The 115,343-nt window shown below is 57.1% G+C and carries 97 protein-coding genes and 14 pseudogenes (1 of these 111 only partly in view); 52 read left to right on the top strand and 59 right to left on the bottom strand.

Going from position 1 to position 115,343, the window contains the following annotated elements; genetic code table 11:
• Positions 1-62 precede the first annotated feature (62 nt).
• Positions 63-488 carry an aldolase/citrate lyase/malate synthase family protein gene (locus DV707_RS16645; protein ID WP_136361916.1) on the bottom strand — a complete coding sequence of 142 codons (426 nt, stop codon included), beginning with the start codon at positions 486-488 and terminating at the stop codon, positions 63-65.
• Positions 489-647: 159 nt separating this feature from the next.
• Between DV707_RS16645 and DV707_RS16650 the strand changes: the two genes are divergently transcribed.
• The 4 genes from DV707_RS16650 (at position 648) to DV707_RS16665 (ending at position 4,674) form a co-directional block, all read left to right on the top strand.
• Entirely contained in the window at positions 648-1,283 is a 636-nt protein-coding gene (locus DV707_RS16650) for an IS6 family transposase (RefSeq protein WP_103992604.1), read from the top strand.
• Between the two features lie 125 nt (positions 1,284-1,408).
• Positions 1,409-2,824: an ABC transporter substrate-binding protein gene (locus tag DV707_RS16655; RefSeq protein ID WP_160113954.1), complete on the top strand. Its 1,416-nt coding sequence runs from the start codon at positions 1,409-1,411 to the stop codon at positions 2,822-2,824.
• A 75-nt stretch (positions 2,825-2,899) separates the two neighbouring features.
• Positions 2,900-3,847 carry a carbohydrate ABC transporter permease gene (locus DV707_RS16660; RefSeq protein WP_103992602.1) on the top strand — a complete coding sequence of 316 codons (948 nt, stop codon included), beginning with the start codon at positions 2,900-2,902 and terminating at the stop codon, positions 3,845-3,847.
• The gene (locus tag DV707_RS16665) at positions 3,847-4,674 is read left to right on the top strand and encodes a carbohydrate ABC transporter permease (protein ID WP_103992601.1); all 828 of its coding nucleotides are present in this window, start codon (positions 3,847-3,849) and stop codon (positions 4,672-4,674) included. The genes DV707_RS16660 and DV707_RS16665 overlap by 1 nt, the downstream gene beginning before the upstream one ends.
• A 68-nt stretch (positions 4,675-4,742) precedes the next feature.
• Here DV707_RS16665 and DV707_RS16670 read toward each other — a convergent pair whose 3' ends face one another.
• The 3 genes from DV707_RS16670 to DV707_RS16680 form a co-directional block, all read right to left on the bottom strand.
• Positions 4,743-5,459 (bottom strand): SDR family NAD(P)-dependent oxidoreductase, encoded by a 717-nt coding sequence (locus tag DV707_RS16670; RefSeq protein ID WP_103992600.1) that lies wholly within the window; start codon positions 5,457-5,459, stop codon positions 4,743-4,745.
• Between the two features lie 527 nt (positions 5,460-5,986).
• A complete protein-coding gene (locus DV707_RS16675) occupies positions 5,987-6,415 on the bottom strand; it encodes a hypothetical protein (protein ID WP_136361917.1) in 429 nt (142 codons plus the stop codon).
• 27 nt (positions 6,416-6,442) lie between these two features.
• Positions 6,443-7,381 carry an alpha/beta hydrolase gene (locus DV707_RS16680; protein WP_200820932.1) on the bottom strand — a complete coding sequence of 313 codons (939 nt, stop codon included), beginning with the start codon at positions 7,379-7,381 and terminating at the stop codon, positions 6,443-6,445.
• Between the two features lie 370 nt (positions 7,382-7,751).
• Between DV707_RS16680 and DV707_RS19405 the strand changes: the two genes are divergently transcribed.
• Positions 7,752-8,123, top strand: a complete 372-nt coding sequence (locus DV707_RS19405; RefSeq protein WP_103992598.1) for an aldehyde dehydrogenase family protein — start codon at positions 7,752-7,754, stop codon at positions 8,121-8,123.
• Between the two features lie 49 nt (positions 8,124-8,172).
• Here the strand turns inward: DV707_RS19405 and DV707_RS16690 are convergent, their stop codons facing one another.
• Positions 8,173-9,183: a 2-hydroxyacid dehydrogenase gene (locus DV707_RS16690; protein ID WP_103992597.1), complete on the bottom strand. Its 1,011-nt coding sequence runs from the start codon at positions 9,181-9,183 to the stop codon at positions 8,173-8,175.
• 104 nt (positions 9,184-9,287) lie between these two features.
• Here DV707_RS16690 and DV707_RS16695 point away from each other — a divergent pair, with 104 nt between their 5' ends.
• Positions 9,288-10,520 (top strand): hydroxyacid-oxoacid transhydrogenase, encoded by a 1,233-nt coding sequence (locus tag DV707_RS16695; RefSeq protein ID WP_103992596.1) that lies wholly within the window; start codon positions 9,288-9,290, stop codon positions 10,518-10,520.
• 55 nt (positions 10,521-10,575) lie between these two features.
• A complete protein-coding gene (locus tag DV707_RS16700) occupies positions 10,576-11,490 on the top strand; it encodes an NAD-dependent epimerase/dehydratase family protein (protein WP_103992595.1) in 915 nt (304 codons plus the stop codon).
• On the opposite strand, the gene DV707_RS16705 is transcribed toward DV707_RS16700, so the two are convergent.
• The 9 genes from DV707_RS16705 to DV707_RS16745 form a co-directional block, all read right to left on the bottom strand.
• Positions 11,491-12,456, bottom strand: a complete 966-nt coding sequence (locus DV707_RS16705) for a C-terminal binding protein (RefSeq protein WP_160113953.1) — start codon at positions 12,454-12,456, stop codon at positions 11,491-11,493.
• Positions 12,457-12,501: 45 nt separating this feature from the next.
• Positions 12,502-13,392 carry a type I 3-dehydroquinate dehydratase gene (locus tag DV707_RS16710; RefSeq protein ID WP_240728570.1) on the bottom strand — a complete coding sequence of 297 codons (891 nt, stop codon included), beginning with the start codon at positions 13,390-13,392 and terminating at the stop codon, positions 12,502-12,504.
• 43 nt (positions 13,393-13,435) lie between these two features.
• Positions 13,436-14,209 (bottom strand): SDR family NAD(P)-dependent oxidoreductase, encoded by a 774-nt coding sequence (locus DV707_RS16715; RefSeq protein WP_103992593.1) that lies wholly within the window; start codon positions 14,207-14,209, stop codon positions 13,436-13,438.
• Positions 14,210-14,268: 59 nt separating this feature from the next.
• Positions 14,269-15,132 carry a type I 3-dehydroquinate dehydratase gene (locus DV707_RS16720; RefSeq protein ID WP_160113952.1) on the bottom strand — a complete coding sequence of 288 codons (864 nt, stop codon included), beginning with the start codon at positions 15,130-15,132 and terminating at the stop codon, positions 14,269-14,271.
• Between the two features lie 77 nt (positions 15,133-15,209).
• Positions 15,210-15,485 carry an RraA family protein gene (locus DV707_RS16725; RefSeq protein WP_136361918.1) on the bottom strand — a complete coding sequence of 92 codons (276 nt, stop codon included), beginning with the start codon at positions 15,483-15,485 and terminating at the stop codon, positions 15,210-15,212.
• A 223-nt stretch (positions 15,486-15,708) separates the two neighbouring features.
• Positions 15,709-16,140 carry a MaoC/PaaZ C-terminal domain-containing protein gene (locus tag DV707_RS16730; RefSeq protein WP_103992590.1) on the bottom strand — a complete coding sequence of 144 codons (432 nt, stop codon included), beginning with the start codon at positions 16,138-16,140 and terminating at the stop codon, positions 15,709-15,711.
• A gap of 45 nt (positions 16,141-16,185) precedes the next feature.
• Positions 16,186-16,653, bottom strand: a complete 468-nt coding sequence (locus DV707_RS16735) for a MaoC family dehydratase (RefSeq protein WP_103992589.1) — start codon at positions 16,651-16,653, stop codon at positions 16,186-16,188.
• 2 nt (positions 16,654-16,655) lie between these two features.
• A complete protein-coding gene (gene dgoD, locus DV707_RS16740) occupies positions 16,656-17,792 on the bottom strand; it encodes a galactonate dehydratase (RefSeq protein WP_103992588.1) in 1,137 nt (378 codons plus the stop codon).
• A 142-nt stretch (positions 17,793-17,934) separates the two neighbouring features.
• A complete protein-coding gene (locus DV707_RS16745) occupies positions 17,935-19,029 on the bottom strand; it encodes a zinc-binding dehydrogenase (RefSeq protein WP_103992587.1) in 1,095 nt (364 codons plus the stop codon).
• 155 nt (positions 19,030-19,184) lie between these two features.
• On the opposite strand from DV707_RS16745, the gene DV707_RS16750 reads away from it, so the two are divergent.
• Positions 19,185-20,033: a DMT family transporter gene (locus DV707_RS16750; RefSeq protein WP_136361919.1), complete on the top strand. Its 849-nt coding sequence runs from the start codon at positions 19,185-19,187 to the stop codon at positions 20,031-20,033.
• Positions 20,034-20,098: 65 nt separating this feature from the next.
• On the opposite strand, the gene DV707_RS16755 is transcribed toward DV707_RS16750, so the two are convergent.
• The gene (locus DV707_RS16755) at positions 20,099-20,623 is read right to left on the bottom strand and encodes an MFS transporter (RefSeq protein WP_136361920.1); all 525 of its coding nucleotides are present in this window, start codon (positions 20,621-20,623) and stop codon (positions 20,099-20,101) included.
• Between the two features lie 7 nt (positions 20,624-20,630).
• Entirely contained in the window at positions 20,631-21,161 is a 531-nt protein-coding gene (locus DV707_RS16760) for an MFS transporter (protein WP_136361921.1), read from the bottom strand.
• Between the two features lie 897 nt (positions 21,162-22,058).
• Here DV707_RS16760 and DV707_RS16765 point away from each other — a divergent pair.
• Positions 22,059-22,970, top strand: a complete 912-nt coding sequence (locus DV707_RS16765) for an NAD(P)-dependent oxidoreductase (RefSeq protein ID WP_103992583.1) — start codon at positions 22,059-22,061, stop codon at positions 22,968-22,970.
• Between the two features lie 115 nt (positions 22,971-23,085).
• Here the strand turns inward: DV707_RS16765 and DV707_RS16770 are convergent, their stop codons facing one another.
• Complete coding sequence (locus DV707_RS16770) at positions 23,086-23,457, bottom strand: MFS transporter (protein ID WP_103992582.1); 372 nt, start codon at positions 23,455-23,457, stop codon at positions 23,086-23,088.
• A 953-nt stretch (positions 23,458-24,410) separates the two neighbouring features.
• Between DV707_RS16770 and DV707_RS16775 the strand changes: the two genes are divergently transcribed.
• Positions 24,411-25,367 carry a glycoside hydrolase family 88 protein gene (locus DV707_RS16775; RefSeq protein ID WP_235010825.1) on the top strand — a complete coding sequence of 319 codons (957 nt, stop codon included), beginning with the start codon at positions 24,411-24,413 and terminating at the stop codon, positions 25,365-25,367.
• A 34-nt stretch (positions 25,368-25,401) separates the two neighbouring features.
• Here the strand turns inward: DV707_RS16775 and DV707_RS16780 are convergent.
• From DV707_RS16780 to DV707_RS16790, 3 genes and pseudogenes are all read right to left on the bottom strand, one after another.
• Positions 25,402-26,036, bottom strand: a pseudogene (locus DV707_RS16780) (IS6 family transposase).
• Between the two features lie 740 nt (positions 26,037-26,776).
• Positions 26,777-27,274: an Lrp/AsnC family transcriptional regulator gene (locus tag DV707_RS16785; RefSeq protein ID WP_103992580.1), complete on the bottom strand. Its 498-nt coding sequence runs from the start codon at positions 27,272-27,274 to the stop codon at positions 26,777-26,779.
• Between the two features lie 55 nt (positions 27,275-27,329).
• Positions 27,330-27,963 (bottom strand): annotated as a pseudogene (locus DV707_RS16790) (IS6 family transposase).
• Between the two features lie 109 nt (positions 27,964-28,072).
• On the opposite strand from DV707_RS16790, the gene DV707_RS16795 reads away from it, so the two are divergent.
• Both DV707_RS16795 and DV707_RS16800 read left to right on the top strand, forming a co-directional pair.
• Entirely contained in the window at positions 28,073-28,489 is a 417-nt protein-coding gene (locus tag DV707_RS16795; RefSeq protein WP_103992579.1) for a thioesterase family protein, read from the top strand.
• A gap of 819 nt (positions 28,490-29,308) precedes the next feature.
• Positions 29,309-29,943: pseudogene (locus tag DV707_RS16800) on the top strand (IS6 family transposase).
• Positions 29,944-30,096: 153 nt separating this feature from the next.
• Here DV707_RS16800 and DV707_RS16805 read toward each other — a convergent pair.
• Together DV707_RS16805 and DV707_RS16810 are read right to left on the bottom strand one after the other, a co-directional pair.
• Positions 30,097-31,788, bottom strand: a complete 1,692-nt coding sequence (locus DV707_RS16805; protein ID WP_103992578.1) for an acyl-CoA synthetase — start codon at positions 31,786-31,788, stop codon at positions 30,097-30,099.
• Positions 31,789-31,846: 58 nt separating this feature from the next.
• A pseudogene (locus DV707_RS16810) lies at positions 31,847-32,483 on the bottom strand (IS6 family transposase).
• A gap of 367 nt (positions 32,484-32,850) precedes the next feature.
• On the opposite strand from DV707_RS16810, the gene DV707_RS16815 reads away from it, so the two are divergent.
• Positions 32,851-34,173, top strand: a complete 1,323-nt coding sequence (locus tag DV707_RS16815; protein ID WP_103992577.1) for an aminomethyltransferase family protein — start codon at positions 32,851-32,853, stop codon at positions 34,171-34,173.
• Here the strand turns inward: DV707_RS16815 and DV707_RS16820 are convergent.
• A pseudogene (locus tag DV707_RS16820) lies at positions 34,170-34,557 on the bottom strand (IS6 family transposase); the annotation flags it as partial. The gene DV707_RS16815 and the pseudogene DV707_RS16820 overlap by 4 nt on opposite strands.
• Before the next feature lie 239 nt (positions 34,558-34,796).
• Here DV707_RS16820 and DV707_RS16825 point away from each other — a divergent pair.
• Together DV707_RS16825 and DV707_RS16830 are read left to right on the top strand one after the other, a co-directional pair.
• Positions 34,797-36,743 (top strand): archaea-specific SMC-related protein, encoded by a 1,947-nt coding sequence (locus DV707_RS16825; protein ID WP_136361922.1) that lies wholly within the window; start codon positions 34,797-34,799, stop codon positions 36,741-36,743.
• 212 nt (positions 36,744-36,955) lie between these two features.
• The gene (locus DV707_RS16830) at positions 36,956-37,309 is read left to right on the top strand and encodes an ATP-binding cassette domain-containing protein (RefSeq protein WP_268806884.1); all 354 of its coding nucleotides are present in this window, start codon (positions 36,956-36,958) and stop codon (positions 37,307-37,309) included.
• Between the two features lie 17 nt (positions 37,310-37,326).
• Here DV707_RS16830 and DV707_RS16835 read toward each other — a convergent pair whose 3' ends face one another.
• On the bottom strand, positions 37,327-38,373 hold the full coding sequence (locus DV707_RS16835; protein WP_160113951.1) for a DUF4432 family protein: 1,047 nt from the start codon (positions 38,371-38,373) through the stop codon (positions 37,327-37,329).
• A 47-nt stretch (positions 38,374-38,420) separates the two neighbouring features.
• Positions 38,421-39,067 (bottom strand): annotated as a pseudogene (locus DV707_RS16840) (IS6 family transposase).
• 760 nt (positions 39,068-39,827) lie between these two features.
• On the opposite strand from DV707_RS16840, the pseudogene DV707_RS16845 reads away from it, so the two are divergent.
• A pseudogene (locus tag DV707_RS16845) lies at positions 39,828-40,590 on the top strand (IclR family transcriptional regulator).
• Positions 40,591-40,819: 229 nt separating this feature from the next.
• Here the strand turns inward: DV707_RS16845 and DV707_RS16850 are convergent.
• Positions 40,820-41,275 (bottom strand): MaoC family dehydratase, encoded by a 456-nt coding sequence (locus DV707_RS16850; RefSeq protein WP_103992573.1) that lies wholly within the window; start codon positions 41,273-41,275, stop codon positions 40,820-40,822.
• A 471-nt stretch (positions 41,276-41,746) separates the two neighbouring features.
• On the opposite strand from DV707_RS16850, the gene DV707_RS19225 reads away from it, so the two are divergent.
• Together DV707_RS19225 and DV707_RS16860 are read left to right on the top strand one after the other, a co-directional pair.
• The gene (locus tag DV707_RS19225) at positions 41,747-42,253 is read left to right on the top strand and encodes an LUD domain-containing protein (RefSeq protein WP_103992572.1); all 507 of its coding nucleotides are present in this window, start codon (positions 41,747-41,749) and stop codon (positions 42,251-42,253) included.
• A complete protein-coding gene (locus tag DV707_RS16860; RefSeq protein WP_103992571.1) occupies positions 42,246-44,471 on the top strand; it encodes an LUD domain-containing protein in 2,226 nt (741 codons plus the stop codon). The genes DV707_RS19225 and DV707_RS16860 overlap by 8 nt, the downstream gene beginning before the upstream one ends.
• A gap of 629 nt (positions 44,472-45,100) precedes the next feature.
• Here DV707_RS16860 and DV707_RS16865 read toward each other — a convergent pair.
• Positions 45,101-45,679, bottom strand: a pseudogene (locus tag DV707_RS16865) (IS6 family transposase).
• Positions 45,680-45,780: 101 nt separating this feature from the next.
• On the opposite strand from DV707_RS16865, the gene DV707_RS16870 reads away from it, so the two are divergent.
• On the top strand, positions 45,781-46,953 hold the full coding sequence (locus tag DV707_RS16870; RefSeq protein WP_103992570.1) for an enolase C-terminal domain-like protein: 1,173 nt from the start codon (positions 45,781-45,783) through the stop codon (positions 46,951-46,953).
• Positions 46,954-47,178: 225 nt separating this feature from the next.
• Here the strand turns inward: DV707_RS16870 and DV707_RS16875 are convergent, their stop codons facing one another.
• Genes DV707_RS16875 through DV707_RS16885 form a run of 3 tightly spaced genes read right to left on the bottom strand, consistent with a single transcriptional unit; the run spans position 47,179 to position 50,219 of the window.
• Complete coding sequence (locus DV707_RS16875) at positions 47,179-48,480, bottom strand: TRAP transporter large permease (protein ID WP_103992569.1); 1,302 nt, start codon at positions 48,478-48,480, stop codon at positions 47,179-47,181.
• Positions 48,473-49,030: a TRAP transporter small permease gene (locus tag DV707_RS16880; RefSeq protein ID WP_103992568.1), complete on the bottom strand. Its 558-nt coding sequence runs from the start codon at positions 49,028-49,030 to the stop codon at positions 48,473-48,475. The genes DV707_RS16875 and DV707_RS16880 overlap by 8 nt, the downstream gene beginning before the upstream one ends.
• Positions 49,031-49,055: 25 nt before the next feature.
• Positions 49,056-50,219: a TRAP transporter substrate-binding protein gene (locus tag DV707_RS16885; RefSeq protein WP_136361924.1), complete on the bottom strand. Its 1,164-nt coding sequence runs from the start codon at positions 50,217-50,219 to the stop codon at positions 49,056-49,058.
• 265 nt (positions 50,220-50,484) lie between these two features.
• Here DV707_RS16885 and DV707_RS16890 point away from each other — a divergent pair, with 265 nt between their 5' ends.
• The gene (locus tag DV707_RS16890; protein ID WP_103992566.1) at positions 50,485-51,261 is read left to right on the top strand and encodes an enoyl-CoA hydratase/isomerase family protein; all 777 of its coding nucleotides are present in this window, start codon (positions 50,485-50,487) and stop codon (positions 51,259-51,261) included.
• Positions 51,262-51,316: 55 nt separating this feature from the next.
• Here the strand turns inward: DV707_RS16890 and DV707_RS16895 are convergent, their stop codons facing one another.
• Positions 51,317-51,790 (bottom strand): MaoC family dehydratase, encoded by a 474-nt coding sequence (locus DV707_RS16895; RefSeq protein WP_103992565.1) that lies wholly within the window; start codon positions 51,788-51,790, stop codon positions 51,317-51,319.
• 90 nt (positions 51,791-51,880) lie between these two features.
• Between DV707_RS16895 and DV707_RS16900 the strand changes: the two genes are divergently transcribed.
• On the top strand, positions 51,881-53,080 hold the full coding sequence (locus DV707_RS16900) for a CaiB/BaiF CoA transferase family protein (RefSeq protein WP_103992564.1): 1,200 nt from the start codon (positions 51,881-51,883) through the stop codon (positions 53,078-53,080).
• Positions 53,081-53,551: 471 nt separating this feature from the next.
• On the top strand, positions 53,552-54,508 hold the full coding sequence (locus DV707_RS16905; RefSeq protein WP_103992723.1) for an SMP-30/gluconolactonase/LRE family protein: 957 nt from the start codon (positions 53,552-53,554) through the stop codon (positions 54,506-54,508).
• A 96-nt stretch (positions 54,509-54,604) separates the two neighbouring features.
• On the opposite strand, the gene DV707_RS16910 is transcribed toward DV707_RS16905, so the two are convergent.
• The 3 genes from DV707_RS16910 to DV707_RS16920 all read right to left on the bottom strand — a co-directional run bounded on the left by DV707_RS16910 (position 54,605) and on the right by DV707_RS16920 (position 59,376).
• A complete protein-coding gene (locus tag DV707_RS16910; protein WP_103992563.1) occupies positions 54,605-55,702 on the bottom strand; it encodes a Gfo/Idh/MocA family protein in 1,098 nt (365 codons plus the stop codon).
• Between the two features lie 102 nt (positions 55,703-55,804).
• Entirely contained in the window at positions 55,805-57,166 is a 1,362-nt protein-coding gene (locus DV707_RS16915) for an aminomethyltransferase family protein (protein WP_103992562.1), read from the bottom strand.
• A gap of 1,445 nt (positions 57,167-58,611) precedes the next feature.
• A complete protein-coding gene (locus DV707_RS16920) occupies positions 58,612-59,376 on the bottom strand; it encodes an IclR family transcriptional regulator (RefSeq protein WP_103992561.1) in 765 nt (254 codons plus the stop codon).
• A gap of 225 nt (positions 59,377-59,601) precedes the next feature.
• On the opposite strand from DV707_RS16920, the gene DV707_RS16925 reads away from it, so the two are divergent.
• Entirely contained in the window at positions 59,602-60,333 is a 732-nt protein-coding gene (locus DV707_RS16925; RefSeq protein WP_103992722.1) for a fumarylacetoacetate hydrolase family protein, read from the top strand.
• Between the two features lie 42 nt (positions 60,334-60,375).
• On the opposite strand, the gene xacF is transcribed toward DV707_RS16925, so the two are convergent.
• Complete coding sequence (gene xacF, locus DV707_RS16930; RefSeq protein ID WP_103992560.1) at positions 60,376-61,824, bottom strand: 2,5-dioxovalerate dehydrogenase; 1,449 nt, start codon at positions 61,822-61,824, stop codon at positions 60,376-60,378.
• Between the two features lie 158 nt (positions 61,825-61,982).
• On the opposite strand from xacF, the gene DV707_RS16935 reads away from it, so the two are divergent.
• From DV707_RS16935 to DV707_RS19230, 3 genes are all read left to right on the top strand, one after another.
• Positions 61,983-62,855, top strand: coding sequence for a fumarylacetoacetate hydrolase family protein (locus DV707_RS16935; protein WP_103992559.1), 873 nt, complete (start codon positions 61,983-61,985; stop codon positions 62,853-62,855).
• Positions 62,856-63,056: 201 nt separating this feature from the next.
• On the top strand, positions 63,057-63,944 hold the full coding sequence (locus DV707_RS16940) for an AMP-binding protein (protein WP_103992558.1): 888 nt from the start codon (positions 63,057-63,059) through the stop codon (positions 63,942-63,944).
• The gene (locus DV707_RS19230; RefSeq protein ID WP_103992557.1) at positions 63,883-64,533 is read left to right on the top strand and encodes an AMP-binding protein; all 651 of its coding nucleotides are present in this window, start codon (positions 63,883-63,885) and stop codon (positions 64,531-64,533) included. The genes DV707_RS16940 and DV707_RS19230 overlap by 62 nt, the downstream gene beginning before the upstream one ends.
• A 448-nt stretch (positions 64,534-64,981) precedes the next feature.
• On the opposite strand, the gene DV707_RS16950 is transcribed toward DV707_RS19230, so the two are convergent.
• Complete coding sequence (locus tag DV707_RS16950) at positions 64,982-65,824, bottom strand: aldo/keto reductase (protein WP_103992556.1); 843 nt, start codon at positions 65,822-65,824, stop codon at positions 64,982-64,984.
• Between the two features lie 100 nt (positions 65,825-65,924).
• Between DV707_RS16950 and DV707_RS16955 the strand changes: the two are divergent.
• Positions 65,925-66,556 (top strand): annotated as a pseudogene (locus tag DV707_RS16955) (IS6 family transposase); the annotation flags it as partial.
• Positions 66,557-66,812: 256 nt separating this feature from the next.
• Positions 66,813-68,521, top strand: a pseudogene (locus tag DV707_RS16965) (type B DNA-directed DNA polymerase).
• Here DV707_RS16965 and DV707_RS16970 read toward each other — a convergent pair.
• A protein-coding gene (locus DV707_RS16970; protein ID WP_136361926.1) for an IS630 family transposase occupies positions 68,518-69,517 on the bottom strand; the annotation gives its coding sequence in 2 pieces (ribosomal slippage) (positions 68,518-69,025 and positions 69,024-69,517; 1,002 coding nt in all). The pseudogene DV707_RS16965 and the gene DV707_RS16970 sit on opposite strands and share 4 nt — an antisense overlap.
• Positions 69,518-69,564: 47 nt before the next feature.
• Here DV707_RS16970 and DV707_RS16975 point away from each other — a divergent pair.
• Positions 69,565-71,520 carry an archaea-specific SMC-related protein gene (locus DV707_RS16975; RefSeq protein ID WP_136361927.1) on the top strand — a complete coding sequence of 652 codons (1,956 nt, stop codon included), beginning with the start codon at positions 69,565-69,567 and terminating at the stop codon, positions 71,518-71,520.
• A 59-nt stretch (positions 71,521-71,579) separates the two neighbouring features.
• On the opposite strand, the gene DV707_RS16980 is transcribed toward DV707_RS16975, so the two are convergent.
• Positions 71,580-72,716, bottom strand: coding sequence for an aminotransferase class I/II-fold pyridoxal phosphate-dependent enzyme (locus DV707_RS16980; protein WP_200820942.1), 1,137 nt, complete (start codon positions 72,714-72,716; stop codon positions 71,580-71,582).
• A 204-nt stretch (positions 72,717-72,920) separates the two neighbouring features.
• On the bottom strand, positions 72,921-73,856 hold the full coding sequence (locus DV707_RS16985; RefSeq protein ID WP_103992720.1) for an NAD-dependent epimerase/dehydratase family protein: 936 nt from the start codon (positions 73,854-73,856) through the stop codon (positions 72,921-72,923).
• A gap of 726 nt (positions 73,857-74,582) precedes the next feature.
• Between DV707_RS16985 and DV707_RS16990 the strand changes: the two genes are divergently transcribed.
• On the top strand, positions 74,583-75,182 hold the full coding sequence (locus DV707_RS16990) for a hypothetical protein (RefSeq protein ID WP_103992718.1): 600 nt from the start codon (positions 74,583-74,585) through the stop codon (positions 75,180-75,182).
• A gap of 57 nt (positions 75,183-75,239) precedes the next feature.
• Here the strand turns inward: DV707_RS16990 and DV707_RS16995 are convergent, their stop codons facing one another.
• Positions 75,240-76,490 carry an amino acid ABC transporter substrate-binding protein gene (locus DV707_RS16995; protein WP_103992717.1) on the bottom strand — a complete coding sequence of 417 codons (1,251 nt, stop codon included), beginning with the start codon at positions 76,488-76,490 and terminating at the stop codon, positions 75,240-75,242.
• Positions 76,491-76,740: 250 nt separating this feature from the next.
• Here DV707_RS16995 and DV707_RS17000 point away from each other — a divergent pair, with 250 nt between their 5' ends.
• The 3 genes from DV707_RS17000 (at position 76,741) to DV707_RS17010 (ending at position 79,059) form a co-directional block, all read left to right on the top strand.
• The gene (locus DV707_RS17000) at positions 76,741-77,106 is read left to right on the top strand and encodes a VOC family protein (protein WP_103992716.1); all 366 of its coding nucleotides are present in this window, start codon (positions 76,741-76,743) and stop codon (positions 77,104-77,106) included.
• A gap of 91 nt (positions 77,107-77,197) precedes the next feature.
• Positions 77,198-77,980 (top strand): HpcH/HpaI aldolase family protein, encoded by a 783-nt coding sequence (locus DV707_RS17005; RefSeq protein ID WP_103992741.1) that lies wholly within the window; start codon positions 77,198-77,200, stop codon positions 77,978-77,980.
• Positions 77,981-78,117: 137 nt separating this feature from the next.
• Positions 78,118-79,059, top strand: a complete 942-nt coding sequence (locus DV707_RS17010; protein WP_103992715.1) for a VOC family protein — start codon at positions 78,118-78,120, stop codon at positions 79,057-79,059.
• 100 nt (positions 79,060-79,159) lie between these two features.
• Here the strand turns inward: DV707_RS17010 and DV707_RS17015 are convergent, their stop codons facing one another.
• Together DV707_RS17015 and DV707_RS17020 are read right to left on the bottom strand one after the other, a co-directional pair.
• Positions 79,160-80,512, bottom strand: coding sequence for an aminomethyltransferase family protein (locus tag DV707_RS17015; RefSeq protein WP_103992714.1), 1,353 nt, complete (start codon positions 80,510-80,512; stop codon positions 79,160-79,162).
• A 407-nt stretch (positions 80,513-80,919) separates the two neighbouring features.
• The gene (locus DV707_RS17020) at positions 80,920-81,690 is read right to left on the bottom strand and encodes an IclR family transcriptional regulator (protein WP_160113962.1); all 771 of its coding nucleotides are present in this window, start codon (positions 81,688-81,690) and stop codon (positions 80,920-80,922) included.
• Between the two features lie 168 nt (positions 81,691-81,858).
• On the opposite strand from DV707_RS17020, the gene DV707_RS17025 reads away from it, so the two are divergent.
• The 6 genes from DV707_RS17025 (at position 81,859) to DV707_RS17050 (ending at position 88,536) form a co-directional block, all read left to right on the top strand.
• Positions 81,859-83,043: an ABC transporter substrate-binding protein gene (locus DV707_RS17025; RefSeq protein ID WP_136361928.1), complete on the top strand. Its 1,185-nt coding sequence runs from the start codon at positions 81,859-81,861 to the stop codon at positions 83,041-83,043.
• 89 nt (positions 83,044-83,132) lie between these two features.
• A complete protein-coding gene (locus DV707_RS17030) occupies positions 83,133-84,173 on the top strand; it encodes an ABC transporter ATP-binding protein (protein WP_103992711.1) in 1,041 nt (346 codons plus the stop codon).
• Between the two features lies 1 nt (position 84,174).
• Positions 84,175-85,080: an ABC transporter permease gene (locus DV707_RS17035; RefSeq protein WP_103992710.1), complete on the top strand. Its 906-nt coding sequence runs from the start codon at positions 84,175-84,177 to the stop codon at positions 85,078-85,080.
• Positions 85,071-85,946 (top strand): ABC transporter permease, encoded by an 876-nt coding sequence (locus tag DV707_RS17040; RefSeq protein ID WP_103992709.1) that lies wholly within the window; start codon positions 85,071-85,073, stop codon positions 85,944-85,946. The genes DV707_RS17035 and DV707_RS17040 overlap by 10 nt, the downstream gene beginning before the upstream one ends.
• 163 nt (positions 85,947-86,109) lie before the next feature.
• Complete coding sequence (gene aldA, locus DV707_RS17045; RefSeq protein ID WP_103992708.1) at positions 86,110-87,558, top strand: aldehyde dehydrogenase; 1,449 nt, start codon at positions 86,110-86,112, stop codon at positions 87,556-87,558.
• Positions 87,559-87,636: 78 nt separating this feature from the next.
• Positions 87,637-88,536, top strand: a complete 900-nt coding sequence (locus DV707_RS17050) for an NAD(P)-dependent oxidoreductase (RefSeq protein ID WP_103992707.1) — start codon at positions 87,637-87,639, stop codon at positions 88,534-88,536.
• 2 nt (positions 88,537-88,538) lie between these two features.
• On the opposite strand, the gene DV707_RS17055 is transcribed toward DV707_RS17050, so the two are convergent.
• Positions 88,539-89,333 (bottom strand): MBL fold metallo-hydrolase, encoded by a 795-nt coding sequence (locus tag DV707_RS17055; RefSeq protein WP_103992706.1) that lies wholly within the window; start codon positions 89,331-89,333, stop codon positions 88,539-88,541.
• Positions 89,334-89,492: 159 nt separating this feature from the next.
• On the opposite strand from DV707_RS17055, the gene DV707_RS17060 reads away from it, so the two are divergent.
• From DV707_RS17060 to DV707_RS17085, 6 genes are all read left to right on the top strand, one after another.
• On the top strand, positions 89,493-90,494 hold the full coding sequence (locus tag DV707_RS17060; protein ID WP_103992705.1) for an ester cyclase: 1,002 nt from the start codon (positions 89,493-89,495) through the stop codon (positions 90,492-90,494).
• A gap of 64 nt (positions 90,495-90,558) precedes the next feature.
• Complete coding sequence (locus DV707_RS17065) at positions 90,559-91,578, top strand: ester cyclase (protein ID WP_103992704.1); 1,020 nt, start codon at positions 90,559-90,561, stop codon at positions 91,576-91,578.
• Positions 91,579-91,663: 85 nt separating this feature from the next.
• Positions 91,664-92,674: an ester cyclase gene (locus DV707_RS17070; protein WP_103992703.1), complete on the top strand. Its 1,011-nt coding sequence runs from the start codon at positions 91,664-91,666 to the stop codon at positions 92,672-92,674.
• Positions 92,675-92,888: 214 nt separating this feature from the next.
• Positions 92,889-93,878, top strand: a complete 990-nt coding sequence (locus DV707_RS17075) for an ester cyclase (RefSeq protein ID WP_103992702.1) — start codon at positions 92,889-92,891, stop codon at positions 93,876-93,878.
• Between the two features lie 204 nt (positions 93,879-94,082).
• Positions 94,083-94,562, top strand: a complete 480-nt coding sequence (locus DV707_RS17080; RefSeq protein ID WP_103992701.1) for an ester cyclase — start codon at positions 94,083-94,085, stop codon at positions 94,560-94,562.
• Between the two features lie 166 nt (positions 94,563-94,728).
• Complete coding sequence (locus DV707_RS17085) at positions 94,729-95,886, top strand: cobalamin-independent methionine synthase II family protein (protein ID WP_103992700.1); 1,158 nt, start codon at positions 94,729-94,731, stop codon at positions 95,884-95,886.
• A 9-nt stretch (positions 95,887-95,895) separates the two neighbouring features.
• Here DV707_RS17085 and DV707_RS17090 read toward each other — a convergent pair.
• From DV707_RS17090 to DV707_RS17105, 4 genes and pseudogenes are all read right to left on the bottom strand, one after another.
• A pseudogene (locus DV707_RS17090) lies at positions 95,896-96,822 on the bottom strand (site-specific integrase); the annotation flags it as partial.
• Positions 96,823-97,038: 216 nt separating this feature from the next.
• Positions 97,039-98,034: a phosphonate ABC transporter, permease protein PhnE gene (phnE, locus tag DV707_RS17095; RefSeq protein ID WP_200820940.1), complete on the bottom strand. Its 996-nt coding sequence runs from the start codon at positions 98,032-98,034 to the stop codon at positions 97,039-97,041.
• On the bottom strand, positions 98,031-98,831 hold the full coding sequence (phnC, locus tag DV707_RS17100) for a phosphonate ABC transporter ATP-binding protein (RefSeq protein WP_103992699.1): 801 nt from the start codon (positions 98,829-98,831) through the stop codon (positions 98,031-98,033). The genes phnE and phnC overlap by 4 nt, the downstream gene beginning before the upstream one ends.
• 6 nt (positions 98,832-98,837) lie before the next feature.
• Complete coding sequence (locus DV707_RS17105; RefSeq protein ID WP_103992698.1) at positions 98,838-99,935, bottom strand: PhnD/SsuA/transferrin family substrate-binding protein; 1,098 nt, start codon at positions 99,933-99,935, stop codon at positions 98,838-98,840.
• Between the two features lie 99 nt (positions 99,936-100,034).
• On the opposite strand from DV707_RS17105, the pseudogene DV707_RS17110 reads away from it, so the two are divergent.
• A pseudogene (locus DV707_RS17110) lies at positions 100,035-100,808 on the top strand (transposase); the annotation flags it as partial.
• A 114-nt stretch (positions 100,809-100,922) separates the two neighbouring features.
• Here DV707_RS17110 and DV707_RS17115 read toward each other — a convergent pair.
• The 3 genes from DV707_RS17115 to DV707_RS17125 form a co-directional block, all read right to left on the bottom strand.
• Entirely contained in the window at positions 100,923-101,432 is a 510-nt protein-coding gene (locus DV707_RS17115) for a DNA-binding protein (protein ID WP_200820939.1), read from the bottom strand.
• A complete protein-coding gene (locus DV707_RS17120) occupies positions 101,425-102,120 on the bottom strand; it encodes a nucleotidyltransferase domain-containing protein (RefSeq protein WP_200820938.1) in 696 nt (231 codons plus the stop codon). The genes DV707_RS17115 and DV707_RS17120 overlap by 8 nt, the downstream gene beginning before the upstream one ends.
• 319 nt (positions 102,121-102,439) lie before the next feature.
• Positions 102,440-103,729 (bottom strand): tyrosine-type recombinase/integrase, encoded by a 1,290-nt coding sequence (locus tag DV707_RS17125; protein WP_103992697.1) that lies wholly within the window; start codon positions 103,727-103,729, stop codon positions 102,440-102,442.
• 822 nt (positions 103,730-104,551) lie between these two features.
• Between DV707_RS17125 and DV707_RS17130 the strand changes: the two genes are divergently transcribed.
• The 3 genes from DV707_RS17130 (at position 104,552) to DV707_RS17140 (ending at position 106,853) form a co-directional block, all read left to right on the top strand.
• A complete protein-coding gene (locus tag DV707_RS17130; protein ID WP_103992696.1) occupies positions 104,552-105,547 on the top strand; it encodes a ParA family protein in 996 nt (331 codons plus the stop codon).
• Positions 105,544-106,035, top strand: coding sequence for an acyl-CoA dehydrogenase (locus tag DV707_RS17135; RefSeq protein WP_103992695.1), 492 nt, complete (start codon positions 105,544-105,546; stop codon positions 106,033-106,035). Before DV707_RS17130 ends, DV707_RS17135 begins: the two co-directional genes overlap by 4 nt.
• A gap of 182 nt (positions 106,036-106,217) precedes the next feature.
• Positions 106,218-106,853, top strand: a complete 636-nt coding sequence (locus DV707_RS17140) for an IS6 family transposase (protein ID WP_103992694.1) — start codon at positions 106,218-106,220, stop codon at positions 106,851-106,853.
• Here the strand turns inward: DV707_RS17140 and DV707_RS17145 are convergent.
• The 4 genes and pseudogenes from DV707_RS17145 to DV707_RS17160 all read right to left on the bottom strand — a co-directional run bounded on the left by DV707_RS17145 (position 106,837) and on the right by DV707_RS17160 (position 109,913).
• Positions 106,837-107,667, bottom strand: a pseudogene (locus tag DV707_RS17145) (IS5 family transposase). The gene DV707_RS17140 and the pseudogene DV707_RS17145 sit on opposite strands and share 17 nt — an antisense overlap.
• 469 nt (positions 107,668-108,136) lie before the next feature.
• Positions 108,137-108,298, bottom strand: coding sequence for a hypothetical protein (locus DV707_RS18840; RefSeq protein ID WP_160113960.1), 162 nt, complete (start codon positions 108,296-108,298; stop codon positions 108,137-108,139).
• A gap of 371 nt (positions 108,299-108,669) precedes the next feature.
• A pseudogene (locus DV707_RS17155) lies at positions 108,670-109,191 on the bottom strand (hypothetical protein); the annotation flags it as partial.
• Between the two features lie 62 nt (positions 109,192-109,253).
• Positions 109,254-109,913, bottom strand: a complete 660-nt coding sequence (locus tag DV707_RS17160) for a hypothetical protein (RefSeq protein ID WP_200820937.1) — start codon at positions 109,911-109,913, stop codon at positions 109,254-109,256.
• A gap of 148 nt (positions 109,914-110,061) precedes the next feature.
• Between DV707_RS17160 and DV707_RS17165 the strand changes: the two genes are divergently transcribed.
• Positions 110,062-110,649: a helix-turn-helix transcriptional regulator gene (locus DV707_RS17165; protein WP_103992692.1), complete on the top strand. Its 588-nt coding sequence runs from the start codon at positions 110,062-110,064 to the stop codon at positions 110,647-110,649.
• Between the two features lie 164 nt (positions 110,650-110,813).
• On the top strand, positions 110,814-111,473 hold the full coding sequence (locus tag DV707_RS17170) for a hypothetical protein (protein WP_103992691.1): 660 nt from the start codon (positions 110,814-110,816) through the stop codon (positions 111,471-111,473).
• Between the two features lie 265 nt (positions 111,474-111,738).
• Here the strand turns inward: DV707_RS17170 and DV707_RS17175 are convergent, their stop codons facing one another.
• From DV707_RS17175 to DV707_RS19105, 5 genes are all read right to left on the bottom strand, one after another.
• Positions 111,739-112,590, bottom strand: coding sequence for a hypothetical protein (locus DV707_RS17175; protein ID WP_136361929.1), 852 nt, complete (start codon positions 112,588-112,590; stop codon positions 111,739-111,741).
• A 379-nt stretch (positions 112,591-112,969) separates the two neighbouring features.
• Entirely contained in the window at positions 112,970-113,281 is a 312-nt protein-coding gene (locus DV707_RS17180; protein WP_103992689.1) for a hypothetical protein, read from the bottom strand.
• A 343-nt stretch (positions 113,282-113,624) separates the two neighbouring features.
• Complete coding sequence (locus DV707_RS17185; protein ID WP_049985203.1) at positions 113,625-113,948, bottom strand: DUF7521 family protein; 324 nt, start codon at positions 113,946-113,948, stop codon at positions 113,625-113,627.
• Positions 113,948-114,295, bottom strand: a complete 348-nt coding sequence (locus DV707_RS17190; RefSeq protein WP_103992736.1) for a winged helix-turn-helix domain-containing protein — start codon at positions 114,293-114,295, stop codon at positions 113,948-113,950. Before DV707_RS17190 ends, DV707_RS17185 begins: the two co-directional genes overlap by 1 nt.
• A 109-nt stretch (positions 114,296-114,404) precedes the next feature.
• The gene (locus tag DV707_RS19105; RefSeq protein ID WP_240728563.1) at positions 114,405-114,950 is read right to left on the bottom strand and encodes a hypothetical protein; all 546 of its coding nucleotides are present in this window, start codon (positions 114,948-114,950) and stop codon (positions 114,405-114,407) included.
• A 45-nt stretch (positions 114,951-114,995) separates the two neighbouring features.
• Here DV707_RS19105 and DV707_RS19110 point away from each other — a divergent pair, with 45 nt between their 5' ends.
• Positions 114,996-115,343: the 5' portion of a hypothetical protein gene (locus DV707_RS19110; protein ID WP_240728564.1), read on the top strand. Its footprint extends 228 nt past the window's final position; the window shows 348 of its 576 coding nt (coding positions 1-348); its start codon is at positions 114,996-114,998; its stop codon lies beyond the right edge, outside the window.

A 115,343-nucleotide genomic window follows, 5' to 3' on the forward strand; every position in this document is an offset into this window, starting at 1 on the left:
GATCCCTTCTACCGTCGTGCTGGCCAGGCCCTCGGACAGCGCGGTCGATACTCCTCGTTACGTCAGCCAGTCGCTCGGTCAGTAGCTCCGCGTCGACTTTGACCGTCACGTACTGGACGCCGGCGTCTATTCATCGCTGGGCCATCGACGGGCCTGTCCGCGTACGCGCCACCGCCGACGTCTCTGTCGACAGCCTTCTCACAGACTTCTCCCATCAGTTCTTCCACTCGCTCGTCACATACTTGGCTGGGAATCTCGAGCGACTGGCGCTGGCCGTAGGGCCCGGAGAAGAGTATACCGGATCTCTCGGCTTCTACGATCTCCTCGACGTTGTCGTTCCTCCGTTTCCCTTCGATGTGGACGATGACGGCCACCGTCTCGTTTTGCTGGTCAGTGTAGTCGAGATCGCTGGTGTACCCGCTGGCTCGGACGTACGGTGGGGGGCCACGTTCGCCGATCGGATCGAACCGGGAGTCGTCGACGGCCACCTTTGCCTCCTTTCGCGAGTCTCTATCTAGAGAATCTGGACGCCGCTGGTCCCGATATCGAGGGCCCGCTGTATTTCGAGCTTCGTGTTTTTATGCATCCGGACGAGGCACTGTTCAGATAAGATCGAAAAGTGAGGCGGTCGTAGTTCGTTGGTGCCTATGCAAGAACCGGACCGCCGCATCGGATGTAGTGACTTTCCGGAGTTAGCGTTTGTGGGGCGAGAGGCGACACCCGAGCAGGCGATGAGGCTGGGTATCCAACTGCATTTGGCGGAAGTATCGCTATCGGATACCGTCTCAGTCCTCGCAAACGTGGGTGTCCAACGGTGTCGCTCTCCCGTTCAAAACTGGATTCAGAAGGCCGATCGACAGCCCACAGAGGGTTACGAACCGAATTACGTCGCGGTTGATGAGACCGTAATTCGAGTGAATGACCCGCGCTACTGGCTGTTTGCGGCGGTCGACCGCGACACAAGTCGCCTGCTACACGTGCGGCTCTTCCCGACCAGAACCCAAGCGCTGACCGAGATGTTCCTCACGGAACTCCGCGAGAAACATCTCGTCGACGACGCGATCTTTCTGGTCGATGGCGCACCCTGGCTGCAGGCGGCCTGCCATCGCCACTCGCTCCGATTCCAACACGTCACCCACGGGAATCGGAATGCCGTCGAACGCGTCTTCAAAGAACGCAAACGCCGAATTGAGCCGTTTGCAAATCACTTCAAGCACGTTGATCTGAACACAGCGGAAACGTGGCTCCAAGCGTTCGCTGTCTGCTTCAATCAGCTACTCTGAAAAATGCCTGTCAGTCAAATCCAAAAACTTTTATACATAACCGTTATTTATGCGATTAGGCTACGGCTATGAAAGATAATCCCACACAGATCGACGGATCCAGCAACGCGGTTCGCCGCCGCTCGATGCTCAAACTCACGGGCGCAAGCCTCGCCACGTTCGGCCTCGCGGGCTGTTCGGGCAACGGTTCGACGGACGATGGCGGTTCAACGCCGACCGAAACGGACAGCTCGATTGATACGCCAACACCAGGCGATGAGTCTACTGACCTGTCTGACGTATCGATCGACTATTGGAACACAGTCAACGTCCAGTCGCGCAAAGCGAAAGCAGTGAGCCAGGCGCTCGTCAGCGCGTTCACGACGAACACCGGCGCAGAGGTTAATATGAACTGGACCGGCTACGGCGGGGTCATCGGCGCCAAGTGGAAGACCTCGTTCAGCCAGGGTAACTATCCGGTTCTGTACGACTCGACGTCCGCATGGGACGGCCAGTTCCAAGAGTGGATCCACCCGTTCTCCGAGTACCAGGACCAGTTCTCCGACGACTTCCTCTCGGCGATCGAGTGGTACACGCCACTGGCGAAGGAGCAGTGGAACGGATTCGGCAAGGATGTTATCTACGAGGTGCCGCTGGGCTTCTCGGTGCAGGTCCCCTTCGTCGCTCGTATGGACCACTTCGACGAGGCGGGGCTGAGCCGGGATCGCTTCCCACCCAAGGACTACGACGACCTCATAGATATCGCGACGACGCTGCAGAACGACGGTCCCGGCGAGTACGGCTACCAGATCCACGGGACGAAGTTCGACGCGTTCGACGCGCGAGCGCCCACGCTCGTCTCCGACGTTGGCGGCGAGGAGGGGACATTCCTCAATGACGACTGGAGCGACACGTACTGGGACAACGAAGCGTATAAAACGGGCGTCCGGCGCTGGGTCGAGATCTTCACCGAGCACGAACTCTCCGGCCCCGGTACGCCGACCCACGACGACGAGTCGATGGTCCAAGAGATCGTCTCCGGACGGTGCAGTATGACCGGCGGCGACTTCCTCAACCATCCGAACTTCCTTGATGCCGCCCCTGAGATGATGGCCAACGGTGATATCCAGTGGGGTGCGATGTGGCAGGGCGGGACGAGCGACACGCCCTCGGCCGGATTCATCCGCCCGCTCACCTTCGGCATCACGAAACCACCTGAGGGAGCGGACTCTGCAGAGTGGGAGAAGCAACAGCAGGCGGCTATCGAACTGATCAAGTACTTCACCAGCAAGTCGAACCAGCGGGCACTGTTCGAGAACTTCGGGCTGATGCCGATCCGCGACGACGTGTGGTCCGACCTGCCGAGCAAGTCTCACAACGTCTATGGTGCAGCGAAGACAATGGCAGAAAACACCGAGATGCTGTGGGAGGCCCACCCCGCGACCGTGTCGATGCAGTATAACGTACCCGGGCCGGAACTACAGAAGGCACTCAAGGGGCAAATATCGCCGGCCCAGGCCTGTGATAACGTAGCTGAAACCATTCGGAACGACTTCTTGTAAAGGGGCCTTCGTCCGTTTTCCCTTGCCCAACCGATTTAACTAACTCCAATCATTATAATCAATTATCAACCACATATGGCAACAGATACCCAACAGGCCAGAGAACGCGATTTAGATGGCGTCAGAGGACGCTTTAGGCTGTACGGGCAAACGATCAAGGACAACTGGTTCGCGTACGCCTTACTGCTTCCGACGCTCGCGTACCTCGTCGCGCTACTATGGTACCCGTTCGTCCGCGGCATATGGATGAGCTTCCACAGCTGGCCGTTCCTCGGCGAGCCGGAATGGGTCGGCATCCAGAATTATGTAAATCTGTTCAGGTGGGACGCCTTCTTCACGTCGATAGAGGCGACCGTTATTTACGGGCTGGCTATCTTCGTCCAGCTGTTCCTCGCGCTCGTGGCCGCACTCGTCGTCGCGAACCTCGATCGCTTCCAGAACGTCGTCAGTGGGAGCCTGCTGGTTTCGTACACGATGCCACCGGTTGTCACAGGGACGGTATGGCTCTTCCTGCTGAACCCGTCGATCGGGCCGGTGTTTACCTACCTGACGAACAACAACATCCTCAATGAGGCGATCTACTGGACGGTCAACGGGGACTCCGCCATCACGGTGGTGACGTTGGTGACGGCCTGGACCTTCTGGCCGTTTATGTTCATCATCATCCTCGCGAGTCGCCAGAACATCTCCGACGAACACTACGAAACCGCGCGAGTGTACGGCGCGTCCAGGCTCCAGACGTTCCTGCGAATCACGCTTCCGCAGCTGAAGTCAGCGATACTGATCGCGGTCAGCATCCGCCTCATCTGGAACCTCTCGAAGATCTCCCAGCCGCTGCAGCTCACCGGCGGTGGTCCGGGCTACGAGACGTCCATCCTTGCAGTGCTGATGTACAACCTCGCGTACTTAGATGGCCGACTGGGCGTCTCCTACGCGGTCGGGATGGTACTGCTCGTACTTACGCTCGCGTTCGTGTTCGTGTTCATCCGCGAGTTCAACCGCCAGAAGGAGGCTGGTGCGTGATGTCGGTGAAACAGCAGGGATACGGCGACTACCTGTACAAGATCGCCCTGTACGGGACGCTCGTCGTGTTACTCGCGATGGCACTCCTGCCGTTCATCTACGCGTTGAGCATCTCGTTCAGGCCATACAGCGAGGTTTTTGGTACGGTACACTGGATTCCGAAGAACCCCACCCTCGACCCATGGAGGACGGCATTCAGTGACCTGGCGACACCCCTGAAAAACAGCTTCTTAATCGCGACGGGTACGGCAGTCCTCTCGCTGATCATCACTATCCCCGGCGCGTACGTCTTCGGTCGGAAGCAGTTCCCAGGCAAGGACATCGCGTTCTATGCGATCATCGTCGCGTTGCTGTTCCCGTACATCCTACTCATCGTTCCGATCGTCGACATCTGGAACGATTTCGGTCTGTACAACACCATTCCGGGGCTGTGGCTCGCTTACCAGGTGTTCGTCACGCCCTTTGCCATCTGGATCCTGCGGGACTTCTTCGAGGGGCTCCCGGACAACATCGAGGAGGCCGCACAGGTCTACGGCTGTACACAGTTCTCGGCGTTCCTCCGGGTGATTCTTCCGCTGTCGATGCCCGCTATCATCGCAGTCGGTTTCATTTCCTTCCTCGTCGGCTGGAACGACTTCCTGTTCGCGAATATGCTGACAACTGGGAGCGGACCGCGCCCGGCGGTCGTCCAGTTGTTCATCTCGACAACCGGCGGTGAGCAGACCTCCTGGGCGCTCTTGATGGCGGAGACGATCCTCATTGGGACGCCGCCGACCATCCTGTATATGATCTCCCGGCGCTACCTCGGGAACGCGTTCGCGACGTAGCGTCCGGTACCCCCTTCTCTTCTCGCGGTAGCTCCCCGGTTGAGTCCTCGAAACGGTGTCGCTCGTCGCTAGATGTTCCGACCGCCGTCGACGACGAGCACCTCGCCGGTGACGCCGGTCGCCGACGCGAAGTACTCGACCGCGTCGGCGACCTCTTCCGGTCGCGTCAATCGACCGAGCGGTGACGACTCCCTGATTCCGGGTCGGCGTTCCTCCCGCATCATCGGCGTCGCTGTCGGACCCGGGGCCACGACGTTCGCGAGGATCCCGTCGCTCGCGTACATCCGGGCGATTGACTTCGTGAAAGATATGACGCCGCCCTTCGTCGCCGCATAGACCGGATCAGTGGGGCTCCCGTGGGGTCCGGAGGTCGACGCGATGGTGATGATCCGGCCGTACTCGGACTTCCGTATCGATGGGAGGGCAGCTTTTGTACAGTGTACGGTCCCTTTCAGGTTGACGTCGACCTCGAGGTCTATCTCGTCGCGCGTGATGTCCTCGAGGGCCGTCTCGAGGAAGACGGCGCCGTTGTTGACGAGTAGATCGATCTGTCCCAGTTCGGCCTCGGCCGTCTCGACCATTTCCGCGACCGCGTCTGGGTCGGCGATGTCACACTGATGGACGGCGGCCCGGTTGCCGTGTTCCTCGACCGTCTTGACAGCCGTCTCCGCGCCCTCGAGATCGCTGTTGTAGTGGACGAGTACGTCGTAGTTGGGTGCGAGCACCTCGACGCAGGCGTGTCCGATACCGCCGCTACCGCCGGTCACGATGGCTGTTCGTGCCATTAGGAGAAAGCTCGTTAGGAACCAATAAGTAGCTTTCCACCGCCGGAGCCTGAGGCACACGAACCGAATCTTACTGATCTAACTGCGGAAATCCCTCCCTATAGGATCAGAAAACACTCTCGCCGGAGAGGGTCGACGCCGCCATAGACGCTATGGTTTCGCATATCGACGAGACGCTCGGACAGACCGGCGGAGAGTTCCCGTACTTCACCGACCCAGCGACCGGCGAGTGGGAAACCCTTGACGACGGAAACTGGGCCGGCAGGCACTAGCTGGGTCTATCGTGGTTCACCAGCGAACACGCCGAAACCGAGACCCAGCGACAGCGGTTCGTCGACGCCGCATACGGGCACACGGAGGCACTCAGCCAGTCGGGCATCATCGACTCTATGTTCAGCGGGATGAACTACCTGTACGTGAGGTTCCGCGGGTACGACGCCAGCGGCGACCAAACGTACGTCTGCTACGGTCTCACCGCGGCTGACGCGATGATCGAGATGTACGACTAAAACTCTCGGCAGATCCCCTCAGACCGTGTTCGCCGGTTCCGGCGAGTTCGATGTCCACGACCCCGACTCCGCCGACGCGGACGACGCGGATGACACGAGCACGCGCACACGAGCGCAGTCGAGTGCAGCTACACGACGTTGGGCGTCCTCTGGCGGGCCTACAAGGAGACCAACGACCCGCAATTCCGCGATGTCGCAATCTTCTATGCCGACCGGTACCTGGATCTTTATATTCGGGATGAGGGGAAGATCTACAATCTCGTGGAATTCGACGAGGAGACGGGCGAAGTGGTCCGCAAGTACAATCTCCTGGCTCATTAAGATGAGACGGTCCAGCACGTCTGCTTCGTTCGACCGACCGAGTTCGTCATAGACAACGAACTGGTCTGAACCGACTACTACGTCGCCTACGCGCTCTAAGACCTGTTGAGCTGTTGAATCTCTCACTCTGCGAGCGGAGGGCCACACTCGTTCTCAGGTCTCGGTCTCCCAGGGGAGCGACCGAGCCAGCGCCGCTATCTCCTCGTCGGTCGCGTCCAGTTCAGGGAACAGTAGGTAGCCGTGGGCGTGCCCGTCGACGTCGACGGACTCAACCGCCACGCCGTCGGCTTCGAGGCGTCGGGCGTAGTCTCGTCCCTCGGCCCGCAGCGGGTCAAACTCGCAGGTTAGGACGGTGGCCGGCGGTAGGTCCGCGAGCGTCTCTGCGCGGAGCGGCGCCGCGTACGAGTTGGCGCCGTGGACGACGTCGCCGAGGTACTGGTTCCAGTACCACGACATCCCCTCGCGTGTGAGCAGGGCGGGCGCGTCGGCCGGGAGCGCGTCCGTCCTGTTCGGGTCTAGTGCCGGGTAGATTAGGAGCTGGTAGGCCGGCGTTGGCCCGCCGCTGTCGCGTGCCAGCAGGGTGCTCGCCGCGGCGAGGTTGCCGCCCGCGCTGTCGCCGCCGACGGCGACTTGATCCGGGTTACAGCCGATATCGGCGGCGTGCTCGCACACCCACTCGAACGCTGCGTGGGCGTCCCGGAGCGCGGCTGGGAACCGGTTCTCCGGCGCTCGACGGTAATCGACCGAAATCACCGTCGCAGCGCTCGCTTCGGCCAGTGCGCGACAGAGCGAATCGTGAGTGTCGAGACTTCCTCGGACGAAGCCGCCGCCGTGGTAGTACACGAGTGCTGGCCGAGGACCGTCCTCGGCCGGTTCATAGAGACGTACCGCCATCTCACCAGTCGGCCCGGGTATCGAGAAGGCCCGCTCCCGTTCGACCGACGCACTGTGGTCCCGGTCGGCGTACAGTTCTTCGGCGATCTGCCGTGCCGCCGGGGTCGAGAGCGCCCAGGCAGGGGGGTCTTCCCGCGCCGTGACCTGCTCGAGGACATCGCGCATCTGTGGGTTCACATCTGTGTCCACGTGACTCACCTGATCAGAATTCGGTTCGAGGGGTGAAAACGGTGCCGCCCAGGCCGAGTGAGAGACCTACCTACGCCCTTTACTTACATCCACCGCGATTATCCACCCGAATCAATGGAGACGTACGACCTGTTCGTCGACAGCGAGTACTGACCGTCCTCAAGCGATGACTGTATGAAAGTCGAATACCCCTACGACGGGTCCTTTGGGCGTCGGTTCCTGCGAGGACGCAAGCGGATGTCGAAGACGCCGTTGCCGTGGCCCGCTCGGCGTTCGAGATCGGATGGCGTGAAAGTCCCACGGCGGGCGCCGCTCTCGCCTCCTGGCCATCGACGACAACACCGACGAACTCGCCGAGCTCGAGACGCGACAGAACGATATGACCTTCGCCCGCGAGGAGATATTCGGCCCCGTCGCGAGCGTCATCACCATCGACGAGGCAGAGGCGCTCGAAGTCGCCAACGACACCGACTACGGCCTCGAAGCCGGCGTCTGGACGACCGACATACACCCGGAGAAGCGGATGACTGACGGCCTCCGGGCCGGGCATCGACTGGGTCAACGAGTATCAGATCGTCGCACCGAACTCGCCGTTCGGCGGCTACAAGGACAGCGGCCTCGGCCTCAAGAGTTGTCGCGAAGGACTCGAGGCGTACTACCAGACCAAGAGCGTCTGGATCGACCACTCCGGCGAGGTGGGCGACCCGTTCACGATGGACGTGGAGTAATATCCCGTCTCGACGACAACTGACGCGCGTGACCCAACTGGATCGATCCGCTGACCGAGCGTACTCCGATTTTCAGCGAATTCCCGCGTGTTCGAGTGCGGAGTAGGGCGGATCCTCGTCAGCGAGACCGGCCAGGATGTTGTCCGCGGTCATAACTGCCATCTCACCGCGCGTCTCGGTGGAGGCGCTTCCGATGTGAGGCGTGACGGTAATTCTCTCAGGCGCGTGGCGACACAGTGAGTGTCCTGGCGGCAGCGGCTCCGGGTCAGTCACGTCGAGGGCGGCATGTCGTATCCATCCCTCCGCGAGCGCCCTGTCGAGCGCCTCTGTGTCGACTACCTCGCCGCGAGCGCTGTTGATGAGTATCGCCTCTTTGTCCATACGACGGAGTTCGTCCTCACTGATCAGGCCCGCCGTCTCATCGGTGAGGGGGACGTGCAATGAGACGTAGTCAGCGCGGTCCAGGAGGTCCGGTAGATCGCAGTAGGTCGCGTCAACGCCGTACTCTGCGAGTTCAGCCTCGGCCGCCTCGTTTCGACCAGTGTGAGTGTAGCAGACGTCCATATCGAACCCCGCAGCTCGCTTGGCGAACGCCGTCCCGATACCGCCGAGACCGACGACGCCGAGGGTCGCGTCGTGGATGTCCCGCCCGAGCAGGACCATCGGGCCCCAAGTGTCCCACTCGCCGTCGTGGACTTGCTGATCGGCCTCTACGATGCGGCGCGCACCGGCCATCAATAGCGCCCAGGCGAGGTCGGCGGTGGTCTCCGAGAGCACGCCCGGCGTGTGCCCGACCGCGATGTCCCGTTCGGCGGCGCCCCGCAGGTCGATGTGGTCGTAACCTACGGACATAGTGCCGACGGCACGCAGGTTCGGCGAGGCGTCGAATACCGCGGCGTCGACGGTGTCGGCGACATTACAGAACAGCCCGTCGGCCTCGAGCTCGGCCAGGCGATCGACGAGGAGATCGTGTGGTGGTGCCGTCGATTCCTCCCAGGCGACCACCTCGCAACTGTCTTCGAGTCGGTCCAGTCCTTCCCGTGGTATCTCCCGGGTCAGGTAGACCAGCGGTCTGTCGTCCATAGACTGTCTGTCGACGGAGACGGATAATATTCTTACGCCTGTCCTCTGCGAGGCTTTAACGCGCAACAAACTATTTTTCCCTGCCCGGTGTGAGGACACACGAAATGGTTTACCGACCGGAGTCCGTCTGGGAATTCAGCACGTCGAAGAACATCACCTTCGGGGTCGGAGCGTCGGCGGAACTCTCCGACGTCGTGGCCGAATACGATGCCGGTTCCGTCCTCGTCGTGACGGACGAGGGCGTGGCCGATGCGGGGGTACTCGACGACGCCGTCGCGTCGCTCGACGACGACAGCTACACCGTCTTCGACGGGGTCGAACCAGACCCATCGATCGGCGTGTTCGAGGACGCACTCGCGGCGGCGGCCGATGTCGACCCTGACCTCGTCGTCGGCGTCGGCGGCGGGAGTTCGATGGACGTCGCCAAGACGACGAGCGTGGTCCACGCCCACGGCGGCGATGTCCTCGACTACGTTGCGGAACCGACTGGCGGCGGCGACTCGATTCCGGGACCCGGCGTTCCGACTGCCTGCCTGCCAACGACCGCTGGCACCGGTTCCGAGACGTCGCCGGTAACGGTGATCTCCCTGCCCGACGAGGACCTCAAGGCGGGCATCTCCAGCCGTCACCAGCGCCCCGACATCGCGCTCGTCGACCCGGGACTGACGGTCTCGCTCCCGCCCGGGCCGACGGCTTCGTCGGGAATGGACGCGCTCTCACACGCCATCGAAGCCTACGTCACCCGTCGGTACGACGCGAAACCCGCTCCCGACCGCAGGATGGACCGGCCGGACTACAACGGCCGGTCGATGGTCACCGACCAGTTCGCCCGAACGGCGATCGAGCAGATCGGGAACGGCCTCCGCAACGCCGTCGACAACGGGCACGACCTGGACGCGCGCAGGCAGATGTCGCTCGGGAGCCTTATGGCAGGGGTAGCGTTCACGAACGCCGGCCTCGGCGCGACGCACGCCATCGCAATGGCGACGGGCGCCGTCCAACACACGCCCCACGGCGTTACCGTCGCCCTCACGCTCCCCGAAGTGATGCGGTTCAACGCGACCAGCGCCGCCGACCGCTACGCCGAGATCGCGAGCCTGCTCGGCGAGGACGTGGCCGGGAAAGGCCGCAACGAGGCCGCCGAAGCCGCCGCGACCGCCGTCGAGAACTTGGCGGCGGACGTCGGCATCGAGGGCGGCCTTTCCTCGCTCGGTATCGGAGACAACGACGTGGCGCACCTCGCAGAGCGGGCGAGCCAACTGGAGCGCCTGCTCGTCGGCAACCCGCGCCGCGTGACGAGAGACGACCTCGAAGCCATCATCAGGAGGTCGCTGTGACGCGGGCGGCGCCGTCGCCAGAGTACTCTGAACTCGCCGTCCGGGGTGGTCCGCAGTGACCGTCCTCGTCGTCGGCGGCGGGTTCATCGGTTCGCCGGTCGTCCGGCAACTGGTCGACCGCGGCGAGTCGGTGGTCTGTCTCGACCGCGACGCGGGCGCCATCCCGGACGTCGACGGGGTTGAGGCCGTCGAGGCCGACATCACGGACCGCGAGGCGGTGGCTGCCGCCGTCGAAGCGGCCGACCCGGACCGTATCGTCCACCTCGCGTACATGCTCGCGGCGGAGATGGAACGCCACCCGACGCGAGCGATGCAGGTCGACTGCGTCGGGGTCGACAACGTGTTCAACGTCGCGGCCGAGGCGGGCATCGAACGCGTCGTCTTCGCCAGTTCGAGCGCCGTCTACGGCCGGCCCGGCAACTACGAGGGTACGGTATCGGAAGACGCCACCATCCCCGCCGCCTTCACGGAGTTCCCGACGTACCTCTACGCGGCAACCAAGCAACTCAACGAGTACCAGGCGCGCAACTACACCGCACACACCGACCTCGACGTCGTCTGTGTCCGCCCGAGCCTCGTGTTCGGCCCCGGCCGCGGGTCCGGCGCGACCAAGTGGGCCTCATCGTTCATCACCGACCCCGCGCGCGGTGAGACGGGCCACCTCCCGCTTCGCCCGGATGAGCGTCTCGGGATGGTCTACTACCGTGACGTCGCCCGCCTGTTCGTCGAACTCGCGCTCGCCGACGCCGTCGCACACGACGCCTACAACACTGGCGGACACGTCGTTTCGGTCCGAGAAGCCGCCGAACTCGTGGCGGATCTCTTCGGAGCGGACGTGACCTGGGACGACGACGCGGACCCGCTCTCTCTCGTCGCAGATCTGTCCGGCGAGCGCGCCCGCGCCGAGTTCGATTACGATCTCACGCCGCTCGAAGACGCGCTGCGCGACCACGGCGACCGGGTGACGTAGCTACAGCACGTCGGGATTGGCCACGTTTTCGAGCGGTTCACCGGAAAACGCGCGGCGGACGTTCTCCACGTTGCGCCGCCGGAGTTCCGCTACGCTCTCGCGAGACCGATAGGCCGCGTGCGGCGTGAGTACGACGTCATCTCGCTTGCGGAGGGAGTCGTCGGGTCCCGGCGGTTCTCGTTCGCGGACGTCCAGCGCCGCCCCGGCGATGTCGCCGTCGTCGAGCGCTGCGGTCAGGGCATCCTCGTCGACGAGTCCGCCGCGAGCGGTGTTGATGAGGTACGCGTCTTCGTCCATCTGTTCGAGAGCCGCTTCGTCGACGAGGTGACGAGTGTCGTCGGTCAGCGGCGCGTGGAGCGAGACGGCGTCGGCCTCTGTCAGTAGTTCCCCGAAGCTATCGACGGGCGTGATTCCTTGCTCGCGCATCTCGTCGCCGTCGACGTTCGGGTCGAACGCGACGACGGGTATGTCGAAGGCTTCCGCCCGTTCTGCCACCGCCTGCCCGATGGTCCCGAACGCGACGAGTCCCAGCGTTCGCGTGGACAAGCGGTGGAGGTCATCGCCGGCGGCGGCGTCCCACTCGCCGCGCCGCACGCCGTCGTCGAACGAGACGACGTTGCGTTCGAGCGCGAGGAGGAGCGCTAACGTGTGTGCCGCGACTTCCGGGACGCAGTAATCCGGCACGTTCGTGACCGGAATTCCGCGTTCCGTCGCCGCCTCGACGTCGACGTTGTCGAGGCCGATGCCGCCACGGGCGACGACGCGACACTCGCCGAGTTCGTCGATCACAGCCGCGTCTATCTCCGCGAACGTGACGAGCAACGCGTCGGCGCCCGCGACGAGCGATTCCAGGGGTTCGTCGGTCTGTTCGCCGTCGACGAGTGTGACGTCGAGGTCGGCGAGCGTCTCGCGTTCGACGTCCAGATCGCCGAAGGGGTGGTCGGTGAAGACGACTCTGTAACTCACGTCTCTCGCCTCGGCGGCGGGCGACCTAAAGATTCTTATCGCCGGTCAGAGCCAGTCCACTTCCTCGGGATCCCGCGTCGGTGTGACGTTCTGAACCGCGTCGAAGACCCGGTTGACGTTCTCCGTCAGCGGTTGCGAGTAGAATCCCCCTGGAACGTACTCCTGCTGGGTGAAACACAGCATAGAACCGAGGAAGGGCGCTATGTACCGCGCCAGCACCCCGTGTTCGCCGTGGCTCATCATAATGAAGGGGACGTCGAGTTCGCGGTCCAGCAGGACCGTCGCCTCGAGCGTCTCCAGCATATCCTCCCAGGATCGGTCGACACTGACGAGTTTCACGATGTCCGCCCCGCGGTCCTGAAACGTCTCGGCGACGGCCAGCGCCTGCTCGGGATCGAGATGGATGCGCGTGTGGGCCGACATCTGGACCTCCGCGCCAAGCTCGTGGATGCGTTCGATCTCCGCTTCTTGGCGCGCGACAGCGTCGGGGTCGTCCGTCACCTCGCGTGGCGGGCGCTCGCTCTCGAGCGAGTACCGTTTGGCTTCCTCGGTGAACACGTCGGGGCCGAGTGTCGGGTCGAACGTGTCGCCGACGAGGTCGACGCACTTCGCGCCCGCCCGGACGGCCCGCCGGAGTATCTCCTGGCGCTCCTCGTCGGTGACGTCGACGGACTCACCCCCGAAGTGCCAGCGGTAGTAACACGCCATCGTCGGCTTCGACGTGCTCTGGAACAGACGCTCCAGGTGGTCCTCGGTCAGAAACTCCTCACGAAGGCCCTGGGTGCCGTCACCCATCAGGTTCAGGATGAACGAGTCGGCGCCGGCGAACTCCGATTCCTTCATTATGCTCGTCGCCGCGTCGACCGTCGGCTCGTATATCGCGGCGCACGTGAACGGCTGCTCTAGCTCGGTGAATAGGGGGCGGTCGGTCATCATCGGCTGAATCCACGGTGCTACGCGACAAAAGCGTTCCGTCGGGTCAGAAGACGCTGTCAGAGAAGCCGCCGTCGACGGCGATAACCTCGCCCGTGGTGTACGACGCGGCGTCGCTGGCGAGGTAGACGGCCGCGCCGACAAGTTCCTCGCGCTCGGCGACCCGGTCCATCGGCGCCCGCTCGTCGATCATCGCGCGCTTCTCGGTCCCCTCCCGGTACTGGTTCTCGTTCAGGGCCGTGATGACGAATCCCGGTTCGATGGCGTTGACACGGATGTCGGGGGCGAGTTCCTTCGACGCCGCGCGCGTAAATCCGTTGACGCCTGCCTTCGCCGAGGTATACGCCGGGGCGTTCGGAATGGCGAGGTGCGACGCGAGCGACGAGATGTTGATGATGCTCCCGGTGTCCATTTTGCGGGCGAACGTCTGGACCGAACGGTACACCCCGTCAAGCAGGATGTCGTGGACGTGGTCCCACGATTCCTCGTCGATGTCGAGGACCGCCTGGCGCGAGATGACGCCCTGTGAGTTGACCAGCACGTCGACGTGACCGAACTCGTCGAGGACGGCGTCCCGGAGCGCCGTGATCGAGCCCCGATCCGTCACGTCGCATGTCTGTTCGATCGTCTTGGCGCCGAGTTCGCGGATGGCCTCCGTCGTCGCTGCGGTCTTGTCTGCGCTTCGGGACGTCGCCACGACGTCCGCGCCTTCCGTGGCGAATCCGAGCGCGATGGCCTCGCCGATGCCGCTTGTTCCACCGACGACGACGGCTGTTTTTCCGTTTACTGTCACTGGTCGGTGTTCGTAGTCTGCGGCCATATGATCTGAGTGGATGGTAACCCATTAGAAGCTTGTGGTACGTTACCCGGTCACAGTCCTCAGTTGTCGTGATGTGGATCGTAGGCGGTCCGCCAGTCGACCCGCCGAAGCACCTCGCGGGCGTTGTCGACCAGCGGCCAAGAATGGAATCCGCCGGGCGTCAGTTCCGACTGACCGAACACCCACGCTGCGCCGAACATCGGCGAGATGGGGCGCTGTATTCGGGAGACGGTCCCGATGGCCATCAGCGCGTACGGGACGTCGACGCGCTCGTTGAGTTCGAGCTGAGCCTCAAGCGTGTCCAGCAGGTCGCGCATGTCGTGGTCGTACCCGACGATCTTCGCGAAGTCGGCGCCGCGGTGTTCGATCCGTTCCCCGATAGCCACGGCCATAGCGGGCTCCAGGTGCGTGTAGGTGTGACAGGAGACGATGACCTCCCCGCCGGTGGCGTGGATCCGATCGATGGTCTCGCGCTGGCGCTCGACGGCCCCGGGGTCGTCGGTGATCTCGGCTGGTTCGCTCTCGGGATCGGTCGCGTATTCAGCGATGGCTTCTGTCGTGAACGACTCGGGACCCGGTGACGGGTCGAAGGTGTCGAGTTCGAAGTCGACGCCGTCGAAGCCCGCTTCGACGGCCTCGACGAGCATCTCGACGCGCTCCTCGTCGGTGAAGTCGAACAACTCCTCTGCGCCCAGGAGTTCGTAGAACCGGCCCCGACGACAGGTCGCGTACAGCGGCTGGGATGTCGCCTCCGTCAGTTGCGCTATCTCATCGGCGTCGGGGAAGCCCACCAGCGGCAGGTGGACCTCGAAGGCCCTAGCGCCGTCGTACTCCGCTTGTTTTATCGTCTTGATGACCTGGGGGATGGACCGGTCGGACGAACTGGTAACGATGAACGGTCGCTCGATTTCGGTCAGTCGCATACCAGAATCCACCGCAAGCGGTGACATAATAGTCTCGGTGGACGAATCCCGGTCGTCCCGGGCGCGGTCTATTCGAGTCACATAATCGCATTGAACATACCGTGGTGCTCGAACGCGTCGAGGACGCCGACGCCGCTTCGAACTGTCTCCCGGAGTTCGTCCTCCGCCTCTTCTATCTCCTCGGCCTCTCCCAGCACGTCGACGGCGATGTCCTGAGGAACGACTACGACGCCATTCGCATCCCCGATGGCCACGTCACCGGGCGACACCTCGACGCCGGTTTCGCCGATGTGCGAGGCCGTACTCCCGCCGATGTCGTACAGTAAGACCGCGTCCGTGGGTATCTCGAACATCGCGTCTGTTCCGTCGCGGACCTCGGAGAAAACGGTTCGCTCGCGACCGTCGCTCACTCGAGTCGCTGATGGAGCGCAGCCAGGACGGCCGCAACGAGGTTCGCCGTCGCGTAGAAGGTGGACCATCGTCCCGGCGGGCGCCGGTGGGTCGTTGGCTCGACCGGTCTGGGAGGCCAAAATTCATATTACTGCAAATTTACTGTACGCTACGGTTGAAACCCTTCTACTCGCGTTCGAGGAGTTCGATAAGGTCGTAGATGAGGACCATCTCGCCATCCTGATTGGTCGCCTCGGCGTGGGTCACGACCCGGCCGTACTCGTCGCTCTTCTCTACAGTTTCGACGACTTCCGTCTTGACGCTGATCGTGTCGCCGATGAACGTCGGATTAACGAACCGGATGGTCTCGAAGCCGTAAAAAAAGGCGTGTTCGTTGTACTCCATCGCCAGCGCCGCCGAGACGCTCAGGACGAGGAGGCCGTGAGCGATGCGCTCGCTGAAGGAGGACTGAGCGGCGTGTTCGGCGTCGGTGTGGAGCGGATGGAAGTCCCCTGAGACGCCAGCGAAGTTGACTAGGTCAGCTTCGGTGATCGTTCGCCCGCGGCTCTGGGTGTGCTCTCCCTCTGCTATTTCCTCGAAGTACCGGTCGCGAACCATAATAGATGGGTCAACGGGGACCGAAATAAAAGTACGCCAGCTGTCTCAGTCTCGCACCGATTCGTTTTCACTCGTCGCGACGATGACGGTCTGGGTCTCGGTCAGCACGGCGTCGTCGTCCTGATTCGCGAGTTCGACGTCAAGCGTCAGCGACCCCCACTCTTCCGAGCGCTGGTCCGTCTCGATGATCTCCATCGCAGCCGATAGCGTGTCGCCGGGATAGACCGGTTCGACGTAGCGGACGTTTTCGTGGCCGTAGTTCAGGGCGAGCGCCGCGGGAGTGGTGACCTCGTCGGAGAGGAAGCCGTCAGTCACCGCGAGCGTGAGCGTTCCGTGGGCCACGACGCCGTCGACGAGCGGGTGGTCGGCGCAGTACTCGTGGTCGACGTGTGCGGGATGGGTCGACCCCGTCGCCCCGACGAACATGCGAATGTCGGCTTCCGTGACCGTCCGGCCCTCGCTCTCGAACCGCTCTCCAATCTCGTAGTCCTGAAAGGTGCGTCCTTCGTACATTGTTACCACTCCGGGACGTGGAAGTCGCTGCGGTCGACGAAAAGCGGTGCGTTCGGCACGTCGAGGTCGTCTTCGAACAGGGCGTCGTCGACTTCGATGCCGAGCCCCGGTTTCGACGGTTTCTGGATGTACCCGTCCTCTATCTCGATGGCCGCCGTATCGAGGTAGTCGGCGGCGTCCCAGGCGCCGAAGAAGTCGGTGCCAGCCACCTCCTGGATGAGGAAGTTCGGGACTGAGAGGTCGACGTGGACGGCGGCGGCCGTCGCAATGGGGCCCTGTGGATTGTGGGGTGCGATCCGCATCCCGTGGTGCTCGGCCATGCCGGCGAGGTTCGTAATCACCGAGAGGCCGCCCACGTGACAGATGTCCGGCTGGAGGACGGCCGCAGCGTCGCGCTGGACGACTGGTTCGAACTCCCGGAGCCCCGTCAGGCGGTCGCCGAGGGCGTAGGGGATCCGGGTGCTGTCGGCGAGTTTCTCGACCGCTTTTACGTGTTCCGGTGCGATGAAGTCCTCCGCGAACAGCGGGTCGTACCGTTCGAGTTCCTCAAGAACGTGCTTGGCCTCGGGCAGTTTCCACCGTGAGGCCGGGTCAAGCATAAGGTCGACATTTGGCCCGACCGCCGCCCGGACTGCAGAGACTACCTCGACCACCTCGTCGACAACCTGAGGATACGCTGGCGGGTCGTCGGGCGTCGGACTGAACTTGATCGCGTCGAAGCCCTGGTCGACGCGCTCGCGAGCCTGGTCGGGCAGGTCGTTCCGGGAGTCCGCACCGATCCACTTGTACGTGCGGACCTCTTCGCGGACTGGCCCGCCCAGCAGTTCGTATACGGGGACACCCAGGTCCTTCCCCTTGATGTCCCAGAGCGCGTGCTCGATCCCGGTAAGCGCGCCGTTGGCGACGGGACCTTGATGGTACCAGAGCGCGTCGCCCATCTCTTGCCAGAGCTTCGCTATCGGCGTTGGGTCCCGACCGACGAGGTACCGGTCACCCAAGCGTTCTACGATATCGAGCGTCGCCTCCGGCGCCGTTTCGACCGACGCTTCCCCATATCCGTCCACGCCGGCGTCGGTCCGGATCCGGACACAGGTGGCGCTGCCGCCGAGGTGGACGCTGTCCACGCTGGTGATCTCCATCGAACGAGAGGTGGAGTGGGTTCCATATAAAGCCACAGGTCGACTCGGTCACTGTACTCGTTGATTCGGACGATGCCGCTCAGGGAACGGACGATGCCGCTCAGGGAACGGACGATGCCGCTCAGGGAACGGACGATGCCGCTCAGGGAACCAGCGTCGCCCGCGCGACGCTCCGGTCGCGGGACCACTCTAGTGCCGTCTCGACGTCTTCGAGCGGGAACTCTGCGTCGAGTACCTCCTCGAAGGGGTACGCCCCGGCGCGCCGCGCGAGGAACTCGATGGCCTTCCCGAGGTACCACGGATCGTAGCGCATAAGCGATTCGACAGTGATCGACTTTCGCGTCATTACGCCGGGTTCGAACGTCGTCTCTCTCCCGGGGATGATGTTGCCCATCTCTAGGTACCGTCCCCCGTCGCGGAGCAGCTCGATACCCTCGGTGAATGCGTCGGGGACGCCAGTCACCTCGACAGCAACGTCCGCGCCCAAGCCGTCAGTCAGCGACTGCACCTCCTCGGCGCGCTCGTCGATGGTGTCCAGTTCGGTGAGGTCGATCAGGTGGTCAGCTCCGAAATCGGCCGCGAGGTCGAGTCTGCCCGCGACGCCGTCTATTACGACGACGTCGGCGCCCGCTTCCTTCGCGACGGCTACGGCGTTGAGGCCGAGACCGCCGGCGCCTTGGACGACGATCGTGTCCTCCCACGACACCCCGACCACGTCGAAGCCACAGAGAACCTGCGCGAGCGCGCAGTTGGCCGCGGCGGCGACGCCCTCGTCGATACCATCGGGAACGCGGTAGAAGAACTGATCCGGGTGGATGTAGTAGTGAGTCCCGAAGGTGCCGTGGAAGTGCGGTTCCCGCCCGGGCGGTCGTGACCAGTACTTGTAGGCGTTCTCACAGAGTCTGAACCGGCCGGCCCCGCACTGGGCGCAGTGGCCACACGTTGCGAAGTAAGCGGGGACGACGTAGTCACCCACTTCGATCGGTGTTCCGGCGTAGTCAGTCTCCACGCCGTCGCCGAGCGCGACGACTCGGCACAGCGCTTCGTGGCCGAGCACGCCGTCGCGGATGAGCGGGTGGTCGCCGCTCCATATGTGCAGTTCGGAGCCACAGACGTTGGCCCGAACGACTTCGGTGAGGACGGCGCCCGGTTCCGGGGCGGGCACGTCGTACTCTCGCAACGAGACCTGTTCCGGGGCTTCGAGGAATGCGAGGGTTCCTCGTTCATCGACTCTCATAGGTCTATTTCCGCGCCTAGAGTTATTAATTCCGCCGGCGGGTCGGTATCGATATCTTCATTATCGAACCATTCGTCGGACCAGACGTGCTGGGCCTCGGTCAGAGTCGGGTACTTGACGGTGAGGAGCGGACGCAGGCCCTTGGAGTCTTGCCTGTGGTCGTCCTCGTCGCCGGGACGAGCGCCATCCTCGTGAAGTTCAGTTCGGCACCGAGTCCCGTCAAGGTCAGTTACCGCCTGGCGTTCGCGACGCTCGGCTTCCTGACGTTCTCTGGAATTTACTACCGTGACCACTTCGCCGACTTCGACCGGAGAGACCTCTCGCTTGCCGCCGTCTCCGGCGTCGTTCTGGGTCTGCACTACTTGCTCTGGTTCGAGAGCCTCGTCTGGACGACAGTGGCCGCCTCGACGACGCTCGCACAGACCCAGACGATATTCGTCGCAATCCTGGCCTACGTTGCACTCGGCGAGACGATAACGCGCCGGACCGTCTTCGGGATCTGCTTTGCCTTCGCGGGCGCCGCGGTTATGTCGCTCGGTGGGATCGCGACGGATTCGCTGCTCAACGGTGTCGACCCCTTCCTCGGCAACACCTTGGCGACGGCCGCGGGCCTCCTCTTCGCCGGGTACCTAGTCATCAGCCGGTCGGTCCGTCAGCGCATCGCCGTCGCTCCGTATATGTCCGTCGTCCACGTGTTCGCGACGGCCACCGCTTTCCTATTGGCCGTCGGAACCGGCGAGAGCGTCTCCGCCACTAGCTATCCGGTCCACGAATGGATGTTGTTCTTCGCTATGGGTCTCGGACCGAGTTTCGTCGCCCAGACGCTGTCTAACTGGTCGCTCAAGTACGTGGCCTCGAGCGTGGTGAGTATCGCGTATCTGGGTGTTCCAATCACAAGTTCACTGCTCGCATTCGTCCTCCTCTCTGAAGTTCCCGGCGTCGGCACGGTAGTCGGAGGCGTACTCACGTTGTCCGGCATCTACGTGACGGTTCGCCAGCACTGACCGGTTACACGGCTCAGCCCGCACCTCCAGAAGATGATGACGGCACTCCCGGTGGGTACACAGAACTAGGCCGAGAAACGCCGTCTGAAAGGAGAACCACCAGCGACCACGCCGACGTACACGAGGCCGATGCCGACGTAGACGGTTCGCATCGCGCGGAAGTCATCACCTCTGTCGACGTTGCGGAGGTGTTCAAACGCGTAGGCGTGGATCACCGGCCAGAACTTCGTGAGGCCGGCTGCCGCGACACCGAGTCGCGCGTCGAGGAGCGTCGCCGCCAGCAGGCCGCTGCTCGCACAGACCCCCACTCCGGTCGCGACCGTCGGATAACCTGGGCGGTCGCCAAGCCTCCCGGCGAGCGGGTTAGCGACCATCCTGACGAGGAAGAAGCCGGAGAACGAGTAGCTGGCCACGGTGGGCGCGAATCCCTTCTCGAACTGGAGGAACCCCGAGAGAAACTCGTGATACCGAGCTATCCGATTTCGAAGAGCGCGTAGCTCAGGACGATCCACCTGACTGTAGCCCGTTTGAAAAGCCGCCGCAGCGTCGAACAGATTTCGACAGAAACCGGTTTGTCCCGTATCCCCCATCGGTTCCTCAGTGAGTGAGCGCGAGACGCAGACAGAGGAGTCCGACTACCGGCACGAAGGCCAGCCGCCAGTTCCCGAAGAACAGCGCTAGGACGGCCAGTCCAGCGGTCAGTATCCCGTCGAGGTTGACCGAGGCGGTGACGATGGCGAAGGCCTGTATTCGCCGGGCACGGAAGTAATCGGAGAGGGCGAGCAACACCGTCGGATTCCACAGGCCAGCGCCGAGGCCGAACACCGCCGTCGCGAGCAACAGGGTGACCAATCCGTCGGCAATCAGGAATACGGCTCCATCGACCAACAGTACGAGGAGGCTCGCTACGAGGACGGTTTTCCGGGTCAGGGTTTCCGAGGGCACCCCCCGTGATACTGAGTTAGCGCTCCAAGACCACATCACTGTGAGCGAGAACCCCGCGGCGGAGGCGCTGACGCCCAAGTCGGTGATAAGCGTCGGTACGAACGGTGAAAAAACGAGCCGACCGGCCATCTCCGTCATCGTTTCAAGGACGGTTCCGAGGGGGCGGCCGCCGTATCCGGCCACGAAACGCTCTCGTCGTCCTTGCAGTAACCGCTCTGATAGCCGTCTGTTCAGCCCCCGCTGTTGCGGTAACGTCGTCCGCCAGCCGGGGCTCCCTGACGAACGACGAGTCCGTGAAAACTGCACGTCCGACCTTTCGGTATCACCGTAAACGACCGACGACCAGTCGGGCGCTTCTCTCGGAGCAACGAATTCGACAATGAATCGGCGCGTCGACTCCTCAGGACCATATTTTCCCGTTTCCTACCAGATGATTTCTACGTCAGACCCCAGTACGAGGCTCTATATTCGGACTGCCCAGACTCCGCAAACCGAGTCTGTCTCGTACTATTCACGCCGTCAACCGTCGAATGAGTTCTCGTAGCGGCGCCAACCGATATGGGAAACATCTATCCGCCGATACCGGAATAACGGTGCTACCACAGGTCGTCATATAATGACAGTATAATTGTTATCAGCCGGTCTTCGGTCGAAACGGGTCGGAGCAGCCCCGACACCATCCGAACGGGAATGGCCCGAAACTCTGTCGAACGACAACGATCCCCGAACACCGACTCGGCTCGTCTCCTCGTCGTGGCCGGACAGTCTCTTCCGGAGTGGCTGAAAAGAAATTCTGATTCTCCTGCCAGCGGCCTCGACTGCTACAGTCTCGTCGACGAAACGGCTTACAACCGTTGTTTATCCGGAAAAATCAAGTATACGTTTTGTCCTTCGAACCGATCATACTGGGTGTGCCCCTCGCCGATAGGAATGGGAAACCGATGGAGACTCTTCGGCGCGAAACGACTCAATCAGAGACGGCACCGCGAACCCGAACGGTTTCACTGTCTCGTCTCCGCGGCCGGTCGCTATTGGTCAGCGGAGATTCGGTTTTATATTCCTCCACTCCGATGAGGGCTTATGCCGACAAAAACAATCGGATTCGTCGGACTTGGAATTATGGGCCTCCCGATGGCGAAGAACCTCCTTGATGCGGGCTATCCGGTCGTCGGACACAACCGATCGGCGGCATCGGTCAAGGAACTCGTCGATCACGGCGGCATCGACGGCGGAACGCCGACGGGCGTCGCTCGTCGCGCCGATATCGTCCTCACGTGTCTGCCGAACTCGTCGGTCGTCGAGGACATCGTCTTCGGTGAGTCCGGCGAGTCAGATCCGCTGATAGACGGCCTTGAGGCCGGTGTGACGCTTATCGACCACTCGACCATCTCACCCACCACGGCTGAATCACTCGCTGATCGCCTCGATGACCGCGGCGTTTCGACCCTCGACGCGCCGTTGTCGGGCGGTGAAGGTGGAGCCACCGAGGGAACCTTATCGATTATGGTCGGTGGCGATGAGGAGGTACTCAACGAACAGATGGACGTCCTCGAGGTTCTCGGCTCGACCATCACGCATTGCGGTCCGAACGGCACCGGTCAGACGACGAAGGCGTGTAACCAGATAGTCGCCGCCGCCCAGACCGTCGCAGTCGGCGAAGCGCTCGTGTTCGCGAACGAAGCGGGCGCCGACGTCGAGGCGGTCGTCAAGGCCATCAGCAGCGGCGCCGCCGGTTGCTGGACCCTTGACAACCGTGCGCCGTCGATGATTCGCGGCGAGTTCGACCCGGGATTCTTCGCGGAGTACCTGTACAAGGACCTCCGCATCGCGACGGATGCGGGCGATGCCTACGGCGCTCCGATGCCCCAGGCCACGGTGGCGAACGAACTCTACAAGTCGATGGTTCAAAACGGGATGGGGCGAGATGACTACTCTGGCATCGTCCAAGTCATCGAGATGCTCGCCGGCAGGGAGGGGAGGGTGACCGAGTAGCCGCCATCAGGGGAAGCGCTGAGGGTTCGCGAGTACCGCTCACCTCTCCGTTTTCCGTACGCCGCCTTCCCGCCGTGACCAGGACGCGATCTTCTTCGCGGCTGGTTAGGGACGACTAAGCGAGGACGACGCCCAGTCCGGCCGCATAGGCAATTCGGTCCAGTACACGCCTGTCCTTTTCGATGCGGACGCCCGTGAGGAGCGGCGTCGAAAACGTGCCTGCGAACCCGACGAGATTGAGCACGGAGAACGCTGTCGCGGTGACGCGCCTGTCGACGAGTTCGCGGACGTACGGGAACAGCAGGACCAGCCTCATCTGCGTGATGAACCCGACCACGACGAGAGTTGCGAGCAAAACCGTGATGGGGTCGATGCCCGGCAACAAAGAGATGATGGGAGTGGTGACGAGTAAGAAACCGAGAACATTCGGATTGTAGCGCCCGCTGAGGAGGCGGTCGGAGAAACTACCGCTGACTATGCGGGCCACGGCGCCGATGGCTGGAAAGACCGCTGCGAACAGCCCCCTTACGCGAGGTTGAACCCTGGGTGTCGACGAGGTACGTCGGCAACCAGTTGTTGAAAAAGCGGGTCAGAAAGAAGGCGACAAATGCCATCCCGGCGACGCCCTAGACCAGCGGGTTGCGGTGCACCCGCGTCAACTCGCGATCTAGGATGCGTCCGCACTGGCTCGTATCTCGAGGTCCCGTGTGTACAGCCAGAACCCGGCGCTCGTCGCTACCGCGAGACGCCGTAGGCCACGAAGCTTGCCTCCCAGCCGAGCGCGGACTCGAGCAGTGATTCGACGACGTGTACGGAGGGAATCTGCCGGGGATGGCCGTGGCGAGGAAGCCGATACCGGTTGCCTGCCGACTGGAAGGAAACGCCGCACCCCACAACGTTCATTTACGTGGTCCAGACCAGGACCGTCAGCATATCCTCGAGAAACCGGTCTGCGACGGGAACCCAGTAGGCGTCGTAGCCTGCTGCCCGTGCCGAGGAGCAATCCCGCTGGCATCGAAAACACCACCATCTTCAGCAAGTAGGCGCTGACGAGCGCGCTGGCGCCGGTATACCCGACTGCATTTTGGAGGCGGTTACAGGGAGAATACTCGACGGAGCTATCTAGCATACGATGAGACTGATGACTGTGACCTAGAGAAGACGCGACTTTCCCCGCCCAGCGAAAGGACAGTTTCGTATCGTCGTCCATCTCCCCCTGGCATTTTCCGGCGTTAAGTTCCTCGTGGAAGGTGCGCTCAAGCATATCTGGAATATTAAGAGCTGCTGATAAGGAGACTTCTCCGTCCACCCCCGATACTGTCAAACACATTCAGTAATATTTTTATTTCTGATGAGAATCGATACGGCTGGTACATATCTATGGCCACTAATCTGTCCACGCTCGTGACGCGAGTCGCCGACCACTTGGTAGATCGAGATATGGAGAACGAGGACTGGAGGAAAGGCGTCGCTCTCAACGGACTGCTCTCGACCGAACGAGAGGAGTATATTCAGGAAGCACGACGTATCGTTAACCGAGCGATCGAGACACAGACGGACGAGGGGAAGTTCAACTATGACGATCCTAAACCTTGGATGTATGGAGAGGATCCGTATCGCGCCCAGTGTGAACCCGCAACGCTGGGCCACGGCGTCCTCGAGTTCTACGACCGGACCGGTGAAGATCGCTACCTTGAGGCCGCCCGGCGTCAGTACGAGTACCTCCGCGACGACGCCCAGCGAACCGAGGATGGCGGTATCGCCTACTCCACGGGCCCGGTCGGACTGTGGGTCGATTCAGTGTATATGATCTGCCCTTTCTTCGCTAGGTACGCGGACCTAACCGGTGACGAGGAGGCCTACGACGAGGCGGTTACCCATATCGAGTCTCAGGTCCGCCACCTCCAGGACCCGCACACGGGCCTGTTCCGCCATGAATGGCGCGAGACGCCTAATACGTATCCCGAGAGTTCTCTCTGGGCCCGTGGCAACGGGTGGGCGCTCGCCGGAATCCTCGACACCTTACTGCTGATGCCCGACGACCACGATGGCTACGAAACGGTCGCGGGGGTCTTCCACGGTTTGGCCGAGGCGCTCCTCGAACGTCAGGAGGGCAACGGCTACTGGCACCACATTCTCGACTACCGCGAGTCGTCCCTCGAGACTTCAGCGACACTCCAGTACTCCTACGCCTTCGCCCGCGGGAGCAAGGTAGGCCTCCTTGACGATGAGTACGCCGAGGCCGCAGAGCGGGCCTTCGAAGTTTGCAAAAACGTCGTCGACAAGGACGGGAAGGTTCGCCGCGTCGCGGTGCCGCCGGGCGGTCCGGACGCCCCGCTTGGAGTCACATCCTACGGGAACGGCTGGTTCCTGATGGCCGCAGACCAGCAGCGCTGAACCGGTTTACTCAACGAACTCCTCGGGGCATTGTTCAGATTAGCTGATTGAAGCAGACGGCGAATGCTTGAAACCACGTTTCTGCTGTGTTGGGATCAACGTTTCTGAAGTGGTTCGCGAAGGCTTCGGTTCGGCGTTTCAGCTCTTTGAATACACGTCCGACGGCGTTGCAATTCTCGTGGGTAAGGTGTTGGAATCGGAGCGAGTGGCGATGGCAGGTCGCCTGCAGCCAGGGTGCACCATCGACCAGAAAGACGCGTCGTTAACGAGATGTTTCTCACGGAGTTCCGTGAGGGATATCTCGGCCAGCGCTTGGGTGCTGGTCGGGAACAGACGCACGTGTAGCAGTCGGTTCGTGTCGGGATCGACCGTGGCAAACAGCCAGTAGCGCTGATCATTTATGTGAAGTACGGTTTCATCACCCACGACGTAATTCGGATTACAACCCTCAGATGGCTGTAGATCGGCCTTCTGCAACCAGTTGTGTGCGGTGGATTGACAGCGCTCGACACCCAACCCATCGAGGACAGAGACGGTATCCAATAGCGAGAGGCCGGCCAAATGTAGTTGGATACCCACCTTCATCGCCGACTCGGGTGTCGCCTCTCGCTCCACAAACTCTACCTCCGGAAAGTCGCTACATTCTGTGAGGCGGCGTGTTTCTGGCATAGGCACCAAGAAACTATGGCCGCCTCACTTTTCGGTCTTATCTGAACAGTGCCGATACGCCGACAGAGCAGCGCGTTGAAGCAGCATTCTTGTATCACGCCGGCTTGTCGTATCGGCGCGTCGAGAGGGTGATCGGACGGTCGTATGAGGCCGTGCGCCAGTGGTATCACAAACTGGCGCACTTGTTCGATCCGGATCCCGGTCACCACTCGACGGTTCCAATCGCTGAAACGAAGCTGCACGTCGAAGAGACCGAGGTCTATGTCTGGGTAGCACTCGATGTGGGACGTTTGAGATCATCCACATCGAAATCTCGCCCAGTCGATTTGACCTCGATGCGTTGCTTTTCATCAAGCAAGTGCTGAAGCGCTGTCGTGGCGATCTTGTTGTACTCGTGAATCGCAGCCCGTGGTCCCATTGGCCGCTTGATGGGCTCTGTCTCTGTGAGTATATAGAGAAACGTGGGAGGGAACGGTCTCGCGTCGAAGCGTGGTTCAGCCTGCTGAAATACCGAACCTGGCTTTTCTACAATCGGTTCCGCCCACTATAGCTCCTGGCAATCAGTCGACCGCTGGGCCAAAGCTTTCGCAGCCTTCCACAATGCCATCATCTACCTTTGACACCCTCGACATAGACCTCCAGGATTTTCAACGTCAGTTTCATTTCGTCGATAATAATTGGTGAGCATTGATCGGGTGATTATCTAAATAATATCTTATATAATGAATAGTTGTCTGCTACTAATTATTTGATTCGAATTCTCCCTTTTCCATTAAGGTGTTGAAGGTATAATCCCCTACTGGGTTCCCTCCAATCTTGTACCGTGTAACTACAAATTTTGAATTTGTTCGATTAATTCCCTCTATATCCTGGAAATCATTCACAAGCTGTTCAATCGAATCCCTATTAGGAAGATGCGAAATCACCACGAAATCTATCTCACCCATTATAAAATATACCTGGTTTACTCCCTCAATGTTAGATAATTTTTCTCCGATAGTCTCCTGATATCCCTCAGAAAAATCGGCCATAACATCCGTAATGACAGTTATTGATAACCCCAGCTTGTCGAGTTCAACGGAAAATGTATCATCGTTAATTACACCATTTTCTTCCATCCGGTTTAGTCGATAATGAATTGTGGACGATGGGATTTGGGTGTCTTCCGAGATCTTTTCGATGTTTTTTGTTCCTAGCCGTTCGATCGATAACAGAATTTTGAGGTCACGATCGTCCATACATAATATTCCTCTCACTAGGTAAAAAAACTCGGTACTTCCTATGGGGCAGTGTTTAGTTTGGAGCATTGAACCAGATAGCGAATGCTTGGAGCCACCTTTCAGCTATTTCAGTCTGTACGTGGCTGAAACAGCGTGAGATCGAAAAAGTGAGGTGTTTGAGTTCTCGGAAGATTTGCTCGATGGCAATTCCGATTTCCAGTCCGTTCAGTTTGAAATCGGAGCGAAGTTCTGGTCAGCGCAGTTTGGAGGTGTTGAGCGCCATCGACGAAAAATACAGCAGATTCGACATCCTGTTTCTGACGAAGTTCTCGTAGAAACATTTTGGTTACTGCGGTCGTTGTCGTCGAAAATAATCGGAGATGCAGCAAATTGTTTGTGTCGGGATCGGCGGCAGCGTACAGCCGGAATTGCTGATCGTTGATTCGAATCACAGTTCCGTCTACGGCAACATAATTCGGGCTTCGACCCTCTGTGGGCTGTAAATCGGCCTTCTGGACCCAATCGTGGATGGCTTTACGAGATCGATCGACACCCACCTCTTCGAGGATAGAGACGGTATTCGACAGCGACAGCCCTAACTGCAGTTGAATACCGAGTTTCATCGCACGCTCGGGTGTCCGCTGTCGCTCCACAAAATCCAAATCAATCCAGTCCGTGCATCCACTGAGGCGGCTGATTTCTGGCATAGACCACCAAGAAATCACACCGCCTCACTCTTCATCCGTAACTAAACACGACCGCCAATCCCACCCAAATATTTACGTCTTGGCTCTTGTATATTTAGCTGAAGAAATTATGACTAACGACATCAAGCCCGGAATAGAACACACTTTCACATACACAGTACCAGAGTCGAAAATGATTCCCGAGATCTTCCCAGAATCTGATTACTTTCAGGAGATGCCGGATGTTCTTGCATCAGGTTATTATGTGGCACTAGTTGAGTGGGCATGCATCGAAATGCTGGAACCTTATCTAGACTGGCCTGAAGAGCAGACAGTTGGAACACACTTTGACCTGAGTCACGAAGCACCGACGCCCTCTGGGACCACCATTACAATCGATGTCGAAATAACCGATGTTGAGGGACGACAACTCACGATCGACGTAGATGCCAAAGATGAGGTCGAACGAATTGGCCAAGGTACGCACAAGAGGTATATTGTTGATCGAGAGCAGTTTGTCGATAGTATCTCTGATGATAAACTATAGCATCTAGCCCGGACCAGACTTCTCAGCATCCTCATACTAAAAGCCACGCCGATACGCTTTCCGAGCATATTGAGACTGATCTAACCGCCAGCGTAGTTCCCTTGTCAACTTCGTCTTCTCCCAAAGTGAAGGGTAAGCAGGGAATCTGTAGACGATGACTGGATCCAGATAGTATCGTCTTCAAGGTAAGGTAGGAGTGACCGATCCCACGGATTCCATCTTCAGATTTCTGGATAATAGTTTCGTCAAATCTATTTTATGACCAGTAGGCCGCATCGTGTTTGTAGATTTTCTTCAGGCAGCCTAGTGGATTGCTCGTCATCTTAATTGTTGTTGGTTAAATTGAGTACTTCTACTTTTGATCTGAAGACCTTCCAACTGCAACAACCTTCTACGGAAGTTTTTCGAGGTCTCGCAGCTGTAACAACAGCGTCTCGAACGCCTCAGACAAATGCTTGTCCTAAAAGATTGCAAGTGAGATCAACTTTGTGACGCTCCGCTCAAATGGATAATCTAAACTACCAATTCGGACATAATCTTACAATACTACTATTGTAATCCTGGAACTGAATCAACTCTATAGATGAAAAACCGTTATTTCTGTTTTATACTGTAATTATTATATCTTATACCCTAGAATTTGGATTAGATCCAAATTTTGGTACACATACTCAGAACTTGTAGATATCAATCATATCCATTACATATTTGTGACCCTAATCTACCCAAGAGAGAGCAGTTCCCAGATTAACTGGTTTGGGTGAAGGGCACTGTTCAGATAAGATCGAAAAGTGAGGCGGTCGTAGTTCGTTGGTGTCTATGCAAGAACCCAACCGCCTCATCGGATGTAGCGACTTTCCGGAATTAGCGTTTGTAAAACGCGAGGCGACACCCGAGCAGGCGATGAGGCTGGGTATCCAACTGCATTTGGCGGGATTATCGCTGGCGGATACCGTCTCAGTCCTCGCTGGCTTGGGTGTCGAACGGTGTCGCTCTACCGTTCACAACTGGATTCGCAAGGCTGATCTACAGCCCACAGAGGGTTACGATCCGAATTACGTCGTGGGTGATGAGACCGTAATTCGCGTGAATGAACAACAGTACTGGCTGTTTGCTGCGGTTGATCCCGACACGGATCGCCTGCTACACGTGCGCCTGTTCCCGACCAGAACCCAGGCGCTGACCGAGATGGTCCTCACAGTACTCCGCGAGAAACATCTCGTCGACGGCGCGATCTTTTTGGTCGATGGCGCACCCTGGCTTCAGGCGGCCTACTATGCCACTCGCTCCGATTCCAACATCTCTCCCACGGGAATCGGAATGCCGTTGAACGCGTCTTCAAAGAGCTCAGACGCCGAACTGAAGCCTTCGCCAACCACTTCAGACACGCTCGACCGAACACAGCAGAAACGTGGCTCCAAGCATTCGCCGTCTGTTTCAATCAGCTAATCTGAATAGTGCCTGAAGTACAATCCCAAGTGTCCTTTTAAGAAAGCCGCGTAGTCAACAAAAATTAGACCGCAGGTCCTGCGTTATTCTTACATCCTCTACTTGACAAAAAGGCCGTGTTTAGTTTGGAGAGATCTGAAAATACTTCTTCCTAAAGTTCACGACCGGTCATTGTCCTCCTCCCACTCACTTAGCGTCCTTCTACGAACCTTGTCTGATGTGGTCCGGGGCAGCTTATCTATGAACTCAATTTCGCGAGGATATTCGTATGCAGCAAGTGTTTCCTTGACATATGATTTGATGTCTGATTTGAGGCTAGTGCCAGGATCGGCACATTCTTTTAAGACTACAAACGCTTTCGGTATTTCTCCACGTTCTTCGTCAGGAACGCCGATAACCCCTGCATCAGCTACTACATCATATTTGAGGAGGGTATCTTCAATTTCTTCAGGACCGATACGATAGCCGGCACTAATGATCAGGTCGTCCTTTCGTCCGAGGAACTGATATCGACCCTCCGCGTTTCGCCGTCCGATGTCGCCAGTTAGGAACCAACCGTTACTGAACGCGTTATCAGTCTTTTCTGGTTTATTTAGGTACTCTGTGAATAGCGTTGGATCGTCATCAGCAAGGGCAATTTCGCCTTCTGCCTCGCCCTCTAGAACTTCGTGTGTATCTGGATCAAGCAGCGCAATCTCGTGACCGGGAAGTGAAAACCCCATCCAGCCTGGTGTTGGTTCTATTAACGGAACATCGCCAATTATGAAATTGAATGTTTCCGAGAGGCCATACAGTTCATAAATTCGAGCATCGAATATGCTATCGGCCCAGGTCCGCACGGACGCACCAAGCGATTCGCCACCGCTTGGGATCACTCTGACTGAACTTATGTCGTATTGTTCCCGAGGTGATTCAATTTGCATCATCATTCGCAAGGCGCTTGGGACGAAATAGGATATCGTGACATCGTACTGCTCAATGACGGAAAATGCCTCGTTAGCGTCGAACCCTTTTCCGTTTTCATAAGCAACAATCGACTGCCCAAAAAACAGCGCGGCGAACATCGCAGAGATAGATGCCCCCCAAGCCCATTCCGAGGGCGTCCAGATAACGTCATCCGAGTTGATCGTGCAGTCGTAATATGACGTAATAACGGAAGGAAGATGGCCGATGACACAACGATGTGGTTGGACGATTCCTTTCGGGGGACCTGTCGTCCCACTGCTATACAATATCGTCATCGTATCCATAACATCAGTTTTGACCAGTTCGTATTCGTCCGAGTACCCATCGATGGCACTCCAGAAATTCGATTCAGTACTGTTTAGATCGGCATCCCCAACGACCAGTGTCTGTTCAATGGTATGATTTTCTCGAACAATGTCTCGATGATTGTCGATATTGGACTCGTCGACGATACATACTGACGCGGAACTATCGGACAATCTGTAGTCTAGCGCTTCTGGACCATAGAGTACACTTAGTGGTACTGAAATAGCTCCTATTTTCCAGATCGCAAGGTGAGAAATAAGCGTCTCTATTTTCTGGGGTGTGTTTATTGCTATTCGATCGCCAGGCTTTACGCCCTGGTCTTCAAGGTAATTAGCGAGCTGGTTCGTGATCTGTTTGAGCTCTAGATACGTTAGTTCTCCTTCTCTTCCCGATGTATGATCTTCATACAAGACTGCGATCCGCTCATCATCGTCTCCCCACCGATCACATAGGTAATGGGCGGCGTTGAAGACTTCTGGGATTTCCCAATCAAAGGATTCCTGCAGGTGGGAATAGGAGTCCCAGTCTGTTTGATGTAACTCATTGTAAGGCTCCAGCCACTCGTAGGTTGACTGCATAACAAGTAGTTATGATTCATTTTAAATAATAGTTACGCTCCCAAGGGGGGGACATTGTTCAGATTAGCTGATTGAAGCAGACGGCGAATGCTTGGAACCACGTTTCCGCTGTGTCCGGATCAGCGTGCCTGATGTGATTTGCAAACGCCTCAGTTCGGCGTTTGAGTTCTTTGAAGACGCGCTCGACGGCATTCCGATTCCCGTGGGAGACGTGTTGGAATCGGAACCCGTGGCGGTGGCAGGCTTCTTGGAGTCACTGAGCGCCATCGACGAGAATCACAGCGTCTTCGACATCGTGTTTCTCGCGTAACTCACCGAGGAAAATCTCGGAAAGGCCAAGATTTTGTGCTGTTCCAAGCTTGACGTGGAGAAATTCGTTCCTGTCGGGATCGACCGCAGCGTACAGCCAGGACCGTTGGTCATCGATCTGGATCACGGTTTCGTCAACCGCAACGAGATCCGGGCTTTTGCCTTCAATGGGCTGTAGGCCGGCCTTCCGCACCCAATTGTGACCGGTGGAGCGACATCGATCGACACCGAACCGTGCGAGTTCTGCGACGGTATTCGACAGCGACAGTCCCGCTAAATGGAGTCGAATACCCAGCTTCATCGCCCACTTCGGTGTCCCCCTCCCGCTCCACAAACTCTAATTCGAAGCACCTGCTACTTTGTTTGAGGCGGTCGATTTCTGGCATAGATCACTAGCAAATCGCACCGCCTCACCCTTCATCCTTATCTGAACAGTGCCCTGGCGGCACAGCGCTTTTGGGCGAGCGACGCCACTTGTTAACGAAGCGGAAAGTGTGTTAGGCACATTTACTCTTTCCGCTTCGCTTTCACATTCAGCGCGACGCTAGCCTGCCCCCGTCTCCGGATTCAATAGAGCAGATTACTGTAAATTTACTGTACGCTACGGTTGACACCCTTTCTGTTCCACTCCATAGAATACGACTAGAGGTCATATATTGAGATCCAGATGTCAATTAATATCTCTCTATAAACATAATTAAAAAATAGAAAATTTTAAATTCTTCCTCTCGGGCTTAGTTACTACGGCAAACTATGACAGCCAATTTCATTGAGGTAGACGAGTCCGATATCGATCCGGAAGAAGTCCTTCGGGAAGGTGAAGAACCGCTATGGGGTGGCAAAGAGGTTACGTGGGGGCAAGAACTTACCCGCGAGTACACGAACTGGATTGAAGAGCAACGGTCCTGGCGTGAAACAGTTGCGCTAGGTGATATGACATATATGCTCAATCTCCACGTAAAAGGTTCTGACGCAATTAAATTGTTTGATGATACTTCCATTAACAATTTCGATGGGTTCGATGTCGGAGAGTGCAAACACGCTGTCCAGTGCAATCATAATGGGAAGATCATTTCTGAGGGAGTTGTCGAATATATTGATGAAGAGCATCTTGCCATCCAAGGATTTCCAGCTCCGTATCTCATTCACTGTGCTGATGTAGGCGACTACGATGTCTCCACTGAGGTGGTCAAAGATCACGTCTACGAGGTTATCGGCCCTAACGCCCCTGACGTGATGGCATCTATTGCTACCGAAGATGTTCTAGATATCCCATTTATGAATCTGTCACATATTGAGATTGCTGATCACGATGTCATCGCAATCCGGCATAGCCTCGCAGGTGTCCCCGGATTTGAGCTATTAATTCCCGGTGACGCTGCAGATGAAGTTCGAGCTTCCATCGTTGATGCAGGCAAAGAATACGGTCTCCGAGAAGTCGGAACTCGGACTTGGTATACCACCCGTATCGAATCTGGCCTTCCACAAGGAAATCTCGATTACATCCCAGCGTTGTATACTGATTCAGTTCCTTCGGCATTCTCTACCGACGGCAGTTTCCAGAGCGATGATATTACGGACTGGTATCGCAGTCCCGTTGAGTTCGGATGGGGACACTACGCCGATCTTGACGGAGACTATCCCGGCCGAGATGCTCTCGAAAGAGAAATTGAAAATCCTGTCCGTAAGTTAGTGACTCTAGAGTGGGATCGGGAGGATGTCGCTGATATCTACGGGTCATTCTTCCGACAGGGCGATACCTACAAATTCCAAGAATTCCCGACCAAACAGCGTGTTGGCGTCCGCGCAGATGAAGTTCGCAAGGACGGCAAATTAATTGGCGTCTCAACGACTCCAGGATATATGTATCCTTTCCAGCAGATGCTATCACTGACGACTATCGATGTTGAATATAGCGATCCAGGTACTGAAGTCACAGTTCTCTGGGGGGAAGGAGATAATCCAAGCAACCCGATGATCGAGCGCCACACCCAAAAAGAGGTCTCAGCTACCGTTGCACCTGCTCCCTATGAAGATAAAGATCGACGTGCCGAGTTCACAGACGGTAGTGTTTAGTCAGGAGTATTGAGCCAGGCAGCAAATGCTTGGAGCCAATTTTCGGCGGTTTGCGATTCAACGTGGCTGAAACAGTTTGAGAACGAAGAGATTCTTCGTTTGAATTCGCGGAAAAATGCGTTGGATGGCGTTCCGATTTCCAGTCTGTTCAGTTTGAAATCGAAGTCCAGCTCTAGTCAGCGCAGTTTGCAGGTGTTGAGCGCCATCGACTAGAAACACGGCAGATTCGACATCGTATTTCTGGCGAAGTTCGCGCAGGAATATCTCGGTTACTGCGGTCGTTGTTGTCGAAAACAAACGTGGATGGAGGACATCGTTCGTGTCAGGATCAGCCGCAGCGTACTGCCAGAATCGCTCGTCATTAATTCGAATCACGGTTTCATCGGGGGTGTCAACCTTAGCGCTCTGATTAACAGTAAAATTACTGTAACTCTACATCCTGCCTCTCGTCGTATCGCGATTTAGGCACATCTCGAAGCTTACCGTAACTTTACTGCACATTAACCTTGACACTCTTTAGCTGATCTTCGCGAAAATTTAAAAATAGCTCTATATTCCGATCTAATTTGGATTTCCGAATTTGATCCGAACTATTTTTGTAGTTGTGACTTGATTACGGGACAATGGCAACTCCCGAACAACTGACTGACGGCGCTCATTTCGATGTCGAGAACATTGGCGGCATCGATCACACCGAAGTGGATATTCCGCCCGGCGTGACCGTCCTCACGGGAAAAAACGCGACAAACCGAACCTCCTTCCTCCATTCCATTATGGCCGCGATGGGAAGCGAGCGTGTCTCCCTGAAAGGCGACGCCGAGGACGGCCGCGTCAAGTTGACCCTCGATGGCGCCACCTACGAGCGCACGCTCACCCGCGCCGGTGACGGCGTCTCCTTCGAGGGCGACGCCTACCTCGAGGACCCCGAGGTGGCCGACCTCTTCGCGTTCCTGCTGGAAACCAACGACGCTAGACAGGCCGCCGCCCGCGGCGAACAACTCCGCGACGTCATTATGCGCCCCGTCGACGTCGACGCCATTCGCTCCGAAATCCGCCGTCTCGAGGAAGAGAAAGACGGTATCAACGACGAACTCGCCCGCATCGAATCGAAGAAACGGGAACTCCCGGAACTCGAACAGCGCCGGACGCAACTCCGGGAGAAGATCGAGAACAAGCGCGAGGAACTCGCCGACCTCGAAGACGACATTGACGACAGCAGCCGCGATGTCGAAGAAGGCCGCAAGGAACAGGCCGAACTTGAAGAGAAACTCCAGGAACTCCGCTCGACCCGCTCGGAGCTGGAATCCGTCCGCCGGAAGATCGAGCGCCAAGAAGAGAGTATCTCCTCCCTGAAACGCGAGCAGAACGAACTCGAAGACGACCTTGAGGAGTTGCCCGAGACGCCGATGGGCGACCACCGCGACCTCGAATCGGAGATCGAGCGTCTCCGCGGCGAACGACAGGACCTGAACTCCGAAATCAACGAACTTCGCAGCCTCATCCAGTACAACGAGGAACGGCTGGAAGCCGAGGACTACGACCTTCTAGAGGACGGCGGTGCGGCCGCCGAGAGCGGTGAAAGCTCGGTGACCGACCAACTCGTCGCCTCCGACTCCGAAACGGTGGTGTGTTGGACCTGTGGTTCGTCGGTCGAGCGCGAACAGATCGAGTCGACGATCGAGCGACTGAAATCCCTCCGCACGGAGAAAGTCGAGGACCTGAACGACGTCAAGAGCCGCCTCGAAGACCGGAAGGAACAACAGCGCGAAGCGACGAAGAAACAGCGCAAGCGCTCGGAAATCAAGCAGAAATTCGAGGACATCGAATCGGAACTGGACCGCCGCGACGAGCAGATCGACGCGCTGAAAGCGAATCGGGAATCGCTGACCGACGAGGTCGAAGACCTCGAATCCGAGGTTGATAGCCTCGAATCAGCGGACTTCGAGGAGATCCTCTCGCTGCACAAGGAGGCGAACCAACTGGAGTTCGAGATCGACAGTCTCGAATCCGATCTCGACGAGGTGACAGAGGAGATCGAGTCGATCGAAGACGACGTCGAACGCGCCGAAGACCTCCGGGAGAAGCGCGCGGAACTGGTGGACGAACTCACCGACCAGCGGACGAAGATCGATCAGATCGAAGCGGAAGCCGTCGACTCCTTCAACGAGCATATGGAGTCGATTCTGGACCTCCTGGGCTATGAGAACATCGAACGGATCTGGATCGAGCGGATCGAAGACGCTGGCGCGAGCGAGGGGCAGACGCGCTTCGAGCTCCATATCGTGCGGACGACCGAAAACGGTGCGGCCTACGAGGACACGATCGCCCACCTTTCGGAAAGCGAACGTGAGGTAACGGGACTGATCTTCGCGCTGGCGGGCTATCTCGTCCACGACCTCCACGAGACGGTGCCGTTTATGCTGTTGGACTCGCTAGAAGCGATCGATTCCGATCGGATCGCCAGACTCGTCGAGTACTTCGCCGATTACGCGGACTACCTCGTTGTGGCACTGCTGCCCGAGGACGCCCAAGCGCTCGACGACGACTTCACTCGCGTGACGTCGATTTAATCACAACCGGGTGTTGTGTTCAAAAGGAATTTGTTTGGGACTGAGGCCCGTCTCATTCATTTATTATACTGTACCGTACTCTGGTTTAGACGATGTAGAGAACGACTCTCTCCGGTGAATTAACTGACCTCTGAGTCAGTCCCCCAAGTAGTGTGCTCTCTCGTCTCTCGTGTTTTACAGATCCCTCGTAACACAGACTAAACGCACTGTATCTGGCAAACCTTCACCAGCGGTCGGGCGGGGAGCGGCAGGCTATCGCCATCGCGCGAGCGCTCGTGTCCGACCCGGACATCGTCGTGATGGACGAACCGACGTCGGCGTTGTCGACCGATTCGGCCGAGCGAGTTCAAGATCTCATCAAGTCACTGCAGGACGAGGGACTGTCTGTCATCGTCATAAGCCACAATATGGACGAGATATTCAGTCTCACCGATCGGATCACTGTACTCGACAACGGGTCGCTCGTCGGATCCGTCGACACGGATGACGTCAACCGCAACGACATCGTTCATATGATGGTCAACGGTGAACTCCCCGAAGGCATCGAAGAGGCTGACGCCATCTGAGCGGAAGGTTCTCCCTCTCACTCGCCGGCGACCTGTTCGTACGACTCGACGCACCCACGACCACGATACGTCGTGACAGCCAGTTCTGTTTCGATAGTCTCGCCCGCCTCAAGGTGGTTCAGCGTTTCCGTTCCGTCCTCGCCCTGCGCTTCCACCGGGTTCGTCGCCGGCCATCCGGTCGACAGTTCCAAGCCGACAACCCGTTCGCGACCGAAGAACGGCGACGACTCGAAGCCACCGAGAGCTCGCCAGGACCACACTGACTCGAACAGCGTCTCGTCGAAGGAGACAGCGACCCCGAGGTCGAGGTCGGGATTGGTGACTGCGTACCATCCGCTCTCGAGGTCGTGTAGATAGGCGAGATCGTGTATTCCGGCATCGACGTTCTCGATACGGCTCATATCGTGGCCATCCTCGTTCGTCGGCCACTCGAAGCTCTCCCCCTCGGCGAGCGGTGACTCCCCTTGTGGCGCCTCGTCAACGGTCACCGTCACGCCGTCGAGGTCGATTCGAGTCCCATCGGCGAGGAGTGGACGTCCGTACGCTACGTGCTGGAGCCACGCGTACGGTAACTCGACTGTCCCGAGATTCTCGACGGACTCCGTCACGGACAGGGTCGAACTGCCACGGTCGAGGCGGAGTGTACGATCGACGGCGAACGGATACCGGACGAGTTCCGTCGAGAACCGAACGGCGACAGCGTCGTCGGATTCCTCCAAGACGTCGTAGTCCCACGGAAGGAGTGACGACTCCCTATGAATCCCATATTCAGCGCCCGCCGCGGCGGGGTCGTTCCCTCCAAACGGAAGGCAGTCCTGCCAGCCACCGGGATAGTAGTCCATCCAGGCAGTCCCGGTGTCGCGAGACGGTCGGTAACTCCCGTCGACGGGCTGCCAGTTGTGCGGTGCCTCGAACAGGACGTTCACGTCAGATTTCTTGTCTCGTATCTCGAGTACGTCTGCCCCTTTCTCGGGCGAGACGACGACGCGGAGCGACTCGTTTTCTATGACGACGGTGTCGAGGCCACCGTACTCCTCGGTGTTCGATGCGTTCGGAAACGACATAGCTTCATCCAGATCAGGTTGATGCTTAATATTCATGTTGCTTCCTATTAGGTCATTGACCAGATTGGCGGATTGAAGTAGACAGCGAATGCTTGTAGCCACGTCTCTCTGGTTTCGGGACGGGCGTGTCTGAAGTGATTGGCGAAGGCTTCAGGTCCGCGTTTCAGTCCCTTGAATACACGCTCGACAGCATTCAGATTCCCGTGGGTGAGGTGTTGGAATCGGAGCGAATGGCGATGGCAGCCGCCTGCAGCCAGGGTGCCCCATCGACCAGAAAGACGCGTCGTTAACGAGATGTTCCTCGCGGAGTTCTGTGAGGAATATCTCGGTCAGCGCTTGGGTGCTGGTCGGGAACAATCGCACGTGCAGCAGGCAAGTCGTATCGGGGGTCAACCGTCGCAAACAGCCAGTAACGGTGGTCATTCACGCGAATTACCGTCTCGTCAACCGCGGCGTAATGCAGGTTCTGTCCCTCTGTGGGCTGTAGGTTGGCCTTCTGCACCCAGTTGTGAACAGTGGAGCGACATCGGCCGACACCCAGGCTTGCGAGGACAGAGACGGTATCCGATAGCGACAATCCCGCCAAATGCAGTTGGATACCCAACTTCATCGCCGACTCGGGTGTCGCCTCTCGCTCCACAAAACCTAATTCTGGAAAGTCGCTACCACCGCTGAGGCGGTCCGGTTTTAGCATAGGCACCAACAATCTACGACCGCCTCACTTTTCCACCTTATTTGAACAGTACCTCAGACTACCTTTGACCGCTGTAGATAGCAACGCGGTTGGACAGAATTCGACAACTGAATCGGGCCTCGGCAAACACAGAGGCTATCCGGCTCTGCCGGATAGCAGGCGAACAGATCCACGCAGCAATCCGGAAATGTGTCTGACTAGCTCTGTTGAAATCCTTCAGCGTTGATATTGAGGAGAGGAACTCTTCCAACCAGATAACACGGTTCCGGTGAAAACTGGCTTCTCAACAAACCGCAAGACAGCAAGCGGATTTCAACAAAGCTGTTTGACTCTAATCGGAATAGATTAATCGAGGATCGTTCCCAAAATGCCGGCCTATGGACTGAAGATAACGTGCGTACACTAGTTATTATCCAAGGACGCCAGTGAATTCTATATCATCTTCATCCGCTATCACCGGATGATTTCTTTTTCATAACCTGAGACGAGAGTCCGGTCCCGATACTCAGCGAAGACATCCACAGAGTTGATCGACCGTATCCAATACCGGCGATCTGTTCCACTTCGAAACAGAGTATGAGAAATACTGACTATCACTCTATCATTGAAAATATAAAATTCTGTGGTATATTACGATTATTCCAAACGGTATTAAGGATTGTATATGCGGTATTTCGAGTATAGAAAAGATATTTTGGGAATATATCCACTATCCGGTAATGCCGTAAATTCTAAACCCGAGTGCTTACTGGGAGAGAGTATGAACGACCAGAAAGCACCGGCCGAAGCGGCGAAGACCAGCTTGGAAATCGTGGATACGCTTATACGACTCAACGGTGCGGGGGTGTCCAAACTTGCCGAGTGTCTGGATAAGCCAACGAGCACGATTCACGACCACCTCCAAACGCTGACCTGCGAAGAGTACCTCATCAACGAGAACGGGACTTACCGTGTCGGCTCCCGATTCCTTGAGTTTGGAGAGCAGGTGCGTTCGCGAATGAGGGTATATCAGGTGGCACGCCCCGAGATAGATAATCTCGTGGAGAGGACCAACGAGACGGTCAACTTGATGATCGAAGAGCACGGACAGGGAGTGTACCTCTAAAAGGCCCGCGGGAAGGATGCCGTTCACTCTCGACACGCACGCGGGCAAGCGAGTGCCACTCCATACGACCTCTCTCGGTAAGTCGATAATGGCGAATCGATCCCGCGAAGAGGTAGAGGCGATTATCGACAAACACGGTCTGGAACAGGTGACCGAGAATACCATCACCGACCGCGATGAGTTGTTCGACGAACTCGGAACGATCCGTGAGCGCGGCTACGCGTTAGACGACGAACAGCGGGTTGAAGGAGTGCGGTGTGTCGGAGCACCGATACTTGACGAGTCGGATAGAGCAGTGGCAGCGATAAGTGTGACGATGCCGAAGAATCGGTTGACCGGTGAACAGTTCGAGGAAGAGCTCCCCGAGATTATACTCGAAAGCACGAACGTGATTCAGGTGAACCTCACCTACTCGTAACACGACTACCTCGTCTCGGGCGACTACCGTTCATACGGTGCGTGTTCAAGTACCGTGGCTGATGGGAGCGTCGAAACGAGTAGCAATAGCAGTCATCACCCGAGCGATAGTTTCACCGGTCGTCGACGAGGTGGTTCTCAAGACAGTAACGCACACCCGGCAGATCGAATCGAGAACTGCGCTCTGTAGTCAGCCCGCCGTGTCGACGGCGTCGAGCGAACCAAGATTGTCAGTTCCGCGGTTCCCGCTCGACCATCGTCAGGTGATCGAAAACGCACACCGTCTCGCCGTCGTCGTTTTCGGCCTCATACCGGTAGTCGACGCGGCCGAACTCCTCATCGCGAACTTCTTTGTTAACGACTTCTCTGCTGACGGTCAGCGTGTCGTCAACCATCGTCGGGGCCGGGAACCTGACGTGGTCGTGACCGTATGTAAACGCCTTCGGGTTGAGGTCAGCGATAATTGACTCTGCGACTGCAGCGACAAGATGTCCATGAGCGATCAACCCGCCGAACTTCTCTTCGGCGTAAGGTTTGCTCGTGACCGCCCGGTGAAAGTCCCCCGACACACCACAGAAGTTGATGATGTCGGCTTCGGTGATCGTCCGGGCGTCTGTCTCTGTCCACGTTTCCCCTTCGGATATCTCGTGAAAGTAACGGTTGGTGTCTTTCGCGGGTGCTCGCATAGCAGAGCCTCGTACTCCGGTTGTGACAATAGTTGTGTCGATATCTCAATCGAATGTGTCAGAAACCAAGGCATCCTGATAGAGCCGGATCGATGACAGGTGATCGAGAGTACCGCGAACCGTTCTGGAAAGGCTTTGTTTCAGATAATGGCGTTACTCATCAAGGGTCTGTTCCGTTTAGAAATCAGATTTCCAGCCAACAGGCCGACGGAAGCGGAACGACGTGACAGCTGACGGGTCCGCAATCCGAATGAGAGGTCCTCGCTGCTGGCAGTGCGCCGCGGTCGATCTCAAGACGGTTATCTGCTATCTGTGCGACCCGCCCCTGAGAGAAACCTCTGAAAACTTCAAACGCGCCAGCCTCAGAATCGAAGAACGCGGTTACCGGATTCGCTTTCCGCATCGGTCATCTGACCCACCCAGTGCCTCCGATATGAAACTTTATGTCACGTAACGACTAACGGATCGAGTATGAGTATCGTGAGCGAGTTTCAGCATTCGCTATCAGAAGCCGATGCTGACTCCGTCGTAACCACACCACAGTCTTTCGAGTCGACGCTTTCCCAAGTCGTAGATACCCCTGCTGTGGGAGCATTGCTCCCTTTCGACTCGGTTTCGTTAGCCCGAACGGAAGTCGCGACGGATCCCACGCCATCCCAGCTCGAGGGCGCGGTGACGGGCGTCACCGGCTCCCGGCTCGGTATCGCCACTCTTGGGACAGTTGCCGTCGAGTCACGGACTGCAGGTGACGAGTACGTTTCGCTGTATCCGGAGAAACACGTCGTCGTGATCAAGGCGACGGATCTCAAACCGGATCTCACTGCGGCCTTCGAGTGGCTCGAAGCGGAATTCGAAGCGCAGCACCGTTCGTTCGTCTTCGCTACCGGGCCGAGTGCGACGGCCGATATGGGGGCGCTCGTTCGGGGCGTCCACGGTCCGCGGGACGTCTGCGTTATTATCCTCAGTGACGATGAGTAACGATTCGTCACCGCTCGACGCGGAGCGGATCAAGCGACTCCTGAAGACGGAAAGCGAGGAGATAAACAAGCACACGCGTCACTTCAACGCGGAGCGGTATCGGGCAATCGAGGAAACTGGTTCGGAGACGTACGAGCTGTATCGCACAGAAGCTCGCGAAATCAAGGAAGACGCGATCGAACGACTCCCGGACCTGATCGAGCAGGTGAGTCGAGCCGTCCGAGACAACGGTGGATCGGTGTACGTCGCCGACGACGCCGACGACGCGAACGATTACGTCACTGACGTGGTCGCGGACGAGCACGCGGACACGATCGTGAAATCCAAATCGATGACCACCGAGGAGATCGACCTGAACGACGCACTCGAAGCGTGTGGCGTCGACGTCTGGGAAACCGACCTCGGTGAGTTCGTCGTTCAGGTCGCCGATGAGGCACCGTCCCACATCGTTGGACCGTCGTTACACCGCTCCCGAGAGGATATCACGGAACTGTTCGAACGGGAGTTCGATACCGACGAGGCGCTGGACTCTGCGGAAAACTTGACTGCATTCGCTCGAGAGTATCTCGGTGAGCGCATCGACGAGGCCGACATCGGAATCACGGGAGCGAACTTCGTGATAGCGGAAAGCGGGAGCATCGTACTGGTCACCAACGAGGGAAACGCCCGAAAGTGTGCGTCGATCCCGGACACGCACGTGGCGGTCGCGGGTGTCGAAAAGATCATTCCCGGTATCAGCGAACTTCGCCCGTTCGCGGAGCTCCTTTCCCGCGCTTCGACGGGGCAAGACATCACGCAGTACCTCTCGATACTGACGCCGCCAGTCGACACACCCCCGATCGATTTCGAAGCTCGAGGTGCTATCAACGGGGGGAATATCGAGGCATCCCGCGATTTCCATCTCGTGCTCATCGATAACGGCCGTCGACAGATGCGCCGAGATGACGACCTCCGGGAGACACTGTACTGCATCCGATGCGGAGCATGTGCGAACTCCTGTTCGAACTTTCAGAGTGTCGGTGGTCACGCGTTCGGCGGCGAAACCTACACGGGTGGTATCGCCACCGGATGGGAAGCGGGAGTCGAGGGATTGGACACCGCCGGGGAGTTCAACGACCTCTGTACGGGCTGTTCACGCTGCGTGAATGCCTGTCCGGTAAAAATCGACATCCCGTGGATTAACACGGTCGTGAAGGATCGAATTAACCGGGGGAACGATCCAGGGTTCGAGGATCTGCTCGTCGAAGGACTCAGTCCCGACGGCGAAGGCGGGGGAGTACCACTCCGAAAGCGCTTGTTCGGTAACTTCGAGGCGATGGCAAAGCTGGGAAGCGCGACGGCCCCCGTATCGAATGCCGTGGTCACGTCGTTTCCCGTCCGGTGGGCGATGGAACTCGTGCTCGGAATCGACACGCGTCGCAATCTACCGTCCTTTGAGCGTGAGACGCTTCGCAAATGGGCGAGTAAACGACGATTACAGGCACAGACTGAAGAACCACTGCGTCGTGTCGCGTTGTATCCCGACGTATATACGAATTATGTGGACGTCGAGCGTGGCAAGGCAGCCGTCCGTGTCTTGGAGTCTCTCGGTTGTTCGGTCGAAGTACCTGAAGTCCTGGGGTCGGGTCGAGCACCGCTCTCACAGGGGATGATTTCGACAGCGACTGAGAAAGCTGAACAGGTCACGGATGCCCTTCTCCCGTACGTGGAAGAGGGATACGACGTGGTCGTGATCGAACCGAGCGATGTCGCGATGTTCCGTCGGGAGTATCAGAAGCTACTCCCGCCCGATCAACATAAGCCCCTCGCAGATGGCTCATACGAGGTGATGGAGTACGTCTATGGGTTGCTCGAAAACGGGGCGAAAGCCGAAACTCTGACCTCGGGATACGGAAGCGAAGTCGCGTATCACAGCCACTGTCAGCAACGAACTCTCGGGTTAGCGACGTATACCGAGACAGTGCTGGACCTGTTGGATTACGATGTAATGACCTCTGATGTGGAGTGCTGCGGGATGGCCGGGAGCTTCGGATACAAGACCGAATACTACGATCTGAGTGTGGACGTCGGTGAAAGGCTCGCTGAACAGTTCCGATCAGATGCGACTGATCGGCCCGTCGTCGCTAGCGGTATCTCTTGCGTTGATCAACTCGATACACTCCTCGCAGACAAACCGAGACATCCAGTCGAACTACTCGATCCGGCACAAAAGAACTGACACCCACCGGCTATCCTGTAGGTACGACGAACCTCTGATCACCCACGGTTCTAGCCTGAATGATTACTTTTCGCCGTTCATTTTGATATCCCCTCTTGTTCGACTTATCACCCAAAAAGTATCAATATATTTCTAGTACTTGGAAGGATTTCGAATTACATTCGACAATACCGGATTGCAATACTGTTCTTTCGTATAGCCAATTCTCGTTTTGAGAGCCGTTTTCAGATGTTTTTGCCCAATTATACCATTTCCCACACAGAGGGGTCGATTATCACGTGTGCATCAGTTAGAATATCCCGCAGTCGACAGTGTCGTAAAATATACGTTCCAGATGGATACCGAGAATTCGACGGACCCGTCAAGCACGAGTGACACGCTTCCGGAACGACCCGGTCTCGTCTCTCTCGGTCTGGCTCTGGGCGTTCACTCGGGAAGCGATCGTCAAGGAGACAACTTCGACGCCAGTGAGTTGATTGGAAAGCTACCAGGTGGAATACCGGATCAGCATCCCAACCGCTGTCCCGCCGAGGATGCCGAGGTTGCTACCGGGACTGCCGATCAGAGCCTCTCTACCGGGGAGGTATTGTTTCGATTAGCTGATTGAAGCAGACGGAAAACGCGTGCAATCACGTTTCTGCAGTGTTTGGATCAACGTGTCTGAAGTGGTTCGCGAACGGGTTTGTTCGGTGTTTCAATTCTTTGAAGACACGTTCGACGGCATTCCGATTCCCGTGGGTGACGTATTGGGATCGGAGCAAGTGGCGGTGGCAGACCGCCTGCGGCCACGCGGACCATCGACCAGAAAGGTCGCGGCGAAGACGAGATGTTTCTCTTGGAATTCTGTGAGGAACGTCTCGGTACAGCAGTCGTTCTGGTCGGGAAAGGTCGCACGTGCAGCACGCGATTCGTGTCGGGGCCAACCGCAGCAAACAGCCAGTAGCGCTGATCAGTAACTCGAATTACAGTCTCATCAACCGCGACGTCATTCGGGTTCTCGCCCTCTGTGAGCTGTAGCTCGGGTTTCTGGGTAGGTGACACCGGTTGACACCCAAGCTTTCGCGGACTGGGACGGTATCCGCCAGCCATAACCCCGCCAAATGCAGTTGGATACCCAGCTTCATCGCAGGCTCGGGTGTCGCCTCTCGCTCCACAAAATCCAACTCTGGCCAGTCGCTACATTCGGTGAGGCGGCGGATTTCCGGCATAGGCACCAAGAAACTACGGCCACCTCACTTTTCGACCTAATCTGAACAGTGCCCCGGAGACAACACCGAATTTTATGTGTAGTAGGGTGAACACCTGCGGTATGGGTCCGACAATCACACGTATCGAGATCACAGAGTTCGAGTACCCCCTTGAGGACATCGGCACCGATGGGAACGGCTTCAACCTCGTTTACGAGCCTGGGTCTACCCTAGAGAGCTCGCAACTGGCACTCAGGGTTCACACTGACAGCGGCGTCACCGGGGAGTACGTACTGGTGACGTCGACGTCGCCGGACCAGATCGAGACGTTCGCGAACTACCTGATCGGGCGGGACGCCTTCCGGCGTGAGCGCCACTGGAGCGAAATAAAGCGCGGCCTCCGGAAGTACGACCGTATGGGAATCGGTCCGCTCGACATCGCGCTGTGGGACATCGCTGGAAAGGTTTACGATGCGCCGATTCACGAACTGCTGGGGACCTACCGCGAGCGGCTGCCGGCCTACGCCTCGACGTTCCACGCCGACGACGCAGGCGGCCTCGACTCTCCAGAGGCCTACGCGGATTTCGCCGAGCAGTGCCAGGAACTCGGATACGGCGGCTTCAAGATCCACGGTTGGGGAGGGAGCGACGCTAACCGCTCGGTCGAGAAAGAGATCGCAACGATCCACGCCGTCGGCGAGCGGGTCGGCGACACGATGGATCTGATGGTCGACCCTGCTTGCGAGCTGGAGACGTTCGCCGACGCACTGAAGGTGGGACGGGCCTGTGACGGAGAGGCGTTCTTCTGGTATGAGGACCCGTTTCGGGACGCCGGTATTTCCCAGCACGCCCATCGAAAACTCCGTCAGAAGATCGATACGCCGATTCTCCAGACCGAGCACGTACGGGGGCTAGAGACCCACACCGACTTCGTCGCCAACGAGGCAACCGACTTCGTCCGCGCCGACCCCGAGTACGACGCCGGAATCACAGGAGCGATGAAGGTCGCTCACGCTGCCGAGAGCTTCGGGCTCGACGTGGAGTATCACGCCCCTGGCCCAGCTCACCGCCACTGTATGGCCGCCACGCGCAACTCCAACTACTACGAGATGGCGCTGGTCCACCCCGAGGTGGAGCTGCCCGCGCCACCGGCGTACGAAGGCGACTACACCGACGCTCTGGATGCTGTCAACGCCGACGGCACCGTATCGGTTCCCGATGGGCCAGGCCTCGGAGTCAACTACGACTGGGACTACATCGAGTCTAACGCGATTGAGACGGTGGTTTACGGGTAGTGCCGTATCTTAGCGCCGAGGGAGAACACTGGCCCGGTTCCGGGACTGGCACCGTTCGGAGTGGGTAATCGGAGTATACGACAAACGGTCGCAACTACGTTCTAATTCGATCGATCGAGTGGCAATTTCCACCGGAGTGTACTACCTGTCTCCGGCACAGACCTGGTGGTCGCCGTCCTCCCACGGGGGTCGATAAGTGAAAGTTCAGAAACACCGAGAAAGCAGTTATGCCATCAGTTGACGCGGGATGTAGGTGACAATCTCCGGGAAGAAGATACTGAGTAACAGGACTACGATAATCGGCACGTAATACGGGAGAACACCCCTCATCACTTCGTTGAGGCTGGCATCCGTGACTTTCTCCAAGACGAACAGGATGATTCCGAACGGCGGCGTCAAGAGGCCGAGGAGTAACGCGAGTAACATCACGACCCCGAAGTGGATCGGATCGATGTTCACGATAGTCACCAACGGCATTATAATCGGCACTAGCACGGTCATCGCTGCGATGGTGTCCATAAACGTTCCCACGACCAGGAAAAGGACCGTGAGCGAGAGCAGTAGTATCGTGGGATCCGTAGAAACGCCCGAGAACCCATCGACGAGTAGCTGTGGGAGTTGTAGTTGGAGAGCGGCTAATCCGTAGAGTGACGCGACGGCGATGATAAACGTCAGCGAGACCGTCTCGATCATACTGTCTCTCATTTCTTCATACAGTATATCGAGCGTCAACTCGCCGTAAACGAAGTAGCCAATAACGCCGATATAGACGACAGCGATGGCTCCCGCTTCGGTCGCAGTGAACTGCCCGCTGAGGAGTCCGCCGATGATCAATATCGGTGTGAGTATGGCGAATATCGCTCGCTTGAACGTCCGCCAGACTTCGGAGACCTCGAACTCGTAGTCGGGCTCGAATCCGTGGTAATAACTGAGCGCCACGACGAATATCATTAGTGAGAGACCCATAATGATTCCCGGAAGGAAGCCTCCGAGGAACAGTTTGCCGATAGATTCCTCTGCGAGGACCCCGTAAATGATGATAGCGACACTCGGGGGGATCAGTGGGCCGATCAACGCGGACGAACCGGTGATTCCGAGGGCCGTTTTTTTATCGTACCCGTAATCCCGCATCGCCGCATACTCAATACGACCGAGGCCGGCAGCGTCAGCGGTCGCCATTCCCGACATCCCGGCGAAGAGCATACTCGCCACGATGTTCACGTGGGCAATTCCACCCCGGTAGTGGCCCACAATTGATCCGGCGAAGTCAAAGATTCGCTTGGTCATCCCGACTCTATTCATCAGCCTTCCAAGGAATACGTAAAACGGCACAGCCAACAGGGGATAACTGTTTACCCCGAAGAACAGCTGGTTACTGATTAGAGTGAAATTGATATCCTGGCCGAAAGGCAAAATCCACATAATAATCACACTCGATCCCATCGCGATAGCGACGGGAACGCCGATCGCATACAGAGCAAGGAGGCTACCGAGGAATAGGCCTCCGACGATTAGTAGTTCAGACATCTTCTATTCCCTCCTGCTGTGAATCGGGTTTTGTGTCTTTGTTTTGCATTTGAACAATCGTATCATAAATGTGTTGCAGTTCGTAAATAAGCATACCGAGCAAGCCAACACCGATTCCAAGATAAATGTAGCCAGAGGTAATTCCCGACACCGCACCAACTGAGGTATTCCAGTTTCCGCTTGTGCTCAGCATAGTCCCATAGACGGCGATAGTTAGAAAAGCAATCACTATGAGGTCTGATATGATATTGAGCCCGATACGGAGTCGGGGGTAGAACTTACCAACCCAATCGAGGACGAGGTCGATAGAGATGTGTTCTCGATTACGTGTTGCGACAGCACCCCCAATATACGTCATAATAATCAGAGTGAACCTTGCAACAGGCACGGTCCAATTGGCGTCGATAAACCCTAAGAAGGGGATCTGCCTCACCAGCACCTGAACCGTGGTCAACAGCAGAGTCAGTCCGAAAAGCGCGACAGCGGTATATAAGAATACCCTGTCTAAAACATTTTCCTTTTTAATACTTAAAGACTGGTCTGCTTCCATAGGTTCTTGACCGGATGATTAATATTTAAACATTACGGATATCTTCCCACGTATGCGCCCACTCACTATCGAAGAGGTTCTGGATAGCTGGTTCAGCAGCATCTGCGAATGACTGCCGGTCGGCGTCCTGATTGATCGTGATTCCGTGCTCGCTCTCGAACGTGTCGATATGGCCTTGTTCTTGTTCCTGCGCCATTTCAGAGGCGTGATCTGTTGCCTCATCTCCTGCTTTTTGGACGATGTCTTGGTAAGTCTCGTCTAGTCCCTGGTAGAACTCTTCATTGAGATATATATTCCCAGTCGTGATTTGGTGACTCGTAATATTCAGGATATCGAAGACTTCGAATAGTCGGGCAGAGTTGAGGGCACCAGGCGGTGCTTCGATAGAGTCGACTGTTCCAGTTTGCATCGCACTGTATACCTCCGTCCATGCGATCGCAGAGGTGTCGAAGCCGATCTCGGAGAAGATTTGGACCCACGGAGGAATTTCGGACACCCGAAGGGAAAGTCCTTCAACGTCCGCAGCGGAAGCCACTGCGCCGGTTCCCTCTTTCGTACAGAGATGGCGTGCACCCCGGTATACCATATTCCCAACGGGACGCTGGTTCCCGTTCTCGATGATCTGATCGTACCCATCCGACATCAAGTCGCTATCGTGGAGGCGCAGAATGTGGTCGAAGCCTCCCATCACGAATGGGTTCGCGAAAAAGAAGTACTTCGGCGCGTATTGAAGGAACGGGAACGTACCTTGGCTGTGTGCTTCCACGCCCCCCTCTGCGACGAGTTCACTGATTTCGTCCTCGGCTCCGTACGCACCGCCGGGTGAGATACTGACAGTGAAATTACCGTCGGATTCCTCCTCGACTATCTCTTTAAAACGAGTCGCGGCACCGGCGACGAGTACGTGGTTTTCGGCGAAGGTACTCGCAATCTCCATACTCACTTCGTCTAGTTCCCCACCGCCGCTACTCCCAGTGGTACCACCGTCATTACCTCCGCTGTCTCCGTCACCACCCGAACTATCTCCATCGCCAGAGCCACCGCCGTCTCCGTCTCCTCCGCCGCCGGAACAACCGGCGAGTCCCCCAGCGAGAATACTGGTACCAAGTGCTTTCAGATAGGGACGCCGTGATAACTTTCGATTGACGCTGTCCGGACTCGAGCTACTTTGGCTGATATCACCTGTCATACCTACGGCTTCGGATATGATTACCCACCAAATATATCTTTTGGTGCAGAATTCATTGGGGGGATTGTACTGGCGCTCGTGCTACTTACATATCTGAACACTCTTGATAGGGCTAATTAAGTGCACAGCGGCCAGAAAACTACTTTTGAGGGTCCGATTCCCCCCCAATGCAAAATGGGTTTTCACGGGTCGCTTCAGAATGCTGTCCATCTCTGAAAATATGGGTACGGTTAGTATTATAATAGTCTACTGAAAACATCTATCTATGAGCTCGCCAGTTCATGTCGAATGGGACGAAAATGTAGGAGTCATCACTATCGATCGCCCAGATCAACTTAACGCGCTCACGACAGAGGTCAACAATCTCATCTTTGACCACCTAACGCAGTTAGAAGAAGTCGGTGTGACGGCCATAATTCTTGAGACAACCGGAGACCGTGCATTCGTAGCCGGGGCCGATCTCAAGGAGATACACGGAATGCCGGACCGGGAGTTCGAGGCCTATCAAAAGAACGCGCGGAAGACGAACGATTACATTCGAGAGCATCCAGCTCTCGTCGTAGCAGCAGTCGACGGGCTCGCTTACGGAGGCGGTTGTGAACTTGCGTTGGTTTCTGACGTGGTTGTCGCCGATGAAAGCGCTGAATTTGCGGTTCCAGAAGTGAAGCTCGGACTCGTGCCGGGCGGCGGAGCAACTCAGCGCCTGCCTGATGTTGTCGGTCCGAAGAAGGCCAAAGAGATGTTGACTACCGGTAAGCCGATTTCAGCAACCGAAGCAAAAGAGTGTGGCTTCGTGACACGTTTGGTAGAAACCGGAAGTGCAAATGAAGCGGCCCAAGACCTTGCTACCGAGGTAACGAAGAATGCTCCATTAGCGGTGCAAGAGGCGAAACGACTCGTCAATTCGTCACGTAACACCCCTATGGAAACCGGGCTCTCTTACGAGCAGGAAGTGACGTTCACTCTCTATAATACTGAGGACACACAGGAAGGGATTGACGCATTCATCAACGACCGTGAGCCCTCTTTCGAAGGGAGATAAGAGACCAAGGCAATAGAGAGTTTGTTATTCAACCGATCAGTCGGGTATCACTCGCTCACTGATCGGGGTTTTCGGATCGCCGCTCGACGAGGGTCGTGTGTTCTCCCACATAGAGGGTTTCCCCATCTTGGTTCGTTGCCTCGTAAGCATAGACGACTTTTCCGTAGTCGTCGTTGTATATGTCCCGTTCGACGATTTCCCGGCTTACGGTCAGGGTATCTCCGATCATAGTCGGCGTTGGGAACCGGATTCCGTCGTGACCGTACGTGAACGACTTCGGATTCATATCGGCGATCGTCGCTTCCGCTATCGCAAATATAAGCGCTCCGTGAGCGATACGGCCGCCGAACTGCGAGTCTTCCATCCGAGTCTTACTCATATGATACGGGTGGAAGTCACCCGAAACACCGGCGAAGTTCACGATATCGGCCTCCGTGATCGTCCTGGCCTGTTCAACGGTGTACTGCTCTCCGTCTTCGATCTCCTCGAAGTATCGATTCGTGTCCTTTGCGGGTGCCTGAGTCGACATCGTTGCTATATCTTCCGTTGGGGTCAAAAGCTTTTAGGTTAAAAACAGTTCAGTCAGAACTTTTATATCGTATTGTGGGAACGGATAACTATGTCAGGTGCACTCGACGGTGTGACTATCGCAGACTTCACGCAGATGATGCAGGGCCCGTGGGCGAGTCAGAAACTCGCTGAGATGGGCGCTGACGTGATCAAAATCGAACGGATCGGCGGTGAGTGGGAACGGAAACTTGAGGCCGGTGGCGAGCTCTTAGACGGTGTAAGTCCATTCTTCCTCGCGATGAATCGAAACAAGCGGAGCATCGAACTCGATCTCAAGAGTGATCAAGGGAGAGAAATCGCTCTCGAGATCGTCGAGGAAGCCGACGTACTGATGGAAAACTTCCGACCGGGTGTTATGGATCGGTTCGGACTCGGGTACGAAGACGTGAGGGAACGGAATCCCGATATTGTCTACGTTTCGGGAAGCGGATTCGGATCTACCGGGCCGTACACTGACCGCCCCGGACAGGACCTTCTCCTCCAGGCGATGAGCGGCCTCACTGAGTACACCGGGCGCGATCAAGACCCACCGACACCGGTCGGTACGGCGGTTGTCGACGAACATTCTGCCACGCTGATGGCCCTCAATACGATGTTCGCCCTCTTTTACCAAGAACGTACGGGCGAGGGACAGAAAGTGGAAGTCAATCTTCTCAACTCCGCGATCGACTTCCAGTGTCAGGAGGTCACGGCGGTGCTCAATATGAACCAGGAGTTCGATCGGAGCGAGTCCGGAATCGCCCAAGCCTGGCTCAGTGCCCCATACGGAATCTATGAGACCGCAGACGGACATATTGCCATCGCGATGGCTTCGATGGAGAGTATCGCGAAGGTCACCGGTATTGAGGAGCTCACGGACTACGATACCTCGGAGAAAACGTACGAGAACCGCGACGAAATCAAACGGCGTCTCGAAAAGTACACGAGACAGCAACCGACGGACGAACTACTCGAGGCACTCCTCGCAGAGGACATCTGGGCCGGCAACGTTAACGACTTTCACGAAATGGCCGAGGACCCACAGGTCACCCACAACGAAATGATCGTAGAGATCGAGCACCCGGAGACCGGCGAGACGTTCAAAACTACGGGATTACCGGCGTCGTTGTCCGAAACGCCGCCAGAGATCGACTCTCGACCGCCTCGATCTGGAGAGCACACGAAGAAAATATTGGGGGATTGGGGATATGAGGAAGGCGAAATCGAACGGTTGGCTGAAGAAGGCGTTATCGGTGACGTAAGCGAGTGAATTCAGCGTAGCAGTAAGGGATCTCCAACGGATTGGTAAGGACGGAGAGACAGGGCCGTTTTCGCACTTATTTCGTACTGTACGAGGTCTAAAACTGGATCTCCTTTCAATTACGACCGAACGGTTGTCGATGAACGGGCAAGATGCGTGGCTGCCAAACGTTTCACGGTTGATGGAACGAGCGTCGGTGTTATCGACGAAGATGAGACGGGAAATCAAAAAACAGTAACGCCACCACCTGTTCCTGCCGACCAATCAGGCCTGACGGTGAATACCTCGGTTCGATCCGACGGCGTTGAGGTGGACGGCACCGAAGCACTGATTACTGAGGCTGAAGAGCGACCCAGAGTCCAAACGTGGATCCTCTATCGAGGGAGACGAAGGACTCCCTGGCGCGAAGCCGAAAGCTGGTGTGGCCTGAGATGCATCGGATACATTTATATTCCGATGAGAATTGAGAGCAAGTGTGCAATGAGCTGGGAGTTCAAAAAAATAGCCGATGGTTTCGCATTGACAGAGGGGCCCGTCTGGGACGGAGACGGGTTGATATTCAGTGACTTTCCGAGCGACCGAATCCTCCAAATCGATCATATCACGTGTGAGTGGACGACGATTCGGACCGGTACGAACGGGGCAAATGGTCTCAAGTACGGGCCGGATGGACACCTCTATGGCTGTGAGGGGAAGGGCCCACGGCGAGTTGTTCGTTACGAGGAGGACGGCCGTGTGACAGTGGTCGCGGACGAGTACGAGGGCAAACGGCTTAACGCTCCAAACGACTTGGTGATCGATGGAGAGGGCCGTATCTGGTTTACCGACCCGAACTACCCTGTTCACGACGAGGGGTTCGATTTCGATTACGGTGCGGTGTATCGGGCGGACCCAGTTGGGGACAATGAGTGGAACCTCAAACAGGTGATTGACGACACCGAGAAACCGAACGGGATTCTCCTCTCCCCGGACAAATCCACGCTCTACGTCGCGGAGACCCACCACAAGTGGGGAAGGGGGAACCGAGAGCTCAGGGCATATACGGTCCACGACGACGGCTCTGTTGGGGATTTCGAAGTCCTCCACAACTTCTTTCCCCACAGATCGATTGACGGTATGTGCCTCGACGAGGAAGGTAATATCGTCGCGACGGCAGGAGGCGAGAATAACGGGCCAGGGCCGATGATATACGTGTTCGCTCCAAATGGCCGAGTCCTGGAGACTCATCCGTTCCCCGCAGATCAACCGACAAACTGCGCTTTCGGGGGTCCAGATCTGCGGACACTCTACGTAACGAACTTCGAACAAGCCGGGGACGAAGACCAGTTCGACAAGACGACTGCCTCTCTCCACCGAGCGAAAACGGACCGAAGTGGACTGCTCGGTGCTCCGGATAACGATCTTGAGCGGACAGCACTCCACAACGAAAGAAAGTGATCGTCCTAACGTAACCGGTCTTACCGGAGTGAGTTTCTCTCCTGATTCTACAGGAATGATCCGTGCTTAACCTCGATTGTATGTTCTGTGGGTCGGCTACCACGAAGAGATCTCGACATCCCGAAGTGGCCGCTGGAGCGGAATGTCGACCTGGCTCCCCGTATAATAGGAAATATAGAATCCAACGATGATCTCAAGCGACCGTAACGCCGCAGTACCGGGCGAGTGGTTTTCAACGTCGCCAGTGAGTAACGACTGGATGTGGTTGGCAGCGTTGGGAAACGCGTTCTGATAATCCCGGTTCCAGGTCCACGCGCCCTCGATTCCCGGTAGCGGTTCCTCGATATGCATACCGTCATCGAGTCGCCAGTATCGCCAGTCACTGTCATCGTTGTTCAGATAGAGTTTCCCTTCAGACCCGATGAACTGAAGCATCATCGAGGAATCGTTGCGCGGGATGGTACAGTCGATGGTTGTAAACGTTCCGTCATCCATTAACACGAACCCGCCACCGCCCGCGTCCTCAACTGACTGGCCAGCACCGAGTGAGTCCACTGCTTCGTTCTCTCCGGTTATGTGTCCGCTGACTCGTTTTGCGCGGGAATCGAGCAAATAGACGAGCGTATCCAAGAGGTGCGTGGAGTTTCGAAGTAGTTCCATTCGAAACTGGGTTGCCACCGAGTGGACATCGCCGAGGATGTTCTCCTCGTGAATGAGTCGCGCAAGCTGTTGCAGTTTGTCCGTAAACCGGAATGAGTGATTAACTAGTAGCTCCGTATCGGTGTCCGCACAGACGGAGATCATCTCCTCAGCAGCGGTAACGGACGATGCGATCGGTTTCTCACACCAGATGACATCCGGATTCGAGGCCGAACGGGCAGCGTCAATGACGTGGCGGTGGTGGAGAAAGGAGGGAGTACACACAGATACCACGTCTAACTCTTCCCGTGCAGTCATCTCCTCGTGATCTAGATACTGCTGGGTTGACGGGATGCCCCAGGCCTCGCCGAATCTGGTTAGTTTCTGTTCGTCTGTGTCCGCTATCGAAACGAGTTCGATATCCGATGTCGCCTGGTATCCACCGGCGTGACTCGCTTGAAACCTCTTTTCTCCGATGTCTTCCTCGTCGTGCATACCCAAGATGCCCATTCCCGCTATCCCTCCAGTGCCGATAATACCAGCTCTGTAACTCATAGCTCCGATCGGAGAGATAAACGTATTAAACCATTATAACTCCTTCTATCAGAACAGGAGGAACAACAGTCCGCAAATCAGGACTGAGACAAACGAGTTCCCCTATAGATTCGTCCGTCCACCTTTGACGTACGGAGCGTTGGCCACCGTCGCGCGAATCTCGACGGGTTCGTGACGCTCGACACGCTGTTTCTTCGTCTCGTCTCCCCATACGAACGACACTTCTGTCCCGGGTTCGCTGTACTCGGGGTCCACCACTGCGAGCGAGAGCATCTCACGCTCGTACGAGAGATACCCGGGGTACTTCGATAGCCCAATCATTTCACCGTCGTCGACGATCTTGTCGTAATGCATCGCCGACCAGCGGGTCGCAACATCAGGTAGGTTGATGAACTTGCTCGTCTCACCTTCTCGGAACAACGACGCGTAGACGTCGACGACGTCGTCGACGTCCCAGACGAGAGTGACTCGCTCGCGCTGTTCCTGCTCCATCATCTCTTGCAAGGCGTCTTTGCCGACGAAGTCGTGGTCGAAGTCGATTAAGTGAGATTTCCCCTGCTCGATGGGGTTCATATAGTAGTCCGTGATATCGTCAGACTCGTAGCTTCCGCCGATCGAGAGGCTGGCCTCCATACTGTCTGCGTCTAACCACTCCCGATAGCCTTGGAGTTCGTCGTGTTCGTAGATGGCAGGCACCGCCGCAACGAACCATCCCGAGCCGATTTTCCCCGTCTTGTAGGCCTGTGTCCCCAGTTGCCGAATGCCGTACTGTTCACCCACCTCGAGGATGCTGTCGAGAACCTCGTCGTGATGCTCGTGAGGACCGAAGATCTCGAGACCGGGCATCGCGGCCATCCCGTGACCAAGTGCGAACGTTCGAACACCGTCTATTTCGATCGTATCCATCTCGAAGAACGAGATGTCGGGGAGCGAACCGTCAGCGACCTCTTCCATAACGTCCATTGCGTGGGGGCCCTGCACCTGGAACCTGAATTCCGGGGGGTCCTGATCGTCGAAGGGATGGTACGGTATCTCCAAATCGACGTTGTACTCGCCCGCCTCGGCGTTGTATCGAATCCAGTTGTTGATCCACTCGGAGCCGACTGAGGAGAATCTGTTCTCGCCGAAATAAAAGACGATGACGTCGCCGATCACGTATCCGTCCGGATTGCAAGTCAGGTAATTGATCGCCTGTGGAGGATCGCCGTCTCTGACCTTTTGGAAGCTGTTTACCGAGAGCGATTCGAGTAGATCCACGGCGTCGGGGCCCTCGATTTCGAGTATTTCCATATGGTAAGACTGGTCCACGACGGCACAGGATTTAGCGACTGCCCGTTGTTCTTCGATCCAGTTCGTGTACTCGTCCTCGAAGACGTACGGTTGCCAGCCGAGATCGGTATTACGGAACGTCTCGGCAGGATTTTCGACCGACTGCAACACCTGTGCCAGTGACTTCTCGGTCATACTGGAGGATGATATCTACGTCTAATAAGTATTTTGATCCCGATCCCGTCAGATTTCGTTCAGCGGGTCCGTGAAGACGTGATCTGCGGGGTTCCCGTTCCGTCGGAGAGTATTGAAATCGAAGATCGAGACGGTGACAGGCCCCCTGCGGCCAAGGCGTACCCCCGGCCAGAAAAACAGCGTTGGCGAAGAGGCGTTTCCCGCGGAGCTGACCGAGGAACGTCCCGATCGACGCCGTAATGCTAGCCGCACGGAGTTGGATGCATCAGGCGATTCCAGGCCGGGGTGACCGTGTCGTACGGTAGAAGCAGTGGTCATTAGTTACTGATCAGGATGTGGTTCGAGCGGTGTCCGTCCGCAGGCCGTTGGCGGACTTCTGAATCAGTTCGTGAGTGAATGGGACGATGCACTCGCGTTACGGCTCTGGAAGACCGAAGCGGTATTCGGTGGCAAGAATCTCCCTCATTCCGGTACATCGGAACTCGAGTGACCGTCCGCACCAAACCACTACTGTAGATCTGGAGTAGTCGCTACGTCGGTGAAGCGGTTAGTTTCTAGGGGAAAAGCCGAAGACTTTGTCGCACAATTGGTCGACTTCGTCCAACACTCCGCAGTCAGTAAGCCGCCCGCTACTGTTCTTTCCTGAGAGACGCAGGTTCCAGACGTGACCAGAACCAAAGGTTCCGTAGCCATTTCTTCCATCGGGGAGCGACTTTCATTCCCGCTGTTCCAATATGTGGAAAGCTATCTCCGGTCGAGCACTCCGTCGGTTGAGCGGTTTCGTCTTACCACGGCGATACGACCCCGATCGTTCCCTAGCTCGTGAGTACTGAAGCGGTATCCAACCGCAGCAGTCGCGCAACGCAAGCTTTGAACGAGCTGTATCCCCAATCGGGATGTCGTCTCCCGGATCAGGTGCCTGAATTTAGAAACCTCACCTCCTCTCGAGCGACCGTATTGTGTCGTCGGAACCGATACGCTTGGCCGTATCGGACCCCGTGTCAGTCGTCATTTTACCTACCGATATTCGTACTACCGCGCCCATCGCGTTCAGTTATTATGAATAATTATTTTTGTATCTATTCCAAATATTCAGAAAATTATTGTAGAAATAGGTGATATTCAGTGAATGAATTTATTACTCCTATGCTGTCCGGAGAGACGATTAGTATTAGGGCGGTGACGTAATCAGAATCAAGAGGGTGTATTTTAAAATGAATTACAGTTTCACGAGTACAGGTATTACAATATTAGTTTTGTAATTTCATTACGTGTCGCGTGACTCCTAACGGGTCTGACTCTGTGACCGTCTCCATAGATCGAGCGTCGGAATCGAGGCCCCGATTTACCGAGGAACGGATTTGCCGAATCGATATCTGGGGACCCCCTCTTGGGGGTCGTCAGCGAAGGTGTCGACCAGTCGTAAACAGCTTACTGAGCCCCGTTCAGGAATAGGTGATGTTGAGTTCAATAACGTTCGCGGTCTCGAGCAGTATGTCCGGCAGTTCCTCCCTCAGATAGGATCCGTTCAATCGGTTCACCGGACCGCTAATACTGACCCCGCCGAGAACACGCCCGTCGTTCGCTTTAATTTCGGTACCGATACAGCGGAGTCCGCTGAGGCGCTCCTCGTCGTCGATCGCGTATCCTTGGTCTCGGATGGTCTCGAAATCGCTCTCCAGCTCCGCTCTGGTCGCTGACGTTCGATCGGTAAACTGTGGCAGGCCGTGAGACTCGATGATCCGATCGACCCGCTCCGGGGAGTAGTTCGCCAGCATTGCCTTGCCGAATGCGGTCGCGTGAAGATAGACGCGGGAACCGACTGAGGAATCGACGCGCACTGACTGCTGTCCCGCCGCCTGGTAGATGTAGACGCCTTTCCCGTGTTCTTCGACGAGGAGATTGACTAACTCTCCGGTTTGGTCGGCGAGACTGTCGATCTCCGGCTTGGCGATTTCGTAGATTCTCATCCGATCGCGAGCGTAGTTGCCCAACTCCAGGAACTTGATACCCACCTCGTACTCCGAACCTGACTTCACGATGTATTCTTCCTGGTGAAGCGTGCTCAGGTAGTTGTGAACTGTGCTCTTTGGAAGATCGAGGTGCGTCGCAAGTTCAGTCACGCCGGCGCCGTCGAGTTCTTTGAGTGCCTGGATGATTTCAAAGGTGGTCTCCGCAGCTTTAACCGGATTCTTTGCCTCTTGTCCCATAGGTCCACTCTCTCCTTACGCCTATTTCAACCTGTTCATCTATTCTGAACGCAAGCAAAAGAACGGCTTTAGCAATAGTAATCGGTTTAGCGATGACAAGAGCCATAAGTGCAGTACGCTGTTTACTGCTCGTCCCTCGCGACCGGTACAAAGCTCTCGAACGTAATCGAGACTCACTCCGACCGAGCCAATATCTTTTAATAGGTGGAATTCCCGTTGACAAGTATGCGACGAGTACGCGTTCGCGACGATGCAGGAAGTATTCGGAACGGCGAATGGATCGACGACGAGATCGTCCTCAACACGGGAACCTACGACCCGTCCGCACTCACTATCTTGCCTCCTGTAGAGCCGACTAAAATCGTGTGCGTCGGTCTCAATTACGCCGATCACGCCGCAGAGGAGGATATGTCGATCCCGGATCGACCGATGTTGTTCTTGAAACCGCCCAACACAATTTCCAGCCACGGCGACACCGTGGTACTCCCGCGCAACAAAGACGAGGTAGAGTTCGAAGCGGAGATAGGTATTGTCATCGGAACACAGTGTCGAAATGTCGATGAAACTGACGCAATGGACGTTGTTGCGGGTTTCACGTGCGTGGACGACCTCTCCAACCGAGACGATCAACGGGTTGAACAGAACTGGGTCCGCGGCAAAGCATTCGATAACGCTGCGCCGATCGGACCCGTCGTGGCCGGCCCCGAACACGTCCCTGAGGATGCTCGCGTCCAGCTCGCCGTAAACGGAGAAAAGAGACAATCGTCCTCGCGGAGTGAGTGGATATTCTCGCTTGAAGAACTCGTATCAGAAGTGACTCAATATATGACACTCGAGCGAGGGGACATCATCTCGACCGGAACTCCCGCCGGTGTCGGACCACTTGAGGACGGAGACACCGTCGAAGTGACCGTCGAAGGCGTCGGTACCCTCGAACACACCGTGAAACGAGAGTAGGAGAGAGGGCGGTACTAGTTCCGAACGCCCGAGGAGAAGCCGTTAAAAACTATTGTACACGGTCTTTTCGATCGTGTAGAATCCGATTCCGGCCTCGCCCTGTTCACGCCACGTTTCGCTCGAGGACTGTTTGAACCCGCCAAACGGAACGTGTAGCTCGAGTCCGGTCGTCTTGTCGTTGACCTTGGCGACGCCCGCCTCGACTTCACGGACGAATCGCTCCGCTTCAGTGTGACTGTCTGTGACGATAGAGGCAGACAACCCATAAGATGTACCGTTAGCGACAGTGAGTGCGTCTTCGAAGCTTTCAGCCTCGATGACGGCGAGAAGAGGGCCGAAAACCTCCTCTTGTGCAATCCGGTGGTCAGGATCGACATCCGAAAAGATGGTCGGTTCGACGAAGTATCCCTCCCGTAATCGTTCGCCATCGGGCCTTCCGCCTCCGATCTCGAGATTCGCGCCGTCTTTCTCCGCGATATCGACGTATTCGAGGGTTCCCTCGAGTTCGTTCTCGCTGATTTGTGGACCCATATCGGAGTTTTCACCGGGACCCACGTCGATCTCGTTCGCACGTGCGATGACAGCGTCGACGAATTCGTCGTAGATGTCGGTGTGTACGATCGCTCGGGAACAAGCAGTACACGCTTGTCCGGTCACGCCGAAAGCACCCGCACTGACGAGATCGGCCGCTTCTTCGAGGTCGGCGCTGGGCGTGACAATGGTGGGATTCTTCCCGCCGAGTTCGGTCTGTACGCGCTTTCCGTTGTCCGTCGCCTTGGAGTACACGGCCTCGCCAACCTTGCTTGACCCGGTGAACGAAACGGCGTCAACGCCATCGTGAGAGATTATCGCATCGCCGACGGTGCTGCCGGGCCCGGTAACGACGTTCGCGACGCCGGGGGGGAGTCCTGCTTCATCGAATGCCTCGAACAGTTCGACTGCGACGCCGGGGGCAAGCGATGCCGGATTGAGTACGACCGTGTTACCTGTTGCGAGCGCAGGCGCGAGCTTCCAAGCTGGTATCGCGATGGGATAGTTCCACGGCGTGATCAACGCAGCAACGCCGACTGGCACATCGACCGTGTAGAGCCCGCTCTGTGGTTTGCTCGAAGATTTTACGCTCCCTCCAAGATCCCGCGTTTTTTCAGCAAAGTAATAGAAGATGTCGACGGCCCGTTGTACCTCTCCGCTCGCCTCGGCGTGTGTCTTCCCCTCTTCTCTTATGAGCAATTGGGTGAGTTCCTCCTTCCTGTCCGCGAGAATCGAACCGGCGCCGCGCAAAATTGCGCCGCGCTCAGGGGCAGGCGTGGCGGCCCAATCGCCTTGAGCCGAAACGGCGGCTTCGACAGCGGCGTTCGCGTCTTTAGCCACCGATCGTGGATATTCGGCAACAACGTCGTTGGGGCTCGCGGGGTCTGTAGTTTCGAAATATTCGCCATTCGACGGTTCTCTCCACTCACCATCCACGTAGTTCTGGTATGAGGTCACCACACGGTAGAATTTGTCGTAGGAATATAAATAATCATTGCTCTTTGAAAGTTAACTTCCGAAAAAGGAATTAATCGTGAGTGGCAGTCAGGACGCAATATATTTATAATATGATTAGCGTCCAGTAGAATTATAACCATCTGCCCAAAAGAAACAGCGAGATGCGGTATTATCACCTGTGGAACGATCACCAGCAGCAACTTATCGTAGAACGAGGCAAGTCACTGTTTAACCTCGCTGAAGCCACACCCTCGGTTCAACGGTTCGAGGACATTTTGAAAGGGGCTGCAGTCACAAATCAGCCAATCGACACCATTGCCGAGATGTTGATCGAAGATGCGGCCCCTCTTTCGAGAGAAGTTCTCGAAGAGAGACCGCTCTCGATGCCATTGTCACCTGACGAGGTGTGGGCGGCAGGAGTCACCTATCGTATTAGCGAAGAGGCTCGCAAAACAGAGAGTTCGATGCCAGAGATATATTTGGACGCCTACCAGAGCGACCGGCCGGAGTTGTTCTTCAAAGCAACGGCTGATCGGACCGTCGGACCAAATGAGGCAGTCGGTATCCGTCGGGATTCGGAGTGGGACGTCCCGGAACCCGAACTCGGAGTGGTTATGAGTTACGGAAAGGTCATCGGATACACCATCGGAAACGACGTCAGCAGCCGATCCATCGAGGGACAAAATCCTTTGTATCTCCCTCAGGCGAAAGTGTACGATCGATGTTGTGCACTCGGTCCGTGCATCCGTTCGGCTGCGTCCCTCGAAGACCCCCACACGCTTGAGATGTGGATGTCTATCCGTCGAGACGACGAGATCGTTTACGAGGAGTCGACGAATACGAGCGAAATGGTACGGACGGTCGAAGAGTTAGTTAGCTACTACTCCGATCATAACTCTTTACCTCGGACTTCCGTCCTTTTGACCGGGACATCGCTAGTTCCAGAGGACGAATTTACGCTTCGGGCTGCCGACAACATTGAAATTGGGATCGAGGGTATTGGAACACTTTCTAACTCCGTCGTCGAGGTGTAAGTACCCGCACTAGCGTCGAATTGCTGTGATTTAGGTTAATTGAATGTAGAATCGCACGGTTAGGAATTTCTCCGCTGTAATTCTAAAGCTTACTGGGATGTATTTTCCAGTAAGTTACGACGGGTTTAAGTGATCAAAACAATACCTTAGAAATAATGTTATCAGGGTAATCGTTTAATTGCCAACCAAAAGAGTGTACATATGATGAGATACACGAGAATTTTATGTGGGATATTCCTGGAATATAATATTGGTTCCGTAACGCTTCGCCACGACAATCAGCATACAAATCAGACCGCGCTCGTTTATCTCGACGAAAAAGGTACGGTCTCGGAATACACGTACACTCAATTAGAAGATGCAGTTACAACGCTCGTTTACAATTTTGAGGAACGAGGAATAACCGAAGGCGATCGCGTCGCTATCTGCTTCCCTCCCTCCCCGGAACTGCTAATCAGTTACTTGGCCGTGTTCCGCCTAGGTGCGGTTTGTGTCCCCGTTTCGGTGCTCTCAGAAACCGACACTCTGGAATACTGTCTCGATCACGCGGCCGTTTCTACACTCCTCATAGATAGTGCGATAAGTGACCAGTTTCAGCAGGTACTCGAGATAGTTGATATTGAACGAGTTATTTCGGTACCTCTCCGCGCTTCCGATGATCAGACTACCGGTAGTGAGACCGGGCCCCTAGGTGGGTATCGTGACATCGTATCTGACGGTAAAACCACTCGAGTTGTCGAGACCGCTCCCGACGACCCGGCGTTGATTTTGTACACCTCGGGATCGACCGGCGTACCCAAGGGCGTCGTTCAGGGACATCAGTACCTCATCGGCTCATTACCGGGCTATCAGTGCTGGTATGAACTATTCGATCCGGCGGAATTAGCGTCCGCCCGAGTGTGGACGCCCGCGGAATGGGCTTGGGCGGGAGCGTTATTCGACGTCGTATTTCCGACGCTCGCGGCCGGCGGTACAATCGTCGCGCGCACGCGCCGTAGGCTTCGACCCATCTTCGGCACTGTCGCTCGTGGAAAGCCAAGGGATCACCCACTCTTTCCTTCCTCCGACAGCGCTCAGACGGATTCGTGATGAGACGTCTCCCGCGGATTATGACCTTTCTTCGTTCGAGACGATTATGTGTGGAGCCGAACCGCTTACAGCGTCAGTTAAACGCTGGGCCCAAGATACCCTCGGCGTTACCGTCAACGAAGCGTATGGTCAAACTGAAGCGAACGCGATCCTCGGTGAATCGACGGCCTTGTATCCGTCAAAAGAGGGGACGACTGGTCTCCCGTATCCCGGACATACGCTAGCGGTCCAGCAGGGAGACGAACGTCGAGGAATCGGACGCGGTGAACTACTAATTGATTCGTCAGACCCGGTCGTTTTCATCGAATACTGGAATGATCCTGAGGCGACGTCTACGGCCTTTACCGAAGATGGATGGTTGAAAACTGGAGACGAGGCGATCATACAAGAGAACGGATACGTTTCTATCGAGGGTCGGGTCGATGACATCATCATCACCTCGGGTTATCGCGTCAGTCCGAAGGAGGTCGAATCTAAACTGGAATCGCACCCGAACGTCGAGGCGGTCGTGGTCGGTGGCATTTCCGATCCAGATCGCGGAACCGTGATCAAGGCATTCATTGTGCCTATCGACGAACGGATACTTTGAATGATCGTGAAGACGAAAGGTACCAAAAGCTCGAATTGGAGTTAACTCGCTTTGCAAAGGACAAGCTAGATGCGTACAAAAAAACCGCGCGAGTACGAGTTTCTCGAGGAATTTCCCATAACAAGAAATGGAAAGGTCGACAGATCCGCCTTGCTGAATAGCGATTCCTGATTATCGCCTCGAGAAGTAAATAGCCCGTCACATCTTTGCTTATCAGATGGTTTAGGAGAAATAACTCACTTAAATCGCTACATCCGTTAATTTTCTGAGCAGGATACTCGCTTTCAGTTGTGAAATAGTGAATCTCTGAATGTGGAATGAGTACCGGTTCACGCGAGAGTAAGGACGGGGAATTGACCTTGTACGAACAGATACCACAATAACGAGTATTCGACCACTGGACGGTTAATTGTTCGTTGAGTAGTACTCTCTGGCTACCGTTGAAGCGTCACTTCGAGATCCCGTAGACATCACCGGTCCAATCGCGCACCGGGTGGTCATACACTGGGTCGTCACGGTTGAGATTGTCAAGCATAGCTAACTCATCTCGTGTCAATTCCCAGTCCCACAGGTCAAAATTAGCCTCGATATGGTTTGAAGATGAAGATTTAGGGAGAACGACTACGTCACGGTGGATGGCCCAACGGAGAACGACCTGCGCCGGTGATCGACCGCGCTCGTTTGCGATATCCTGAACATCCTGTTCATCAAATATCTCAGTGCGTGCAAGCGGTGCAGCGGCCTCAATAACGGTATCGGACTCGCGGCAGTAGTCTATCAGTTCCGGTCGTTGCAACAGCGGATGAAATTCGATCTGATTGACGGCGATCGGAACGTTGCTGATGTGATGAGCGCAGGACAGTTGATACGCCGAGAAGTTCGAGACACCGACGTTGTCGATGAGCCCCTCCTCGTACAACGTCTCCATCGCATCCAGCGTCTCGCGAAGCGAAATTGCCGGGTTCGGCCAGTGAATCAGATACAGGTTGAGGTAGTCTGTCCCGAGTCTATCGAGCGATTTTTTACACGCCCGAATAACGCCCTCGTAGTCGAGGTTCTTGGGCAGCACCTTGGACGTAAGAAACAGATCGTCGCGCTCGTACTCGGTCAGTACGTCCCCGATCTCGGCTTCGTTCATATATCCCTCTGCCGTATCGATGTGCGCGTAACCTACATCGAGCGCCTTCCGAACGGACGACGTGATGGTCTCACCAGAGAGGTCCCAAGTACCTAGTCCGATCATCGGCAGTTCGTCGCCACCCAGCAGCGTTTTGGTTGGAGCAGCCTCCATAGTTGGTCGATCACATTCGAACTAAAAATACTTTGGTCCGATAGAGGGGTCGTGTTTCGTTACGGATGAAGAGTGAGGCGGTGTGATTTTGTGGTGGTCTATGCCAGAAATCGCCCGCCTCAGTGGATTCACGGACTGGATTGATTTGGATCTTGTGGAGCGACAGCGGACACCAGAGCGTGCGATGAAACTCGGTATTCAACTGCAGTAGCGGGACTCTCGCTGTCGAATACCGTCTCTGTCCTCGAAGAATTGGGTGTCGAGCGCTCTCGCAAAGCAATTCACGATTGGGTTCAAAAGGCCGATCTACAGCCCACAGACGGTCGAAGCCCGAATCACGTTGCGCTCGACGAGACTGTGATTCGAATCAATGACGAGCAATTCTGGCTGTACGCGGCCGCTGATACCGACACAAACAGTCTGCTGCATCTGCGACTTTTTTCCACGACAACGACCGCACTAACCGAGATCTTTCTGCGAGAATTTCGCCAGAAACACGACGTCGAATCCGCTGTGTTTCTGGTCGATGGCGCTCAACACCTCCAAACTGCGCTGGCCAGAGCAGGACTCCGATTTCGAACTGAACGGAATGGAAATCGGAACGCCATCGAGCGAATTTTTCGCGAGCTCAAGCGCAAAACTTCCTCGTTCTCAACCTGTTTCAGCCACGTTGAGCCGCAAATCGCCGAAAATTGGCTCCAAGCATTTGCTGCCTGGCTCAATGCCCTAAACACGACCATTACGATCAGAATTATTATTACCTGTTCAGAACCAACGAGTCGAGTATTGGAAAAACAGACTTCTCGATAGCTATCAGCATTCTCACCAGAGATATGAGTTACTAGCGTTATGAGAAAAGCAACAAGTATGACGAATCTTGATTAACCCGTTGGTCGGTTTTTGAAAGGGCTTTAGTCGCCATATCCACACGCTCAGCAGCTTTGATGTGCTGGTAGGCTTGTCGAACCTGTTCTTCGGAGTTATCGAGATACCGCGCTGCAGCAGCGTAACCGAACTCTCGGACCGGTACCTCACCCATTCCACGACGACCGCCGTGCAGGCGGCGTTTGAAGCACACGATCCGGACGTCCTGGTCTGCTCGACGTGCGAGATTGTCCCGACCCTCCACGAGATGGCGACGGTTGCCGGCGTCGACGACTTCTCGCTGATTCGGTGGCCGGACGTCGACTACCAACAGCTCGCGACCCGGTCGACGTACTCGAGCTACGGCCGCGTCGGCCACTCACCGGCGCGGTACACCGTGCCCGGACGGGCGATCATCGACGAGTCGAACACGTTCTTCTACGGGGAGACGAACCTCGACGGCGTCCTCGACCTCGTGTCGCGCTCGAAAAAGCCCGTGCAGGAGCTCGCGTGGGCGTCGATCGGGAACGTGCTCACGGCGACCCAGATCTGCGAAGCCCACGACTGCGGCGTCCTCGTTCCGTGGAACTCCTGGCGCCACGAATTCTACAAGCCCATGGGGACGCTCCACGACGCTGACCGCGGTGGGTTCATCTTCGTCCCCGAGGTCGGCCTCCACGAGAACGTCCACGAGCTCGACTTTTCGAGTCTGTATCCGAACATCATCTGTAGGCGGAACGTCTCGCCGGATGTCATCCGGTGTAACTGCCATAGCGACCGTGAGGACGTCCCCGGCCTTGGGTACTCGGTCTTCGACGACCGGGGCTACCTCGTCGACGTGCTTCAACCGATCATCGACGCCCGCGACGGAATCAAGCCGGCCATCTGTCGCGAGAAGGATCGGGATGATCCCGACGAAGGCCGACTGGTGGAGCTCGAGGGGCGGTCGGGAGCGCTGAAGTGGATTCTCGTCGCCTGATTCGGCTATCAAGGATTCAGCAACGCAAAATTCGGCCGCATCGAGTGCCACGAGGCAATCAACGCATTCGCTCGTGAGATTCTGCTGACGGCGAAACAACGGCTGGAAGCCGGCGGCTAGCGCGTCGTCCACGGCATCGTCGACTCCATCTGGGTGACCCCGACCCCCGACGTCGACGACGATGACCGCGAGGACCTCGAGACGCTCGCGACGGCGATCACGGAATGCGTCGAAATTCGGCTCGAACACGAAGCCCACTACGATTGGGTGGCGTTCGTGCCGCAGCGCGAGAGCGACGCCGGCACGTTGACGAAGTACTTCGGGAAGGTCGCCGGCGACGACGACTTCAAGATACGCGGTATCGAAGCTCGGCAGCGCTCGACCCCACCGTTCATCGAGGACGTCCAGCGGAACTGTCTCGAACGGCTCGACGCGACTCAATCTCCGGCCGCCGTACTCGACTGTCTTCAGGATGCGATCAAGCGCCTCCACGCTGGAACGGTGCCGGTTGAGCAGCTCGTCGAACGGAATCGTGTCTCCAAGCCACTCGAAGGGTATATGCAGAACACCCAGAACGTGGCGGCGCTAAAGTGGGCTCGCGAGCAGGACTTCGATGTCCACCCAGGACAGGACCTCGAGTACGTAGTTGTCGACGACGAGAAGACCTCAAGAGAGCGGGTCGCGGTGGCTCACGGGGAAGTCGATTCGTACGATCCATCGTACTATGAGACGCAACTCATCAGAGCTGTCAAGCGTGTACTGTCACCGCTGGGCTGGAATCGACGGAGATTCAGCGCGAAATCGCGGAAACTCGGGAAACGAACTTGGCCGCCTTCACCTATAGTAGTGGTTAGAAATAGTTGCTCACTTTTGGAAGAGAAAGCTGGTCGAGAGCGGTATCGATCGCCGTCGTGAGCTCGTTGAGCGAGTCAAAGAATCGGTTGCTGAGAGCGTCTTGGAGTTGTCTCCAGCACTCTTCGACAGGATTGAGTTCCGGCGAATACGCCGGCAACGTGACGAAGGCGAGGTCGTCACGGGCCGCCAGGTCCGTGACGGCCGACGCCTGGAAGTACGGCGCACCATCCAATACGACGATCAAATCTTCTTCGAATTCTTCGCATAACGCGAGAATGAAATGTTTCGCGTGATCGGCGGTAACGTACTCCTCGAACCGTGAGAAAAAGCAGTCACCGTCTTCGGTGATCGCACCAAGTAGACACGTCCAGTCGCGTTGACCGGACAGTTCGACACTCGGCCGCGTGCCGCGCGGAAACCACGCGGCACGCGGCTCGACCTGCACAGATTTCTTGGTTTGGTCGATACAGACTACTGTGGCGTCCATCTCCCGCCGCTTTTTTGATCTCGTCGTGGAACTCTTCCTGGTCGGATTCCTCGGCTTCGGCGGCTGTTCGACGTGGTTTTTGATAACTGAGTCCAGCTTCTTTGAGCAACCGCCGACAACTCGGGATCGAGTATTCGACGCTGTACGTTTCTTCGAGAAATTCTTGGGCGAGCGCCGGCGTCCACGCCGGCGCGTCGATCCCGACTTCTTCAGGAGACTCGTTGACGGTTTGTTCGAACTCTTCTTGCTGTGATTCTGAGAATTTTCTTTTTCTCCCGGACCGATGATCATCGGAGACGGCTTGCTCAAGCGACTCGTCGGTGTCGAGTCGCTTGAGCCAGCTATAGATCGTCCGTCGTTGAACATCGTACCACTCGGCTAGTTCAGTCTGCGAAACACCGTTTTTGTACGCTATTGCCGCTAAGAGCCGTTGCGTTGGTTTCTTTCCGTCCACGTTGTCGAGGGTGTCTTGCAGTTCCTCGACGGAGATCTCGTCGAGATGATCCACTAGTAGTTGCAACACACTCTGAGTAAAAAATTCTACCGGATACTATAATGGCGACTTCCGAACAACTGACTGACTCCGCTCGTTTCTCTGTCGAGAACATCGGCGGTATCGACGACACTAAAGTAGACATCCCACCCGGCGTGACGGTCCTCACGGGCAAGAACGCGACCAACCGTACCTCGTTTCTGCGGTCGATTATGGGCGCGATGGGCAGCCAGCGCGTCTCGCTGAAGGGTGACGCCGACACCGGCCGGATCGAACTCACGCTCGACGGGACGACGTACGAGCGAACGCTCACCCGCGCGGGCGACGGCGTCAGCTTCGAGGGCGACGCCTACCTCGACGACCCCGAGGTCGCGGATCTGTTCGCGTTCCTCTTAGAGACCAACGACGCCCGCCAAGCGGCCGCCCGCGGCGAACAGCTCCGAGACGTCATTATGCGCCCCGTCGACGTCGACGCCATTCGCTCCGAGATCCGCCGTCTCGAAGAGGAGAAAGGCGACATCAACGACGAACTCGCCCGCATCGAATCCGACAAGCGCGAACTCCCGGAACTCGAACAACGACGGACCCAACTCCGCGAGAAGATCGAGGAGAAACGCGCGGAACTCGCAGAACTGGAGGACGAAATCGACGACAGCAGCCGCAACGTCGAGGAGGGCCGCAAAGAGCAAGCGGAACTCGAAGAGAAACTCCAGGAACTCCGCTCGACCCGCTCGGAACTGGAGTCGATCCGCCGGAAGATCGAACGCCAACAGGAGAGCATCGCCTCGCTGAAACGCGAGCGCGGCGACCTCGAAGACGACCTCGAGGAGCTGCCCGAGACGCCGATGGGCGACCACCGCGACCTCGAATCGGAGATCGAGCGACTGCGATCCGAACGCCAGGAGCTCAACTCCGAGATCAACGAACTCCGCAGCCTCATCCAGTACAACGAGGAGCGACTGGAAGCCGAAGATTACGAACTCCTCGAAGACGGTGGTGTCGCCACCGAAAGTGGCGATGGTGGTGGTGAATCAGTAACCGATCAACTCGTCGCCTCCGACTCCGAAACGGTGGTGTGTTGGACCTGCGGCTCCTCCGTCGAGCGCGAGCAGATCGAATCGACCATCGAGCGGCTGAAGTCGCTCCGCACGGAGAAAGTCGAGGAACTGAACGGCGTCAAGAGCCGCCTCGAAGACCGGAAGCAACAGCAGCGAGAGGCGACGAAGAAACAGCGCAAGCGCTCGGAAATCGAGCAGAAACTCGACGACATCGAGTCGGAACTGGACCGCCGCGACGAGCAGATCGACGCGCTGAAAGAGAATCGCGAATCGCTGACCGACGAGGTCGAAGACCTCGAATCGGAGGTCGAGAGCCTCGAATCGGCGGACTTCGAGGAGATCCTCTCGCTGCACAAGGAGGCCAATCAACTCGAATTCGAGATCGACAGCCTCGAATCCGACCTCGATGAGGTGACAGAGGAGATCGAGTCGATCGAGGCGGACGTCGAGCGGGCGGACGAGCTCCGCGAGGAGCGCTCGGAGCTGGTCGAGGAACTCACCGACCAACGGACGAAGATCGATCAGATCGAAGCGGAGGCCGTCGAGTCGTTCAACGAGCACATGGAGTCGATTCTGGACCTCCTGGGCTACGAGAACATCGAACGGATCTGGATCGAGCGGATCGAAGACGCTGGCGCGAGCGAGGGGCAGACGCGCTTCGAGCTGCACATCGTGCGGACGACCGAAAGCGGTGCGGCCTACGAGGACACGATCGCCCACCTTTCGGAAAGCGAACGTGAGGTAACGGGACTGATCTTCGCGCTGGCGGGCTATCTCGTCCACGACCTCCACGAGACGGTGCCGTTTATGCTGTTGGACTCGCTAGAAGCGATCGACTCCGACCGGATCGCGGCGCTGGTGGAGTACTTCGCCGATTACGCGGACTTCCTGGTGGTGGCGCTGCTGCCGGAAGACGCCCAGGCGCTCGACGACGAGTTCACTCGCGTTACGTCGATCTGATCCGTCGTCTGCTCGGTTCGCCCCGGGCTGCCTCGGACGACCGTTTTCTCGTCGTTCGGTCAGATGATACCAAGTTTTCGACCGACCTCGTCGTAGACACGCAAGGCCTCGTCGAGGTCTGTCTCGGTGAGTCCAACGTTTATTTGATTACGGATCCGTGCCCCACCGCGCGGAACCATCGGATAGACGATCGAGAGGGCGAAAACACCCTTCTCAAACAGTCTCTCGGCGAACTCTTTGGCCGTCTTGCTGTCTCCGATCATCACTGGAACGATCGGTGTTTCACCCGCTCCCGTATCGAACCCCAGATCCTCCAGTTCGGACTGGAAGTACTCGCGTTTCCGCCAAAGATCTCGGACGCGTTCGGGTTCTTCGTCGATAATCTCGAGAGCACACCTATTTGCAGCCGCGACGGCGGGTGGATAGCCAGCACTCAGCAGCCACGTTCTTGACGTGTTGTACGCGAAATCTACGACGTGTTGATCGCCAGCGAGCATCCCACCGAACCCGCCACAGGCTTTGGAGAAACTACCCATCTGGAAGTCGATCTCTTCTTCGAGACCGAACTCGGCTGTAATTCCGTGGCCATCACCCAGAACCCCTTCACCGTGACAGTCGTCGACGTATGTCATCGCCTGATACTCCTCTGCGAGGCGGTGAATCTCGTCGAGTTTTGCCACGTCGCCGTCCATCGAGAACACGCCGTCAGTCACCACGATGATCCGGTTGTAATCACTGCGCGCCGACCGCAGAACCCGCTCTAAATCGGCCATATCTGAATGTTCGTACACGAGAGAGTCAGCAGGCGAAAGTCGGATTCCGTCGATGATGCTCCCGTGATTGTATTCGTCGGAGACGTACACATCGCCGTCGTCCAGCAGCTGCGGAAGCAAGCCAGCGTTTACTGAGAATCCAGTTTGATACGACAGTCCTCCTTCGGTACCTTTGAACTCGGCGATGGCGTCGTGGAGTTCGTCCTGCAGTTCAGTGTACCCTGCGATCGACCAGTCGGATCCCGCACCGACGCCGAATCTGTCTATCGCGTCCACGGCCGCCTCCCGGAGACGGACGTCGTTCGCCAGATCCAGATAGTTATTCGAGGCGAGCATAATCACCTCTCGTCCTTCGACGACCGGCCTCGCCCGGGATGCCGTCTCTAATTGTTTGAGCGGCCACGTTTCGCCCTGTTCGTCCATTTCCTCGTACTTCCTGCGTAGGTATGAAGTTTTATTTCGTGTCATTAGTTATTAGTAGTGTTTGTTACGGTTGTGTTACTGATATTGGTTCCTCGGCCCTCGATCACGGGAAGGGAAACAGACGTTGACTCACAGACGGATATTTCGCCACCAACCGGTCAGCAGCACTCGGTGAATCCGTTCGGTGTCGGGCTCGAGGAGTACTCATTCGGCCCCTCGCTGGAGGTTCTGAACCATCTCGTCGACGACCCGATCGAGATCGTACTCGGCTGACCATCCCCAGTCAGTCCGTGCGGCCGTGTCGTCGAGAGTGCTCGGCCACGAGTCCGCGATCGACTGTCGCTCGTCGGGTTCGTATCGGGCGTCGAACCGACCGATGCGCTCTTCGATTCGGTCGCTCAATTCACTCGCGGTGAAACTCAGCGCCGAGATGTTGTACTCGCACTGAAACCGCAGGTCAGATTCATCCGCCCCCGCGAGATCGATGAGGGCATCGATCGCATCGGACATATACACCATCGGGAGCCGCGTGTCCTCGCGAACGAAGTAGGTGTATTCGCCCTCGTCGACCGCCTCGTAGAAGGCGTCGACGGCGTAGTCGGTCGTTCCACCGTCTGGTCTGGTCTCGTGGCTCACGATTCCCGGGAGCCTGATACCCCGAACGTCCAAATCGTATTGCTGGTGATAATACGTCCCGAGATTCTCCGCCAGCACCTTCGTGATCCCGTACATCGTCGTCGGGGTGCGGATCGTGCGCTCGGACGGATTGTCCGGAGTCGCCGGCCCGTACACCGCGATCGAGCTCGGGACCACGATCCGGTTGAGCCCGTACTCTCGACCGACTTCGAGGACGTTGTGCAGTCCCTCGACGTTCACCTCGAACGCTCTGCCCGGGTTCTGTTCGCCGGCGGCGGACAGCAGTGCTGCCAGGTGGAACACGGTGTCGACATCGTACTCCTCGACGACCGATTCGATCTGAGAGCGATCCGTCACGTCGACGGGTTCGTACGGTGGTGAAACACCTGGGTCAGGGTCGAGGTCACTGGCAACTACTTCTACTTTGTCGTATCGATTCCGGAGGGTCGGCGTGAGTTCCGAGCCGATTTGGCCGAGCGCTCCGGTGACTAGTATCGTATCCATTGCTGTGCATATGGGTGGACTGGGGGCAACAGGTTATAAATATACTAACCTGCAATAATTGTATACGTCTCTAATATGCATAATAGTAATCTATGTGGGCGAGTCTACAAGCAATCGACTCAGAGGACTGGGTATCGCTCGTCCCCAGAATCGTCAAACCTGCCGGAGCCCCGGGTTCGGGAGGTCTCAGTAGATTCATATATCTCAATACCGGATCAACTTCCGTGACCGCGGAATGGATCTGCACTCCTCGTTCGATACACTGTCGAACGTGCTCAAAGAGTTCGATCGAAACGGCCGCTCCGTACGCCGGGTAGCGGTCACGGCTGAACGGCACGGGCCAGTGTCCGCAAGCGTGGAACTCGGCGTATCGACCCCGACCTCTTCGACGGGGACTCCACGCTGTCGGTCTCCGCTCCGACGGCATCGATAGACGACGTCGGACCGGTCCTCACGTTCCGGCTGGAGGACCTTTCGTCGACGCTGTTCTCGGCCATCGCGGAACGAGACGGCGACGAAGAACCCGGGATATCGATCTCGCCGAACGACGTCGAGACGAGTGACGGGAAGCTCCTGATCGATCTTGAGGTCGAGGTCGCCGAAAGCGGGTCTCCCGACGGGAAAGCGTCGCACTCCATTGCTCCCTCTGCGTCGAGAGAGCCGGCGGATACTGAACGGGACGAATCCGAATACGAGCGGAAGGAGATCGAGTCGGCCCTCGATGCGGTGCGTAACGGATCCGTTCCCGTCTACGAGGACAGAGCGTACCTCAGTCGGTTGTACGAGCTCGCGGAGACCTTCGATCAGATGAGCGACGTGATCGAACTGGACGTCTCCGCCGAAACCGTTCGCCGGTATATGATGGATGTGGGCGTCCACGTGCCGGGATCGAATGCGACACCCGACCGGAGTGAGTCCAGTGAGGCGACTGACGGGTCGCGAGAGTCGTTCGCTCAGCCAACACGGAGCGCCCAGTCGCGTTCGGCGCAGGAATCCGAAGCTTCCACGTCGGTTCAGACGGGGGCGTCACAACCCGAACCCGCCCAGACCGAACCCGACTGCGCGGAGCCGCTTCCGACGGGTGAGCTGATCACGGACGGTGTCGGCTTGCCGGACGACGTTACTCTTCGTGAACTCGCCGAGATCGTTTCGGAGGCCAGGACTGTCCACGAGGTCCATCGTCGCCTGGATCTCGATCACGAGGGAACGCGCGAACTGCTCCGTCATCTGAACGTGCTCGATCTCGTCGTCACTCGCACCTTTGGCGAAGCCGAGCGGGACGTGACCTTCGAAACCGTCGCCGAGCGGATCCGCGAGAGTACGTAATCAGTCGACACGCGCCTCGACGCTGGTTTCGGAGGGCTATTCAGCGACCCCGTTCGTCTATCGATCATCGAACGGCGGCATCGGGTACACGGTGTCTACCGAGTACTCGCTGTCCGTTTCGGGGTGGACCAACATCGGATCGCCCTCGTACCACTGTCCGCATGCGGGCGTGATTTCGCCCTGAGCCGGCATCCCGGTGTCATCGAAGCCGAAATCCCCGAGAACGGTGTCGAACCGCTCGTTACGCAGCGCGTTCTGGATCTCCGTGTTTTCCGTCGAACCGGCCGTTTCGAGCGCCTGTGCAGCCACCTGCACCAGTCCGAACGCGTCCCCGACCACGTCGATCGGTACGGCATCCTTGGAGACACCGTCCTGCCCGTGGTAGAGATCCAGCAGATCATCGGTCCCCGTCGTATCGAGTCCACCGAGCCAGCCCACACCGCTGCTACCGACATAGTTTCCCGTGTCCCCGAGTGCAGAACTCCAGGACCGAGGATCAGACGCCCGAACGAAGTTGATGAGCTTGGGATTGAACCCCTGGGTTTTCATCTGTCTAACTGCTGTGATGCCGTCCGGCGGAACCGGATTGGAGAGTACGGCGTCCGCGTTCTTCGATTTCGTCTGCGAAATCAGCGACGCGAAGTCGCTGGTCCCCACGGAGTATTTTTTGCGGAACACAACCTCGTAGTCCGTCCCTTCGAAGGTGTCCATCCAGTACTCGGCCATTTCGTTACCCCACCCAGAGTTCAATTCCCAGATGGCGAGCCGTCTTGGCGGTTCGGGCTGCAGGGTGTCGAACCACTCTTTGGTCGCCCGAGCGATGTCCCGGCTCTTCATAAAGGGAGCGAACGTCCACTCGTAGTCCTTCTCCTCGTGCGGTTCCATATAGGCGAAGGTGCTCCCAAGAAACGGCAGTTCCTGCTGTTCTGCGAACGCGCTCCCGGCGGTGACGAGCAGACTGGAGAAGCTTCCCCACAGCATCGCGACGTCGTTGTTCGAGACGATCTTGCGGAGTTTCGTCCGCGCCGTTTTGGCTTCTCCTTCGTCGTCTTTGACGATCAGTTCTAATTCTCTGCCGTTGACGCCGCCGTTGTTGTTGACGTGCTCGACACCGAGTTCGTAGCCCTGGAGGACCGACTTACCGGTCGCAGAGAGAGGGCCGGTCTTCGGCATCGTCGCGCCGATCTTTATCGGCCCCTCGCCCGACGAGGTCGTCGTCGTGCAACCTGCTAATCCAGCGGCACCTGCGACTGTCGCCCCACCGGTTTGTAGCACTGCTCTCCGAGTGAATCTACGGCTCTTCCTCATCGTACACAGTCGTTCCAAATAGTACCCAATTAATGTTTGGATGGCTGTGGAGGCAGTGTTCAAATACGCGGTTGCTGTGCGAAAACCGCCGATGGGTGTGGCTTACGAGGGAGTCTCACAACCGAGCCAAGTTCTGGCATTCTTAGCTGAACCGTATCGGTCGGCGGGTTCCTCATAAGGAGATTCGTGTCCGCGGCGATTCCAGCGCAATGGCGGTGTTTTTATATACTTGTATTCAGCAGAGACACATGTGATTGGTGAAATCGACCACATCGAGATCGAAGTCAGCGACGCTTCTGAGACTGCGGAGTTCCTCGAGAAGATCGGGTACGAACAGCACCGCCAGACGGAACACCACGGGGAGTCCTACGAGTACGTTCCCTCCGAAGGTGACGGTCCCCTCTTCGAGATTCACACGGTCTCGGGCGAGGAGACTCCGGGGATCAACCACATCGCCTTCGCTGTCGACGACATCGAAGCAGTATCCCAGCGCCTCGAAGAGGCGGACGTAGATTCGATCGTCGGCCCCTACGACGTCGATAAGACGGGACGGACGATTACGAACTTCCGGGACCCCGACGGGAACCGGTTCCAGGTCGTCTCCGACGAAGACTGACCGGCGCGTCCAGCCGGGTACTCCACTCGTGGGTTTTTTTATCGACTCATCGAAATAGTTACTACAACCGCGTCACGAAGCCAGGATGCGAATGGATCAGAGCAACAGCCTTCGTCGGACCATCGAAGACGGTGGTATCGTCTATGGAGCGCGAGCGTCGACGTTCTCGCCGACCGTGATTGAAGTGTTCGGTGAACTGGGCGTCGATTTCGTCTGGCTCGACTTCGAGCATATGGGGCCCAGCCCGTACGACAGTCGAGTCTTCGAAGACCTCACCCGAGCGGCCGAGGCCGGTGGGACGGAACTCTTTGTTCGATTACCCAGCGGGGATCCACCGCTCATCAGGAAAGTGCTGGATGCCGGTGTACGCAATCTCCTCATTCCCCGCGTCGATTCGGCCGAGGAGGTCCGCAAAGCGGTCGAAGCGACGCGGTTCGTGTACGACAGCAAACCCGGCGAACGCGGGAAAGCGAGCGGGCGGTCCAGTAACTGGGGTGCCGCCGATGGGTATATTCAGACCGAGGACAACGAGGTCTGCCTCGGCGTGATGATCGAGAAGACGACTGCGGTCGACGAGCTCAAAGACATCCTCTCGGTCCCCGAGCTCGGGTTCGTGTTCATCGGCCCTTCCGACCTCTCGGTACAGATGGGCCACCCCGGCGAGAAGACACACCCCGAGGTGCTCGAGACGATCGAGAAGATCACCGACGCGTGCCACGAGGCCGACATTCCGACGGGCGTCATCAAGACGGATCCGGACGAAATCGAGTCGGCTGTCGACGACGGGCACCAGATCCTCCGCGTCGGTGGGGACCTTGGCTCGATCAAGGAAACGCTCGGAGAGCGACTTAGGACGGTCCGCGACGACAACTGAGACGCTCACCGTGATTATTTCGGGGTAGACGCTATCCTCTGGTATCGCGAGCGATGATGCGTGACTACGGTAGTTCGTATCGGATTTCGGCGGCCAGTAGCAGTTGATTTATTTGGGTGCCGTCTGACCGTTTCACTATGGCGCCTGAAGTCGCACGGCTAGGCCACGTATCGCTCGAAACCCCGAATCTCGAAGAATCGCTGTCGTTCTTTCACGATGCCGTCGGACTGGAAATCGTCGATCGCGTCGACGACACCGTGTTCCTCCGTGCGGTAGACGAGCACGATCACCACTCACTCAGTCTGACCGAGGCCGACGCGGCACGTATCGACCACATCGGGTGGCAAACTGCCGAACCCGAGGACGTGAGGAAGTTCGCGAAGAAGTTCGAACAACAGGGATTCGACCTCACGTGGATCGAGGAGGACGAAGAACCCGGACAGGGCGAGGCGATTCGGTTCGAGATACCGAACGGTCACCGGTTCGAGCTCTACGGGACGATGGAAAAGCCGGAGCCGCCGGCAAAGCGGCAATCGAAGCTCAAGAATCGCGTCTACGATCCGTCTGGAAACAACCCCGTCGCCCCCCATCGAATCGACCACGTCCAGGTCTGGGACCCCGACGGGTTCGAGTGCGCGGAGTGGATCCGCGACGAGCTTGGATTCCAGGTGCAGGAGTACTACGACGAAGCCGACGGCTCGAGATGGGGGACTTTTCTGAGCGCCTGTGAGGCGAAAATCGATATCGCGGTTGTCCAGTCAGAACACGAAGACGACCTTCCCGCACTTCACCACGTCGCCTATGCAGTGGATTCACCCAACGATCTGTTCGAGGCGCACAACGCGATGAACGAACACGGGGTTCCCGTCGACGGAATCGGACAACACGGAATCTCACGAGGCGAATTTATGTATGCGCGGGATCCGATAAGCGGTCACCGGATCGAGTTCAACACTGGCAGTTATCTCACGCTCGACCCTCACTGGGAACCGATCGCGTGGGAGGCAGGCGATATCAGCGACGGTGACGACCACCAGTGGATTGGTGGTATCGACTCCCTCGACCGAGTCTACTACTGATTGCACAGCCGTCCGATGGAACGTCGGCGCCAATCGAAAATAAGACGGGTGCACGCAGGAATTTTCGACTCACACGGCCGTTTCCGTCAAGACTCCGTCTTTATCGTGAGTCGTCGAGGTACGGACTCGGTGCGACCGTCGCGGAGATCTCCGTCTGCGAGTGGGCTTCGACCGTCGGATTAGGTGATTGACCGCCCTCCTCGCCCCAGACGAAGGTAACTTCCGTTCCGGGTTCGCTGTACTCTCGGTCGATCGAACAGATAGAGATCATCTCCCGGTCGCTGTAGGAGTACGCGAAACTCTTCGAGATACCGACAACCTCGCCGTCTTTGAGCACTTTGTCGTGGTGACCGCCCCACCGATCGCGGGGCAGATCGATCGACTTGTGTGGGAGCGTGTCGTCGTCGAACAGCGACGCGAAGATGCCGATCGCGTCTTCGTCGTCCCAGACGAGCGTCACGCGGGTACGACCTGGGTCTGCCGCCTCGGCTTCGAGGGCCTCCCGTCCGATGAACTCGTGATCGAACTCGACCATATGATCGTAGCCAATGTCGAGCGGGCTCACGTAATAATCACGAATATCGTCCGAGTGATAGCTTCCAGCGATCGAATACGTTCCTTCGTAGCTACTCGCACTCAGCCACTCGCGGTACGCTGCCATCTCTTCGCTGGTGTATATCGCGGGGACGTGCGTCGTAACCCAGCCGAGCTTCACACTCAGCGGTTCGTACGCACGGGTCCCGAGCCGTTGGATGTCGTATTCTTGACCCGCTTCGAGGATCACATCTTTGATCAGGTCGGCGTGTTCGTACGGACCCTGCAGTTCAAAGCCGATCTCGCCGGCCATTCCGTGACGGAGTGCACGAACCTCTTCGCCTGCGATGGTAATTCGCTTGAAATTGAAGAACGGAATGTCGGTGAGAGACTCCTCGACGATCTCCTGCATCACGTCGAGGGCGTTCGGCCCCTGTACCTGGTAGGTGTAGAAATGCGGGTCGTCTTCGGTCTTCGATGACTTCGGATAAATCGTCTCGCTGACGTCGTACTCACCTGTCTCGGCGTGATACGCAAGCCAGTGTGCGGCGGGGATTTTTCCGCTCATCACGAATTTCTGTTCCTCGAGTCGCTGCAGTACTCCGTCTCCGATGAATTTGCCGTCGGGATTACACAGAATGGCTTGCTTGGCTTTCCCGACGTCGAATCCCTCAAAGCTGTTCGTACAGAGCTTCTTGAGAAGGTCGAACGAATCGGGACCCTCGATCACCTGGTCCATCTGGTGGTGTGAGAGATCCGCCAACACACACGTTTCGCGGGCGGCGCGAAGCTCGTCCATCCAGTTCGTGTACTCGCGTTTTACTTCCTGCGGCCAGACCCACCGACCGCCGGCCTGTTGGAGCATTCCCACTGGATCCTGAGCTGCATCTAGAGCTGTCTGTAGGCTTCGGTCAGCCATACAGAGGTGAATACGTTTTCGTTATTTAAAACTATCGTCCAACCGGGGATAGAATGGGTGCCCGAACGGTGGACCATCGATTGTGCCTCCAAACGTCGTTGGTAGATTCTCCCGCCGAAACCATCTGTACACGTCGTACGTTCCGGGATCTGGTATCGATCAGTCGTGCGGAGCTCTGACTCGGGCTCGACCGTCGGCGCAGACTTGTTCAGGAAATTCGTAATGATCGTTTTTCTGATTCGTGTTTAATACTATTGAACAATTCTGCCGCCGGGAACTCTGCACGACGCCCAAGATATAACAAATGTACATATGTTATAATTTGCATTCTGCCGGTGGAGTGCACTTGAGACACTGCCGTCAAGAATATTTATAATGTATGTACATTTGTTATTCTGACCCACGGCCTACAGACCGCTCTCGGAATATGTCAGTTTCAGTTCGATCTCGTTGGCTGCACCTTTCACGATGTCCGGTATCTCAGATGTGAACCGCTCGCCGACGAAGCGGTTTGCGGGTCCGGCGAGACTAATCGAGCAGACGACCTCTCCGTCGAGCAGGATTGGTGCAGCGACCGAGCGCATCCCCTCGACAGACTCCTCCTTGGAGTACGCGTGACCCCGCTCGCGTATCTGTTTTAGCTCCTCTCGCAGCTCGTCGGGGTCCGTGATCGTCTGTGGCGTCTTCCGCTCTAGCGATCGCTGTGAGATGATCTCTTCGATTCGCTCCTGTGAGAGATGGGCGAATATCGCCTTCCCACTGGCTGTACAGTGGAGTCCCGACCGATCACCCATTGTGAGGTCTGTTCGGATCGCCCGATTTCCTTCCGTCCCATAGACGTACACGGCCTCTCCGAGTTCTTCTACGAAGCAGGCCGCCAGTTCACCCGTCGTGTCCGCCAGTTCCTCAACTTTCGATTTGACGTTCGGGAACACGGGTTCGTTCCAGAGCGCGTACATTCCATATTGCAGGAACTGCAGACCGATCTGGTACTTTGCACCGTTCTGTACGACGAACTTGTTCTTCGCCAGGGTATTCAAATAGACCTGTACAGTACTCTTCGGCATATCTAGCTCCTGTGATAGTTCTGTGACCGTTTTTCCCCCGTTCGTTTTGAGGTGTTCAACCATCTTGAACACCTTGTCGACCGATTTGAGGGTGTTGTCGTGTTGAGCCATACCACGGAATTCGGTGCGACGCATTAACAATCTTGTTGTTCTCGCGGATCCAACGTCTTAGTTCAATATTGTTGAACAAAATGTTCGGTCCCACTTGTGCGTCTCTGTTCGGGGATAGTATCATATATGTTTGAAAATGTTTTAGTAGTACTATGTATACCCCTACCTATGGGTGTCAATGACAGCCCGCTGTCTCGGAGAAAAGTAGTCAAAGCGCTTGCCGCAGGGACTGGAGTCGCAGGACTTGCCGGCTGTTCCGGTGGTGGCGGTGGCTCGTCCGACGGCGACAGTGATAGCGGCGACAGCGGTTCCGGTGACGGAAGCACCACCAGCTCCAGCGGCGGCAGCTCCGGTGGGAACAAGGCAACCGTGCGCGTCACTGGCGGCGGCGGTAGCTGGGGAGAGGATCGCCAAGCGGCGTTCTTCGAACCGTTCGAAAACGGCGAACCGCCGTACGATGAGGAACACAATTACAAGTACATCACTGCTGCGTCCGGACAGTACACGACGGAGCTAAAACGTGACCCGAAGAACCCGGCGTACGAACTCGTCGAACTGGACGGACAGCGCGCCGAACTTCTCGGACAGAACGATGCCCTAATCAAACAGACGGAGTTCGATAACTACGACGACATTCCGCCTGCATTCAAAAACGAGTATATGGGCGGGACTGTCTACTTCCCGCGTGGGATCGCCTACCGGGAGGACAAGACAGACAAGGAGTTCAACACCTGGGACTCGCTCATCGACCCCGACCTCAAGGGGAAAGTCGGATTCGAGCCCTGGGACAACGCGGGCTCGAAGTACTTCTACGTCATCAACAAGATCAAGGGCGGTTCGCTCGACAACATCGAACCCGGGCTGGAATGGCTCCGTGAGTTCGTCGAGACGACCGACCCAATCATCTTCGACCAGATCGACCAAGCCCTGAGTCTCTTTATGAACGAGGAAATGTACGTCGCGCCGTTCCTCTCGGCGCGAACCGAGAACCTGGAAATCAATGAGGATATTCCGATGGGCTTCTCGGTCCCAGAGGGTGGATGCGTCCAGGACTACTGGGGATACCCGATCACCAAACACACCAGCGAGGACCGCCTGGAGGAGGCCAAAATACTCGGGAACGGAAATCTTGCTCCCGAACCGCAGGCTAAGTTCGCCGAAATTATGGGGTATCCACCGGCCAATCCGGCCGCAACCGAACTGATCCCGGACGAGACCCTAGAGAAGCATCCTATGATGAACCCCACCGAGGAACAAAGGGCCCGGTACGACGTCGGTATCGACTGGCTCCAAGTGGAACAACAGAAACAGGAAGACGGCCAGCGCTTCAAGGAGGTCCTCGCGGGCGGATAATATCGGCGAGCGTCAGCGCGTCTGTGCGTGGTGTATTTTCTCCGCAAAGAATAAATATTAACGAGTCAATCTCAATCTAGAACCCAGAAATGGCATTCGTAAGCATTCAGAACCTCCGAAAAACGTACGGGGACGTCGTCGCAGTGAACGATGTTTCATTAGACATCGAGGAAGGCGAGTTCGTCTCGATTCTCGGGCCGTCGGGATCCGGGAAGACGACGATGCTGAAGTCGATCGCCGGATTCGTCGAACCCACAGCGGGAAGCATCGTCGTCGCCGGGAACGAGATGATCGGGCTGCCGCCCGAGGACCGAAATATGGGACTCGTGTTCCAGCGACTGGCTCTGTTCCCCCATATGTCTGTGTTCGACAACGTGGCGTTCGGGCTCCGACATCGGGAGAACCTCACGGAGGCAGAGATGGAAGAGCGCGTCGCCGACATCCTCGAAGTCGTTTCACTCCCGGGTTACGAGGATCGTAACATCCAGAATTTGAGCGGTGGGGAACAACAGCGTGTCGCGCTGGCCCGCGTCCTCGTCCTGGAGCCCGACTTGCTCCTCTACGACGAACCATTGTCAGACCTCGATCGCCAACTCCGAGAGCAGATGCGCCGTGAGATCAAAGACCTGCACGACAGGCTCGAGATCACGTCGATCTACGTGACACACAACCAGCGCGAGGCACTGACGCTGTCTGACCGCGTGCTCGTGCTTCACGAGGGCGAGAAGGTCCGGTACGCACCTCCGTCGGAGATCTACCAGGACCCACAGTCGAAGTTCGTCGCGAACTTCGTCGGCGATTCGAACTTCGTCTCTGTCACTACCGACGAGCAGAACGGCACGGTGACGTTCGAAAACGACGACATCTCGCTCCCGATGCACGAGGCGGATGCTGACGCAACTACGGACCTCCTCTACATCCGTCCCGAGGACATCACGATCAACCCCCCCAACGGAGAACGAGTCTACTCCGGAACTGTCCGCAGCACGGTCCACCTTGGCTCGGTGACCGAGTACAAGATCGAAGTGGGTGGTAACGAGTTCCTCACCACTAATCTGGGCGCACCGCAGTACACCAAAGGTGACAGCGTGACCATTCGGTTCGAGGATTACGGGCTCGTGGAGGCGTAGTATGCTGGGTGCAATCACAGACTTCACTGACGATCTCGTCGGCCAGCCAAATCGGGTCTCGGACTGGCTGGATGAGTACCTTCCGGCCGTGCCACCGGCGGCGTACCTGCTGATCTTCCTGATTCTCCCGATCCTCTATGCGGTGTACATCAGCTTTTTCGAGTACAGCGCGACGACGATCATTTCGTGGAACTTCACCCTCGAACACTACGAACAGCTCCTGTTCGATTCCTTCTACCAGGGACTGCTCTGGTACACAGTCAGGCTCTCGATCATCGTGTCCGCGTTCTGCGTGATACTGGGATACCCACTTGGGTACTTTATTGCAACGACCACGCCGTTGCGTCGCCAATTGGCGCTATTCGCAGTCTTCCTCCCGCTTATGGTCGGGACGGTAGTCCGAATCTACGGGTGGATCGTTCTGTTCGCTACCAACGGCGTGATCAACACCGTCCTCCAAGATCTGCTGGGTTTCAAACTCACACTCTTGGGGAACACGCTGTCTGTCACGATCGGTCTAATCGGGGTATACCTCCCGCTCGTCGTCCTCCCCGTCTACTCGTCGATCGAAGATATCCCAGACTCGCTCGTTCCAGCCGCACGCAACCTCGGTGCGAATCAGCTCCAGGCGTTCTACAAGGTGACGTTCCGTCTGAGCCTGCCCGGTCTGCTCACCGGAACCATCTTTGTGTTCGTCCTCACAATGAACTCCATCGTGACGCCTGACTTGCTCGGCGGTCGCACGGATCTGACGATGGGGCTGATGATATACGACAACGCGGTGAAAAGCCTCAACTGGCCCTTCGCGAGCGCCGTCGGGACGGTCCTGACGATCACGACTACAGCGCTTGTGTACATCTACTTTTCATTCGTCCGCGACCGAATGGGGGTTTCAGAATGGGACTGATGGCGATTATGAGCGTTCTTTCGGCCGTACTGACCGGACGAAACTCTCGGTCGCTCTCGGCTCCGGCAGTCGTAGCCGGCCGAGCGCTCTACTACGGGCTGCTCGGACTCGCGGTATCGACACTGGTTCTTCCAATCATAATCGTGATCGGCATTTCGCTCAACCCGACCCAGTCACAGGCATTCCCACCATCAGGGATCTCCTTGCGCTGGTATCAGGAGTTCCTCGTGAGCCCGTTCTTCGAGCCGTTCTTTTTCGTGAGCCTACCGATTGCGATCGCCACCGCCACGATCTCGACGGTCCTCGGAATCCTCGCCGCGTACGTCGTTGTCCGCCGTGACGTGCCGTTCGAGAACGAGGTCGTGATGTACTTCATTTCTCCCCTCATCATCCCGCCGGCGATCATCGCGCTCGCGCTGATGATTACGCTTAATTTCAACTTCCTGAATTTTGTTCCGACGTCCGCAAAGCTCGTCGTGGGCCACGTGGTCATCACGATCCCGTACACGTTCCTTACAGCGATGACAGCGATCGAATCGGTCGATACCGAACTCGTCGAAGGGGCGCGAAACCTCGGCGCGACCAAGTTCCAGGCGTTCCGGAAAATAACGCTCCCGTTGATGAAAAGCGGGGTCATCTCCGGATTCCTGCTGGCGTTCATTCTTTCGTTCACGGACTCACTGGTCGCACTGTTCCTCTCAAGCGGAAGCTCGACGACGCTGCCGGTCGAAATATTCCTCTTCCTGCAGTACGAATCGTCACCGCTAGTGGCGGCTACTGCCTCGGTTCAGATTCTCTTGGTCCTGGTCCTCGTGGTGCTGATCGGCCGCCTGATTGGCTTCAAAGCCGCCGCCGTTAGCTCCTGAGACGGGCTTCGTTCCGCTCAAATTTTCCTCATCTCCCGCTGTGGTGGAGATCCGGTCTCCCAGCGGCCGTGTGACAAATGCACAGATACCTGTTCTCCGTTCGACCTCGATCGTTCCGGCCCAGAGGCTAATTATTTATTCCTGTGGTTCGATCCCTCAATTGATGAGCCAGGATTTCAGTGATATGCCTCTCTACATCGACGGCGAGTGGCACACACCGGCGAGCGACGACAGCATTCCCGTATCTGATCCGACTACGGGAACAGAAGTGGATTCAGTACCGTCCGCGACGACAGACGACGTCCGACGAGCCACGGAAGCGGCGCGGGCCGCGCAACCCGACTGGGAGCGACGCCCGGCGAAGGAACGCGGCGATCTGATCCGTGAGATTGCAGATCTCCTTGAGGACTATGCCGAACCACTGGCGGAGACGCTCGTCACCGAGCAGGGAAAGACGTATTCGGTGGCGGAATACGAGATCCGCGCGGCCGCAGACATCGCACGGTATATGTCGGAGTGGGACCGTCGGATCGAAGGCGACGTGGTTCCGGGAAGCGAACCGCGTCAGTCGATCAATCTGCTGCGAAAGCCGTATGGAGTGGTTGCGGGGATCATCCCCTGGAACTTCCCGGTATCCGTCTTCGTGCGAAAGTTCGCACCGGCCCTTGTCACGGGCAACACGACGGTCCTGAAACCGAGTGAACTGACTCCGCTGACGACGCTCGAACTTGTCGACGTCATCGACCGTGAGGTCGATCTTCCACCGGGTGTTCTGAACGTCGTGACCGGCGGCGGCGCGGTCGGGGCCGGACTCGTGAGCGACGACGAGGTGGACTACGTGACGATGACCGGTAACGTCGAGACCGGGAAGGCGATTATGCGCAACGCCGCAGACGACCTCACCCGGGTCTCGCTCGAACTCGGCGGGAAGGCGCCAGCGATCGTCTGCGCGGACGCCGACGTCGAGAGCGCGGTCGAAAACATCGTCGCCTCGCGGACGATCAACGCGGGACAGGCCTGTACGTGCGTCGAGCGCGTCTACGTCCACTCCGACGTCCGCGAGGAGTTCCAAGCGCAGTTCGTCGCGGCGATGGAGGCGCTCGAAATCGGCGACCCGAGGGACGACCCCGATATGGGGCCGCAGGTGAGCGCGGGGGAACTCGAAAAGACGCAGGCAGCGATCCGAGGCGCGGTCGAGCAGGGGGCAACAGTCCTGACGGGCGGGGAGTCGGTCACGGAGCCGCCCACCTCCGGCGGTCACTGGGTGGAACCGACCGTTCTCGGCGACGTCGACCAGGAGATGGACGTCGTCAGCGAGGAGGTCTTCGGACCAGTCGCGCCCATCGTCGAGGTCGATTCCGTGGATCAGGCTGTCGCGTACGCCAACGATTCACGGTACGGGCTCTCCTCCTATGTCTTCACCGAGAGCTACCGAGACGCGATGCAGATCGCGGAGGATCTCGACTTCGGCGAGACGTTTATCAACGGGAGCGGCGGCGCGCAACAGGGCCACCACATCGGCTGGAACGAGTCCGGCCTGGGCGGCGAAGACGGGAAACACGGCGCGCTGAAGTACACCCAGATCAAGTCGGTCTACCACAATTTCCAGTAGTGTCTGACCCTGCCGCGACGGCGACGCCGCATCCCGACTAGTCGGTACATATAATAACGGGTAGGCTGACTTTTCGGTATGGTTGAGACCACTGCCGGAGTCGTCGGACTCGGCAAGATGGGCGGCAATATGGCGAAGCACCTCCTTGACGAGGGCTTCGAGGTGTACGGACACGACCTCCAGCCGGAGGCCCGTGAAGCGTTCGCGGACTACGGCGGGATCGTCGCCGACAGCGGCCGTGACGTCGCCCGCCAGAGTGACGTCACGATCACAAGTCTACCGAACTCGGAGATCGTGAAAGGCGTCTACACCGGCGAGGGAGGGCTGGCCCACGAATCCGTCGAGACCACCTTCCTGGAGATGAGCACGATCGCGCCGCCGACGACCGAAGCTGTCGCCGAGGCTGTCGAGGGCACCCCCGCCGAGATTCTGGATGCGCCGATCACGGGCGGACCGGAAAACTCGCGTGACGGGACTCTCACGGGCCTCGTCGGTGGAAAAGAGGCCGTCTTCGAATCCGAGCACGCACAGAACGTGTTGCAGGCCCTCTGTGCGGAACTCCACTACGCCGGATCTTCCGGGGCCGGACACGCGATGAAACTTCTGAACAACACGATGTCGATGGGGAACCTGCTTCTGGCAATGGAGACAGTCGCGCTCGGCGCCCGGTACGGTATCGACAGCGAGCGTCTCTGGGACATCCTCGGGAACGCCAGCGCCACTTCGGTGGCGTTCGAGAGCCGAATGCCGCGCGTGCTCGAACGGGACTTCGAGGCGGGGTTCAGCGTCGACTTCGCGCGGAAAGACGTCGGTCTTGCGGTCGATATGGCGGACTCGGAGGACTTCCCGATGGTGATGGGAAGCCTGGTCCACCGCCTGTACACGCGAGCCAGCGACGAGGGATTCGGTGAGGAAGACGTGGGTGCGGTCGTGAAGATGTTCGAGCAGGAACTGGAAGACCGGGTCGGCGAAGAGTAACGTTACTCGTCGAGACGGCTGTACAGTTCGTCGGCGTCGATGGTCTTTCGATCGTTCGCGTGGATCGATCGATCCTCGCCGCTGAAATTCGACTCGAAGTTGACGTAGCGTTCGAGCTTCTTGGAGGCATCCTCGAACACCGGGGTTCCGTGATTGAGGAGCGCGACGTCGAACTCGTAGTCGAGTAGTTTGTCGAGGTTCTTTTCGGCTTCGACAGCCGCCTCCGGTGGCTGGTTCGTGTGTGTCGCCTGCGGCGGATGAAGGAGATAGCCCGGCGGCAAACCGCGACGATCCGAACCGGAGACGGTATCGGCACAGTGCGCGATCCCAGCTTCCTCGTCGACGAGCACAGAATTCCCGGGCGAGTGACCGGGGACGTGGACGGTCTCGAACCGCCCGATCTGTTCCCTGTCGCCGAAGAGGTGGTCCGGTTCGGTCTCGATGTCGATCCCGTAGTCGTCGATCTCGACCACGTTGTCCTCTTCTGGCACCCACGTTTCCGGGTCGTAGCGTTCGACGACCTCGTCGAACGCGCCGACGTGGTCTAAGTGCCGGTGAGTGATGATGAGCCGTTCAGGTTCGATGCCGATCTCTTCGATCCCCTCGAAGAGGTATTCGGCGCGATTTTGGAAACAGGTGTCGACCAGCGTGGGGACGTCGCCGGGCAGGTCGAAAAAGTACGAGCGGTGGCGTTCGCCCTGGGTGATGTCGGGGCCTTCCTCGGCAGTCTGCCAGGTGATGTCGTAGACGGTATCGGCGATATCGAGCGTTCTAACCACTGGAGCACTCTCGGGCATACGAGGAGAGATTCCATCGAGATATAAATAGCTATCGTCACTTGACTCGCCGCTCCGCCGGGTTACGCACCGACGGGCCGCCCGAATCCCGTCGTGTTCCGCCTCAGTCTCCGAATTGTTTTTGTGGCGGTGGGACGCAGTCGTAGACGGTAGTCAACGATGAGCAACGATTACAGCCAGTGCAAGCGTCGAGTCCACGAGTTCTCTCAGGCGATTCGGAACACCGGAGCCGACCAGATCGGAGACCTGTTGGGCGACTATTACCATCCGGACGCGGAGTGGTACGGTCCCGCGCCGGTCGGACGGCTCACCGGCCGCGACGAGATCAGTCGCGGCTACTGGGCGCCGCTCCTCGAATCGTTCCCAGACCTCGAACAGAACGATTACATCCTCTTCGGCGGGGAGTTTCGGGACAGTACGTGGGTGTGTGCCGCCGGCAACTTCGTCGGGACGTTCGAGAACGACTGGCTCGGCGTCCCCGCGACCGGGCACGCGACGTGGCTCAGGCACGGCACCTTCCATCGGTTCGAGGACGGGAAGATCGCGGAGACCCGTCTGTTCGTCGACGTGCTCGACGTGCTGCGGCAGGCCGGCTATCAGTTCGTGCCCGCGCTCGCCCCGGAGGTCGTCATCCCCGGGCCGACGACGCAGGACGGACTCCTCCTCGACGGTGCGGACGCCGCCGAAACGGAGCAGACGCTGGAACTGGTCGAGGGAATGATCTTCGAGGGGTTGGAATCCTACGAAGACGCGGGCATCGACGGGATGGGAATGGACGAGTACTGGCACGAGGACTTTATGTGGTACGGCCCCGCCGGCATCGGTTCGACCCGCGGTATCGACGGCTTCCAGGCGTACCATCAGGAGCCGTTCCTCGAAGCGTTCCCCGACAGAGAAGCCGACAGTGACGACATCCGACTGGCCGAGGGAACCTACTGTGCGTGGACCGGGTGGCCGAGTCTTGAGGCGACACACCTCGGCGACGGTTGGTTGGGACTGCCCGCAACTGACGAATCGGTGGAAATGCGCGTGATGGATTTCTGGCGTCGTGAGGGCGACCTCCTCGCGGAGAACTGGGTGTTCATCGATATGATCCACCTTCTGGATCAACTCGGCGTCGACATCCTCGAGCGCGTTCGGAACGAGAAACAGTACTTTTGAGCGCTCGCGTTACCGATAGTATTTTGTTCGACTCGAAACGAAGCTTATCCGATCGGTGATAGCAATGCCTACAACCAGAGTGAAAAACAAACAGACAGCATACGAGTTCTCCAATAACGTTCACGAAACGACTCACGAAAACGTCGACGACCTGATCGCGGAGTACGTCCACGAGGACGTCCAGTGGCACGGTTCGGCACCGGTCGACACGCTCGCGGGCAGGAGCGAATTGGTGTCCGAGTTCTGGGAGCCCCTCCTGAAGGCGTTCCCGGATCTCGAAAAGAACGACTACATCCTGTTCGCCGGCGAGTTCGAGGGCGACGAATGGGTCTGTGCGACCGGCAATCTCGTCGGGACGTTCGAGAACGACTGGCTCGACATCCCCGCGACGGGCCACGCCACGTGGATCCGCTACGGCGAGTTCCACCGGTTCGAGGACGGGAAAATCGCCGAGACTCGAACTATCGTCGACGTGCTGGACGTGCTTCGACAGGCCGGCTATCAGTTCGTTCCGTCTCTCGCCCCCGAAGTAGTCATACCGGGACCGACGACCCAAGACGGGATCCTTCTCGACGAGCAGGACGAGGAAGATACCCAGCAGACGATGGAACTGGTAGAGGGAATGCTGTTCGACGGGCTGAATTCCTACGAGGAAGAGGGCCTCGAGAATATGGGGATGGAACGGTACTGGCACGAGGACTTTATGTGGTACGGCCCCGCGGGAATCGGCAGTACCCGCGGGATCGACGGGTTCCAAGAGTTCCATCAAAACCCGTTCCTGCGGGCGTTCCCTGACCGAGAGGTTGGGCATCACGACTCGCGTATCGCCGAGGGGAATTTCTGTGCCTCGACCGGATGGCCCGCCGTCGTGGGGACCCACCTCGGCGACGGCTGGCTGGGATTGCCAGCGACTGGGAATTCGACAGATATGCGCGTCATCGACGTGTGGCGGCGAGAGGGTGATCTCCTCGCAGAGAACTGGGTCTTCATCGATATGATCGACCTGCTCAACCAGCTCGGCGTCGACGTGTTTGAACGCCTCCGCGAGAATCCGCGGTCTGTTCGGCGGTCCTCCGCGCCATAACTTGGCGAAAGCACGCGGTCGGACGCACCGCCCCGTGCGGTAGTTATTTTTGCGTGTGAGCGATTCTCTTAGTCGAGACTGAAATATGGCAGCTGAACGTAAGCAAGTAGTCCACGAGTTCTCACAGTCCATCCACGACGTGACGGCAGAGAGTGTCGATGACCTCCTCGAGGAGTTCTACCACGATGACGCGGAGTGGTACGGCCCTGAGCCACTCAACGAGTTGAACGGTGTCGAATCGATAGCCCAAGGATGCTGGGACCCACTCTTGACTGCGTTTCCCGACCTCGAAAAGAACGACTACATCCTCCTCGAGGGTGAGTTCGAAGGCGAGCAGTGGGTCAGTGCGGCAGGGACGCTTGTCGGGACGTTTGATGAAGACTGGCTCGACATCCCTGCAACCGGGCGTACGACTTGGATCCAGTACGGTGCACTCCATCGCGTAGTGGACGGGAAAATAGCAGAGACGCGGATGTTGTTTGACGTGCTTGATGTGATGCGACAGGCGGGCTACCGATTTATTCCGGCACTTGCGCCCGAAGTCGTCCGACCAGGCCCAGCAACACAGGACGGACTCCTATTTGACGAGCAGGAAGAATCAGATTCCGAACAGACCCTCCAGATGGTTGAGGATATGATCTTCGAGGGGTTAGGTTCGTACGATGGAAAGAATCTGGATGTTATGGATATGGACGCATACTGGCATAAGGATTTTATGTGGTACGGCCCGGCGGGGATCGGTACCACCCGTGGCGTCGACGGGTTTCAGGAGTTCCACCAAGGGCCGTGGCTGGAAGCCTTTCCCGACCGCGGAACCGGGGGGAACGCCATCCGTGTTGCCGAAGGCGACTACTGTGCGTGGACGGCGTGGCCGAGCGGTGAAGCCACGCATCGCGGGGACGGCTTGTTTGGCCTCCCGAGCACTGGTGAGACAGTAACTTTCCGCGTCATCGACTTCTGGCGGCGGGAGGGACACCTGCTGGCGGAGAACTGGATCTTCATCGATATGATCAACCTGCTCAACCAGCTCGGCGTCGACGTCTTCGAACGGCTCCGGGACAATCCGGAATCGATTCGGTGGACGGGGACGCCGTGATGGGTCCGAACCGGGACCTGTCGCGGGGTCCCGAAGCGAGTGTCTAACTACCACTACAACTCGGCTCGAATCGTCCTCATTCCCGGATAAGCCGCCGCGCACGAGACGCCACGAGTACGTCCCGTCTTTTTTCCTGATTGCCTCGGCGACGCCTCGCACCGACTTCTGACCGACACTTATTTGTCTGTGTTACGCACCAGCTTAGGTGAGTGATATGACCACGGAACGCAAGCGGTTAGTCCACGAGTTCTCTCAGGAGATCCACGACGCGAGCGCGGCGAACGTCGGTGACCTTCTCACCGACTACTACCACGCCGACGCAGAGTGGCACGGCCCTGAACCTATCAACGCGGTAGAAGGATCCGACGCGATCGCCGACGCGTACTGGGGGCCGCTCCTCGAATCGTTCCCGGACCTCGAAAAGAACGACTACATCCTGTTCGCCGGCGAGTTCGAGGGCGGCGAGTGGGTCTGTGCGGCCGGTAACCTGGTCGGGACGTTTGAGGACGACTGGCTGGAGATTCCCGCGACCGGACACGCGACGTGGCTCCGGTACGGCGAGTTCCACCGCGTCGTGGACGGCAAAATCGCCGAGACCCGCTTGCTCGTCGACGTCCTCGACGTGATGCGGCAGGCGGGCTACCAGTTCGTTCCCGCGCTCGCTCCCGAAGTCGTCATCCCCGGGCCGACGACGCAGGACGGCGTCCTCCTCGACGAACAGGACGACGAGGCGTCCGAAAAGACGCTCCAGGTGGTCGAGGGGATGATCGACAGCCTCCACGACTACGAGGAGGAGGGCCTCGACGGGATGGGCCTCGAGAAGTTCTGGCACGAGGACTTTATGTGGTACGGACCGGCGGGGACGGGAACGACCCGCGGAATCGACGGCTTCCAGGAATACCACCAGGCACCTTTCCTCGAAGCCTTCCCCGACCGCGAGGGCGGCGACCACGTCGCTCGGTTCGCCGAGGGCAACTACTGCGCCTCGACGGGATGGCCGTCGGTCGAGGCGACGCATCTTGGGGACGGATGGATGGGACTTCCGGCGACCGACGAACCCGTTGGTATGCGGGTGATGGACTTCTGGCGTCGCGAGGGTGACAAACTCGCCGAGAACTGGGTCCTCATCGACAAGATCGATCTGCTCCAACAGATGGGTGTCGACGTCTTCGACCGGCTTCGTAACGATCAACAGTATTTCTGATCCTCGGGAGACAGAGACGCTCCAGCGAACGGATTCGATCCGAACGAGAGGGGAGAGGGGGTCAAATGTAGCGTAATCTTTAAAACCTAAGATGTGAATCACTCAGTAGGGTTTAGTAGTGATACGACCAAGCTTTGATACTTCGATGAATTCGGATGCGGGCATCGATCACGGGATAGCGGAGACAGCCACGGGGACGCGCCAATGACAGAAGACTGGCGCACTGCGGACGAGCTCGACGTTGAGCGGATGATCCGCCAGAGTACCAGAGAGATCTGGGACGAGAAACTCGTCGGGAAGATCTACGAGTATTACGACGACGACGTAGTCGTCCACGGCGGCGAGGGAGACATCGTCGGTTCCGAGGCGCTCGTCGAAGACACCCTGGCGCGGTTGAACGCGTTCCCCGAGACGGAGATGAACATCGAGAAAATCATCTGGGAGGGCAACCCCGAAGACGGGTACTACACTTCGATGGTGCGGACGATCACCGCCGAGAACACCGGTCCGACGGAGTACGGACCACCGACCGGAAAGACGATGGAAGACAACCTCGGTATCGCAAACTGTCTCATCCAGAAGGTCGACGGCGAGTGGAAGTACGTCGAAGAGTGGATCGCCTACGACAAAATCGGCTACATCAAAGCGGTTACCGACGACGACGATCCGATCCACGACTACTGAGTGGATTCGGTCCTTTGCCATAATTCGATTTTGCGTACTGTGTTTGCGGTTTTGAATTGAGGGACACCTCGGTAACGCCCTATGCTAACAGAGGATATCGGCGGAGATACAAACCAGGACCACACAATAATAAGCGTGGTCTCTACGTACAGTGTTTTTGTAGACTATGATAGGAAGCGATGAGCGTATCCTTACGACTCACGTTGGGAGCCTCCCGCGCACGGACGAATTGATCCAATTAATACATCGACGAGGCCAAGATGAAACGGTTGACCAGACCGAACTTGATAGTGCCATCGCGGAGGCGACGGAACGAGCCATCCAACGGCAAGCCGAAGTTGGCATAGATATCGGGAACGACGGGGAACAGTCGCGGCCTGGTTTTCATATCTACGTCTCCGATCGCCTCGAGGGCTTTAGCGAGCAAACGATCCCTCGCCCACGATGGGCAGATGTTGAAGACTTCCCCACCTACGCCGGAAAAGCCTTTCCAGATATCGTCTCGGAAGCACAAACCCGACCGGTGGCTGTTGAGGAAGTACGATACGGGGATGGCTCGATCGTCGAAAGAGAAATTGAGCGATGCCGAGAGATCCGCGATCGTACAGGGGTGCAGTTCGAGGGGACGTTTATGACTGCAGCCTCACCGGGCGTCATCGCTTCCTCGCTTGGGAATCAGTACTACGATTCGAACGACGAATTCACATTCGCGTTGGCAAGAGAAATGCGGAAAGAGTACGAGCGAATCGCCGACGCGGGGATGATCTTACAGATTGACGCCCCCGACGTGCTCTCAGAGCGACATCGGAAATTCAAAAATCAATCCATCGATGAGTTCAAAACACGAGTCCGTCAGCGTATCAAAGCGATCAACGAGGCTACGCAAGGCATCCCGGCGAAACAGATTCGATTACACTGCTGCTGGGGTAACTATGAGGGGCCCCATCACAGGGACGTTCCTCTAGAGGAAATTCTTCCTCTTCTGTACGAAGCCAACGTCGGCGGGTTGTTGATCGAATACGCCAACCCACGGCACCACCACGAGTGGCGAGCGTTCGCCGAACATCCGCTGCCGGATGATTGGCAGTTAATCCCGGGTGTTGTCGATGTTAAGACGAATATTATCGAACACCCACAGACGGTTGCAGATCGTATCGGCACGTTGGCTGAGGTAGTTGGCGATCCCACCCGAATACTCGCGGCACCTGATTGTGGACTTGCGACGTTGGCAGGGCACCATACCGTCGACCCAGAGATTGCGTGGGCTAAATTAGAAACGCTCTCAAAAGGGGCTGAACGAGCGAGCAAAGACCTCCTGTCATAAATACTGGAATTAATCAAGTTCAGTTAGTGAGTCAATCTCTTCGAGTGCTTCAGTCGCGACATCTCCCAACTCACCCGCCTCAATATGTGAGTACCGTTCTCTAACCATCTCCTCCGAATTGTCAAGATACCGGGCAGCTACCGTATACCTGAACGCCCGCACAAGTACCTCTCCCATCCCGCGTCGACCACCGTGCGGAGCAAGATAATCGTGTTTCGGGTGGTCGATATCGATCTCTGCGGTCTCCGAGAGCCGTTGGAGAATCGACCGTGCGCCGTCCGTCGTGATCGACGGCGGCCGAATGTCCTCATCGAGTGCCAGTAACAGGTCGCGAGCGTATTCTTCACGGCGCTCAGTAATTGCTTCCGGGCGTTCTCCCCGCTCTTCGAGCTCATCCTGAACGAGCCCGGCAAGCGTCCGTTGGTCGAACGTCGGAAACACCGGCCAGCGCTCCGTCGGTAGGTCCATCAGCTGGCGATAGCTCCGCAGCGGCGAGATCACCGGGTCGGGAAGACTCGCGGCGTCCCACTGCTGTTTCTTCCGGTAGACGTCCATACTCCCGTCGTCGAGGGAGAGGTCTTCCCAGCGGACGCCGCGCCGGCGCGGGTCGTTTGGATCTCGGAGGAGTTCGCCGACGCGGACGGCGGTGTACGCGAGGATGAACACCAGAGCCCGGTCACGAGCCGCCTTCAGCGCCGCGTAGCGTCCTCGCTGCTTGTCGAGGAGGTCAGTATCCTCTGGGAGTGTCGTGTACGCCTCGACGGCGTCGCGGGCCCGTTCGTCGACGTGGCGGGTGAGGGCATAGCGCTGTTCGGATGTCCAGGCCTGCTGGTCACCGGGCTTGAGGCCGTCGTCCTCCGGCAGCGGCGCCATTGCACTCGCCCGCTGGGCGTAGTGTGCCTCGAGGTATCCCTCGTTGACACACCAGCCACACCACTGGTAGTTGAGACTGGCCGTCCTAATGCATATGGTATTGCTGAGATTGATACATACGTTCGTGAATACGCCCGGCTCGGCAGTAGTCGGTACGACGGACCTAATATGACGGCTGTACATCTTCGATAACCCGGAGTATTGTTGCAGAGCAATGGAGCAGATCAGAATCACGCTTAATCACCCCGAGAAGGGAGGGAGTGATAGGGCCCCACCCGTCTATTTGAGTAGCGAGTCAGACATCCGTTTCGGGAAGCCCACAACTAGCTGATAGAAGCTCAGCTGTTCCACATCATCGCCCTCACGGAGGTAAGAGCGTGTTCGCTGGCTGATTATTTCGACGGAGATGACGAGTCCCACTATAAATAGAATCGTCGCCATCATATTTGTGAAATTGAATGTTTGTTGCTCGATCGTTAGCGTCACTCCAAGGCCACCCGCTCCAATGATACCGAGACTGACCGCAGACCGGACGTTATTCTCCAGAACAAACATTGCCCATGCGATGAACGGTCGGATCATCTGTGGAATCATTCCAAACGTGATTATCTGAGGCTTGCCTGCGCCAGTGCTTCTAATTCCTTCGATGGGTCCGTCATCGACCTCTTCAAGTTCGTCAGTGAGTAGTCGGCCCAGTTCTCCGATAGTGTCTGTACCGAGAGCGAGTGTTGCGGTCACTGGAGTTATACCGCCTAAGGGAACGTATATCAGCGCCCAGACGAGCGCCGGAATCGACCGAATAATACTCATCACGCCCCGGAAGAGGAAATTGAGTGGAAACGGGGTGACCCGCTCGTTTCCGAGGATACCGAACAGCAGTGCCAGCGGCGCGCCCATAATTGTACCCGCGAGCGCAATCGCCAGCGTAATTCCAGCTTCTCCTACCAACCCAGCTTCGTTCATGAACCGGTAGTAGCGGCCGAGGTCAACGAAGGGAATCACGCCGAAATACAGCTTCGGCGGGAAATACTGTGCGAGTGCCTCGATGAACTGAGGCCAATACTCCACCCATTCTGTCCTCCAGAACCCAGCCGCGTTCAATGAGAGGTACAGTAGTACCGCAATGCCGGTCAATAGAGCTGACTGAGACAGCCGACGTATCAGTCGGGCACGCTTCAATTCGCTGTGCCGTTGTTTGACGGCTGAATCCTCTTGAGTATCACCGAAGAATCGTCGAAGTATCCTCTCGACGAGCCCATCGCGATCAGTACTCATAATTCAGTTCTCATATTGGCGGCTTCGGTCTGTGTTGATTCGTTCAACTCGGTAGCCTCGGTCCCTTCACGGAGTTCTTCTGTCTGGATCTCACCGTAAATCTCCTCGATAATCGAGGGTGTGAGTTCCGAGCGCGAGCCCACAAACATCACTTCACCGTCTTTCATACCGATGAACTGCTCGCCGAACTCCCGGGCGATATTGACTTGATGGAGGCTTGCCAGCGTCGTGAGGTCGCGTTTTTTTGCAGTCTCACGAAAGTACGTCATTACCGTTTCAGCACTGGCAGGGTCCAGACTTGCGACGGGTTCGTCGGCGAGGAGGAGCGTCGGTTGCTGAACCAACGCGCGTGCGATCCCGACGCGTTGTTGCTGACCTCCGCTCATACGATTCACTTTTTGATCTGCCTCGTCGAGCAATCCGACTGTGTCCAGTGCCTCTAGTGCGAGTTCTCGATCCTCGGTAGGCTGTAAATTGAGCAGGCTCCGAAGGTATCCAGTTCGATTGAATGTCCCGGTCAGGGCATTATCGTAGGCACTCAGCTCATCGACGAGGTTGTGTTGCTGGAACACCATTCCAACGTCCGACCGCGAGTTGGTGATCTCCTGATCGTCGAGATACACACTCCCCGAAGTGGGTTCAGTCAACCCGTTGAGGATCCGCAACAGCGTCGACTTACCAGCCCCAGACTCACCGAGCACGACAGCAAAGCTCCCATCGGGGACTTCGAAGGAGACGTTTGCCAGGGCTGTCGTGTCCCCGTACTCCTTGGTTAAATCCTGTACGCGGAGGACCATATGCAGTTACAGGTCCCCTAAATCAACACCGAGCGTGTTGATCACGTCGAGAATGGGCTGGTAATCCTCGTTACTACCCGGCGAAACCGCACTGATTGGGTTGTCCACGTCTCCGTCCGGCTCCCGTAGCGTCCCCTCGTCGATCGAGAGAATCGCCTCTTCGATGTCGGAGCGTAGCGGGTGTTCCCAGTTGCTGCGCGCGATGATGGGCGAGAGGGGGAGCGACTGCGACGCTTGGACCAGTTCCAACTCTGTCGAACTCGACCCGACGTCGTCGTCCCATCGGCCGGACCGTTCGCGCACCCGGTCTGGCCACTGGTCTTCCGAGATGTACTCCAAAAGAACAGCGATATCACAGCCGACAGCGGCGAACTCGTCCCGGTTAAGGAAGTTCTCTATCGCGCCGGCCTGGCCACTCGTCCATGTGCCGTCGTAGTCCACCGGGTCGCCGTATGGGGCCTCTCCAGTGTCGAGTCCGGCCTGGTTGAGCATGTAGTTGGGGTACAGCGACCCGCTCGTCGAGAGCCGGTCAGCGAACACGATGCTCTCCCCCTCAAGATCTGAAAGCTCCTCGATATCGGAGTCCGGACGCGTCGCGATTCCGGAGAAGTACACCGACGCACCACCTTCGTTGACGATGCCGACGACATCAATCTCCTCAGGATTCGCGAGCAACACGATGTCGCTGCGCGTCATCTCAGCTTGGTCGTTGAGGAGCGACTGGCCGATTCCCGAAGTACTATCTGCGAAATCGACGTTCAGGTCCAGCTCCTCAACTTGCGAGTTAACGTACTCCGAGAACGGTTCCCACATCTCTTCAGTGTCTCCTGGAGTCTCACCAGGCGTCTCTAGGAACGTGATTGGCTCATAGTCGTTGCCCGACGACCCGCTGGTCGAGCCGGACTCACTATCAGAGCCATCATCAGAACTACCGTCGGAACCATCACTACCACTGCCTGAGCTACAGCCTGCGAGGCCCGCGGTCAGTGCTACCCCAGTACTCTGCAGTACGCGACGGCGTGTCTTATCTGGCATCACATATCGCTCGGGAAGATTATTGAAAAAGGGCTTATAATTGTTATAACTAGAGCTACGTACTGCCATATCGAAGATTATGGTACAATAGTAGTATATACCACAATCTTCACCTACGTCCTCTCTGGTCAAACAAGTTGTTGAACGAGCCCTGGTCAGCACTTTGTAATGTCTCAGACTCGCGATTCTCGGCGAACAGTCTTCCGACGCATCGCAAGTCAACGACACGCTGATTGGCCGGTATACGATTCAACACCACTGTACGACCGAAGCTCGCTTGACGGGCTGGAATCGGATATCAGAATTGTCTCGTAGACCTGGTTCAGACACGACAGCCACGGGTCGGTCGAGAACTTCGTCCGGCTACTCCCGCTAGCGTATTTCCGATTCGACACGCACGACCGGTACGCAGAGTCAACTCGCTACGGGATGGATACCCTCTTTCGCGTCTTCATCTTGAAAGAATGCCACGGGTGGGACCACGAGACAGCGCTGATCGAGTATCTTGAGTGTCGCCCGGTACTCTGCGAGCAGTTAGGCTTAGAAAGTGTCCCGAACCAGTCGACGCTGTGGCGCAGTTGGCACGAACGGTTCACTGCCGAGTTTCGCAGTACAGTCGAGACAGCTGCGCGGACCATTCTCATCAAATCCCAGGACACGGGTGTTGCCGTCCCACGCGAACCAGAACGGCGTCTTTCATCCTACGGTGACGAGGAGAACGAATCGGACCCACACGATCAAGCTGTCCTTGATGAAGCGGCAACGATTACGGATCACGTCAGTCGCGTTGTCTTCCCGGCATTCTCACTGGATCGAGGTGAGGGCTGTGAGATTCACGAGAATGCTTACTGGGACCTGCAGACGTATCTCGGACTTCGTGAGCGCCTCGCGGCCAACGAGGGCGCTCGGAGTTTCACCTACGAGTCGACCCGTGAGCGGACGGCCTTTCCCCTTGTCCTAGAGGTAGCGCTCGAACGACTCGGAGAGTGAGGTCAATGGCGTCCGTTCTGTCGGTGTATTCCGGTCCATAGTGCTCTCCTGAACTGTTGAATGTAGTCAGTCACACAGACAGACGCCGCCTTCCCGAATCTGGCTCACTGCGAACTGATGGACAGCGCCGGCGAGGTCAGTCATTGCTTCCGCCTGCTCTTCGGTTGGACGCCCGCCGCCGTAATAACTCTCTGTCCGGTTTTCGCTGTAGAGGTTCTTCATCGCCTCTGCAGTCTCCCGCTCAAACAACCCGATCTGGTGGGCACGCTCGTAGCTGAACTGGTGGTCCTGAAAGTCCTGAAGCATATCGTTCGTCATCGCGAGCGCGTACGCCTCGATCGACCGTTCGATCGCGCCGAAACAGACCTCGATGACGGCCGTGTAGTACCCATCCTGTGACTGGAGAGTGTCAACGACCTCAAGGAGGCGGCACGCTTTCGTCAGTTGTGTCTTCCAGTCTTCGTCGGCACTAATCCCGTCCTCGAACGCTGTTCGACCGCGTCCGACCATCTCGAAGGCATCCTGTGCACGGTCGAGTGCTGTGAGCACAGCGGTCGGGTCCGAGCCGTTACTCATCAGAGGCTCCTTCCTCCAAGAGGAGGTTCTCGACGGTTTCGAAGTCATTCGTCTTGTAGACCGGAATCCCTGAAACGACGATCTCTCGGATGTCTTCGGTGTACGCCGGGATCCCCTGGACGACCTCGACATCGATATCGTAGGCGTATCGGTCACCATCGAACTCCGTATCTTCGAGGTCACGGGCAATGGTGTTCGCTTCTCGTTGGCTTGCGGCCCGCCCAGACCGGGTTAGCACCCAGAGATCGATATCGCTCTGTCGGTCAGCCTCGCCCCGAGCCACACTCCCATAGAGGATGATGCCGACGACGTCGTTGATGTTCTCACGAAGCTCCGTAACCGCAGCTTTGACGGGTTGATGATACTCTGGTTGGGGGATTCGGAGGATCGGATCGTCTGGAATCGACAGGCGCTGCCTGTTGATCTGGACGAGTCGCTGGTTGCTTTCGGGCGATTCGACAACCAAGTCGTTCGCGCTGAGAACGTTTACTGCCCGTCGGACGGACTGGTGTGAGTGACCAATTTGTGTCGCGAGTTCTCGCAATGAGAAGTCACTGAATCGGTGATTTGTTAAAAAGAGAAGGACGTCGCTCGTCGCCTTGTGTTTGAATAAAGTCGGATCTGAAGGGGGTATTGAAAGAGAAATAGCTACCCCAGACGAATTCGCACTATCCGTCTCGTGGTTCATATGCCGTATCACGGACCACTACTATATAAACATTATATGTGAGTCGGAATAGACCTAAATATCCACCTGGCAGCAACGGACGTGCGGAGAATGGGCCCAGGCATCTGGTCTCTCACGAGGACTCCCCCGCCATCTCCACGGACTGGGCTGAGGCGACCCAGAGAAATCTCGAACCCCGTTCGTGGTGGCTCTACCCCGGGAAAGCATCTTTCTGAGCCGATTGCAGCATTCGTGCTTCACCGACAGCGGCGGGGTACTTCAAAATGGTCGTGATTACGGCGAGAATCAAGAGCTGCTAGTTTGGTGGATAAAACAGGAACTATTTCGAATCTTGATTAACCCGTTGGTCCGTTTTTGAAAGTGCCTCAGTCGCCATATCTGCCCGTTCAGCAGCCTCAATGTGCTGGTATGCCTGCCGGACTTGTTCCTCGGAGTTATCGAGGTACCGCGCTGCAGCAGCGTAGCCGAATTCTCGGACCAGTACCTCACCCATCCCACGACGGCCGCCGTGAGGAGCGAGATAGTCGTGACGATCATCGTTAACATCGATGTCAGCGGCGTCAGTGAGCCGCTGAAGAACACGTCGAGCCCCGTCAGTCGTCAATCCTGGTGGGGCATCAAGTTCGTGTTCGGCCCCCGCAAGCAGATCGGGCCAAGTTGATCGAACACTTTCGACCATATCCTCGTTGAGACCACGTTCAGCAAGCCCAGATTGAACGTGAGAGGACAGTGTCGGCCGATGCAGTGTCGTGAATACTGGCCACTCTTCAGGCGGGTCCAATAGTTGCTTGTACCGACGAAGGGGGCCAAGAACGGGTTCTGGCAATGAGGCTTCCTTCCACTGTTGATTTTTCCGGTAGACTGTTGCACTGCGGTCCTCGAGGGAGACGTCGCGCCAGCGTAGTCCATCCCGTCCTGGTCGTTCGTCATTCGGATCACGGAGGAACTCTGCAGCTCGTAAACCCGTGTACGCTAACAGATACGCAAGCGCGCGGTCGCGGCACCGTTTGATTGCCTCGAAACGAGCTCGGACCTTCTCGTTCCACAGATCACCCTCAGGGTCCTCGACTTCATCGTACGGAACCTCAATATCACCGAAGGTATCGATCGCAGCACTCGCTTCTGCGTCGACAAATCGCGTGAGCAGGTCTCGATCTGTTGAGTCCCACGCCTGTTGGTCACCTGGACGACGGTTATTGCTGTCTGGAAGAGGATCTTCGGCGTCTGACTCCCGAGCGTAGTGCCGCGAAATGTACCCTTGCCCGTGCGCCCACCCACACCACGAAGCCACGTACGCGTAGTAGGTGTTGATTGTCGAGTGGGAGTACCCCGACCCGCGAAGGTAGCGTGCGTAGTCGCCGAACACGGTTGCGTCGAGATCAGCGAAGGTGACGGGTGGCGCCTCTACGATCCCGTTCCACGACGTCGCTGGATCTGCGTTGGCCGGGTCGGCTGTCTTCCCGAGCGCCCAGCTGTGGAAGCGGTCGAGTTCTCGCTCTGTGTTGCGACGGTAGTTACCGCTCTCACCCGTGTCGCCTTTGCCCTTGTCTGTGAGGAACTTCTGGAAGGTCTGTTGAATCGGTGTATCGGGGCTACGTCGGCCGCTCATAGTTGAGAGAAGGGTTCGCGCATAGTTTCTGATTTGGCTCGGTTGGGGGGTACGGGTAGGTTCTACAAAAAGTTACTCGTGATTACTCAACTAAGCACGAGTAAATAGAACGGGTATATTTTGGCCACTCTCAGACAGTAGTTCCGTAAATCCACCTGAAAAGGCCAGAATCGGCAATTGAGGGTTAAATAAATCATATACTGCTATATGAAATTTAGTTCTCGACCGGGCCAATGGACTATGCAATAATCAGGCGCACAGAGTGACCCTGTTAATATTCAACAGCAATTAGAACACCTGCATACCGTAATTTGGAACAATTGACGTCACATAGAAGGTAAAAATTCCGCGGTCGTATTGTCAACACACCCGTTTTCGAGATAGGTACTGAGAACTGTGATCAGCTCACCTCGAGGCCTGTGGTAACTATATCAATCGGTCCAATCGCCATATCGAATCAGTCGCGATCGATATAGACTTTAGAGTGTGTCTGACGGTACGTCAGTGTCTTGTCCCGATGATCTGTATTAGCTTTCTATGTAGTAAATCTGTAACAGATATCTGTACCGGTGATCTGTAATGGGTCGCCGTAGGAGTTTCCAGTGGGTAAGATTGTTGGGTCTGTTCCAGAAATCTATTACAGATAGCTGTTACAGATATAAAGAACAGATATCTGTGATGCCCACCAATATGCCACACAATCACAACACAACGCCCATTGCAGAGATTAGGTACAGATAACTATTACAGATATCTGTTACAGATATTCGAAGCGGATGTCTGACACAGGTTTATGCGATAGGAGATAGATACATCGAGCGTATGATCACGGCCGTAGTCTACTCGGAATCAGGCGGAACGTACAAGACGACTATGACCGCCAACCTCGCAGTTGCGCTTGAGCGGATGGGGCTCAATACACTCGTACTGGATCTTGATCCACAGGAGGGGAACCTAACGAGCCTCTTTGATGTCGGTGAACATCGAAACGATCCAGACGCCGACAACCTAGTCAAACACATTCTCGATATGCCTGATGGGGATTTTCAGGAGTTGATCGAGACAACAGCAGAAGGCGTCGACATTGTTCCAAGTCACGATATGCTCGGTGACTTTACGTCGAACCTCGAGCAGAAGATTGCCTATGAGACGGGAATGCAAAATATAAGCCGCGAAGAGTATCCTCGGTTCGAACTCCTGTATGAACTCCTCTGGAATAAGCAGAAACTCCAGGAGAAATACGATGCCGTCCTCATCGACCCGAACGCCCGGGCGGAGGACTTGCTGTATAATGCGATTTACGCCCTGCGAACGCTCGTCGCACCCGTCAAACCAGCTGGGAAAGGAAATCTGAGCCTAGAAGGACTTGAGGAACTCGTCGGAAATATGGAGAGCCAGCTCGATATCGAGATCGGGCTGTCCTGTGTCGTACCCTCGGGAGTTGGCCAAACGAATGCTCACCAGCAGTATCAACAACAGTTCGAGAACACGGATGCATTCGCCACCCCAGTCACCATCGGGAATCGAGAAAGCCTTATGGACGCTATGTGGGAAGCCAGAGGATCCGCATTCAAGGTTGTCGAAGAACGGTGGAAAACGTACGAAAAAGACGGTGAAATGGTGAGCGAATCCGGTCAACGACGGATACGAAACCGGGAGATCGAGACGCTGCGGAAGTTGTACGAACTTGCGTGGTTCATTGCCACCGATACGTTCGATGCGAAGGTCGATCCAGTGCTGGAACTCGATATTCAGGACTACGAGACGAGGACGATCAATCTTCGAGATGACGAGGCAACGGAGGCGACAACCATATGAGCAACTTCAAATCCGGGTCCGGAAATCTCGATTTCGGTGGGGACGATGAGAAAGAAGAGGAACCCAACTCGTCTACTGAATCCACAAAGGCAAAAGACGAGAGTCACACTGCAGAGTCGACAGAATCAGAAACAGCCCGCGCAGCCTCCGCAGACGACCAGCCTACAAAAACGACGAGTACTTCGAGGGACTCAAAACGGGAGGACCAAATCCAAACAGCGACAACAACCTCCTCCGGAACGGAGACGTATCCGTACTTTGTCCGGCGGAATAATGTTGGCGACGAACGCGACACACGTCTCGAAATCCACGTCCGCGACAAGGTAGCCGAACAAGAAGGCAAATTCAGGAATAAACTGGCCGAACATCTCGGAGCGAACGAAATCTCAAAAACAGATGCCCGAGAGTTCGCCCTGCTCGCAGCATTTCACAATCCCGAACAGGTTGCTGAGTTGATGCGGGAGGAAGGGTTCGGTACGCTCGGGTGAGAGAGGTAATCTCGATCTTCGATTTTAGAATGCCCCTAGAACTGTGGAATCTATATATGGGAATTTCGGCTCTGGTGAATCGTCAGACGGCGCTTGATTTCACGGTTTCACTGCTCGCTTGATATTATGGGTCGTGTTTAGTTAAGGATGAAGAGTGAGGCGGGAGAATTTCTTGCTGGTCTATGGCAGAAATCGCCCGCCTCAGCGGATGCACGGACTGGATTGATTTGGATTTTGTGGAGCGACAGCGGACACCCGAGCGTGCGATGAAGCTCGGTATTCAGCTCCAGTTAGCGGGGCTGTCGCTGTCGAATACCGTCTCTATTCTCGACAAGTTGGGTGTCGAGCGCTCTCGCAAGGCAATCTATGACTGGGGGCAGAAGGCCAATCTACAGCCCATAGATGGGCGAAGCCCGAATCACGTTGCGCTCGATGAAACCGCGATTCGAATCAATGACCAGCAATTCTGGCTGTACGCCGCCGCCGATCCCGACACAAACGATCTGCTGCATCTGCGACTCTTTGCAACGACAACGACCGTATTAACCGAGATCTTTCTGCGAGAACTCCGCCAGAAACACAATGTCGAATCTGCTGTGTTTCTGGTCGATGGCGCTCAACACCTCCAAACTGCACTGGCCAGAGCTGGCCTCCGATTTCAAACTGAACGAGATGGAAATCGGAACGCCATCAAACGAATCTTTCGAGAGCTCAAGCGCAGAACTTCCTCGTTCTCAAACTGTTTTAGCCACGTTGAGCTGCAAACTGCCGAAAATTGGCTCCAAGCATTTGTCGCCTGGTTCAATGCTCCAAACTAAACACGATCATATTATGAACGACACATTTCAAGACAAGCTCACGAAATTCTCGATACCACGTTCGCGCACGCACGGTGTCGCCGTGCGTGCGCTTGATCGACGAGAAGACAGTCTCACACATCGATCTCTGGCGGTATCGAGGCCCATCGACCCGCGTGTTATGCGCGTGGTCGATGGGCCGGAAGATGCGATACTTAATCAGCGGTCTCACGTCTTCTTCATGCAGTTTCTGGCGTAAATCCATCCAATCGTAGCCCTTGTCGGCGGCGAGGCTGGGCAGGTCGCCTGCGTTGCGGCAGGCGACCTGCCAGCCGAGCTGTGTGTCGTGTGTTTTCTCGGTCGTACAGTGAACGTCAAGGACAGCTTGAGATTCTGTATCGACGAGAGCGGTCGCTTTGAGTGTTTGAACGCGATAATTCGTCCGGCGGCAGTAGTGCTTGCTGGCGTTTTCGCGGTCGAAAAACGTGGCGTCGATGGCGGCGTGACCTGAGAGGTCGTGCAGCTGCGCCAACAGGCGCAGCAGCACTCGTCAGACCTTCATCTCGAAGCTATCAAACGCCTTTACCAATATTGAGTGGTCAGGGAGATCGCCCTCTTCGAGGCCGATCTCGGCCAATATATGCGGCATTTCGCTCAGCAGACCGAGAGCGTTGCGGTACGACTCATCGAGGTAAATCCGTAGACAGTGCAGCGATACAAGAGCGTAATCGGCGAAGCCGCCACCCCCTTCGGGGGCGGCGACTTCGACTCGGCCACCAACAATATTTTTAGCTAACGTGACCGCTTTGCTCGTGAAGCGGGAGATTCTCGACATAACCACCGCGGGTTTCCCGCTTCACCTCCTTTGATTTGACGACCTATCCTGCCGCGGTACAGCGATTCACCAGAGCCGTTTAATTGGGAATCGGGGGTCGGAACCAGGTTGAGAAGAATACCGCTCGTCTTTTGAACAGCAATCCCGTGGTTGAATCTCACCTTGCTCCCCTAACGCTGGTATTAGAAGACCCTGTGTTGGTTACGGCTCAACCCGAGAGCCTGACGGCACCTACTAACCAACAATTAATAGCTATCGTCACTGAGTGTTGGTTAGCCTCTCTCAGAAACAATGAGACAGACACCGACCTCACGACCGACTGGTATACGGGGGTCGGCCACCATACTCCACGATAATGCCGGGTGACGCGAAAGCAGAACTGTACCAGTGTCTCGCAGCCACGGCCGAACGGCCAGTTGATCGCACCCCAAGTCGCCTGTTAGGTGAGGCCCAGGCGGTCGCTGACGATCTACGCGAAATCGATGATCCGGCGGTGGTCGCCGATCGCGCCAGCGTTGTTGTCGAACTCCTCTCGAAGATCGACGGGACGGGCGATCCTGAGGCGGATGCGGAGGTGGCTCGAGCCCAGGAACTGGCTGAGACCCTGGCTGGCGAGTGAGAATCCGAACACTACCTAGTCAAGGATTTCCATTGATCCAATCTTTCAGGTCGCTGAAAAAGGCGGTGAAGACTGAGTTGAATTCATTTATATAATACAGTGGAAGTCGATGATCTCCCAGCACCTGTGAGACGTATTGTAAATAACTGTCTGGATGGCGAACGGTCGTGTTTAGTTAAGCGTCAGAGTAATACTTTGCGTAGAGTTTCTGTACGTTCCAAAATTGGGTGTCCAAATGATTTTGCAGTTACGATTAGTAACTTAATCAACGTCACCACCACGAACGGAATGAAAGCGTATGAGACTACCCGAAACGCCACGAATTAGGTTTCGTACAAAATAATTACTCACAGTATTAACTAAACACCACCTCGATTCCCCCGTCACACATAAGTAATCTCACCCGATGAGCCTCGTCTTTCCTCTGGGTTCTGACACTGATTCGACCAGGGTTCGATGGGCTTCACTCGTAGCTCTCCGAAGCCGTACTTCGAGTGACTGCCAACCCGGAGGATGCCGTTCTTCGCGGTCTCCACCGGACGGTCGCCCTCGTAGGCGACCACCTGCCCGTGGTCCTCGGTCTGAAGCTTGTACCTCTCACGTTGTTCCAGCACCTTCTCCTCGCGTTCACGGAGATCGCGGCGATCCTCCTTCCACCACCACGGCACGTCCTGGTCGTGAGCGTTCAGGTACTCCGACTCCAACACGAACGGCGATCACGAGTTCGAGGATGAACGCCTCGCCGTCTTCGAGACGCGAGTAGTCCAACACCTCCAGGTCTACGGCCTGCGTGTCTTTCAGCCGCGTGATGCCGTAGCCGTAGTTGCGTTCTCGTCGAGCGGGAGGGCATCGTCCCGGTCGGCGTGGAGGTACGCGTTGATGTACCACTTCGTCGTCTGCTGTTGCGAGTCGACGGCTACTGTTGAAATCCCGCCACAGTGACTCCTCTCCTGTAGGACGACCAGCGTTAATCCGAACGCCAGTCGGTGATATCTGTGACGGTCTCGTTTTCGAGGTCGACTGTGGCAGAGTAATACATCTCGCCGGTGGAAGGGTTGCGGATCCTGATGGTGGCCTCGTCTTTGACGTATTCTGGATGACGGTCGATGGTGACCGTACCTGTCTCGTCACTGTCTTCGACTGTGAGGGTGAACGTCTCCTCTCCCTCGGCTGTCTCACTTTCCATCGAGGTACTATTGAGGCCGGTGAAGGTCGTGGTCTGGCCAGAGTCCACGGTCAGTTTGTGGATCGGTTCAACGATCAGTTCGTACTGTTCCAGGTCCTGAAGTACCTGCTGTACGGTCGCGTTGTTATGGGCGATTGCTTTGGCGTGACTGCGTTCGCTGTCCGTCAGTGGGTCCTCAGTCTCTGTGTTCACCTGATAGGTTCCACTTCCTTGTTGTTCGATTTCGATACTGTCGATCCGGGTTATGTTGTCGACGATGGTAACCTGCTGATCACCCTGTTCGACAGTGACGTTGTCTTCAGACACGACGAACGCTGTACCCACCCCGGAAGCGGCGTGAGGAGTAGTGGCACCGACCGCGGTGCCGATGACAGCGAGCCCGACACCGAGAACGGCAAGGACCACCAACAGGGTGAGACGGGACTGTAGATCGGATGTCATTGGTGTTTTGGACTTAGGTGAAAGACCACATCAGTACTGCGTGAAACCGGTTGGGAAACGGTTGGAAATGCGTTTCACAGGCGTTTCATCCCGGTTTTACAGCGAAAGAGCGATACGCATTAGACGGAGTGCTCATTACCCTGTTCATATGGACTTGTCAGCCCTCCACGGTAAGCGCCTTATCGCGGCGTCCGCGTTCGTCGCCGCGGTCCTCGTGCTTGCCATCCAACTGATCACCCCCTCTCCGGTTATGGTCTCTATCGGTGACAACGGCGCGCAAACCACCCAGCTCGGCCAGTACTTCACTTACACCGACGTCGCCCTCATCACTGTCGCAGCCTCCCTCCTCGGTGCCAGCGGCACCTACCTCTTACTCCACGACCACACCACCACAGTCCCGACAACCGAGTCAGCGACACCGCCTCCCATCGCAAACGGCGGAGAACACCCACCGACACGACAAGCGGTTAGTGACGGACCCGGCAGCGACACTGTCCAGCACAACACAACGGCCCCTGAGGAACGGTGGGAGGACACGGTTGACCGGTTACACAACAACGAGGAAATAGTCTACACCGTCGTGCTTGAAGCCGGTGGTGAACTTCCACAACGGGATATCGTCGAGGGAACCGAGTTGTCTAAGGCCACGGTCAGCCGAACCTTGGATACCCTCGAAAGCAAGGGCCTGGTCGAGCGGAAACGCAAAGGGATGGGTAACGTCGTCGTCCTCACATAATCTTCGGTGAACCACCGGCTGAAACGGGTTCCAAACCGGTTCCGTAATGCGTTTCCAATCAATCACTTTCAGGTCTTTCATCTAACGGTCTACGTGGAGAGCCCCCTCCTCCAGGGTTTGGAGGTTTCGGTGGTGTCTCCACGCTACCAGGTGATTGACGAACTATGCGCACGAAACTTGCCCTCCTCGCGGTCGCCGCACTGCTCGCTCTCGGTACGGGTAGTGTCGTCGCCGCAATGGACACCCCTACGGCCGACACAGCGTCGGATGATGCATTGCCAGCCAACTACACCGTTGACGTCATCAACTCCGGAGAGGTGAGTGATGAAGAGGTCGATCAGGTCATCGAGACGGCTTGGGCGAACCATACAGTCCGGAGTTACTTCGATGAGGTAACTGCCGTTCATTTCGAGGTATGGGCCTCAGAGTTGGACGAGAATGTGATCCACGTCAAGATTGCTCCGATTGAGGAGCCGGACGAGACACGGGTCATCACCGACGTCAACCTCTCAAAGAAGCAGGTCACCTACATCGATGAACCGGTGAAACTCAACGCCTCCAACGCCATCACGATCGACGCCACCGACTACGATCTCAACGATACGGAACACAGTCAGAACACGAACAATGAAGAAAACGCCACGAGACTCACAGCTGACCAAGCCACCCAGATAGAGCTGAACGAGAGCTCGATTGAACGTGGCGGAGACGGCACCTTCACCCTCGAAGTCGAAGACGACGACGAAACCACCACGACCGTCCCCTCAGAAGAGATTATCAGGATCGACCTGTCTCCAGAGAACCAGACAGTCAACGGCGAATAACACTAACCGACATTAAAACACGCTCCAGTTCTCTTTCTTTCTAATAGGGTTTCAACAGAGCCAGTTGTGCATAGTACGCAACGGTTCCCGAGAGAGGCAACAACAGCACCCCAACGCGACTGCATTGAGCACAAAAGGGCGCGATGAGCATCTTGATGTTCTCGTTTCGTGGAATCTGTTGGTCGGGCGCAATAATGTTCGGAACCGGTTCTTTGAGCTTCCAGGAACAATCTATAGCGGTTTCAGGGTAAAATGAGTCTTGAGTTCAGTACTGTGGGTTCGTATTTTCTTGATCGGGTCGGTCAGCAGTCGATGCAGAATCAAGATCAGCAAAAAATTGCATCGTTGCGAAATTCAAACCGAGGCCGATGAAACCGCCAGCGAGAATACCAACCAAGAGCCCGAGGACGGGCACGTTCACGACGATCCCAGTCGCTACCGGAGACACAGCGAACACGAACAGCGAAAAGCCGATGGCGTACGTGAGATACGGTCCCCCTTCGATTGCAAGCGCGTACGATGCCCGAGCCGCGTCAACGAGTCCTCGATCTCGAATGACGATCAGATACGGCGTTCCATAGAAGAGGTACGCCACAATCAGGAAGATTACCATCCCTGGAAGAAGAACCAATAGCGCTGCACCACTGAGGCTGCCAGTGAGTGACTCAACCCCGAACACTCCCACTGCAAGCGGCAGTAACACGAGGAATGGAATCGTAGTCAACACCAGAAACGGGAGAAAATACGTACGACTGTTTTGGAGAAACGCGTACGGATTACCATCGAGGGCATTGCTGAGACTGCCGAAATAACCCGCTTGGATCGTTGCCTGAGCGATCACCAAGAGAGGAACCGTGAGGAACACGAATGGCAGCAGCTCGATCGGCAGCCCAGTATTCACGGACACACCGGAATTAGGGACGCTGACGAACTGCCACACAGTGATGACCGAAAGCGGAAACCCGAGTTTGAACCCAATGTGGCCGCCATCGAACGTGGTGATCGCTGTGATCTTGTTCGTATCTAATAGCGCAAACAGGATCGGAACGAGTACCAACACCAGATGCTCACTCGCACGACTCATCCCTGCCGAAAGGCGTGTCAGAAAACTCGGCATTAGAGCCCCTCTTCAGTTTCTATTGGAGTGCACAGACCAGTCGAAGGTGACCAGTTGTGGACCGAAGATGTGCGTCGAGGCCGTAATAACGAGGCGATCAGAGTGGTCGCAACAGAGTGGGGAACCATTTACGACGAAGTCTATCAGAATGGTAGTTAATCCCTTCTGTGACTCAAACAGCTGCAGAGTAACGGACCGGGGCCCCAACCGATAGCAAGTAAACGGGTGTCGATTAGTCCGTATGCACTGTGAGCCCACCCCCCGTCATCTCAACTCCACCCGCTCGCGTGTATTCGACGCCTACTGATCGAAGAAACTGACCAATCGTAGTGGAGAATCACCACGAAACGGAGATCCGGATAGTGGGTACGAACTCGGATCAGACCGGGCCTTTGTATTTGGATTTGATTTTGTCGCCTTCCCGCCACTGCCAGTAGTAGTAGCGGTTGTCGTTGATCTCCTTGATCGTAATCGTTGCTTTCGAGGGGACGTCGTCAGGGAGGTCCTCGGGGCGCTCCTCAGGTGTATCGGTGTCAGCTGCAGCGTCAAGGCGCTCCGCTCTGGCTTTGTGTTCTGCCAAGGCCTCGGCGTAGCGTGCAACCTCCTCAAGAAGTTCAGGCGAATACTCTTGGAGCGTCGTAACCGCTTCAACAGGGAGCTCAGTCGGTGGCGTGGGTGGCTCGTAGGACATCGTTGTGACTCGTCTTAACCAACGAAGAGCCGGAGAAACAATAGCTCTGTTGGTTAAGATGATGGTTGTCTTCTGGTGTGTGAGTCAATCAACATCAAATCGAGTCGATAAAACACCCCTCGTTGCCGGTGTAAACATCTCTGAGAAGACTGCTCGACGCTGTTCGTTGTTGTCTAGAAGGAAATTGTGTGATCCAATTACCCAACAAAGAACGAGATCTTGACCCCTGCGGGTGTCGAACACTGGTACCGGAACGACAGCGACGATCGTGGGTCGTTTTTGTATGTGGTCCCGAAAGGCGACGACGAGATCACCCTCCAGGAGTAATCGCACCGGGAACAGACTACCGATCGGTCGCAATCTGCAGAGAATACGCGATACACAGGAGCCCGGCAAGCTGGATTACCCTGACGAGGAGACGCACGACATTCTGGAGGTCAATCGGAATAATACGGAAGGCGAGCAGCCCTTGTCCGGTGACTGCAAGCGTGTACGTGACACCAAAGAGCAGGATCATCCCGACCGAGAGCCACCGCATCGAGCGTTCATCATTCCGTCTCAGCCCGCGGTACGCTTGGTAGCCAATATAGAGTCCGATTAGCGCCGAGGCCGTTGCTGCCAGCCCCGCAAGCAGCCCAACAGGGGAGCCGAGTCCGACAACGGACATCAGAACTTCCCCCACAGGCGCGTCAACTGATCTGCGACGTCGTCACTTTCTGGCCCTCGGTTGAGGTCCCATCGGAGTTCACCATCCGAAATAGTGACCTCAAATCGATGCAACCTGGACACGTACACCGTCTCGTGATGGCCATCCGATCGCGGTCGGGTCCGCTCACCAACGAGATCGACATCGCTCAAACGGTCGAGCCGTCGATAAATCGACGACGTGGAAAGCCCACAGTGCTCACTCAGTTCGGTAGCCGACATTGGCCGGTCGCTGGTCGCCACCAGAATCGACCGTGTGTGCTCGTCGTCCAACAACGCGACGACGGTCGCGAGGTCCACGTCGGCCATCTCTTGCTCAGATCTCATTAGGTATGTACAAAAGTACTGTATTCCAGACACGAGCACATCGCAGGAGAACCACTGTCGGCCCCCGTTTACTGGCACCCGTGCGGCGACATCACGCATCGGTTTCCCCCCGCAAGTCCACGGTAAAGAGTACGTGGAAATGAGTGCCGCCCGTCGAGTACACGAGGGAGATGCCCTCTGCATCCAGGTGATCGCTCAGATCGACGGTCGCCTCCGCACCAGGTGACACTGAATCATCGTCGCTGTCCGACCAGAGGGGCTGTTTCTCGAGTTCGCCAAAGTCCTCCGGGCGATCGAGGTCGTAATAAAGCCGGTCCGCGGAGACCGACTCACCAGCCTCGTGTCGAAACGTGACGCGCGTTGCGTCCGCGTCTTGGGTCACACCCCACGTCACTTGTGGGAGGTCGTACTCGGGCGCAATCTCGGTATTTGAGTTGAATGGGACTTGCGCTTCAACCGTCGCAAGCGACCCGTCGATCTGGACGTCAAACGTTTCGGCTTCCGTAGTGAATCGATATCCACCTTCTTTCAGCGCCTGCTTCAGCGCTGATTCCGCCGGCACACGGTCGTTCTCGTAGTGATAAGTGACGACTTGATACGCCGTCTCGCCATCGAATCTGAATGCATCGGCGAGCATCGCTGGTCGGCCTGTCGGATCGTGGATGTCCGTGTTGACGAGGAGATGAGCGTTCCCACCAGCGGCCGTTGTGAGCTGTTCGAACCGTGCGTTCTCCTCGTGATATCGAGGCCGTTCCCCAGCGCCGGCATCGATCACCGCCTCGAGCTTTGGCTGGTCGTGTTGTTGTACACTCGTCCAGACAACGACGCCGTCGCCGACAGCGACACGACGGGGCACGTCCGAACGAGCGAACACAACGTAGTCTCGATACTGGCCAGTGCGTTCGTAGCCGCTGTCAGTGATGGTCTGAGTGACCTGCGTCCGGTCGAAGGAGGCCTCGATGACGGTGCCGAAGATCGAATCAACGAGGAGGTCGTAGTTCTCGAAGCCGATGCCAAAGTAATTGATATT

Origin of the sequence: Halobellus limi (genome assembly GCF_004799685.1) — an archaeon.
Lineage (GTDB): Archaea > Halobacteriota > Halobacteria > Halobacteriales > Haloferacaceae > Haloquadratum > Haloquadratum limi.

What these genes read in the sequence shown, in the direction of transcription:
- DV707_RS16650 (WP_103992604.1), top strand. Translation starts at nt 648, where the DNA reads ATGCAAGAACCGGACCGCCGCATCGGATGTAGTGACTTTCCGGAGTTA.
- DV707_RS16655 (WP_160113954.1), top strand. Translation starts at nt 1,409, where the DNA reads ATGCTCAAACTCACGGGCGCAAGCCTCGCCACGTTCGGCCTCGCGGGC.
- DV707_RS16660 (WP_103992602.1), top strand. Translation starts at nt 2,900, where the DNA reads ATGGCAACAGATACCCAACAGGCCAGAGAACGCGATTTAGATGGCGTC.
- DV707_RS16665 (WP_103992601.1), top strand. Translation starts at nt 3,847, where the DNA reads ATGTCGGTGAAACAGCAGGGATACGGCGACTACCTGTACAAGATCGCC.
- DV707_RS16670 (WP_103992600.1), bottom strand. Translation starts at nt 5,459, where the DNA reads ATGGCACGAACAGCCATCGTGACCGGCGGTAGCGGCGGTATCGGACAC.
- DV707_RS19405 (WP_103992598.1), top strand. Translation starts at nt 7,752, where the DNA reads ATGACCTTCGCCCGCGAGGAGATATTCGGCCCCGTCGCGAGCGTCATC.
- DV707_RS16690 (WP_103992597.1), bottom strand. Translation starts at nt 9,183, where the DNA reads ATGGACGACAGACCGCTGGTCTACCTGACCCGGGAGATACCACGGGAA.
- DV707_RS16695 (WP_103992596.1), top strand. Translation starts at nt 9,288, where the DNA reads ATGGTTTACCGACCGGAGTCCGTCTGGGAATTCAGCACGTCGAAGAAC.
- DV707_RS16710 (WP_240728570.1), bottom strand. Translation starts at nt 13,392, where the DNA reads ATGATGACCGACCGCCCCCTATTCACCGAGCTAGAGCAGCCGTTCACG.
- DV707_RS16715 (WP_103992593.1), bottom strand. Translation starts at nt 14,209, where the DNA reads ATGGCCGCAGACTACGAACACCGACCAGTGACAGTAAACGGAAAAACA.
- DV707_RS16720 (WP_160113952.1), bottom strand. Translation starts at nt 15,132, where the DNA reads ATGCGACTGACCGAAATCGAGCGACCGTTCATCGTTACCAGTTCGTCC.
- DV707_RS16725 (WP_136361918.1), bottom strand. Translation starts at nt 15,485, where the DNA reads ATGTTCGAGATACCCACGGACGCGGTCTTACTGTACGACATCGGCGGG.
- DV707_RS16730 (WP_103992590.1), bottom strand. Translation starts at nt 16,140, where the DNA reads ATGGTTCGCGACCGGTACTTCGAGGAAATAGCAGAGGGAGAGCACACC.
- DV707_RS16735 (WP_103992589.1), bottom strand. Translation starts at nt 16,653, where the DNA reads ATGTACGAAGGACGCACCTTTCAGGACTACGAGATTGGAGAGCGGTTC.
- dgoD (WP_103992588.1), bottom strand. Translation starts at nt 17,792, where the DNA reads ATGGAGATCACCAGCGTGGACAGCGTCCACCTCGGCGGCAGCGCCACC.
- DV707_RS16745 (WP_103992587.1), bottom strand. Translation starts at nt 19,029, where the DNA reads ATGAGAGTCGATGAACGAGGAACCCTCGCATTCCTCGAAGCCCCGGAA.
- DV707_RS16755 (WP_136361920.1), bottom strand. Translation starts at nt 20,623, where the DNA reads ATGGGGGATACGGGACAAACCGGTTTCTGTCGAAATCTGTTCGACGCT.
- DV707_RS16765 (WP_103992583.1), top strand. Translation starts at nt 22,059, where the DNA reads ATGCCGACAAAAACAATCGGATTCGTCGGACTTGGAATTATGGGCCTC.
- DV707_RS16775 (WP_235010825.1), top strand. Translation starts at nt 24,411, where the DNA reads ATGGAGAACGAGGACTGGAGGAAAGGCGTCGCTCTCAACGGACTGCTC.
- DV707_RS16785 (WP_103992580.1), bottom strand. Translation starts at nt 27,274, where the DNA reads ATGGACGATCGTGACCTCAAAATTCTGTTATCGATCGAACGGCTAGGA.
- DV707_RS16795 (WP_103992579.1), top strand. Translation starts at nt 28,073, where the DNA reads ATGACTAACGACATCAAGCCCGGAATAGAACACACTTTCACATACACA.
- DV707_RS16805 (WP_103992578.1), bottom strand. Translation starts at nt 31,788, where the DNA reads ATGCAGTCAACCTACGAGTGGCTGGAGCCTTACAATGAGTTACATCAA.
- DV707_RS16815 (WP_103992577.1), top strand. Translation starts at nt 32,851, where the DNA reads ATGACAGCCAATTTCATTGAGGTAGACGAGTCCGATATCGATCCGGAA.
- DV707_RS16825 (WP_136361922.1), top strand. Translation starts at nt 34,797, where the DNA reads ATGGCAACTCCCGAACAACTGACTGACGGCGCTCATTTCGATGTCGAG.
- DV707_RS16835 (WP_160113951.1), bottom strand. Translation starts at nt 38,373, where the DNA reads ATGTCGTTTCCGAACGCATCGAACACCGAGGAGTACGGTGGCCTCGAC.
- DV707_RS16850 (WP_103992573.1), bottom strand. Translation starts at nt 41,275, where the DNA reads ATGCGAGCACCCGCGAAAGACACCAACCGTTACTTTCACGAGATATCC.
- DV707_RS19225 (WP_103992572.1), top strand. Translation starts at nt 41,747, where the DNA reads ATGAGTATCGTGAGCGAGTTTCAGCATTCGCTATCAGAAGCCGATGCT.
- DV707_RS16860 (WP_103992571.1), top strand. Translation starts at nt 42,246, where the DNA reads ATGAGTAACGATTCGTCACCGCTCGACGCGGAGCGGATCAAGCGACTC.
- DV707_RS16870 (WP_103992570.1), top strand. Translation starts at nt 45,781, where the DNA reads ATGGGTCCGACAATCACACGTATCGAGATCACAGAGTTCGAGTACCCC.
- DV707_RS16875 (WP_103992569.1), bottom strand. Translation starts at nt 48,480, where the DNA reads ATGTCTGAACTACTAATCGTCGGAGGCCTATTCCTCGGTAGCCTCCTT.
- DV707_RS16880 (WP_103992568.1), bottom strand. Translation starts at nt 49,030, where the DNA reads ATGGAAGCAGACCAGTCTTTAAGTATTAAAAAGGAAAATGTTTTAGAC.
- DV707_RS16885 (WP_136361924.1), bottom strand. Translation starts at nt 50,219, where the DNA reads ATGACAGGTGATATCAGCCAAAGTAGCTCGAGTCCGGACAGCGTCAAT.
- DV707_RS16890 (WP_103992566.1), top strand. Translation starts at nt 50,485, where the DNA reads ATGAGCTCGCCAGTTCATGTCGAATGGGACGAAAATGTAGGAGTCATC.
- DV707_RS16895 (WP_103992565.1), bottom strand. Translation starts at nt 51,790, where the DNA reads ATGTCGACTCAGGCACCCGCAAAGGACACGAATCGATACTTCGAGGAG.
- DV707_RS16900 (WP_103992564.1), top strand. Translation starts at nt 51,881, where the DNA reads ATGTCAGGTGCACTCGACGGTGTGACTATCGCAGACTTCACGCAGATG.
- DV707_RS16905 (WP_103992723.1), top strand. Translation starts at nt 53,552, where the DNA reads ATGAGCTGGGAGTTCAAAAAAATAGCCGATGGTTTCGCATTGACAGAG.
- DV707_RS16910 (WP_103992563.1), bottom strand. Translation starts at nt 55,702, where the DNA reads ATGAGTTACAGAGCTGGTATTATCGGCACTGGAGGGATAGCGGGAATG.
- DV707_RS16915 (WP_103992562.1), bottom strand. Translation starts at nt 57,166, where the DNA reads ATGACCGAGAAGTCACTGGCACAGGTGTTGCAGTCGGTCGAAAATCCT.
- DV707_RS16920 (WP_103992561.1), bottom strand. Translation starts at nt 59,376, where the DNA reads ATGGGACAAGAGGCAAAGAATCCGGTTAAAGCTGCGGAGACCACCTTT.
- DV707_RS16925 (WP_103992722.1), top strand. Translation starts at nt 59,602, where the DNA reads ATGCGACGAGTACGCGTTCGCGACGATGCAGGAAGTATTCGGAACGGC.
- DV707_RS16935 (WP_103992559.1), top strand. Translation starts at nt 61,983, where the DNA reads ATGCGGTATTATCACCTGTGGAACGATCACCAGCAGCAACTTATCGTA.
- DV707_RS16940 (WP_103992558.1), top strand. Translation starts at nt 63,057, where the DNA reads ATGATGAGATACACGAGAATTTTATGTGGGATATTCCTGGAATATAAT.
- DV707_RS16950 (WP_103992556.1), bottom strand. Translation starts at nt 65,824, where the DNA reads ATGGAGGCTGCTCCAACCAAAACGCTGCTGGGTGGCGACGAACTGCCG.
- DV707_RS16975 (WP_136361927.1), top strand. Translation starts at nt 69,565, where the DNA reads ATGGCGACTTCCGAACAACTGACTGACTCCGCTCGTTTCTCTGTCGAG.
- DV707_RS16980 (WP_200820942.1), bottom strand. Translation starts at nt 72,716, where the DNA reads ATGGACGAACAGGGCGAAACGTGGCCGCTCAAACAATTAGAGACGGCA.
- DV707_RS16985 (WP_103992720.1), bottom strand. Translation starts at nt 73,856, where the DNA reads ATGGATACGATACTAGTCACCGGAGCGCTCGGCCAAATCGGCTCGGAA.
- DV707_RS16995 (WP_103992717.1), bottom strand. Translation starts at nt 76,490, where the DNA reads ATGAGGAAGAGCCGTAGATTCACTCGGAGAGCAGTGCTACAAACCGGT.
- DV707_RS17005 (WP_103992741.1), top strand. Translation starts at nt 77,198, where the DNA reads ATGGATCAGAGCAACAGCCTTCGTCGGACCATCGAAGACGGTGGTATC.
- DV707_RS17010 (WP_103992715.1), top strand. Translation starts at nt 78,118, where the DNA reads ATGGCGCCTGAAGTCGCACGGCTAGGCCACGTATCGCTCGAAACCCCG.
- DV707_RS17015 (WP_103992714.1), bottom strand. Translation starts at nt 80,512, where the DNA reads ATGGCTGACCGAAGCCTACAGACAGCTCTAGATGCAGCTCAGGATCCA.
- DV707_RS17020 (WP_160113962.1), bottom strand. Translation starts at nt 81,690, where the DNA reads ATGGCTCAACACGACAACACCCTCAAATCGGTCGACAAGGTGTTCAAG.
- DV707_RS17025 (WP_136361928.1), top strand. Translation starts at nt 81,859, where the DNA reads ATGGGTGTCAATGACAGCCCGCTGTCTCGGAGAAAAGTAGTCAAAGCG.
- DV707_RS17030 (WP_103992711.1), top strand. Translation starts at nt 83,133, where the DNA reads ATGGCATTCGTAAGCATTCAGAACCTCCGAAAAACGTACGGGGACGTC.
- DV707_RS17035 (WP_103992710.1), top strand. Translation starts at nt 84,175, where the DNA reads ATGCTGGGTGCAATCACAGACTTCACTGACGATCTCGTCGGCCAGCCA.
- DV707_RS17040 (WP_103992709.1), top strand. Translation starts at nt 85,071, where the DNA reads ATGGGACTGATGGCGATTATGAGCGTTCTTTCGGCCGTACTGACCGGA.
- aldA (WP_103992708.1), top strand. Translation starts at nt 86,110, where the DNA reads ATGAGCCAGGATTTCAGTGATATGCCTCTCTACATCGACGGCGAGTGG.
- DV707_RS17050 (WP_103992707.1), top strand. Translation starts at nt 87,637, where the DNA reads ATGGTTGAGACCACTGCCGGAGTCGTCGGACTCGGCAAGATGGGCGGC.
- DV707_RS17055 (WP_103992706.1), bottom strand. Translation starts at nt 89,333, where the DNA reads ATGCCCGAGAGTGCTCCAGTGGTTAGAACGCTCGATATCGCCGATACC.
- DV707_RS17060 (WP_103992705.1), top strand. Translation starts at nt 89,493, where the DNA reads ATGAGCAACGATTACAGCCAGTGCAAGCGTCGAGTCCACGAGTTCTCT.
- DV707_RS17065 (WP_103992704.1), top strand. Translation starts at nt 90,559, where the DNA reads ATGCCTACAACCAGAGTGAAAAACAAACAGACAGCATACGAGTTCTCC.
- DV707_RS17070 (WP_103992703.1), top strand. Translation starts at nt 91,664, where the DNA reads ATGGCAGCTGAACGTAAGCAAGTAGTCCACGAGTTCTCACAGTCCATC.
- DV707_RS17075 (WP_103992702.1), top strand. Translation starts at nt 92,889, where the DNA reads ATGACCACGGAACGCAAGCGGTTAGTCCACGAGTTCTCTCAGGAGATC.
- DV707_RS17080 (WP_103992701.1), top strand. Translation starts at nt 94,083, where the DNA reads ATGACAGAAGACTGGCGCACTGCGGACGAGCTCGACGTTGAGCGGATG.
- DV707_RS17085 (WP_103992700.1), top strand. Translation starts at nt 94,729, where the DNA reads ATGATAGGAAGCGATGAGCGTATCCTTACGACTCACGTTGGGAGCCTC.
- phnE (WP_200820940.1), bottom strand. Translation starts at nt 98,034, where the DNA reads ATGAGTACTGATCGCGATGGGCTCGTCGAGAGGATACTTCGACGATTC.
- phnC (WP_103992699.1), bottom strand. Translation starts at nt 98,831, where the DNA reads ATGGTCCTCCGCGTACAGGATTTAACCAAGGAGTACGGGGACACGACA.
- DV707_RS17105 (WP_103992698.1), bottom strand. Translation starts at nt 99,935, where the DNA reads ATGGCAGTACGTAGCTCTAGTTATAACAATTATAAGCCCTTTTTCAAT.
- DV707_RS17115 (WP_200820939.1), bottom strand. Translation starts at nt 101,432, where the DNA reads ATGAGTAACGGCTCGGACCCGACCGCTGTGCTCACAGCACTCGACCGT.
- DV707_RS17120 (WP_200820938.1), bottom strand. Translation starts at nt 102,120, where the DNA reads ATGAACCACGAGACGGATAGTGCGAATTCGTCTGGGGTAGCTATTTCT.
- DV707_RS17125 (WP_103992697.1), bottom strand. Translation starts at nt 103,729, where the DNA reads ATGAGCGGCCGACGTAGCCCCGATACACCGATTCAACAGACCTTCCAG.
- DV707_RS17130 (WP_103992696.1), top strand. Translation starts at nt 104,552, where the DNA reads ATGATCACGGCCGTAGTCTACTCGGAATCAGGCGGAACGTACAAGACG.
- DV707_RS17135 (WP_103992695.1), top strand. Translation starts at nt 105,544, where the DNA reads ATGAGCAACTTCAAATCCGGGTCCGGAAATCTCGATTTCGGTGGGGAC.
- DV707_RS17140 (WP_103992694.1), top strand. Translation starts at nt 106,218, where the DNA reads ATGGCAGAAATCGCCCGCCTCAGCGGATGCACGGACTGGATTGATTTG.
- DV707_RS17160 (WP_200820937.1), bottom strand. Translation starts at nt 109,913, where the DNA reads ATGACATCCGATCTACAGTCCCGTCTCACCCTGTTGGTGGTCCTTGCC.
- DV707_RS17165 (WP_103992692.1), top strand. Translation starts at nt 110,062, where the DNA reads ATGGACTTGTCAGCCCTCCACGGTAAGCGCCTTATCGCGGCGTCCGCG.
- DV707_RS17170 (WP_103992691.1), top strand. Translation starts at nt 110,814, where the DNA reads ATGCGCACGAAACTTGCCCTCCTCGCGGTCGCCGCACTGCTCGCTCTC.
- DV707_RS17175 (WP_136361929.1), bottom strand. Translation starts at nt 112,590, where the DNA reads ATGCCGAGTTTTCTGACACGCCTTTCGGCAGGGATGAGTCGTGCGAGT.
- DV707_RS17180 (WP_103992689.1), bottom strand. Translation starts at nt 113,281, where the DNA reads ATGTCCTACGAGCCACCCACGCCACCGACTGAGCTCCCTGTTGAAGCG.
- DV707_RS17185 (WP_049985203.1), bottom strand. Translation starts at nt 113,948, where the DNA reads ATGTCCGTTGTCGGACTCGGCTCCCCTGTTGGGCTGCTTGCGGGGCTG.
- DV707_RS17190 (WP_103992736.1), bottom strand. Translation starts at nt 114,295, where the DNA reads ATGGCCGACGTGGACCTCGCGACCGTCGTCGCGTTGTTGGACGACGAG.
- DV707_RS19105 (WP_240728563.1), bottom strand. Translation starts at nt 114,950, where the DNA reads ATGCTCGCCGATGCATTCAGATTCGATGGCGAGACGGCGTATCAAGTC.